The 115343-nt window shown below is 58.8% G+C and carries 95 protein-coding genes and 6 pseudogenes (2 of these 101 cut by a window edge); 41 read left to right on the forward strand and 60 right to left on the reverse strand.

Translation table 11 applies throughout. From position 1 onward, the window contains the following. Positions 1 to 470, forward strand: the 3' portion of a protein-coding gene (locus ACIONG_RS08415; protein WP_103306668.1) for a histidine phosphatase family protein. It extends 205 nt beyond the left edge of the window; 470 of the gene's 675 nt are visible here — the last part of the coding sequence; the start codon falls outside the window, past its left edge; it ends in the stop codon at positions 468 to 470. 132 nt (positions 471 to 602) lie between these two features. Here the strand turns inward: ACIONG_RS08415 and mnmH are convergent, their stop codons facing one another. The 6 genes from mnmH to ACIONG_RS08445 form a co-directional block, all read right to left on the reverse strand. Beyond that, complete coding sequence (gene mnmH / locus ACIONG_RS08420) at positions 603 to 1706, reverse strand: tRNA 2-selenouridine(34) synthase MnmH (RefSeq protein WP_401298147.1); 1104 nt, start codon at positions 1704 to 1706, stop codon at positions 603 to 605. Continuing rightward, on the reverse strand, positions 1706 to 2740 hold the full coding sequence (gene selD, locus ACIONG_RS08425; RefSeq protein ID WP_103306670.1) for a selenide, water dikinase SelD: 1035 nt from the start codon (positions 2738 to 2740) through the stop codon (positions 1706 to 1708). Before selD ends, mnmH begins: the two co-directional genes overlap by 1 nt. Before the next feature lie 219 nt (positions 2741 to 2959). Beyond that, on the reverse strand, positions 2960 to 4090 hold the full coding sequence (locus tag ACIONG_RS08430; RefSeq protein ID WP_401298150.1) for a hypothetical protein: 1131 nt from the start codon (positions 4088 to 4090) through the stop codon (positions 2960 to 2962). Further along, the gene (locus tag ACIONG_RS08435) at positions 4080 to 7670 is read right to left on the reverse strand and encodes a toxin VasX (RefSeq protein WP_401298152.1); all 3591 of its coding nucleotides are present in this window, start codon (positions 7668 to 7670) and stop codon (positions 4080 to 4082) included. Before ACIONG_RS08435 ends, ACIONG_RS08430 begins: the two co-directional genes overlap by 11 nt. Further along, the gene (locus tag ACIONG_RS08440; RefSeq protein WP_401298155.1) at positions 7667 to 8533 is read right to left on the reverse strand and encodes a DUF4123 domain-containing protein; all 867 of its coding nucleotides are present in this window, start codon (positions 8531 to 8533) and stop codon (positions 7667 to 7669) included. The genes ACIONG_RS08435 and ACIONG_RS08440 overlap by 4 nt, the downstream gene beginning before the upstream one ends. Then, complete coding sequence (locus ACIONG_RS08445; protein ID WP_401298159.1) at positions 8530 to 10533, reverse strand: type VI secretion system tip protein VgrG; 2004 nt, start codon at positions 10531 to 10533, stop codon at positions 8530 to 8532. Before ACIONG_RS08445 ends, ACIONG_RS08440 begins: the two co-directional genes overlap by 4 nt. 42 nt (positions 10534 to 10575) lie before the next feature. Between ACIONG_RS08445 and ACIONG_RS08450 the strand changes: the two genes are divergently transcribed. Next, positions 10576 to 10725, forward strand: coding sequence for a hypothetical protein (locus ACIONG_RS08450; protein ID WP_401298162.1), 150 nt, complete (start codon positions 10576 to 10578; stop codon positions 10723 to 10725). 18 nt (positions 10726 to 10743) lie between these two features. Here the strand turns inward: ACIONG_RS08450 and ACIONG_RS08455 are convergent, their stop codons facing one another. Continuing rightward, on the reverse strand, positions 10744 to 21267 hold the full coding sequence (locus ACIONG_RS08455) for an autotransporter-associated beta strand repeat-containing protein (RefSeq protein ID WP_401298165.1): 10524 nt from the start codon (positions 21265 to 21267) through the stop codon (positions 10744 to 10746). A 523-nt stretch (positions 21268 to 21790) separates the two neighbouring features. Between ACIONG_RS08455 and ACIONG_RS08460 the strand changes: the two genes are divergently transcribed. After that, the gene (locus ACIONG_RS08460; RefSeq protein WP_401298168.1) at positions 21791 to 22750 is read left to right on the forward strand and encodes a nucleoside-specific channel-forming protein Tsx; all 960 of its coding nucleotides are present in this window, start codon (positions 21791 to 21793) and stop codon (positions 22748 to 22750) included. 15 nt (positions 22751 to 22765) lie between these two features. Continuing rightward, a complete protein-coding gene (locus tag ACIONG_RS08465) occupies positions 22766 to 23788 on the forward strand; it encodes a purine-nucleoside phosphorylase (RefSeq protein WP_401298171.1) in 1023 nt (340 codons plus the stop codon). Positions 23789 to 23925: 137 nt separating this feature from the next. Here the strand turns inward: ACIONG_RS08465 and ACIONG_RS08470 are convergent, their stop codons facing one another. The 3 genes from ACIONG_RS08470 to ACIONG_RS08480 all read right to left on the reverse strand — a co-directional run bounded on the left by ACIONG_RS08470 (position 23926) and on the right by ACIONG_RS08480 (position 26093). After that, positions 23926 to 24882, reverse strand: coding sequence for a zinc-binding alcohol dehydrogenase family protein (locus ACIONG_RS08470; protein ID WP_401298174.1), 957 nt, complete (start codon positions 24880 to 24882; stop codon positions 23926 to 23928). Positions 24883 to 24913: 31 nt separating this feature from the next. Next, positions 24914 to 25087 carry a DUF1427 family protein gene (locus ACIONG_RS08475; protein WP_123513746.1) on the reverse strand — a complete coding sequence of 58 codons (174 nt, stop codon included), beginning with the start codon at positions 25085 to 25087 and terminating at the stop codon, positions 24914 to 24916. A gap of 232 nt (positions 25088 to 25319) precedes the next feature. Beyond that, on the reverse strand, positions 25320 to 26093 hold the full coding sequence (locus ACIONG_RS08480; protein ID WP_103307307.1) for a helix-turn-helix domain-containing protein: 774 nt from the start codon (positions 26091 to 26093) through the stop codon (positions 25320 to 25322). A 136-nt stretch (positions 26094 to 26229) separates the two neighbouring features. Here ACIONG_RS08480 and ACIONG_RS08485 point away from each other — a divergent pair, with 136 nt between their 5' ends. After that, entirely contained in the window at positions 26230 to 26457 is a 228-nt protein-coding gene (locus ACIONG_RS08485; protein WP_103307308.1) for a DUF6555 family protein, read from the forward strand. Between the two features lie 39 nt (positions 26458 to 26496). Then, entirely contained in the window at positions 26497 to 26769 is a 273-nt protein-coding gene (locus ACIONG_RS08490) for a hypothetical protein (protein WP_401298179.1), read from the forward strand. Between the two features lie 23 nt (positions 26770 to 26792). Here the strand turns inward: ACIONG_RS08490 and ACIONG_RS08495 are convergent, their stop codons facing one another. From ACIONG_RS08495 to ACIONG_RS08505, 3 genes are all read right to left on the reverse strand, one after another. Then, positions 26793 to 26960, reverse strand: a complete 168-nt coding sequence (locus tag ACIONG_RS08495) for a metallothionein (RefSeq protein ID WP_401298181.1) — start codon at positions 26958 to 26960, stop codon at positions 26793 to 26795. A 1054-nt stretch (positions 26961 to 28014) separates the two neighbouring features. Then, the gene (locus tag ACIONG_RS08500) at positions 28015 to 28470 is read right to left on the reverse strand and encodes a DMT family transporter (protein WP_401298183.1); all 456 of its coding nucleotides are present in this window, start codon (positions 28468 to 28470) and stop codon (positions 28015 to 28017) included. 3 nt (positions 28471 to 28473) lie between these two features. Then, positions 28474 to 28959: a DMT family transporter gene (locus tag ACIONG_RS08505; RefSeq protein WP_103307339.1), complete on the reverse strand. Its 486-nt coding sequence runs from the start codon at positions 28957 to 28959 to the stop codon at positions 28474 to 28476. Between the two features lie 113 nt (positions 28960 to 29072). On the opposite strand from ACIONG_RS08505, the gene ACIONG_RS08510 reads away from it, so the two are divergent. Next, a complete protein-coding gene (locus ACIONG_RS08510) occupies positions 29073 to 30008 on the forward strand; it encodes a LysR family transcriptional regulator (RefSeq protein ID WP_401298187.1) in 936 nt (311 codons plus the stop codon). Between the two features lie 61 nt (positions 30009 to 30069). On the opposite strand, the gene ACIONG_RS08515 is transcribed toward ACIONG_RS08510, so the two are convergent. From ACIONG_RS08515 to ACIONG_RS08525, 3 genes and pseudogenes are all read right to left on the reverse strand, one after another. After that, positions 30070 to 30891 carry a methyl-accepting chemotaxis protein gene (locus tag ACIONG_RS08515; protein ID WP_401298343.1) on the reverse strand — a complete coding sequence of 274 codons (822 nt, stop codon included), beginning with the start codon at positions 30889 to 30891 and terminating at the stop codon, positions 30070 to 30072. A 36-nt stretch (positions 30892 to 30927) separates the two neighbouring features. Next, positions 30928 to 31752, reverse strand: a pseudogene (locus tag ACIONG_RS08520) (cache domain-containing protein); the annotation flags it as partial. Between the two features lie 194 nt (positions 31753 to 31946). Then, a complete protein-coding gene (locus ACIONG_RS08525) occupies positions 31947 to 33266 on the reverse strand; it encodes a Na+/H+ antiporter family protein (RefSeq protein ID WP_212809688.1) in 1320 nt (439 codons plus the stop codon). Positions 33267 to 34020: 754 nt separating this feature from the next. On the opposite strand from ACIONG_RS08525, the pseudogene ACIONG_RS08530 reads away from it, so the two are divergent. Further along, positions 34021 to 34989, forward strand: a pseudogene (locus ACIONG_RS08530) (HAMP domain-containing protein); the annotation flags it as partial. 264 nt (positions 34990 to 35253) lie between these two features. Beyond that, positions 35254 to 35847, forward strand: a pseudogene (locus ACIONG_RS08535) (methyl-accepting chemotaxis protein); the annotation flags it as partial. A gap of 132 nt (positions 35848 to 35979) precedes the next feature. On the opposite strand, the gene ACIONG_RS08540 reads toward ACIONG_RS08535, so the two are convergent. From ACIONG_RS08540 to ACIONG_RS08555, 4 genes are read right to left on the reverse strand one after another with little or no spacing between them, the layout of a single operon-like run. Next, positions 35980 to 37293, reverse strand: a complete 1314-nt coding sequence (locus tag ACIONG_RS08540) for a sensor histidine kinase (RefSeq protein ID WP_401298190.1) — start codon at positions 37291 to 37293, stop codon at positions 35980 to 35982. Then, complete coding sequence (locus tag ACIONG_RS08545) at positions 37290 to 37958, reverse strand: response regulator transcription factor (protein ID WP_315449260.1); 669 nt, start codon at positions 37956 to 37958, stop codon at positions 37290 to 37292. Before ACIONG_RS08545 ends, ACIONG_RS08540 begins: the two co-directional genes overlap by 4 nt. Before the next feature lie 3 nt (positions 37959 to 37961). Further along, a complete protein-coding gene (locus ACIONG_RS08550; protein ID WP_103307332.1) occupies positions 37962 to 38273 on the reverse strand; it encodes a PepSY domain-containing protein in 312 nt (103 codons plus the stop codon). Further along, the gene (locus ACIONG_RS08555; protein WP_123529487.1) at positions 38273 to 38581 is read right to left on the reverse strand and encodes a PepSY domain-containing protein; all 309 of its coding nucleotides are present in this window, start codon (positions 38579 to 38581) and stop codon (positions 38273 to 38275) included. The genes ACIONG_RS08550 and ACIONG_RS08555 overlap by 1 nt, the downstream gene beginning before the upstream one ends. Before the next feature lie 248 nt (positions 38582 to 38829). Between ACIONG_RS08555 and ACIONG_RS08560 the strand changes: the two genes are divergently transcribed. The 5 genes from ACIONG_RS08560 (at position 38830) to codA (ending at position 44202) form a co-directional block, all read left to right on the forward strand. Continuing rightward, positions 38830 to 39909 carry a patatin-like phospholipase family protein gene (locus tag ACIONG_RS08560; RefSeq protein WP_103307330.1) on the forward strand — a complete coding sequence of 360 codons (1080 nt, stop codon included), beginning with the start codon at positions 38830 to 38832 and terminating at the stop codon, positions 39907 to 39909. An 85-nt stretch (positions 39910 to 39994) separates the two neighbouring features. Next, on the forward strand, positions 39995 to 40351 hold the full coding sequence (gene queD / locus ACIONG_RS08565) for a 6-carboxytetrahydropterin synthase QueD (RefSeq protein WP_003223505.1): 357 nt from the start codon (positions 39995 to 39997) through the stop codon (positions 40349 to 40351). Between the two features lie 198 nt (positions 40352 to 40549). After that, complete coding sequence (locus ACIONG_RS08570) at positions 40550 to 41362, forward strand: alpha/beta fold hydrolase (protein ID WP_401298195.1); 813 nt, start codon at positions 40550 to 40552, stop codon at positions 41360 to 41362. Positions 41363 to 41668: 306 nt separating this feature from the next. Further along, on the forward strand, positions 41669 to 42940 hold the full coding sequence (codB, locus tag ACIONG_RS08575; protein ID WP_103307327.1) for a cytosine permease: 1272 nt from the start codon (positions 41669 to 41671) through the stop codon (positions 42938 to 42940). Positions 42941 to 42954: 14 nt separating this feature from the next. Continuing rightward, a complete protein-coding gene (codA, locus tag ACIONG_RS08580; RefSeq protein ID WP_103307326.1) occupies positions 42955 to 44202 on the forward strand; it encodes a cytosine deaminase in 1248 nt (415 codons plus the stop codon). 128 nt (positions 44203 to 44330) lie between these two features. Here codA and ACIONG_RS08585 read toward each other — a convergent pair. Then, positions 44331 to 45312: pseudogene (locus ACIONG_RS08585) on the reverse strand (diaminopimelate epimerase). 242 nt (positions 45313 to 45554) lie between these two features. Here ACIONG_RS08585 and ACIONG_RS08590 point away from each other — a divergent pair. Continuing rightward, positions 45555 to 46706 carry an MFS transporter gene (locus ACIONG_RS08590; RefSeq protein ID WP_212809704.1) on the forward strand — a complete coding sequence of 384 codons (1152 nt, stop codon included), beginning with the start codon at positions 45555 to 45557 and terminating at the stop codon, positions 46704 to 46706. A 1043-nt stretch (positions 46707 to 47749) separates the two neighbouring features. Here the strand turns inward: ACIONG_RS08590 and ACIONG_RS08595 are convergent. The 6 genes from ACIONG_RS08595 to ACIONG_RS08620 all read right to left on the reverse strand — a co-directional run bounded on the left by ACIONG_RS08595 (position 47750) and on the right by ACIONG_RS08620 (position 59231). After that, positions 47750 to 50176, reverse strand: coding sequence for a TonB-dependent siderophore receptor (locus tag ACIONG_RS08595; protein ID WP_401298200.1), 2427 nt, complete (start codon positions 50174 to 50176; stop codon positions 47750 to 47752). A gap of 98 nt (positions 50177 to 50274) precedes the next feature. Next, positions 50275 to 51258 carry a FecR family protein gene (locus tag ACIONG_RS08600; RefSeq protein WP_401298203.1) on the reverse strand — a complete coding sequence of 328 codons (984 nt, stop codon included), beginning with the start codon at positions 51256 to 51258 and terminating at the stop codon, positions 50275 to 50277. Between the two features lie 40 nt (positions 51259 to 51298). Further along, entirely contained in the window at positions 51299 to 51790 is a 492-nt protein-coding gene (locus tag ACIONG_RS08605; protein WP_103306310.1) for a sigma-70 family RNA polymerase sigma factor, read from the reverse strand. A gap of 141 nt (positions 51791 to 51931) precedes the next feature. Continuing rightward, positions 51932 to 52717 (reverse strand): hypothetical protein, encoded by a 786-nt coding sequence (locus ACIONG_RS08610; RefSeq protein WP_401298207.1) that lies wholly within the window; start codon positions 52715 to 52717, stop codon positions 51932 to 51934. Between the two features lie 206 nt (positions 52718 to 52923). Further along, positions 52924 to 57390, reverse strand: coding sequence for a hemagglutinin repeat-containing protein (locus tag ACIONG_RS08615; protein WP_401298210.1), 4467 nt, complete (start codon positions 57388 to 57390; stop codon positions 52924 to 52926). Between the two features lie 113 nt (positions 57391 to 57503). Further along, positions 57504 to 59231 carry a ShlB/FhaC/HecB family hemolysin secretion/activation protein gene (locus ACIONG_RS08620; protein ID WP_401298212.1) on the reverse strand — a complete coding sequence of 576 codons (1728 nt, stop codon included), beginning with the start codon at positions 59229 to 59231 and terminating at the stop codon, positions 57504 to 57506. Between the two features lie 289 nt (positions 59232 to 59520). Between ACIONG_RS08620 and ACIONG_RS08625 the strand changes: the two genes are divergently transcribed. Together ACIONG_RS08625 and ACIONG_RS08630 are read left to right on the forward strand one after the other, a co-directional pair. Beyond that, positions 59521 to 60639, forward strand: a complete 1119-nt coding sequence (locus tag ACIONG_RS08625) for an HlyD family secretion protein (protein WP_401298215.1) — start codon at positions 59521 to 59523, stop codon at positions 60637 to 60639. Further along, a complete protein-coding gene (locus ACIONG_RS08630) occupies positions 60636 to 62228 on the forward strand; it encodes a DHA2 family efflux MFS transporter permease subunit (protein ID WP_401298217.1) in 1593 nt (530 codons plus the stop codon). Before ACIONG_RS08625 ends, ACIONG_RS08630 begins: the two co-directional genes overlap by 4 nt. Positions 62229 to 62298: 70 nt before the next feature. Here the strand turns inward: ACIONG_RS08630 and ACIONG_RS08635 are convergent, their stop codons facing one another. Further along, positions 62299 to 62739 (reverse strand): carboxymuconolactone decarboxylase family protein, encoded by a 441-nt coding sequence (locus ACIONG_RS08635; protein WP_401298220.1) that lies wholly within the window; start codon positions 62737 to 62739, stop codon positions 62299 to 62301. Between the two features lie 178 nt (positions 62740 to 62917). Here ACIONG_RS08635 and ACIONG_RS08640 point away from each other — a divergent pair, with 178 nt between their 5' ends. Next, entirely contained in the window at positions 62918 to 63208 is a 291-nt protein-coding gene (locus tag ACIONG_RS08640; protein ID WP_103306318.1) for a hypothetical protein, read from the forward strand. Between the two features lie 94 nt (positions 63209 to 63302). Here ACIONG_RS08640 and ACIONG_RS08645 read toward each other — a convergent pair whose 3' ends face one another. Then, complete coding sequence (locus ACIONG_RS08645; protein ID WP_401298223.1) at positions 63303 to 64871, reverse strand: diguanylate cyclase; 1569 nt, start codon at positions 64869 to 64871, stop codon at positions 63303 to 63305. Between the two features lie 218 nt (positions 64872 to 65089). On the opposite strand from ACIONG_RS08645, the gene ACIONG_RS08650 reads away from it, so the two are divergent. Further along, a complete protein-coding gene (locus tag ACIONG_RS08650) occupies positions 65090 to 65443 on the forward strand; it encodes a hypothetical protein (protein WP_401298226.1) in 354 nt (117 codons plus the stop codon). A gap of 96 nt (positions 65444 to 65539) precedes the next feature. Here the strand turns inward: ACIONG_RS08650 and ACIONG_RS08655 are convergent, their stop codons facing one another. Further along, positions 65540 to 66205 carry a ribonuclease T2 gene (locus ACIONG_RS08655; protein WP_103306320.1) on the reverse strand — a complete coding sequence of 222 codons (666 nt, stop codon included), beginning with the start codon at positions 66203 to 66205 and terminating at the stop codon, positions 65540 to 65542. Between the two features lie 165 nt (positions 66206 to 66370). Between ACIONG_RS08655 and ACIONG_RS08660 the strand changes: the two genes are divergently transcribed. Together ACIONG_RS08660 and ACIONG_RS08665 are read left to right on the forward strand one after the other, a co-directional pair. Further along, complete coding sequence (locus ACIONG_RS08660; protein ID WP_315448613.1) at positions 66371 to 66853, forward strand: hypothetical protein; 483 nt, start codon at positions 66371 to 66373, stop codon at positions 66851 to 66853. A gap of 75 nt (positions 66854 to 66928) precedes the next feature. Next, on the forward strand, positions 66929 to 67714 hold the full coding sequence (locus tag ACIONG_RS08665) for a transporter substrate-binding domain-containing protein (protein ID WP_103306322.1): 786 nt from the start codon (positions 66929 to 66931) through the stop codon (positions 67712 to 67714). Between the two features lie 205 nt (positions 67715 to 67919). Here ACIONG_RS08665 and ACIONG_RS08670 read toward each other — a convergent pair whose 3' ends face one another. Beyond that, the gene (locus ACIONG_RS08670; protein ID WP_401298230.1) at positions 67920 to 68135 is read right to left on the reverse strand and encodes a hypothetical protein; all 216 of its coding nucleotides are present in this window, start codon (positions 68133 to 68135) and stop codon (positions 67920 to 67922) included. Positions 68136 to 68271: 136 nt separating this feature from the next. On the opposite strand from ACIONG_RS08670, the gene pseH reads away from it, so the two are divergent. Further along, complete coding sequence (pseH, locus tag ACIONG_RS08675; RefSeq protein WP_103306324.1) at positions 68272 to 68823, forward strand: UDP-4-amino-4,6-dideoxy-N-acetyl-beta-L-altrosamine N-acetyltransferase; 552 nt, start codon at positions 68272 to 68274, stop codon at positions 68821 to 68823. A gap of 3 nt (positions 68824 to 68826) precedes the next feature. Next, the gene (locus ACIONG_RS08680; RefSeq protein WP_401298234.1) at positions 68827 to 69210 is read left to right on the forward strand and encodes a hypothetical protein; all 384 of its coding nucleotides are present in this window, start codon (positions 68827 to 68829) and stop codon (positions 69208 to 69210) included. 12 nt (positions 69211 to 69222) lie between these two features. Here the strand turns inward: ACIONG_RS08680 and ACIONG_RS08685 are convergent. The 4 genes and pseudogenes from ACIONG_RS08685 to ACIONG_RS08700 all read right to left on the reverse strand — a co-directional run. Then, positions 69223 to 69477 (reverse strand): annotated as a pseudogene (locus ACIONG_RS08685) (EAL domain-containing protein); the annotation flags it as partial. A gap of 103 nt (positions 69478 to 69580) precedes the next feature. Then, positions 69581 to 70453, reverse strand: coding sequence for a methyl-accepting chemotaxis protein (locus ACIONG_RS08690; protein ID WP_371919336.1), 873 nt, complete (start codon positions 70451 to 70453; stop codon positions 69581 to 69583). Further along, positions 70439 to 71608, reverse strand: a pseudogene (locus tag ACIONG_RS08695) (methyl-accepting chemotaxis protein); the annotation flags it as partial. The pseudogene ACIONG_RS08695 and the gene ACIONG_RS08690, both read right to left, overlap by 15 nt. Positions 71609 to 71926: 318 nt before the next feature. After that, entirely contained in the window at positions 71927 to 72427 is a 501-nt protein-coding gene (locus ACIONG_RS08700) for an Lrp/AsnC family transcriptional regulator (RefSeq protein ID WP_213026099.1), read from the reverse strand. Positions 72428 to 72546: 119 nt separating this feature from the next. On the opposite strand from ACIONG_RS08700, the gene ACIONG_RS08705 reads away from it, so the two are divergent. The 3 genes from ACIONG_RS08705 (at position 72547) to ACIONG_RS08715 (ending at position 76238) form a co-directional block, all read left to right on the forward strand. Beyond that, the gene (locus ACIONG_RS08705; RefSeq protein WP_315448602.1) at positions 72547 to 73581 is read left to right on the forward strand and encodes a histone deacetylase family protein; all 1035 of its coding nucleotides are present in this window, start codon (positions 72547 to 72549) and stop codon (positions 73579 to 73581) included. 50 nt (positions 73582 to 73631) lie between these two features. Continuing rightward, the gene (locus tag ACIONG_RS08710; protein WP_401298238.1) at positions 73632 to 74684 is read left to right on the forward strand and encodes an ornithine cyclodeaminase; all 1053 of its coding nucleotides are present in this window, start codon (positions 73632 to 73634) and stop codon (positions 74682 to 74684) included. 138 nt (positions 74685 to 74822) lie between these two features. Beyond that, positions 74823 to 76238 carry an amino acid permease gene (locus tag ACIONG_RS08715; RefSeq protein WP_401298240.1) on the forward strand — a complete coding sequence of 472 codons (1416 nt, stop codon included), beginning with the start codon at positions 74823 to 74825 and terminating at the stop codon, positions 76236 to 76238. A gap of 43 nt (positions 76239 to 76281) precedes the next feature. Here ACIONG_RS08715 and lepB read toward each other — a convergent pair whose 3' ends face one another. From lepB to ACIONG_RS08730, 3 genes are all read right to left on the reverse strand, one after another. After that, positions 76282 to 77079 (reverse strand): signal peptidase I, encoded by a 798-nt coding sequence (gene lepB / locus ACIONG_RS08720; RefSeq protein ID WP_401298242.1) that lies wholly within the window; start codon positions 77077 to 77079, stop codon positions 76282 to 76284. Positions 77080 to 77160: 81 nt separating this feature from the next. After that, positions 77161 to 77568, reverse strand: coding sequence for a hypothetical protein (locus ACIONG_RS08725; protein ID WP_401298245.1), 408 nt, complete (start codon positions 77566 to 77568; stop codon positions 77161 to 77163). Between the two features lie 147 nt (positions 77569 to 77715). Continuing rightward, entirely contained in the window at positions 77716 to 78078 is a 363-nt protein-coding gene (locus ACIONG_RS08730; RefSeq protein ID WP_401298248.1) for a DUF6124 family protein, read from the reverse strand. A 463-nt stretch (positions 78079 to 78541) separates the two neighbouring features. On the opposite strand from ACIONG_RS08730, the gene ACIONG_RS08735 reads away from it, so the two are divergent. The 4 genes from ACIONG_RS08735 (at position 78542) to ACIONG_RS08750 (ending at position 80931) form a co-directional block, all read left to right on the forward strand. After that, the gene (locus tag ACIONG_RS08735) at positions 78542 to 79087 is read left to right on the forward strand and encodes a PAAR domain-containing protein (RefSeq protein ID WP_401298251.1); all 546 of its coding nucleotides are present in this window, start codon (positions 78542 to 78544) and stop codon (positions 79085 to 79087) included. A gap of 10 nt (positions 79088 to 79097) precedes the next feature. Beyond that, on the forward strand, positions 79098 to 79880 hold the full coding sequence (locus ACIONG_RS08740; RefSeq protein ID WP_401298254.1) for a hypothetical protein: 783 nt from the start codon (positions 79098 to 79100) through the stop codon (positions 79878 to 79880). Beyond that, entirely contained in the window at positions 79865 to 80227 is a 363-nt protein-coding gene (locus tag ACIONG_RS08745) for a hypothetical protein (RefSeq protein WP_401298257.1), read from the forward strand. Before ACIONG_RS08740 ends, ACIONG_RS08745 begins: the two co-directional genes overlap by 16 nt. A gap of 68 nt (positions 80228 to 80295) precedes the next feature. Next, positions 80296 to 80931 carry a hypothetical protein gene (locus ACIONG_RS08750; protein ID WP_064120712.1) on the forward strand — a complete coding sequence of 212 codons (636 nt, stop codon included), beginning with the start codon at positions 80296 to 80298 and terminating at the stop codon, positions 80929 to 80931. Positions 80932 to 81345: 414 nt separating this feature from the next. Here ACIONG_RS08750 and ACIONG_RS08755 read toward each other — a convergent pair whose 3' ends face one another. The 4 genes from ACIONG_RS08755 to ACIONG_RS08770 form a co-directional block, all read right to left on the reverse strand. After that, positions 81346 to 82224: a DUF2971 domain-containing protein gene (locus tag ACIONG_RS08755; RefSeq protein WP_401298260.1), complete on the reverse strand. Its 879-nt coding sequence runs from the start codon at positions 82222 to 82224 to the stop codon at positions 81346 to 81348. 175 nt (positions 82225 to 82399) lie between these two features. After that, positions 82400 to 82714, reverse strand: a complete 315-nt coding sequence (locus ACIONG_RS08760) for a hypothetical protein (protein WP_064120714.1) — start codon at positions 82712 to 82714, stop codon at positions 82400 to 82402. 77 nt (positions 82715 to 82791) lie between these two features. Beyond that, positions 82792 to 83265, reverse strand: coding sequence for a hypothetical protein (locus ACIONG_RS08765; RefSeq protein WP_401298263.1), 474 nt, complete (start codon positions 83263 to 83265; stop codon positions 82792 to 82794). A 109-nt stretch (positions 83266 to 83374) separates the two neighbouring features. After that, positions 83375 to 83593 carry a hypothetical protein gene (locus ACIONG_RS08770; RefSeq protein WP_401298266.1) on the reverse strand — a complete coding sequence of 73 codons (219 nt, stop codon included), beginning with the start codon at positions 83591 to 83593 and terminating at the stop codon, positions 83375 to 83377. Positions 83594 to 83934: 341 nt separating this feature from the next. Between ACIONG_RS08770 and ACIONG_RS08775 the strand changes: the two genes are divergently transcribed. The 3 genes from ACIONG_RS08775 (at position 83935) to ACIONG_RS08785 (ending at position 86922) form a co-directional block, all read left to right on the forward strand. Then, on the forward strand, positions 83935 to 85317 hold the full coding sequence (locus tag ACIONG_RS08775) for a P-loop NTPase fold protein (RefSeq protein ID WP_401298269.1): 1383 nt from the start codon (positions 83935 to 83937) through the stop codon (positions 85315 to 85317). A gap of 162 nt (positions 85318 to 85479) precedes the next feature. Further along, on the forward strand, positions 85480 to 86466 hold the full coding sequence (dusA, locus tag ACIONG_RS08780; RefSeq protein WP_401298272.1) for a tRNA dihydrouridine(20/20a) synthase DusA: 987 nt from the start codon (positions 85480 to 85482) through the stop codon (positions 86464 to 86466). 273 nt (positions 86467 to 86739) lie between these two features. After that, on the forward strand, positions 86740 to 86922 hold the full coding sequence (locus tag ACIONG_RS08785; protein WP_401298275.1) for a DUF2388 domain-containing protein: 183 nt from the start codon (positions 86740 to 86742) through the stop codon (positions 86920 to 86922). Here the strand turns inward: ACIONG_RS08785 and ACIONG_RS08790 are convergent, their stop codons facing one another. Then, positions 86923 to 87756, reverse strand: coding sequence for an undecaprenyl-diphosphate phosphatase (locus ACIONG_RS08790; RefSeq protein WP_401298277.1), 834 nt, complete (start codon positions 87754 to 87756; stop codon positions 86923 to 86925). It lies immediately after the preceding gene. Between the two features lie 500 nt (positions 87757 to 88256). Between ACIONG_RS08790 and ACIONG_RS08795 the strand changes: the two genes are divergently transcribed. From ACIONG_RS08795 to ACIONG_RS08805, 3 genes are all read left to right on the forward strand, one after another. Next, positions 88257 to 88997: a winged helix-turn-helix domain-containing protein gene (locus ACIONG_RS08795; RefSeq protein ID WP_103305107.1), complete on the forward strand. Its 741-nt coding sequence runs from the start codon at positions 88257 to 88259 to the stop codon at positions 88995 to 88997. A gap of 271 nt (positions 88998 to 89268) precedes the next feature. Beyond that, positions 89269 to 89928 (forward strand): helix-turn-helix domain-containing protein, encoded by a 660-nt coding sequence (locus ACIONG_RS08800; protein ID WP_315448554.1) that lies wholly within the window; start codon positions 89269 to 89271, stop codon positions 89926 to 89928. Between the two features lie 391 nt (positions 89929 to 90319). Then, on the forward strand, positions 90320 to 91714 hold the full coding sequence (locus ACIONG_RS08805) for an undecaprenyl-phosphate glucose phosphotransferase (RefSeq protein WP_103305105.1): 1395 nt from the start codon (positions 90320 to 90322) through the stop codon (positions 91712 to 91714). An 866-nt stretch (positions 91715 to 92580) separates the two neighbouring features. Here ACIONG_RS08805 and ACIONG_RS08810 read toward each other — a convergent pair. From ACIONG_RS08810 to galE, 6 genes are all read right to left on the reverse strand, one after another. Beyond that, complete coding sequence (locus ACIONG_RS08810; RefSeq protein ID WP_401298282.1) at positions 92581 to 94659, reverse strand: YjbH domain-containing protein; 2079 nt, start codon at positions 94657 to 94659, stop codon at positions 92581 to 92583. After that, the gene (locus ACIONG_RS08815) at positions 94656 to 95417 is read right to left on the reverse strand and encodes a capsule biosynthesis GfcC family protein (protein ID WP_401298285.1); all 762 of its coding nucleotides are present in this window, start codon (positions 95415 to 95417) and stop codon (positions 94656 to 94658) included. Before ACIONG_RS08815 ends, ACIONG_RS08810 begins: the two co-directional genes overlap by 4 nt. Continuing rightward, positions 95414 to 96079: a YjbF family lipoprotein gene (locus tag ACIONG_RS08820; RefSeq protein ID WP_213026112.1), complete on the reverse strand. Its 666-nt coding sequence runs from the start codon at positions 96077 to 96079 to the stop codon at positions 95414 to 95416. Before ACIONG_RS08820 ends, ACIONG_RS08815 begins: the two co-directional genes overlap by 4 nt. 11 nt (positions 96080 to 96090) lie before the next feature. Then, the gene (locus ACIONG_RS08825) at positions 96091 to 97152 is read right to left on the reverse strand and encodes a polysaccharide biosynthesis/export family protein (RefSeq protein ID WP_249412061.1); all 1062 of its coding nucleotides are present in this window, start codon (positions 97150 to 97152) and stop codon (positions 96091 to 96093) included. A gap of 142 nt (positions 97153 to 97294) precedes the next feature. Beyond that, positions 97295 to 97531, reverse strand: coding sequence for a hypothetical protein (locus tag ACIONG_RS08830; protein ID WP_007910552.1), 237 nt, complete (start codon positions 97529 to 97531; stop codon positions 97295 to 97297). Between the two features lie 231 nt (positions 97532 to 97762). Next, positions 97763 to 98779 carry a UDP-glucose 4-epimerase GalE gene (gene galE, locus ACIONG_RS08835; RefSeq protein WP_103305100.1) on the reverse strand — a complete coding sequence of 339 codons (1017 nt, stop codon included), beginning with the start codon at positions 98777 to 98779 and terminating at the stop codon, positions 97763 to 97765. A gap of 390 nt (positions 98780 to 99169) precedes the next feature. On the opposite strand from galE, the gene galU reads away from it, so the two are divergent. Both galU and ACIONG_RS08845 read left to right on the forward strand, forming a co-directional pair. After that, on the forward strand, positions 99170 to 100003 hold the full coding sequence (gene galU, locus ACIONG_RS08840; RefSeq protein WP_007910549.1) for a UTP--glucose-1-phosphate uridylyltransferase GalU: 834 nt from the start codon (positions 99170 to 99172) through the stop codon (positions 100001 to 100003). Positions 100004 to 100032: 29 nt separating this feature from the next. Next, a complete protein-coding gene (locus ACIONG_RS08845) occupies positions 100033 to 100437 on the forward strand; it encodes a mannose-1-phosphate guanylyltransferase (protein WP_401298289.1) in 405 nt (134 codons plus the stop codon). Positions 100438 to 100557: 120 nt separating this feature from the next. Here the strand turns inward: ACIONG_RS08845 and ACIONG_RS08850 are convergent, their stop codons facing one another. The 8 genes from ACIONG_RS08850 to ACIONG_RS08885 form a co-directional block, all read right to left on the reverse strand. Then, positions 100558 to 101688, reverse strand: coding sequence for an SGNH/GDSL hydrolase family protein (locus tag ACIONG_RS08850; protein ID WP_401298292.1), 1131 nt, complete (start codon positions 101686 to 101688; stop codon positions 100558 to 100560). A 184-nt stretch (positions 101689 to 101872) separates the two neighbouring features. Continuing rightward, the gene (locus ACIONG_RS08855; protein WP_401298295.1) at positions 101873 to 102922 is read right to left on the reverse strand and encodes an acyltransferase family protein; all 1050 of its coding nucleotides are present in this window, start codon (positions 102920 to 102922) and stop codon (positions 101873 to 101875) included. 12 nt (positions 102923 to 102934) lie between these two features. Next, the gene (locus ACIONG_RS08860) at positions 102935 to 104038 is read right to left on the reverse strand and encodes a hypothetical protein (protein WP_401298298.1); all 1104 of its coding nucleotides are present in this window, start codon (positions 104036 to 104038) and stop codon (positions 102935 to 102937) included. Then, positions 104029 to 105261 carry a phosphoribosylaminoimidazole carboxylase gene (locus ACIONG_RS08865; RefSeq protein ID WP_401298301.1) on the reverse strand — a complete coding sequence of 411 codons (1233 nt, stop codon included), beginning with the start codon at positions 105259 to 105261 and terminating at the stop codon, positions 104029 to 104031. Before ACIONG_RS08865 ends, ACIONG_RS08860 begins: the two co-directional genes overlap by 10 nt. Next, positions 105258 to 106370, reverse strand: coding sequence for a polysaccharide pyruvyl transferase family protein (locus ACIONG_RS08870; RefSeq protein ID WP_213026118.1), 1113 nt, complete (start codon positions 106368 to 106370; stop codon positions 105258 to 105260). Before ACIONG_RS08870 ends, ACIONG_RS08865 begins: the two co-directional genes overlap by 4 nt. Positions 106371 to 106384: 14 nt before the next feature. Next, positions 106385 to 107467 carry a glycosyltransferase gene (locus ACIONG_RS08875; protein ID WP_401298305.1) on the reverse strand — a complete coding sequence of 361 codons (1083 nt, stop codon included), beginning with the start codon at positions 107465 to 107467 and terminating at the stop codon, positions 106385 to 106387. A gap of 38 nt (positions 107468 to 107505) precedes the next feature. Continuing rightward, complete coding sequence (locus ACIONG_RS08880) at positions 107506 to 109734, reverse strand: polysaccharide biosynthesis tyrosine autokinase (RefSeq protein WP_401298308.1); 2229 nt, start codon at positions 109732 to 109734, stop codon at positions 107506 to 107508. Positions 109735 to 109773: 39 nt separating this feature from the next. Further along, on the reverse strand, positions 109774 to 110214 hold the full coding sequence (locus ACIONG_RS08885) for a low molecular weight protein-tyrosine-phosphatase (RefSeq protein ID WP_401298310.1): 441 nt from the start codon (positions 110212 to 110214) through the stop codon (positions 109774 to 109776). 291 nt (positions 110215 to 110505) lie between these two features. On the opposite strand from ACIONG_RS08885, the gene ACIONG_RS08890 reads away from it, so the two are divergent. Together ACIONG_RS08890 and tal are read left to right on the forward strand one after the other, a co-directional pair. Continuing rightward, positions 110506 to 111459, forward strand: a complete 954-nt coding sequence (locus ACIONG_RS08890; RefSeq protein WP_401298313.1) for a glycosyl hydrolase family 5 — start codon at positions 110506 to 110508, stop codon at positions 111457 to 111459. 203 nt (positions 111460 to 111662) lie between these two features. After that, positions 111663 to 112589 carry a transaldolase gene (gene tal, locus ACIONG_RS08895; RefSeq protein WP_213026123.1) on the forward strand — a complete coding sequence of 309 codons (927 nt, stop codon included), beginning with the start codon at positions 111663 to 111665 and terminating at the stop codon, positions 112587 to 112589. A 211-nt stretch (positions 112590 to 112800) separates the two neighbouring features. Here tal and rssC read toward each other — a convergent pair whose 3' ends face one another. Further along, on the reverse strand, positions 112801 to 113283 hold the full coding sequence (gene rssC, locus ACIONG_RS08900; RefSeq protein WP_401298316.1) for an anti-sigma factor antagonist RssC: 483 nt from the start codon (positions 113281 to 113283) through the stop codon (positions 112801 to 112803). Beyond that, positions 113283 to 114464 (reverse strand): two-component system response regulator RssB, encoded by a 1182-nt coding sequence (gene rssB / locus ACIONG_RS08905; RefSeq protein WP_401298318.1) that lies wholly within the window; start codon positions 114462 to 114464, stop codon positions 113283 to 113285. The genes rssC and rssB overlap by 1 nt, the downstream gene beginning before the upstream one ends. A gap of 275 nt (positions 114465 to 114739) precedes the next feature. On the opposite strand from rssB, the gene ACIONG_RS08910 reads away from it, so the two are divergent. After that, positions 114740 to 115039, forward strand: coding sequence for a PilZ domain-containing protein (locus ACIONG_RS08910; protein WP_401298321.1), 300 nt, complete (start codon positions 114740 to 114742; stop codon positions 115037 to 115039). A gap of 54 nt (positions 115040 to 115093) precedes the next feature. Here ACIONG_RS08910 and ACIONG_RS08915 read toward each other — a convergent pair whose 3' ends face one another. Continuing rightward, positions 115094 to 115343, reverse strand: the 3' portion of a protein-coding gene (locus ACIONG_RS08915) for a VacJ family lipoprotein (RefSeq protein WP_103305087.1). The gene runs 440 nt beyond the window's last position; only the last 250 of its 690 coding nucleotides appear in the window; its start codon lies beyond the right edge, outside the window; the stop codon is at positions 115094 to 115096.

Raw genomic sequence — 115343 nt, forward strand, 5'->3', positions numbered from 1 at the left:
TGAACCGGGCCATCGACCTGTCGACGCTGCTGCCGGAAAAATTCGGCAAGGCCGATTATGTGTTCGCCGCCAACCCGACACGCAATGTCGAGGAAGGCGAGCTGGACAATTCCTACAGTTACATTCGCCCGCTGATGACCATCAGCCCGGCCGCAATCAAGCTCGGCCTGCCGGTGAACATCGAGTTCTCGGCCAACGACACCAGCGATCTGGCGCGCGAACTGCTTGAAGACAAGTACCACAACTCGACGATCTACACTGCCTGGTCTCACGGCTACCTGCCGGAACTGATCAACAAGGTTGCAGGTAACGCGGTCGGCAAGAAACAGAACATCACCGATGACTGGGCGGGCAACGACTTCGATTCGCTGTATGTGCTGACCCTGACGTGGCACAACGGCAAGGCCAGCCTGCAGAGCCACAGCTACAAGCAGGGGCTGGATAATGGCAAGGCGACCTGCCCGACCTGAGTTTTTTTCTGTCAGTCAGGGCCTCATCGCTGGCAAGCCAGTTCCCACAGCGTTTTGTGGTGACCGCCACTATGGGCATCACTCAAGACCTGTGGGAGCTGGCTTGCCAGCGAAGGGCCAGTCAATACGCCATCAACCCGGCTGACTCAGCCGCTCCCGCAGGTACTCAAGTACCGCCCCGCGCTCCCCCGCGAACTCGATCCGCCCACCCTTCTTCTCGCGTTGAAACGCATACATCGGGTCGTAATATTCGCGCAGCAAGCCTTCGATCCAGCCCCGGTGCAAATCCACAGCACCACTGCGGCCCTGCTCGGCCAGAGCGTCTTCCATCAGGATCAGCATCCGTCGATGGCGCTCGCCGCCGAGACGTTTCTGCACGTTGTTCAAACTGTCCAGCAAGCGCTCGGCAAACAGGGCAAAACCCTGCTCGCCATGCACCAGCGAAAACTCCGCAGACAGATCCACCACATAATCACGCAGGATCCGCTCGACACGATCGTCAAAGCGATCCTCCAGCCAGACCATCGGGTACTGCTGCATGCCCTGATACAGCGGCAACGGCAAGGCACAACTACCGACGACCCGGCTCTCGTCCTCCAGCACGAACTGCCCGATACCGGCATCGCGCTTCTTCAGAATGTCGATGGCCAGGCGGTTTTCAAAATCGATGTTCGACGGCTGCCCGGTGGCTCGTTTGCCGAAGCTTGAGCCGCGATGATTGGCGTGACCTTCCAGGTCCAGCCCGTTGCGCAATTGCACCAGCACTTCGGTCTTGCCCGTGCCGGTCATGCCGCCCAGCAAGACGAAATCGCACTGGGCGATGGCCTGCTCAAGCGTGCCGATCAGGAAGTTGCGCATCGCCTTGTAACCACCGCCGATGCGCGGGTAATCGATGCCCGCCTCGTCACGCAGCCACTGTTGAGTGATCTGCGAACGCAAGCCGCCACGAAAACAATAAATGAAGCCCTCGGGGTGAGCCCGGGCGAACTCGGCCCACGCCTGAATGCGCTCGGCCTTCACCGTGCCGGACACCAGTTGATGCCCCAGTTCGATGGCGGCGTGCTGCCCGTGCTGTTTGTAACAAGTGCCGATCCTCTGCCGCTCGCTGTCATTCATCAGCGGCAGATTGACCACGCCGGGGAACGCGCCTTTGTGAAACTCGACCGGCGCGCGGGCGTCCATCAGCGGTCGGTCGTTGAGGAAAATATCGCGGTAATCGGTGCAGTCGCGGAACATCAAATCACCTCGACTGCGTTCGTCTGTCGCTCGACCAGTTCACCGATTGGCGCAAGGTTCAGGCCCAGTTCTTCGGCCAGGGCAAGAAACTCGTCATTGCCTTCTGGGGTAACAGCAATGAGCAGACCGCCACTGGTTTGCGGGTCGCAGAGCACGCGTTTGTGCAGCTCTTGCACGCGACCGACCTTGGACGAATAACTGTCGAAATTGCGCAACGTACCGCCAGGCACACAGCCCTGATCGAGGTAGTACTCGACGCTGTCCAGACGCGGCACCCGGTCGTAAGCAATACGGGCAGTGAGTTTACTGCCGTCCGCCATTTCCACCAGGTGCCCGAGCAGGCCGAAACCGGTGACGTCGGTCATTGCAGTGACGCCGGCGAGTTTGCCGAAGCGACTGCCGGGTTTGTTCAGGGTGCACATCCAGTCGCGGGCGACGCCAACATCGCTGTGGCGCAATTTGCCCTTTTTCTCCGCCGTGGTGAGGATGCCGATGCCCAGCGGTTTGGTGAGGTACAACAGGCAACCAGCGGTCGCAGTGTCATTGCGTTTCATGTGGCGTTTTTCCACCAGACCGGTGACGGCGAGGCCGAAAATCGGTTCCGGCGCATCGATCGAGTGCCCGCCCGCCAACGGAATGCCCGCCGCATCACACACCGCGCGACCGCCACGAATCACTTCCCGCGCCACCTCCGGCGCCAGCACATTGACCGGCCAGCCGAGGATCGCAATCGCCATCAACGGGTCGCCGCCCATGGCGTAAATGTCGCTGATCGCGTTGGTCGCAGCGATGCGGCCGAAGTCGAACGGATCGTCGACGATCGGCATAAAGAAATCGGTGGTCGACACCACGCCACGCTCGGCATCGATCTCGTAGACCGCCGCGTCATCACGCGAGGCATTGCCGACCCACAGTTTCGGATCAAGATTCTGCGCCCCGCTACCGGCCAGAATCACCTCCAGCACCTGCGGGGAAATCTTGCAGCCGCAACCGGCACCGTGGCTGTATTGGGTCAGACGAATCGGCTCGCTCATGGGGGCAGTCTCAGGCTGGGGAATGGGGCGAATTCTAGCAGAGCGCAGGAAAGCTGATTTTTGCGCTGAATGCCAAGGCCCTTTCGCGAGCAAGCCCGCTCCCACTTTGGATCTCTGACGGCCGCAAATCTTGTAGCCACTGAAGATCCAGTGTGGGAGCGGGCTTGCTCGCGAAAGCAATCGACTGGCCGCCACATCGCTCACTGACCCGCATAGCCTTCATGCACGACGCTTGCCGGTTGATGATGTTTTTTGGACCTCGGCAAAAATCTCCGTGATGGGCCGGTGCGGTTGGCGTTTTTGCATTTGTCTTACCTGCTCACTCAGCCGCAGCAACTCCTCACTCGGCTTGGCCCATTGATCTTCCGGCAGCGGCTCCGACCATTCGCGCATGGATTCGGGCAACGTCTGCTTGCCAATCCTTTCGAGGCGCCGCACTTCCCATTCAACGAGGTGGTTGGGAATCGTCCACAGGGTCATGACGTGGTACAGGTACCAGAAAAACCCTGACAGCCGAGTGCGTGAACCGTCGCGGATCTGCTGGTGCATGCGTGCGCGGGCGTTGCGAAAGGTGTGCAGGCCCTCGTGGGGAGGGTCGTCGGGGCCTTGGAGGTCTTGTAGGTCCTGAATCGATTTGAGGTCGTTGATCTCGTACTCCATGTAGCCACGAATGGCTTCCCAATGGCTGATGGCGAGTGGCAGGCCGGCGCAGGGGAATTCGAGGCTGGTGAGGGTTTCGCCGTGGTAGAAACCGATGCCCATGCCGTATTGGCGGTGCATGCCATATTGGGTTGCGCCTTGGGCTTCGATGATCCAGGCGGAGAGGGATTCCCAAGGGACGAGAACGGGGTCGGTTTCGCCTTCGGGCATGAAGCAGACTTCGCGGCGTTGGCGGTTGAAACGGGTTGGGATGATTGAGGCGCGTTTTTTGTGGTTGTGATGCCAGACGGCTAAGCCAATAAGCAAGATTAAAGGGCCGGCAATCAACTCGTTCTCATAGCCCACTTCGAACATACCAATTACTGACTCGCGGATTGCTTCATGTCCGTAGCCAAAAATAATGCCCAAAAGACCAGTAAATAACGGGAATAAGACCGTGACAATGATAGCGCCTGTGAATGCCCCTCCTAGAATTAGTTGCCAGGAAAATACCTGTGGTGACCCGAGACCAAAGTCCATATACGCGTCATTTAACTTTCCAATGTGCGGCCCATGAGGTGGAATCGTCGTAGGAAGTGGCAACGGTGCGAGGTAGGTAATTTTTCCACCTGAAAATGGCTCGATATATCCTGCCTTCCTATGTTGCTCAATTTTCGAGGTAGCAATGGGCTTGCCGTGATCACTCAGCATGATCAGCCCACTCAAGATATTGGGTTTCTACTAGCAACATAGGAGGGTTTTCTTTGACAAACTTAGGAGCGACCACAGCAAAATGCCCCTCTGCCCGAGGATCCATATGAATTACTCGAGTTCGAGATGCCCATTCCCCTTTGCCATTCAGAGCTTGAACACAGACCGCCAGTTCTAACGTTTCCTTTGCAGGCGTGTATTCAGAGTGGGTCGCAACAGGGTATTGAAGACAAAACACCAATCCTTCTGGCGATGACCTCACGATACGCAAGCTGGTCAGTATCTCCTCGCTGATAACTTCCTTGCGTTCTCGCGGCGCACCTTGAGCATGCAACGGCATCAAAACTCTATGGGCGCCGATGCCCAATCGATGAGTTTGCTTACCGTTTAAAGGAAATAATAGATCGTCCAGCGTCAGCCTTGGCAGCACCAGATGGATATCGCTGGGTTTGGCTTTGAACAACAGGTTTTTCAGCCAGGAGTCGTGCGGGTTTGGGCCAAGTTGGACGTAAGGTGCATGGATCAGAAAAGCCAGATAACTCTGAAAGTCTTCCAGTGAATGATCGCCACGCATTTCCGCATCACGACTCCAAGGCGTGATTTTCAACCATTTGTCGTGGGCTGAGAGGTTGTAGCGATTGAACAGCCAAGTACCCACGAATTCCAGCACGGTGAACAAAGCGCCAGCCAAGTTGAAGCGGAAGAATATGGTGGACAGACGTGTACCAGCGGCGGCCCAGGCAGCTGTTCGTGCCGCGCTATTAGGTGCAGCCAATACCTTGAAAGAGGCGTAGACAGTATTACCTACTCCGTAAGCGTTAGTTGTCACCATTCCTCCCGCGCCCAAGGTCGCCAATGCGGCCATTCTCTGCTCAGACTGACTCCCGCTGCGGATCGCCTCTTGCCAGTTTCGACGTTGGTTTGCGAAGTTGGCAACAGACGCTCTGAAACCCAAGATATAAGTAAAGAAACCTAGCCCTACATGCAATTTCCCGATCTGAACTTGCACATGTTGCAACGTCTCAAGCTGCAGACTTGCCACAAGCGCTGTACTACGAGCCTTCATCGCCGTATCCGCAAGGCTTTGCGCTGCAGTGAAACCGGCCGCTCCCGTCACAGCCAAAGCAGCAAAAAAATCCGCCCGCTTCTTCTTGTCCCTGGTCTGCTTCATCAATTCCCGATAAACCCCCAACAAATTCACCACCTGCACCAAAACCACCACCAACCCCATCCCTTCCGTCTTCACCAGACTCCCCGCCGAAATCCCACCCACCCCCAGCCGAATATTCCCCAGCAAACTCCTTAACTCCCCCTGCTGCGCCGGCGGAAACACCACCGTCACCCCTGCCCGCGCAGGCGTGGCGCCGTACAAGCGGGCCGAGCGATCCGGCACTTCCTCAATCGGGCTCAGCGCCGCCGCCAGTCGCCCTTCAATCACCGTCAACTGCGCCCGCACGCGCAGGATCTCTTCCTGCAACTCCAGCGCTCTCGGCGTTTTGTGGCCTTGGCGGTTCTTGTTGTGGGTGATCTGGTTGCGTTCGCGGTTGAGGGTTTTCAGGTAGTCGCGTTCGCGCAGCAGTTCCTTGATTGCGGTTTGCAGGGCGGATTGTTCTGCGGGGCTGGCGACGGTGAAGGTCACGCCGCTGGTTTTGGCGGCATCGAAGAGGCGCAATTTCAGCCCATTGGGCAGGCGCTGGAACAGCTCATCGAGATCGGGGATTTTCTCGCCCGAGAGGTCGAAGCCTTCCAGCACGCGATTCAGTCCCAGGTTCAGTGCCGGGCTGTAGGTGTCCTGCACGGCGGCCGCGACCGTACGGGAGTGTTCGGGCATGTCGTCGAGGGCCGGCAGGTGCGGTTGCTCGATCTTTTTCAGTTTCGCCAGCCAATCCGGCAGGTTGTTGAACGTGGCCATGCCGGCGTTAAACAGGAACGCATATTGCCCGGCCTGCTCGGCTTGCAGACGCAGCGGCAAGGTGTAGAACAGCGTCCGGGTCAGTTCCGGGTGCTGTTCCAGATAACCGAGCATTTTTTCGCTCGCCGCGTCGCTGCGGCAGAGGTCCTTGAGGCAGGCGTATTCGGTGCTGAGGGCCTGGTGCAGTTGCGTCGCGTCTTGTGCGTCGTAGTACCACGCTGCGCGGTGGAAGCGGCCGTCGACCAGCAGTTGCGTGCGGTCGGCGGTGATGCGTTCGAGCAGGCGGTTCCAGCGGCCAAGGTCATCGCGCAGCAGATTCAGTCTGTCGTCCATCGCCGGTCGGTCGATCAGGTCGTTGACCCCGCGTTTGCCGCTGAGCACCGGACCGTCGAGCACATCGCGCATGCGCCGATCCTGATCCTTGCCCAGATCGACCAGCGCTGACAGGTGTCGCTCGACGAAATCTTTGGGGGCGACTGCCTCGAAATACTGTCGCGTGTAGTAGCGGCGATCCGCCTCGGCGGTGGCGCGACCATGGGCGGTGAAATCCGGCGCGACGCCGTCGAAACGGTTCAGGGCCAGTGACTGATCGAGGGCCTTTTCACGCAGTTGCTTCAGGTCCGGCGTCGCGTCTGTAGAGGTCGGCTCGACGCTGCCGCCCTTGTTCAAATAATCGAGCAACGCCTTGCGCGTGTTCTCACGATCCGGTTCCGGCAACTGCTCGATATCGGCAAACAGGGCTTTGGCCTGCGGTTGGTCACTGGCGTTGGCCAGACTGTCGAAATCTTTGTCGTTGAGCTGGCTGAGCGATTCGATGTAACTGGCCAGCAGATAATCACGCTCGTTGTTATCAGTGTTGCTCCACGCCTCGACCCAGCCGACCACGCGGTCCTGATACTCGGCCAGATCGCGCAGCACGCCCAGATCATCGTTGACCAGCAGAAACAGCGTGTCGTCCTGATACGGCCCCCGTACCCGACCGAGAAACTCGCCGATGTGGGCGGCACGAAAACGCTTCGGCTGCTCCCACAAATACGGTTCGCGTTCATGCTCGGGGGCATCGCTGACGTGCACGGTCGGCATCCGCGTCGCGCCCTCTTCAGCGACTGGTTCGGCGCCGTACACCACCTCTGCCAGCCACTGTTTAGTCTGATTGACAGTCAACAAGTGCTCGCCACCGACCAGACAATTCACCGGCCCCAAATCGACTGCCTGCATGAAATGCTCACGCTCCTCAGCGCTGTCCAGCACCTGAGAGCATTTACTGGCCGTCCACTGGACCTCGGCGAAGCTCACGTACAGCGTACTTTTGCGCGAAAAGATCAGCGCCGGGCGCTCTTCAATGGCACCGCGCTGATCCTCATTGACCGTTTTACCCTGATGCAACAGCGCCGTGACGATGCCGTCGACAATGCGATATTCGTACAAGTCGCCACTGAGGCCGTCGATGATGTACAGCCAGCCGTCGCGCAACCGGCGGATGCCCATCGGGCGTGCGCTCAGGGTGTAGGGCAAATTCAGCTCGGCGCCGGGATCGTGCTCTCTTTCCACCAGGCCGTAACTCAGCGGCAGCAGTTGCACGTGGGTTTGTCGTAGCGGGCACGCCGTGGGAGTAGCAATTGGGGCTTTTGAGGCCGCTGCGGCGTCAAGAATGGCGGGATGGGTCATTGGCATTCCTTCTGGCTGGCCCAGCGCTGCGCCAGATCAGCGGCCAACGCAACGCGCTCGCCCGGTGATTGCAGTGAGGGCGAATGCAGCAAGTGATGGATTTTTGGGTGTTGGTCGATATCGCTGCCGTCAAGCCACACCATCAGGTTGGCGTAGTTGAACAACTCGGATTGGCTACTCAGGCCAAGCGCGCGGGCTTGGCTATCAATCTGCTCAAGGGTTGGCCAGCGCTGACCCAGCGCTCCTTCGAGAGGACATCCGGGAAAGTGCTTCAACAGATGCGCATTGAGTTCCAGCAAGGCGCGACGCCGATCAACCCGGTCCAGCGCTGCGTCCAGTTCAGGGCTCAGGCAATAAGGAACGCCAAGCACCGGGCACTCCGCCCGTCGCGGTCGATGGCTGTGCCAGACCGCGTTGACGCAATCGGCAGTCACCACGCAACTCAAAGGCCCGAACAAACACTGATCGCCACTGGCAAACAGCGCATGAGCAACCGCCGCATCGGCCAGCCGCAGCATGGCCGACTGGCCGGCCGGCAACTCGACGCTGACCAGTTTGCGCAAGTGCTCGGCCACGCTGTGCGCAGGCGCCGCGCTGAACAACAACACGCCCCACTCCTCAGCCGCGTGTTGCAGATAGAACAGCGCCAGCGGATCGTCCGCCGGCTGGATTTCCACCAACAACGGCGAGATGTCGCGCAATGCAGAAAAGGACGTCTGGTCGAACAAGGCAAACGTATTGGCCGCCGGGCTGAGCTGCCTGACCCGCGCTGGCAAATCGCTGATCGTTGCGCCATCCAGCAACAGCAAGGCCCGTTGCTCGCTCCAAGGCAAATCATCGGGAAAAGAAGTCAGAACGCTCATGCTTGGGCCGCCTCGCAGACCAGGCACCGCGCGTCACGGTTGGCAGCCAACGCATGGCGTTGCTGAAGCGGATCAGACGCCACTTTCAACGACGGCAACGCTCCCGGCACCAACGGTTCTGCTGCCAGGCCAACCGCAGGCGCGCCACCCTGAACAATCGGCACGCTGCTGCAGATGCCCTCCGGCCCCAGCGTCAACCAGTGCCCGCCGGCCATGATCGTCACATGGGTGCCGCCATCGATAACCACTTGCTGACCGGCGCCGAGGTGGATTTGCTGGCCGGCGCTGAGTCGCTGACTGGCGACCCGGATGTGCCGGTCGCCTTGCACCCACAGGTGGTCGTCCTGCTTGAGTTCGGTCAGGCGATTGCCGTGGGTCAGATGATGCTCATCACTGCGCAGATCAAGACTGCAAAGACCGCCGACGACCATCGTGTGTTGGTGGTCGACCTGCACGCGTTGGTCATTGAGCACCAGTTGATTGAAGTCACGCTGGGCGCGAATGGCAATTTCTTCAGCGCCTTTTCTGTCCTCGATGCGCAACTCGTTATAGCCGCCACCGCCCGGACTGCTCTGGCTGCGAAAGATACTGCGCGTGTGTTCGGCCGGCAGGTCCAGTGGCACCGGCGTCGCCGCGTTGGGCAAGCAGCCGGCCACGAACGGTTTGTCCGGATCGCCCTCGGTAAACCCCACCAGCACTTCCATGCCGACGCGCGGAATCTGCACGCTGCCGTAACGGTCATGGGCCCAGCCCGTGGCCACGCGCAGCCAGCAACTGGATTGCTCGTTGAGCTGACCGTCGCGATCCCACAGCAGTTGTACTTTCACCCGGCCATAGGCGTCGCAGTAGATTTCCTCGCCGGGCGGCCCCGTCACCACGGCGTGCTGGTTGCCGGTCATGCGTATTTTTGGATGCTCCAGCGCGGGGCGAAAATTCACCTCCCAAGGCGTCGCGACGAAGTGATTGCGATAGCCCTGACTGAAACCATCGTCGGTAGCCGGGACGCTTGACGATTCCTCCAGCACTTGCGGTTGCAGGCCGATGTGCTCAACGCGGGTCAGCAGCCACAGGCCATTGCAGTCGGCGCGCGGGTGCTCGCTCATGTCGACGAAACTGCCACTGCGCATCAGGCTTTGGTCGCTGCGCCCATGGGCTTGACGATAATCGGCACGATGCCGCTCAAGGGCGCGCTGGCTCAAATGTCTACCGTGATCACGGTGGCTGAACTGTCCCGGAAAGCGGTAATCCTCAAGCGCTGGAAGCCGGTTTTCTTTGGCCTCGGCGTCGAGTTGCACCGTGGGTTTTTCAAAGTGATAGTCGCGGCGACTGACGTGGCTGGTGCGGGTTTCGAGACGAACTTTGAAGCGGTCGATCACCGCCGCTTCGGCGACCATGCCGCTGCCTTGTGCATAGGCTGTCGGCACGTCAGGTGTGGGGAAGACCGTCTGGTCGTCGCCAAACACCAACAGATGCCCATCGTTGCGGTGCTGGAAATGAAAGTGCAGGCCTTCTTCCTCGCACAAACGCTGGATGAAGTGCAGATCCGACTCGTCGAACTGCACGCAATACAGGCGCGGCGGGTACTCGGCACTGAGTTGAAAACGCCAGGCATCGGGCTGCATGCCGTGGTCACTCAACACGCTGGCGATGATTTGCGGCACGCTCTGGTGCTGAAAGATCCGTTGATTATGGCGATGCGCAAGGTAAGCCAGACAGGGCACCAGAACGATCTGATAGCGCGTCAGACGGGAAGCGGAATCACCTTGGGCGATTCGATAAATCTGCCCGTGAAGACCGGCGCCGTTCGCACAAAACGAGAGAAATGCCGGACGGTGCAACAAGGACTCGAGATCCAGGTCACGGCGTTCGCTGACCAGTTCAAGGTCGATCATGTAGGTTTGGTTGAGCGCCTCGGTAGCCCGGAATTCGGCTACCTGCAGATCGTGGGGAAAACCTTCGATATCGAGTCTGAAAACAACGGAGCGGCCGGCGGTAAGCATCCACATATCCCTGTGTCTGTTTAAGGCACAGGACTGTGAGGCGTGATGGCTAAATCGGTGAAGTCAGATGAATCGATGTTTGATGTAGGGCGTTTCCATTTGGGAAAAAGCGGACGGTTCCAAAACGAATTTCCTACAGAAGTTACTGAGACCTTTGCTCCGGCAAAAAAAACCGCCCTCGCGGGCGGCTAAAAGTGCTTCGACCCTAATTCAGAAGCCAAGGCTGAAGCTGATGGTCATCGCGTGATCATTGTTGTCGTTCGACAGTTGCCCCGAGTAGCCGACCCCGAGCTTGCCGGTCGGGCTGATCTGGAAGTCCACACCCGCTTCAACGATGGCGCTGTCCTTGGCAATCGGCACACCTTGAGTGCTGAACGAGGCGCCGCCGTCGATGAAGGTCAGGTCGGCGTCAGGCTTGGTGTCGCCGAACGCATGCCGCCAGCCCACAGCCGCGCGCGGGGTAAATTGCCCGCCGTTGCTCAGGGTGATGACTTTGCCGGCGCGCAGGCCGAGGGTCGAGAAGGTGATGTCCTGATCGGCATCCGCCTTCAGGCGCCCTACTCCGCCCTTTTCCTTGGCCTTGTCGGTGTCGTAGTTGACGTAGGCCAGACCGGCGAACGGCTCCAGAGCGATACCGGCGGCGTCAATGGTGTAACCGACTTCGCCGAACACCTGTGCGCTGCGTGCGTCGTAGTTGGCTTTCAAGCGATCGTTGTAAGTACCGACGCTGACGTCGCGTTTGGTCTCGATGTCGTGCCAGCTGTAAGCCGCGCCGAGGCGCACGGCCAGAGCATCGAACTGCGAGTTGAGGTACGCCGCCAGGTGGTAGCTTTCGACCGTGGCATCCGAGCGACGATCATGGGCATCCAGATCGCTGCGGGTGTAGCCGGCGGCCATGCCCACGCGCCATTGGTCATCGATCTGCTTGTCGGTGCCGAGCAGGAAGCCGCTGAGGTTGCGATCGAGTTTGGCGCTGTTGCTGTCGCCATCCGACTCGCCCCAGGCGCCGAGTGCGCGCGCCCAGCCGACCATTTCGCCGTGGCAACCGTTGCTGCTCAGTTGGTTGTCGCTTGGCGCCAAGGCACGGCGTGGATCATCCGGCGCGCTGCACGATGGCTGGCGCATGCGGTCGTTGACGGCCTCGCGCACGTAACGCGAATCTTCGAGAATCGCGCTGGCGGTGCTGGCGTGGATTTCGCCAGACAGGCTGTCGAAGGCACTGCGCGCACCGGCCACGCTGAGGTTGACGATCTGGTTCTGCAACGCCGTACCCGCTGCACCGTTACGCGACAGTGCCGAAGCGGTAGCGCTCTGGTTGCCGGTCGCGGCGACATCGGCGAACGAGTTGTCGTTGCGGCTGACGGCCAGGGTCACCGAATCGGCACCGTAAACCAGCGAGCTGTCGAGGAAGGCGTACTGCGGCAGATCGGCGCTGCTGAAGGTACCGGTGACACCGCCACCCGCCGTGATCAGCGAGTACACGGTATTGCCGGTGAACGGTGCCAGCGAATTGACCTGCAAACCGCCGCCTAGCGCTGCGGTACCGCCGACCGCCAACGGTGTCGCGGTTGGCGAACTGATGGTCAACGCCAGCACACCGTCGGCGGCATTGGTCAGGTTGCCGGCCACGCTCAGAGTGCCAGCCTCGGCCCCCGATACCACCACACCGTGGTTGACCAGCGAACCGACGCTGCCGTTACCGCTCAGACCGGCGCCGTTGGCCACGGTGACTTGCCCACCCAACGAAGCCCGCGCGGCGCGGCTGCCGACTTGCAGCACGCCTTGATCCACCGACACGGTGCCGCTGAATGGATTGTCACCGGTCAACAGCAATGTCCCGGCGCCACGTTTAAGCATTGCGCCCAGTCCACGCAGCGAACCGTTGAACTGGCCATTGGCGTTCTGCTGGAACACCAGCGAAGCGTTGTTGAGGATGTTGCCTTGCAGGCTGGTGGTGTTGCCGATCAGCGTACCGCCGCTGACCGTGGTGCCACCGCTGTAGGTGTTGGCGCCGCTCAGCACCAGGGTGCCGGCGTCGAGTTTTTCGATGCCGCCAGTCCCGACCAGTGGTGTGGAAATCTCCGCACTGGCCCCGGCGTTGACGCGCACCGGCGCAAGGCTGCCGTCAGAACCGTTGACCGGCGTCAGGGTGCCGCCCGCCCCTGGCACCAGGCTGTAGCCGCTGGTGAGGAATTGCAGGCCGGTGAAGTTCTGATTGCCCTGCACAGTCACCGTGCCGCTCTGCCCGCCAAATACGGCGAACTGACCGTTGGAGGCCAACGCTTGCGTGCCGCTCGGATCGGTCCAGTTGGTATTCGGCCCCCACACACCGCTACCACCATCGATGCTGCCATCAGGATTGGTGGTGCCGCCGTTCCAGAACTGCACCTCTCCCGGCGTGCCTTGCACCAGCAGATTGATCTGGTTGGCGATGGCGGTTTGCAGGGTCAGATTGGCCGTCGACACCGGCAGGCTGCCGTAAACCAGCCCGTTGTCGGTCAGGCTGCCGCCGTAGCTGAACAGTTGGTAGACCCCGGTGCCGAAACCGCCGGCGTTACTGATGTTCAGCGTGCCGTCGAGGGTCAGGTTGCCAGCGACGTTGACCACTGTGGTGGAGCTGGCCGCCGAGCCGAGACTGAAGTCAAGATTCGTGCCCGAGGACAACGCCAGCGAACCGACCGACAACGGCGTCGCCGTGCCGCCACCGAGCAAGGTCGCGCCGTCGGCCAGTTGCACCGCCCCGCCGAACTGACCGCCGCCACCGATTTTCGCACCGCTGGCGACATTGACGTTGGCGCTGTTGAGCACACCGTTGACGAGCAGATTGCCGGCCTGCACCGACGTGTTGCCAGTGAACGTATTGTTGCCGGTCAACAACAATTGACCGCTGCCGGTTTTGTTCAGCGTGCCGCTACCGGTGAGGTTGCCGGTGTAGCTGCCGTCAGCGTTCTGCTCGAAGGTCAGCGCCGCGTTGTTGACGATTGCGCCTTGCAGGCTGCTGGTGTCGCCGCGCGTGCTGCCGCCGTTCAGCGTGGTGCCACCGCTGTAGGTATTCGCGCCGCTGAGCACCAGATCACCCGTGCCGTTTTTCAGCAGACTGCCGCTGCCGGTAATCGCGCCGATCAGGGTGGTGTTCTGGTTACCGGCGAGCGTCAGTTGCGCGCCGAGGTTGATGGCGTTGGCCAGTTGCAGCGCCGAGGTACTGTCGAGGCTGCCGTTGCCCGTCACACTCAACGCACCGCTGCTCAGTGCGCTGTTATTGCCGAGGATCAGCGTGCCGCCCCCCAGTTGGGTGCCGCCGCTGTAGGTGTTGCTGCCGTTGAGGGTCAGGCTGGAAGCGCCGGTCTTGATCAGACTGCCGCTGCCGCTGACCACGCCGCCGAGGGTCAAGGCATTGGAGCCGGCAACGTTCAGGCCACCGTTGAGGACCACGTCGTTGCCGAGGCTGACGGCGGTGTTGCTGTCCAGCGCGGTGCCGTTGGCCGCCGTCAACACGCCAGTGCCGAGCGCCGCGTTGTTGCCGACCACAATCTTGCCGCCATTGAGCGCGGTGCCGCCGGTGTAACCGTTGGCGGCGTTGAGCACCAGCGTGCCGGTGTCGTATTTGCCGAGGGTGCCGGCGCCGTTGAGTGCCACACCGATGGTCGCCGTTGTGTTCGGATCGACGCGCACCGAGGCGTTACCCAGCGAACCGTTGACCAGATTCAGCGACCCCGCCGTGCCGTTTTGCAGGCTGTAGCCATCGGTGACGAACTGCATGCCGGTGATGGTTTGCGTGCCGTTGACCGTGACCGTGCCCGCCGTGCCCTGGAACACTGCGAAGTTGTTGGTCCAGGCCTGATTGGTGGTGCCGTTGACGTCGGTCCAGTTGGTGGTGCCGGTGCCCCAGATGCCACTGCCGCCGTCCACCGAACCGTTGGCGATCAGTTGATTGCCGTCCCAGAATTGCACGGTGACGCCCGGTGCGGTAACCAGCAGATTGATCTGGTTGGCCAGCGCGGTTTGCAGGGTCAGGTCGCCCGGGGTGACGCTGCCCGGTACCGTGCCGATCAGCATGCCGTTGTCGGTGAGGCCGCCGGTGTAGTTGATCAGGCGATACACGCCGCTGCCGAAACCGCCGATGTCGCTGACATTCAGCGTGCCGTCGAGGGTCAGGTTGCCGCCGACGTTGACCAGTGCGTTACCACCACCGGACACCGGAGTGCCGAGGCCGACATCGAAGTTGGAATTGCCGTTGAGCACCAGCGAATTCACCGACAAGGTGCTGCCAGTGAGCCCGGCCAGATGCCCGCCATCGGCCACGGTCACGGCTCCGGTCAGCGTGCCGCCGCCACCGAGGGTACCGCCGCTGTTGACCAGTACATTGCCGCTGGCCAGTGAACCGTTGACTTGCAAGGTGCCGGCGTTGACGTTGGTGTCGCCGGTCAAATCGCTGACGCCGCTCAGGGTCAGGGTGCCGCTGCCGAGTTTGGTCAGTCCGCCGTCACCGCTGAGGATGCCGGCGAAGGTGCTGCTGACGTTGTTGCCGCCCAGGCTCAGCGTATTGCCGGTGCCGACTAGCGCGGTGCCGTTGCCAGTGAGGCTGGCGAGGCTGCCGGAAGCACCGAGGTTGAGCGCCGTGCCGCCAGCGAGACTGACCGTGGCGTTGTTGCCCAGCGCCGTACCGTTGAGGGTGGTCAAGCTACCGGACAACACGTCGAAGGTGCCGCTGAAGGTGTTGTTGCCGCTCAACGTGAGGTCGGCCAGACCGTTTTTCGTCAACGTACCCGCCCCGGCGATCACGCCGCCAAGGGTCAGGTTGTTGTTACCGGCCAGGCTCAGATTCGCATTGACGTTAACGTTGTTGGCCAGCACCAGCGGTGCGGAGTTATCGAGAGTCGATGCACCCGCCACGGTCAGTGCGCCGGAACCCAGTGAAGTGCCAGTGCCGAGGGTCAACGTGCCGGCGTTCAGCGTGGTACCTCCGCTGAAGGTGTTGATGCCGTTGAGCGTCAGGTTCGACGCGCCGTTCTTGATCAGCCCACCCGCACCACTGACGACGCCGGCGAGGGTCAGGTTGTTGCTGCCGGTATTGCTCAGGTTGGCGTTGAGCAAGACGTTGTTGCCCAGGCTCAACGCACTGCTGCTGTCCAGCGCCGAAGCGCCGGCGACGGTGAGGTTGCCCAGGCCCAGCGCCGAGTTGCTGCCGGCGGTCAGGGTGCCGGCACTGAGGTTGGTGCCGCCGAGGAAGTTGTTGTTGCCGCTCAGGGTCAGATTGGCGGCACCGTTTTTAGTCAGGCTGCCGGCGCCGTTGATCGTGCCGGCAAGGGTCAGATCCGCCGTGCCGCCGATGCCGAGGTTGCCGGCCAGATTGACCGCGTTGTTTACCGAAACGGCGGTGGCGGCATCCAGCGTGGTGCCGCCCGCCGCGTTCAAGGTGCCCGAGCCGAGCGCCGAATTCGACGCCAGAATCAGTCCGCCCGCGTTCAGCGCGACTGGGCCGAGGAAGGCATTGTTGCCGCCGAGGGTCAGGTTCGCCGTGCCGGTTTTGATCAGACCACCGGTGCCGCCGATCGCGCCGTTGAGGGTCAGCGCATTGCTGCCGACCACGGTGAGGTTGCCGTTGAGTGTCGCCGCGTTGCCGAGGGTCACCGCCGTGTTGCTGTCCAGTTGCGTGCCGGCATTCGCCGTTAACGTTCCGGTGCCGAGTGCGGTGTTGCTGCCGACGATGATCTTGCCGCCGTCCAGTTGCGTGCCGCCGGTATAAGTGTTGGCACCACCGAGCACCAGCGTGCCGGCGTCGAGTTTATTAAGGATGCCGCTGCCATCGATATTGGCATTGATGGTCGCCGTCACGCCCGGATCGACGCGCAACGAAGTGGTGCCGCCGGTGCCGTTGACCGCTGTGAGTTGTCCCGCTGCACCGTTGACCACGTTGTAGCCGTCGGTGAGGAACTGCATGCCGGTGAAGGCTTGCGTGCCGTTAACCGTCACCGTACCGGCCGTACCCTGGAACACCGCGAAGTCGCCAGCCCATGGCTGATTGACCAGTCCGTTGGCGTCGGTCCAATTGGTGCCGACCGCGTTCCAGGTACCGCTGCCGCCATCGACAACACCGTTGGCAATCGTCTGACTGCCATCCCAGTAACGAATATTGGAGTTCGGCGCCGACACTTGAATGTTGATCTGATTGGCCACGCCCGTCTGCACAATCAAATCGCCGAGGCCGTAGCCGACCGGCACGCTGGCGACATCAAGACCCAGATTGGTCAGCGCACCGGTGTAGTTGAACAGGCGATACACGCCAACGCCGAAACCGCCGGCGTCGGTGACGTTGAGATTACCGTCGAGAGTAAGGTTGCCACCGACATTCATCAGCGACGCGGTCGAAGGGGTTCCCAGCGCCACATCGACGTTGCTGCCGGCCGCGAGGGTCAGCGCACCGGCGGACAGTTGGTTACCCGACGACAACGCCAGATGCCCACCGCTGTTGACGTTGATGGCACCAAGCGCCGAACCGGTACCGGTCAGGGTGCCGCCGGTATTGACGTTGACCTGCGCGCTCGCCAGCGAACCGCTGAGACTCACGGTGCCGCCGTTGATCGCGGTGTTGCCGGTGATGCCGTTGATCCCGGTGAGGTTCAGGGTGCCGGTGCCGACCTTGATCAGGCCACCGCTGCCACTGAGGCCGCCGTCGAACGTGCTGGTGACATTGCCGTTGCCGACGGTCAGCGTGTTGCTGCCGGTGAGCTGCACGTCGCCGCTGCCGGTCAGCGCGCCGAGGCTGGCGTCGCTGCCCAGATTCAGACCGGCGCCAGCGCTGATATTCACGCCTGAGGTGTTGCCCAGCGCATTGCTGTTCAACGTGGTGACGCTGCCGGAGACGATGTTCAGCGCGCCCGTGAACGTGTTGTTGCCGGCCAGGGTCAGGTCCGACAAGCCGTTTTTGGTCAGGTTGCCGGCGCCGTCGATGATGCCGTTGAGGCTCAGGTCGTTGTTGCCCGCGACGGTCAGACCGGCGTTCAACGTGATTGCATTGCCGATGCCGAAGGAAGCGCTGTTATCCAGGGTCGCCGCGCCGCCAACAATCAACGCGCCGCTGCCCAAACCGTTGGCATTGCCAAGGGTCAGGGTGCCGGCGTTCAGAGTCGTTCCGCCGCTGAAGGTGTTGTTGCCGTTGAGGGTCAGGTTGGCCGCGCCGTTTTTGATCAACTGGCCGGTGCCGCTGGTCACGCCGCCGAGGGTCAGGTTTTGCGTACCCCACACGGTCAACGCCGCATTGAGGGCGACCGCGTTGCTTAGCGAGACCAGCGGCGAATTGCTGTCCATCGTCGCCGCGCCCGCGACGGTCAGTGCGCCGGAGCCCAACGCCGAACTGTTGCCCACCGTCAGCGTGCCGGCGTTGAGGGTGGTGCCGCCGAGGAAGTTGTTCGCCGCGTTGAGAATCAGATTGGCCGTACCGTTTTTCACCAGACTGCCGGCGCCGCTGACCAGACCGGTCAAAGTCAGATCCGCCGTGCCACCGACATTCAAGGCACCGGCCAATGCCACCGCATTGTTCAGGCTGACGGCGGTGTTGGCGTCCAGCGTGGTGCCTGCCGCCGCGTTCAATGTGCCGGAGCCCAGCGCGGTGTTGCTGCCGACCGTAAGTTTGCCGGTGTTCAGCGCGGTGTTGCCGAAATAGGTGTTGGCGCCGTTAAGGGTCAGGTCGGCAGCGCCATTTTTGATCAGCCCACCGATACCGGCGACCACGCCGCCGAGGGTCAGCGCATTGCTGCCACCCAGCGTCAGGGTGCCGCCGAGGTTGACGTTGTTGGCCAGGGTTGCAGCGGTGAACGCATCGAGCGTGGTGCCGTTCGATGCGTTCACCGCGCCCGTGCCGAGCGCCGTGTTGGAGCCGACGATCAGCGATCCGGCGTTCAGCGCAGTGGTGCCGGTATAGGTGTTATTGCCATTGAGGGTCAGGCTTGAGGCGCCGGTCTTGATCAGGCCGTTAGCGCCGCTGATTACACCGCCGAGGGTCAGCGCGTTGGCGCCGCCGGCGGTGAGGTTAGCGTTGAGGGTGATCGCGTTGTTCAGCGTCAACGCCGAACTGCTGTTGAGGGTGCCCGCCCCGGCCACGGTCAGTGCGCCGGTGCCGAGTGCCGCGCCATTGCCGACGGTCAGGCTGCCTGCATTCAGCGTCGTGCCGCCGCTGTAAGTGTTAGAGCCGCTGAGGGTCAGGTTGGCCGCGCCGTTCTTGATCAATTGACTGGCGCCGCTGATCACGCCACCCAGCGTCAGGGCGTTGGCGCCGCCGATGCTCAAGGCGTTGTTGAGAATAACCGCGTTGTTCAGGGTCACGGACGCATTGCTGTCGAGGGTTGCCGCGCCACCCACGGTGATGTTCCCGCTGCCGAGCGCCGCATTCGCGCCTGCGGTGAGGGTGCCTGCGTTCAATGCAATGGCACCGAGGAACGTGTTGGTACCGTTGAGGATCAGGTTGGCTGCGCCGTTTTTGGTCAGCCCGCCGCTGCCGCTGATAACACCACCGAGGGTCAGGTTGGCGCTGCCGCCGACGTTCAAGTTGCCGCCGAGGGAAACCGCGTTGTTCAGCGCGACCGCGGTGCTGGCGTCGAGGGTGGTACCTGCCGCGGTAGTCAGTGCGCCGGTGCCCAGCGCGGTGTTGGAGCCGACAATCAGCGTGCCGGCATTCAGCGCAGTGCCGCCGGAGAACGTGTTGTTGCCGCTAAGGCTCAGGTTTGCGGTGCCATTTTTGATCAGGTTGCCAGCGCCACTGATGACGCCGCTCAGGCCCAGCGTCTGCGTACCGCCAATGGTCAGATCCGCCGCCAGCGCGACGGCGTTGGCCAACGTTACCGCCGTGGTCGCATCCAGCGTGGTGCCAGCCGCCGCGCTCAACGCGCCGGTACCAAGCGCGGTGTTACTGCCCAGGAACAGGCTGCCGGCATTAAGCACGGTGTTACCGGCGTTGGTGTTGTTGCCGGTCAGCGTCAGGCTGGCGCTGCCACTCTTGGTAATGCCGCCCGTGCCGGACAACACACCACCGAGTGTCAGGGCATTACTGCCGAGCACATTGAGGGCACCCGTCATGGCGATGTTGTTGGCCAGATTGACGTTGGCGGTGCTGTCGAGGCTGGTGCCGGCGGCGGTGGTCAGCGCACCGCTGCCCAGCGAGTTGTTATTGGTCACCAGCAGGCTGCCGGCGCTCAACGTGGTGGGGCCGGTGTAACCGGTGTTGGCACCGCTGAGGGTCAGGCTGCCGGTGCCGGTTTTGGTGAGACCACTGCTGCCACTGATCAAACCATCGAGGGTCAGTGCGCCGGTGCCGCTGGCCGTCAGTGTGCCTCCGAGGTTGATGGCATTGTTCAGGCTGATCGTGCCCGGTGCGCTAACGGTTGTCGCGCCGGTGACATTGAGGGTGCCGGCACTGAACGCCGAATTATTGCTCACCAGCACCGTACCGCCGCTGAGCGTGGTGTTGCCCAGATAAGTGTTGGCGGCGCTGAGGTTCAATTGCCCCGCTCCGACCTTGGTCAGGCCACCGCTGCCGGAAATCACACCGCTCAACGTGGTGGCGTTGGTGCCTTGTACCGTCACGCCGCCGGCACCGAGGGATATCAGGTTGCTGATGTTCAAACCGGCGTTGCTTGCCTGCAGAATCCCGCCATTGGAGGTGATCACACCGCTGCCGAAGGTGGCGTTGTTGTTGAACTGGGCGACACCGCCATTGAGCGTGGTCGCACCGCTGACCAACGGTCCCTGCAAGGTCCAGGTGCCGCTGTTGAGGGTCAGGTTGTTGAAGTTGACGTAGGTCGCGCTCGACGCCGTACCGACACCGGTAATACCGCCGCCGACGCCGGTCGTGTTTTGCAGGATCAGGCTGTTGGTACCGCCGCTGCCGCCATCGACGGTGCCGGTCGGAGCGAACGTCAGGTTGATACCGATCAAACCCCCGAGCCCCACCGAGACCTGAACACCATCGCCGACTTGCACGGAAGAGCCGGTCACGGCGGTGAAGGTGTTGGTGCTCGCCGCGCCCATCGACACGCCGCCGGTAATCGCACCGGCGTTGTAGAAGGTGTTGCCCGCCGCCGACGTCTCGAACGCGATCCGGCCGTTGATAATGCCGGTGTCGCTGTTGGTCATGTTGACCTGCGAGCCGCCGTAGACGCCCACCACCGGGGTATCGGCCAGAGTGATGCCACCGACCGAGAGCCCGGTCGAAGTGATGGTGCCGGCGTTGGTGATGCTGGTGGTGCCCGCCGCCGCGTTGTTTACTGCGATGCCCAGGCCACCGATGCTGGTCAGGTTGAGGCCGAGCAACATGCCGGTGCCGCGGATGATCCCGCTGGCGTTGTTGAGCACACTGACCGTACTGGTCGCACCGGTGCCGATGAAGGCACCGCCACTCAACACCGAGACCAGACCGAGCAGCGCCGGGTCGAGGGTGCCGGAGTTGTTCAGGCTGATATTCACCCCGGTCAGGTCCATGACATGGCCGCCGAGGGTCGCGTTCATCTGCGCGCCGCTGTTGACGTTGACCGTCAGGCCATTGGTGGCGCTGCTGAAGTTGTTGAGAAACAACGGCAGCGATGGCACGCCGGTACAGGTCACCGTCGAGCCGGCCGTGGAGCACGTGGCCAACGCAGGTGCGCTGACGCCGCCGAACAACAACCCGGCGACACTCAGATGCACAGCAAGGGAAAGAGGAGAAAAACGCGATACGAGGGCGACACCGAACCTTGCTTCCACGGGCTACTCCTTGTCGTGGCCAATTTCTTCCTTGAAAGCGTGCGAACCGCTGCTTATTCCACACGCGACTCAAGACTGCGACGGTCATCACAAAACCGTTGATTGGGGACAAAGCTAGTAGACGCCCAGCATTGGGGCACGGATTAAATGGTGTTAATACTTTAATACTAGGCCCGTCTGGAATAAGCGTTTCAGCCCGTACCGACGGGCCTGGCATGGCTTTTGTGGCGAGGGGATTTATCCCCGATGGACTGCGCAGCAGGCCCCGCTTTCAAGGGCCGCTACTCGCCCCATCGGGGATAAATCCCCTCGCCACAGGAGTCATACCCGCCGACATTTTTTGCGCTTTTGAAAAATGTGATCGTTCTGTCAGAAAAACCGTTGAAATCGACGAAATATCAGCGAATTGAAAACATTGGTACGGCTTGTGCAAACGTTTGCGAAGCGTCAATCCCGGCATTTTCCCGACAAACCCCTACAGGTCCGCAGAATTCGGGCCTCGATCCGCAAAAAAGGACTTTGAATGCGCCCCGCTTCCTCGCTTTGCGCCCCGTTAGCGCGCACGTTTGCTGTTTCCCTGCTACTGACCGGCGTTACCGGACTTCTCAGCCACAACGCCCTCGCCCAACCCGCATTGCCGGAAGAGTCCGCTCAAGGCGAAGCCCTCAGCCCTGAAGCCAGTCCACCGAAAAAAGGCGCGTACCTGTCGGACTGGTACAACCAGGACTTGATGCTGATCGGTAGCAAAGACATCAGCTTCGGCCCGCAGCCGGCCGACGATATCTACCTGGAATACGAGTACTTTGGCCGCAAGGGGCCGTTCGAACTGTACGGCTACATCGACGTGCCGAAGATCTTCAACATCGGCAACAGCCACGACAAAGGCGTGTGGGATCACGGCTCGCCGGTGTTCATGGAGCACGAGCCGCGCATTTCCATCGACTACCTCGCCGGCCGCAGCCTGGCTATCGGTCCGTTCAAGGAATGGTACGTCGCGTTCGACTGGATCTACGACCACGGCAGCCGCAAGGAGAACCGCGCCAACACCCTGTACAGCGGCTTCGGCACTGACATCGACACCCATTCGCGGGTCAACCTGTCGGCTAACCTGTACGGGCGCTACCAGTGGGAAAACTACGGCGCGAGCAATGAATATTCGTGGGACGGCTACCGTGCCCAGCTCAAATACATCGTGCCGATCGACAAATTCAGCAACGGCGCATCGCTGACCTACATCGGCTTCACCAACTTCGATTTCGGCTCCGACATCCACAAGGACAACCCGGCGCGCACCGCCAACGCGACGGTGGCGACCAACGTGTTGCTCTACTCGTTCACCCATTTGCGCTTCACCCTGGTCGGCCGTTATTTCCACAACGGCGGCAACTGGGAAGACGGCAGCGAACTGAACTTCGGCGACGGCAATTTCCGCGCGCGCTCGAATGGTTGGGGTTACTACGCGGGCGTCGGTTATCAGTTCTGAATCAAGGAGATTTTCATGCAAGCAATGATGCGTTTGACCCTGGCCGGTGCAGCCCTGCTCTCTTCTACCGCGTGGGCGGCCGAGGCACCGATCCAGCCGAAAGTCGTGCTGATCACCATGTTCGCCCCCGAGGCGCAAAACTGGATCGACCGCTTGGAGCTGAAGCAGGAAATCCGCGTACCGGGGCTGTCCGCCGAGTACCCGACCATCCGCTGCAACACCCGGCAGGTGTGCCTGTTGACCACCGGCATGGGCCAGACCAACGCTGCCGCCTCGACCCTGGCCCTGGCCCTGTCGCCGAAATTCGATCTGCGCAAAAGCTACTTCCTGATCGCGGGTATCGCCGGGATCAGCCCGAAGCACGGGACCATCGGCACCGCTGCGTGGGCGCATTATCTGGTGGAGTTCGGCACGCAATGGGAGCTGGATTCCCGTGACGCGCCGTCGAGTTGGCCGACCGGATACCTGGGCATCAACACCAAAGGCCCCAACGAAAAACCGCCGCTGGACTACAAGACCGAAGTCTTCGAACTCAACCCGAAACTGCAGGCCAAGGCCTTCGCTCTGAGCCATAAAGTTGAGCTGAGCGAGAGCAAGGAATCGGCGGCGTGGCGCCTGAAATACCCTTCAGCGCCAGCCAACCAGCCACCGGTGGTCACGCGCTGCGATACGCTGGCGGGCAACACCTGGTTCTCCGGCACACGCCTGAGCGAACGGGCCGAAGTCTGGACCCGACTGCTCACCGACAATAAGGGTGAATACTGCACGACCCAACAGGAAGACAACTCGACATACGAAGCGCTGTTACGCGCCAGTCGTGAGGGTCTGGTCGACGTGCAACGCCTCGCTGTGGTGCGCGCCGGTTCCGATTTCGACCGTCCTGAACCGGACGGCAGCGAAGTCGATAATTTGCTCAAGTACGCCGATCAGGGCGGTTTTGTGCCGGCGCTGGAAAACCTCTATCGCACGGGTAATCCGCTGGTGCAGGACATCCTGAAAAACTGGTCGGCGTGGGAAAACGGCGTTCCCGCCTCTTAAGAACAACGCGGATCCCTGTGGGAGCTGGCTTGCCAGCGATGGCGGTGGATCAGGCGCTGAGGAGGTTGCCTGAATTGACGCTATCGCTGGCAAGCCAGCTCCCACAGGTTGCGGGGTGTTGAGGAGATTAAGGTGTATCAGGGAATGAGGATGACTTTGTCGCCGCTGCCCTGATTCACATCGGCATAACGCTGCAGGCCCTCGGCCAACGGCGCCTCGACCAACCCTTGAGGCAACGGCAGCAGGCCTTCATCGAAGAATCGCCCGAACTGTTCCAGCATCACCGCACAGGCTTCGACGCCGTAGAGCAGCGAGTTGATCCCGACCACCGAACCGCCCTTGCGGTACAGCGCCAGTGCCGGCAACTGCACGTGGCCGTCCACCGGCGCAGCGATGATGGCGATGCGACCGAATGTGGCCAATGCCGCCACCGAGGCGGGCAGCCAGAAACCGGTAGTGTCGAAGATCACATCCGCACCGCCGCGATATACCGCGTTGACCTGCGCGCCGAGGTCTTCGGGTTTATCCAGTTGAATCGTCTGATAACCCTGCGCCTGCAAGTCTTTGACTTGCTCGGGCCGGCGCGCCGCTGCCAGCAACTGCGCGCCGCGCACTTTGGCCAGCGCCAAGGCTGCCGTGGCCACTGCACCGCCACCGATCACCAGCAAGCGGGTTTCAGCGGTTACCAGACTACGCTCCAGCGCGTCCCACGCCGTGGTGTACGGCACGCCGAGGCTGGCGGCCTGGGTGAAACTCAGGTGCGACGGTTTGTGGGCCACGCCGTTGGCCGGCAGTTTGACGAATTGCGCATGGGAGCCGTCGGCGAAAAAGCCCAATTCACGCCCGGTACCCCAGACTTCCTGGCCGATCAAGGCCTGCGGACCTTCGACCACGACACCGGCGAAATCGCGACCGGGAATCCGCGGCAACGTGGTGTAGGGGAAACGCCCGAGTACGTTTTTCACGTCGCTGGGGTTCAGGCCCGCAGCTTTGATCTGTACCAGCACCTCATCGACGCCCGGTACCGGCGTCGGCACCTCGACGTAGTGCAGGGAAGACAAGTCGCCGGTTTTATCGAATTGCAGTGCTTTCATGGACACATCCACCGAATGGGAAAGAGAAAACTCAGGACAGCCAGCCCGCGATCAGTTGACGGCCCATCGGCCACAACTGCTCACCGGCCAACATGCCGAGCAGACCGACCAGCGCGATCGCCGGAGGGGCTGGAGAACGGAAATCCAGCGCGCCGTAGAGCAGGCCGACGCCGAGGCCGATGGCCAGAGAAATCAGGTAGTTCATGGGAGAACTCCGCCGCGTGAAGGGAATGGGCAGAGTCTAGGGAAAGGCTGCAAAGGGTACCGGCCAAGGACTTCTGAATTTCGGCCAACCCTGCCGAAATCAGCGAAAAACCCTGTGAGAGCTGGCTTGCCAGCGATAGCGGTATGTCTGTCACGAAAATGCTGGATGTGCGGGCGCCATCGCTGGCAAGCCAGCTCCCACAGGTTCGGTGCAGGTTGAGGAAATAGCGTCGTTACACAGTGAATTGCGAGGGGGCCACGCCCAGCTCGCGGCGGAACATGTCGCTGAAACTGCTCGGCGAATAACCCAATTCACGGGCAATCACACTCACCGCCACGCCCTGGATCAGCTCCGCCACCGCCGTCGCCAGTTGCACCTGCCGCCGCCATTCGGCGAAGCCCATGCCGAGACTGTCCTTGAACAATCGCGCCAGCGTGCGCACGCTGGCGCCGGCGTTTTCCGCGTGCTGTTCGAAGGGAATTGCCAGCGACGGTGACGCGATCACCGCCTGACAAAGATTCATCAGGCGCCGATCGGAATCATCCGGCAACGGAATCTTCAACGGCGAACGCCTGGCGCGTTTCAACTCCAGCAACGCCAGCCCGACCAATGCCTCGTAATACGCCGGATCCCCACTGTCGCCCTGCTCCACCAACCCGACGATCAACTCGCGCAACAGCCCGCCGACCTCAATGACCTGCACCGTCTCATCCAGCGTCGCCGCCAGCGCCGGGCGCAGGTAGATATTGCGCATCTGCAGATCCGACACCACGCGAATCCCGTGCGGCACACCCGGCGGCAACCACACCGCCCGCTGCGGTGGCACCACCAATGCCTCGTGCGGCGTCTCGACCCACATCACTCCGCTCATCGCATACAACAACTGCCCCCAGACATGCTCATGCGGCTCGATAAACAGCCCACGCGGATAGGTTCGCGCCAGCGGTTGCATGGGCACATCGGTGTCACTCAGATCAGGGGGTGCGGCGAGGGCCATGGCGAGCATTCATTGGGGTTGGCGGAAGCGCCATGGTAACCAGTGCGCCATTTCGTCGCCAATGGCGAAAACCGTCGGACAATCCGAGTGAATTTTCCACGCGCGCTGCGATCCTTCTATTACCACAGGGAGGAATACGGGCTTTATGAACAACGCAAAACTTTTCGTCATTGAATACACCCTTCACGGCACGCCCAAATCGTTCATTATCCGCTCGGACAAAATGGACAACGCCGAGGCGTGGCACTGGGCGAGTTGCGACGCGGGCGTGGGTCGAATCCCGCGCTTTGGCCGCGAAAAAGTGCAGAAGACCAGCAAACCGATGGCGGAAAAATTCGGCGTCGAAAATGTTATCTGGCGACCCGCAAGCTAAGCTCTGCGTGGCCATCAGGATCATTCGGGGGAGTGCACAATGACCAGCATCAGCAGTCCGGCGCAACTTGAATATGGCCTGGACACGTTGTTTGGGCGCATCACCAAGAGCGTGGAGTGTCGGGTGGGTCTGGAGGCGGTCCAAGATGATCCTTATCGTTTCGCCCTGCGGGTGCCCGCACCGTTACCGGAAAACCTCGACCAGGCGAAAACCGTGGTGGTGTGGGTTGAAGGCAGGCGGCTGCAAGGCACTGTGCGGCATGCCGAGCGGCTGGATGATGAGAGTCTGAAACTGGAAGTGGAGCCTGATTAGGCTCCACTTTTTTTTGCATGCCGTTATTTGGGATGCGCGCAATGGCAGCCTTTGCTTGAGCACTCTTCACCGCTCTTGTGGTGATGGGCGCAGGCTTCGCAGCAGTAGTGCTTGCCGTGCACGGCGTAGGAATGGTCGCCTTCCTTGATTGTGCATTTGCATCCTTTACAGTCGCATTTTCTATCGGGCATGGGACAGACTCCTTGGGTGGTGGTTGTCTGGGGCTTGAAGGGCAAGCCGTAGGAACCAGTGTAGGAGTTGCCGAAGGGTGCGATCTTTTGATTTTGTTGTTTGGGATTTTGGGATCTTGGGGTTGGGGGGTTTTGGGGTTGGGGGCATATCCGTTGCTGCGGTGATGGCGGCTTAGGGTTCCGCCCTTACGGCGGGTCACTTTTGGCAAACGCCCCAAAAGTAACCAAAAGGGCTGCTCCCGGACGTACGGCACTTCGCCTAGGCTCAGTGTTCCCTCGCTACGGTGTCCATCCGGGGGCATCGCCTCCGGTTTGCTTCGCTGCACCTCCTCTCGATGTGTTTGGCTTCGCCAAACGGCGCTGCGCGCCTACCCCGGATGAACACCTCCGCTCGGCCTGCCGATGGGCCTGAAGATCAAGAGCAGGATCAAAAGCCAAAGCCAAAGCCAAAGCAGATCAAAAAATTGCAGCCTTCGGCAGTGCCTACAAGGCGTGAGTACAACCGCCAGAGCTTGGTCGACTGTCAGGTCGCCATCGCTGGCAAGCCAGCTCCCACAAGGGTGGAGTACAACCGGCAGAAACAGGTCGACTGTCAGGCCGTCATCGCGAGCAGGCTCACTCCTACAATTGGATCGTATGCAGTCTGCCAGAGACTGGTCGGCTGTCAGGCCGCCATCGCTCCCACAAAAAAAACAAGTACCCCCCCCCGCACGCGGCGAATGCCGCCCCACTCAACACAATGAGCGTTAGCTCGAGTACCGCTCTTGATCTAGAAGGCCCGTCGGAAGGCTGAGCGGAGGGATTGATCCGGGGTGGGAGCGCAGCGACCGTTTGGCGCAGCCAAACACATCGAGAGGAGGTGCAGCGCAGCAAACCGGAGGCGATGCCCCCCGGATCAATCCCGCAGCGAAGGAACCCGAGCCACAGCGAGGGCCGTACGTCAGGGTAAAGCCTTTTTGGTTACTTTTTCGGCGTCTGGAAAAAGTGACCCGCCGTAAGGGCGGAACCCTAAGCCGCCATAACCGCAGCAACGGATATGCCCCCAAAACCCAAATCACTCAGCAGCACGCGAACTACTGCGATACATAAAAACCAAAGCCAACCCCAAACACCCCATTGCCAAAACCCGACTAGAGGAAAGCTCAATCGCCGGATTCCCCAACCAACCAAAATTATCAATCAACATCCCCATCCCCAACTGCCCGACAATTACCGCCACCGTCGCCACAGCCGTCCCCACCACAGGCACCGCCCCCACCATCACCATCATGTACACCACCCCAAATAACGCCCCAGTCAGCTGCCACTTCGGCACATCCAACAAACTCACCGCATGCGCCGGCTCAAAAAACAAAATCAACAACCCGGTGATCACCGCCCCCACGACAAACGTCAACAAACTACTGCGCAACACCCCAACGCTCTCACCCAACCGCCCATTGATCGCCGCCTGCACACTCAACACCGCGCCAGCCAACACCACCACCGCCAACAAAATAACCAGACTCATCACTCACCCCCGCGCAATCAAAACAAGTGCCGCCACAATCAACGCCAACGCCAGCCACCGCTCAGCGTTGACCTTCTTGCGCGTCGCCCCGAACCAGCCGAAATGGTCAATCAACACACTCTTGCCAACCTGCCCGGAAAGAATCGCGATCATCGTCATCGCAATGCCGATATGCGGCGTCGCCAACGTCAGCACCACCACATACATCGGCCCGAGAAACCCACCGATCAACTGCCAACGCGGCAGATCAGTCAGTGCCGGGCCTTTTTGCGGGCCAGCGAACAACAACAGCAAAAACAGAATCGCCGAACCGACCCCAAAGATGCTCAAGGTCGCCCACAGATGCCCGACCTGCACACCCAACGGCCCGAGCAACCCCGCCTCAACCGACAAGCCCATGCCCGCCAGAATCACCAGCGGCAGCAACAACAGGCGCAATCCCGATTTCGAAACCGGTGCGCTGACACTCACCTCATCCAACGTCTGCATAAACAACATTCCACTCAAGTAAACGATGGCGCGGATTATCGACTGGCGCAGCTGTGCGATAAATGGGAGCATCCGGACAACACTTTTGCGCAACCCGCACAGCAGGATGGTTAATGCACGGGCTCAACGAACTCGGATTCAAGGCACTCAGGCTGTTTGTCGCGGTGCTCGACCACGGCAGTTTTTCCGAAGTCGCCCGCCGCGAAGGTGTCGCGCCCTCTTCGATTTCCCGGCAGATCCAGTTGATGGAGCAGGCGCTGAACCAGCAATTGCTCTACCGCCACACCCGCGCCGTGACGCCCACCGAAGCCGGGCGCATGCTCGGTCACCATGCGCGGCTGGTGCTGGTGCAATTGGAGGAAGCCGAACAGGCGTTGCAGGAACAGCAAAGTGAACCCACGGGTCTCGTACGCATCAACGCACCGGTGGTGTTCGGTCAACGGCATCTGACGCCATGGCTGGGCAAGCTGTGCGCTCGTTATCCGAAGCTGCAACTGGATATTCAGCAGACCGACCATTACGTCGATCCGCTACAGGAAGGCGCGGATCTGCTGTTTCGCATCGGCCCGTTGCACGATTCGAGCATGCAGGCGCGGATCCTGGCGCCGCACCGCTTTCAGGTCGCGGCAAGCCCGGCGTACCTGAAACGTTACGGCACGCCGCAACACCCCGCAGAGCTGGCGCAGCACCAATGCCTGGCCTACAAAGGCGCGACCGGCCAGCAGCGCTGGTTTTTCCGTCGGGGTCAGGAAGACTGGACGCCGTATTCGGTGCGAGGCCCGATCACCGGCAACCACGCCGACACCCTCACCCAAGCCGCCGAGCAAGGCCTGGGGCTGGTGATGTTTCCGTCGTGGCTGATTGGTGAGGCGGTGCGCGAAGGCACGCTGGTGCCGGTGCTGGGGGACTATCAGGTATCGAACAGTCTGGAGCCACAGCAAATTGCGGTGTTGTGGCCGGGGAGCCGGCGGTTGTCGGTGAAGGTAAGGACGGTGATTGATTTCTTTATCGAATGCTTTGGCGAAGTGCCCTATTGGGACAGACCGTAATGGATCGAGCGCAACAATCACCGCAGCTCCCACAGGGGTTTTGTGAAGGCGACAAATCGCGTCAGATCCGGAACTGCCCCACCAGTTTGCCAAGTCGTTGCCCCAGCTCCGCCAGGCTACGCGACGTCTGCGCGCCCTGTTGCGTCTCATCCGCCACGCTGTCCACCGCCACCGCAATCTGATGCACGCTGCGATTGATCTCTTCGGCCACCGCCGTCTGCTCTTCCGCCGCGCTGGCAATCTGCGCGTTCATCGAGTTGATCGTCGCAATCAATTCCGCCATCGCATCCAGCGACGCCCCTGCCTGATTGGCCTGCGCCGACGTCCCGTCACCCGCCTCACTGGACCGACGCATCGCCTCGACCGCCGACTGCGTGCCCGCCTGCAAGCGATCGATCATCCCCTGAATTTCCTGAGTGCTGATCTGCGTACGACTGGCCAGCGCCCGCACCTCATCGGCCACCACCGCAAACCCGCGCCCGGCTTCACCGGCCCGTGCCGCTTCGATCGCCGCGTTCAGTGCCAGCAGATTGGTCTGCTCGGCAATCGAACGAATCACCCCGAGCACGCCGACAATCGAGCTGACGTCCTGCTGCAAACTGTCCAGCGACACACCGCTGCTGCGGATGTCATCGACCAGCGCATGAATCTGTTTGATGCTGCCGGCCACCACACGTTTCGCGCTCTGGCCTTCCTCATCGGTCTGCTGGGCAGCGACGGCGGCGTTCTGTGCGCTCTTGGCGACTTCCTGGGCGGCGGCGGACATTTCGTTGATCGCCGTGGCCACCTGATCGGTCTCGTGGCGTTGACGCTCCATGGCCTGATCCGAACGCTGGGCCTGATCCGACACCTGCGTCACCAATCCGGTCAGTTGCGTGGTCATCTCGGTGATCTGCCGCACCAGACCGTGAATCTTGTCGACGAAACGGTTGAACGAGCCGGCCAGTTCGCCGAGTTCGTCCTGGCTGGTGATGTTCAGACGCCGGGTCAGATCGCCCTCGCCTGCCGCGATGTCGTCGAGGTTGGCTTTCATCAGAGTCAGTGGACGCAGGATAGTATTGGCCAGCAACATGCCCGCCGCTGCAATCACCAACAGCACCACCACGGCCACACCGACGATGCTCAGCACCACGCCTTGCATGCGTTCCTGTACCTGCGCTTCCACCAGCGCGACTTGCGCTTCGATGCCGTCGAGATTCACCGACGTACCGACAGCCATGTCCCACTTCGCCAGGTATTCGGTGTAACCGAGTTTCGGCACCAGCACCTGCGCGTTGCCCGGCAACGGCGAGCTGTATTGCAGATAGTGAGTGCCGTCCTTGGCCACGCTGACCAGACCGCGATTGACGTAGACGCCGTTCGGGTCGCGGTTGTCCTTGAAGCTTTTGCCCACGCCTTCAGGATCATTGGCCTTGAACAGGCGCACGGTCTCGGAGTCGTAGCCGAAGAAGTAGCCGTCCTTGCCATAACGAATGCCCGAGAGCAGCTTGATCGCTTGCGCACGCGCCTCGGCGTCACCGGGGGCGGCGGCATCGTAAAGTGGTTTGATCGTGGTCATGGCCACGGCGACGTAACTTTGCAGAGTGGCTTTGGCGTCGCCGAGCAGGCGGTCGCGGGTCTGTTCGACCTCTTTGTGCGCCTGTTCCTGGAGGATGAACAGCGTGGTCAGGCTGATGACCAGCGCGAAGAGCAATACCGGGAGGACGGCAAGGGACAGGACTTTGGCCTTGAGACTCAAGCGCATTTCGGGGGCTCACTCTTTTGGTTTTATTGGCGTGGTTAAAGGCTTTAACGGCACACCAAAGCAAAAGTTGAGTCGAGCGGGCACCTCATGACCCTGTGGGAGCGGGCTTGCCCGCGATGGCGGTGTGTCAGACACATGGATATTGCCTGTTCCGACGCTATCGCTGGCAAGCCAGCTCCCACAGGTTGCGGTGTTTAGAGGACCATCGCGGCCACCCAGCCGAATGCCAGCAGCGGCAGGTTGTAGTGCAGGAAGGTCGGCACCACGGTGTCCCAGATGTGGTGATGCTGGCCGTCAACGTTCAAACCGGAGGTCGGGCCCAGGGTAGAATCCGAGGCCGGCGAACCAGTGTCGCCCAACGCCCCGGCAGTGCCGACGATGCACACGATGGCCATCGGGCTGAAACCCAGTTGCACGCACAGCGGCACAAAAATCGCCGCCAGAATCGGCACCGTGGAAAACGACGAGCCGATGCCGATGGTCACCATCAACCCCACCAGCAACATCAACAGTGCACCGATCGCCTGGCTGTGATCGATCCACGCCGCCGCGCTTTCGACCAGCGAACGCACTTCACCGGTCGCCTTGAGCACTTCGGCGAAACCCGAGGCGGAGATCATGATGAAGCCGATCATCGCCATCATTTTCATGCCTTCGGTGAACAGGTCATCCGTCTCGCGCCATTTGACGATGCCCGACGCCGAGAAAATCAGGAAACCGGCCAGCGCACCGATAATCATCGAGTCCAGCAGCAACTGAATAATGAACGCCGCCGCGATAGCCAGACCGGCAATGCCGATGGTGCGCGGGTTGTAGGCCACGCTGACTTGCTCGACCTGCTCGATCTTCTCCAGGTCGTAAACGCGCTTTTTGCGATAGCTGAAGAACACCGCCATCAACAGGCCGAAGACCATGCCCAGCGCAGGAATCGCCATGGCGTGCATGACGTTGATCTGACTGATGTCGACGCCAGCCTTGCTGACGTTGGCCAGCAAAATCTGGTTGAGGAAGATATTGCCGAAGCCGACCGGGAACACCATGTACGGCGTGATCAGGCCAAAGGTCATGACACAGGCAATCAAGCGACGGTCCAGTTGCAGCTTGGTCAGCACATAGAGAAGCGGCGGCACCAGCAGCGGAATGAACGCAATGTGGATCGGCAGGATGTTCTGCGAGGCAATCGCCACCACCCACAACAGACCGATCAGCAGCCATTTGACGCTGCCGCCACCGGTGCTGTGCTGACGATCGACCATCGCCAGGGCCTTGTCGGCCAGCGCGTGGGCCAAACCCGACTTGGCAATCGCCACGGCGAAAGCGCCGAGCAACGCGTAGGACAACGCCACCGTCGCGCCGCCGCCCAGGCCGCTGTTGAACGCCTTGAGCGTGGCGTCGATGCCCAGGCCACCGGTCAGGCCGCCGACCAATGCACCGACGATCAAGGCGATCACCACGTGCACGCGGGACAGGCTGAGGATCAGCATGACGCCGACCGCAGCAATCACTGCATTCATTTCACTACCTCAAAAACACTGCGGTGGAAAAATCACCGCCAGACAGGATGAGTCCGCCAACGGTTCACCGGCGGATTTGCAAAGAGGGTCTTATTAGAAGGGCGCGCACTGTGCCGCAGAGTGGCGGCGGTGTCAAAACAACTGCCCATTATCCAGGGCCAGGCACAATCTTTGTGGTGAGGGGATTTATCCCCGATGGGTGGCGAAGCCGCCCCCCTGCATTCTTACAGACACACCGCATTGGCGAGTTTTGCGACTGCTGCGCAGCCGGTCGGGGATAAATCCCCTCACCACAGGTTTTGTGTTTACCACAAACAGGGTTTCCAGCCTGCGCATGCGGCAATTCGCCATATTGTGTTTCAAAGATAAAGAAAGCCGAAACACGGCCGTTACAGTGCAAAGTCTCAGATATTTATCGAATAAGGACGTCTCCATGTCGCTCAGACAACTTTCCATCCAATGGAAAATCACCCTGCTCGCCGGGCTTTGCCTGGCCGGTATCGTGACCCTGTTGGTGGGTCTTTCGCTGTACCGCATGGAGCACAGCTCCGAGCTGGTGAAGGCCTCCAGCATGGAGATGCTCACCGAATCGGCGCAGGCGCGCATCGAATCCCAGGGCGAAGTGCAAGCCGCCGGCATTCGTCAGCAGTTCATGGACGCCTACCAGTACGGTCACGGTTTCTCGCGTCAGGTGCTGTTCCTGCGGGAACAGGCCGAGAAACGCTTCCTCGACGCCTTCGACCTGCGCGAAGACATGACCCGTCAGGTCAAGTCCGCGCTGCAAGCCAACCCCGACCTGCTCGGCCTGTCGCTGGTGTTCGAAGCCAACGCACTGGACGGCAAGGACGAACTGTTCGCCGGGCAAGCGGAACTGGGCAGCAACGACAAGGGCCGTTTCGCCCTGTACTGGTCGCAACCGACGCCCGGCAAAATCACCTCGATGGCCCTGCCGGAAAGCGACATGGCTGACACCAGCACCGGCCCCAGCGGTCAGGCGGCCAACGCCTGGTTCACCTGCCCGCGCACCACGCTCAAACCGTGCGTAATCGAACCGTACTTCTACGTGATCGACGGCCAGAACGTGCTGATGACCAGCATCGTCTTCCCGCTGATGGTCAACGGCAAAGTGATTGCCTCGCTGTCGGTCGACATCAACCTCAACAGCCTGCAATCGATCAGCCAGAACGCGAGCAAAAAGCTCTACGACGGCCAGACCGCCGTGAGCATCATCAGCCCGGTCGGCCTGCTCGCCGGCTACAGCCCGGACGCGAGCAAACTGAGCAAGCGTCTGGACACCGTCGACACCACCAGCGGCGCCGAACTGCTGCGTCAACTGACCTCCAGCACCAGCGTTTCCAGCCTGCACAGCAACGGCCAGTTGAAAGTGCTGTCGCCGTTCCAGCCGATTCCCGGCGGTCCGTCGTGGGCGGTGTTGCTGGATGTGCCGGAAAAAGTCCTGGTGGCACGCGCCGAAGCGCTCAAGCAGCAACTGGACGCGAGCAACAACTCGGGCACCCTGATCGAGTTGAGCCTCGGTGTGCTGGCTGCGCTTATCGGTCTGTTGCTGGTGTGGCTGATGGCGCGCAGCGTGACCAGACCGATCCTCGGCGTGGCCAACATGCTCGAAGACATCGCCAGCGGCGAAGGAGATCTGACCCGACGTCTGGCCTACGACAAGAAGGATGAGCTCGGGCAACTGGCCGGCTGGTTCAACAAGTTCCTCGACAAGTTGCAGCCGATCATCGCTGAGGTGAAACGCTCGGTGCAGGACGCGCGCAACACGGCCGATCAGTCCTCGGCCATCGCCACCCAGACCAGCGCCGGCATGGAACAGCAATACCGCCAGGTCGACCAAGTCGCTACTGCCTCCCACGAGATGAGCGCCACCGCGCAGGACGTCGCCCGCAGCGCCGCCCAGGCTGCCGAAGCGGCCAAGGATGCCGACCGCGCCACCCGTCAGGGTCTGACCGTGATCGACCGCACCACCGCCAGCATCGACACCCTCGCCGCTGACATGAGCGCGGCGATGATCCAGGTCGAAGGCCTGGCCGCCAACAGCGAGAAGATCGGCGCCGTGCTGGAAACCATCCGCGCCATCGCCGAGCAGACCAACCTGCTGGCGCTCAATGCCGCGATTGAAGCGGCACGTGCCGGTGAAGCCGGACGCGGGTTTGCTGTGGTTGCCGACGAAGTGCGTAACCTCGCCCGCCGCACGCAAGAGTCGGTGGAAGAAACCCGTCAGGTGATCGAGCAACTGCAAAACGGCACGCAGGATGTGGTCGGTTCGATGGGCAACAGCCATCGTCAGGCGCAGGGCAGCGTCGAACAGGTCGGCCAAGCGGTCACTGCACTGCGCCAGATCGGTGATGCGGTGACGGTGATCAGCGACATGAACCTGCAGATCGCCAGTGCGGCCGAGGAACAGAGCGCGGTGGCTGAGGAGATCAATAACAACGTGGCGACGATCCGTGATGTGACGGAGTCGTTGTCCGGGCAGGCGAATGAATCGGCGCGGGTGAGTCAGTCGCTTAATAGCCTGGCAAATCAGCAGCAGAGTCTGATGGATCAGTTTCGGGTCTGACGGCCCATTGCAAAACCCAATGTGGGAGCGAGCCTGCTCGCGAAAGCGGTGTGTCAGTAAACGATGATGTGTCTGACCCGCCGCATTCGCGAGCAGGCTCGCTCCCACAAGGGATTGGTGGTGTTTGGGTGATCAGCGTTTGGGCAACTCGATCACCACCTTCAACCCGCCCCACTCACTCTCGCCCAGCACCAGCAACCCGCCCCACGTGTCGACAATGTCGCGCACAATGCCCAATCCCAGGCCATGCCCATGGGTCTGCTCATCCAGCCGCGTCCCGCGACTGAACACCTGAGCGCGCTGATCCGCGGGAATTCCCGGCCCGTCATCTTCCACGCTCAGGGCATAACCGTCCGTACGCTCAATCACACTCAAGCGCACCTCGGCATCTGCCCATTTGCAGGCGTTGTCCAGCAGGTTGCCCAAAAGCTCCAGCAAATCCTCACGATCCCATGGCAACTGCAGACCTGTCGGCGCGACGTAACTCAGCGCCAGGTGTTCGCCATGGATCATGTTCAGCGTCGCCAGCAATCCCGGCAGTTCTGCATCGCAGTCAAACAAAGCGCCGGGCAGCGCATCACCGGACAGTCGCGCACGGTTCAGTTCGCGATTGAGCCGTTGCTGCACTTGCTCCAGTTGTTCTTTGAGGATCTTGCGCAGCTCGGGATGGCCTTCGAGTTTTTCGCTCGACGCCAGACTCAGCAACACCGCCAACGGCGTTTTCAACGCGTGCCCCAAATTGCCCAGCGCATTGCGCGAACGCTTGAGGCTGTCTTCAGTGTGTGCGAGCAGATGGTTGATCTGCGCCACCAGCGGCTCCAGCTCCACCGGCACTTGATCATCCAGTTGCGAACGCTGGCCCTGCTGCAATTGCACAATCTGCTCGCGGGCCTTTTCCAGCGGTTTCAACGCGCGGCGCACGGTCAGCCGTTGCAAAAACAGAATCAGCAGCAATCCGGCCAGACCGAGACCGAGGCCGAGCTGGCGCATACGCTGGAAACTCTCGCGCACCGGGGTGTAATCCTGCGCAACGCTGATCGAAATTGACTGGCCCAAGCGTCGATAATCCGAACGCAGCACCAGCAACTGCTGACCGTCCGGGCCCAATTGCAGATTGCTGTGCAGGCCGGGCGTTTCCAGCAATGGCAGATCCTGATCCCACAACGAACGCGAACGCCAGTGGCTTTCAGCAAAATCTATACGGAAGTAATGCCCGGAAAACGGCCGCTGATAGGCCGGCGACAGGTGTCGCTCATCCAGTTGCAAACCCTGCGGACCGCGCACCAGTGCCACCAGCAGGCTTTCGCTGTCGTTGCGCAAGCCGGCTTCGAGATAGCGCTGCAACCCCACTTCGAACAACCACAGGCTGGTTTGCGCCAGCACCACGCCGACGACCACCATCACGCTGATCAACCCCAGGCTCAAACGGCGCTGGATTGACCTCACGAAGCTTGCCCGCCGAACAGGTAACCCTGGCCGCGACGGGTTTCGATCACGCTTTTTCCGAGCTTGCGGCGCAGGTGGTTGACGTGGACTTCGAGGACGTTGGAGTCACGTTCGGTCTCGCCGTCGTAGAGGTGTTCGGCGAGGTGGCTTTTGGAGAGGATCTGCTCCGGATGGAGCATGAAATAACGCAACAGACGGAATTCGGCGGCGGTCAGTTGAATGTCGGCACCGTTGCGGGTCACGCACTGACGGCCCTCGTCCAGATGCAAGCCGGCAGCCTTGAGCGTCGGTTGATTGGCCTGGCCCTTGGAGCGGCGCAGCAGCGACTGAACCCGCAAGTGCAGTTCTTCGGGGTGGAACGGTTTGGTCAGGTAATCATCGGCGCCGGCCTTCAAACCTTCGATGCGCTCGGCCCAGGAATCGCGTGCGGTGAGGATCAGCACCGGAATCGCCAGACCGCCCGCACGCCACTGCGCCAGCACCTCAAGCCCCGGCACGCCGGGCAGGCCGAGGTCGAGGATGATCAGGTCATAGGGCTCGCTGCTGCCCTGATACACCGCATCACGACCGTCGGCCAGCCAATCCACCGCGTAGCCTTGGCGTTGCAGGCCGGCGATCAATTCGTCAGCCAGCGGCACGTGGTCTTCCACCAGAAGCAAGCGCATCGATCAATCTTCCTTGTCTTTTACGAGTTCACCGGTATCGGCCTTAAGGTGCAGCTCACGGGCGACACCTTCGACGGTCAGCAACTCGACTTCATAAATGTAGACGTCGTGTTTTTCTTCCAGCTCGACTTCCAGCAGTTTTGCACCCGGATAGCGATCCATGGCCTGCTGCAGCACTTGCTCCAGCGGCAAAATCACTCCGCGCTCACGCAGCTTCAGGGCTTCGTCCTGATCGAGATCGCGGGCCATCGCCGCCGAGCAAAAAATCACGAACGCCAACGCAGTAGAGCTGGTGGCGCGAACATTAACCTTCATTACGTATCCTGATGATCCTTGAGAACCTGCCCGCTGACCGCGTCTAATTCCAGATCCCACTCCAGCCCCTGCGGATCACGCATTTCGACCTGGTAGATGTACTTGCCGTACTCCTCTTCCAGCTCGGTTTCGGTAATCGTCGAACCCGGGTGTCTGGCCAGTGCCGTGGCATTGAGCTTCTCGAAGGAGACGATAGTACCAGCGTCGCGCAGACGCAGGGCTTCATCCGGCCCCAGATCGCGTGCATGGGCGAGGCTGGCGGTCAGGCCGATGATCGAGGCGAGGGACAGGGCAGTCAGGGTTTTCATGGTGTCTCCGTAATTTTTATGTGTTGCGTACGGTGGGCACCTTAACGGGATGAACTTAACTGAAACTGAATGGCCATCATTGCTCTGCCTCAACACATATGCCCTCTGTAGGAGCGAGCCTGCTCGCGATGGCGGTGTATCAGACGCATCATTGCTCAATGACACACCGCTATCGCGAGCAGGCTCACTCCTACAAGGTTTTGCAACATGTGCTTATAATTGTTCGCTTGCTAACGATCGAGACCGGTATGACCGCCATCCACATCAAGTTCCCTGCCCTCACCCTCAAGGCCGGCCCGCGGGCCATGGCGCGGATTCGTGCCCAAGGCCTCAACGCTGCCGATGTCGGCACCTTGCCCGGCGCGGCCGGTGGGCCGAAGGCGTTGGGGATTCAGGGGCTGGATCTGGCACTGTTCGGTGAATGGCTGCCGAGCGCGCCGCGCGAGCGTTCGCTGATCGGTGCGTCGGTCGGTTCCTGGCGCTTCGCCAGCGCCTGCCTGCCGGACGCCGCCGAAGGCATCCGTCGTCTCGGGCACTTGTATGCCGAGCAGAACTTCAACAAAGGCGTGACCATGGCCGAGATCAGCCAGAGCTCGCAGCGCATGCTCAATGACCTGCTCGATGGCCGCGACGCGAGCATCCTGAGCAACGCCGATTACCGGTTGAACATCATGGTGGTCAAAAGCCAGGGCCGCCTCGCTGACGATCATCGCGGTCGCCTCGGGCTGGCGCTGGGATCGGTGATCGCCGACAACTTGCGGGGCCGCGCGCGGCTGTCGCGGCACTTCGAACGGCTGATCATCCACGATCCGCGCCTGGCGCCGCCGGTGCATGCGTTGAACGACTTCCCGTCGCGCTTCGTTGCCCTGAATGCCGGCAATCTGCGTCAGGCGCTGTTGGCCTCGGGCTCGATTCCGATGGTCATGGAAGGCGTGCGCGACCTGCCCGGCGCCGGGGTCGGAACGTTCCGCGATGGCGGTCTGCTCGACTATCACCTCGACCTGCCCTACAGCGGCGACGGCATCGTGCTCTATCCGCATTTCACCGACCGGGTGATTCCGGGCTGGTTCGACAAGACCCTGCCGTGGCGCCGCGCCTCGACCGAGCGCTTGCAGGATGTGCTGCTGCTCGCGCCGTCGAAGGAATATCTGGCGCGCCTGCCCTACGGCAAACTGCCCGACCGTAACGACTTCAAGCGTTTCATGGGCGATGCGCCGAGCCGACAGAAATACTGGCACGCGGCGATGGACGAGAGCCGCCGACTGGGCGATGAGTTTTTGGAACTGGCTGCCAACGGTCGCCTCGCCGAGCGCTTGCTGACCCTTTAGTCAGTGTTTTGCGCAGAGCTCTGGTAAACTCGCCGCCTGCCCGAATCGCTGCGGCGAACGCCATCTGAACAGAGCCGAAATCACTGTGGAAATCTTCAAAGAGTTTACTTTCGAATCCGCCCACCGCCTGCCGCACGTCCCGGACGGCCACAAGTGCGGGCGTTTGCACGGTCACTCGTTCAAAGTGGCGATTCACCTGAGCGGCGACCTCGATCCGCACACCGGCTGGATCCGTGACTTCTCCGAGATCAAGGCGATTTTCAAGCCGCTGTACGAGCGTCTGGATCACAACTACCTGAACGACATTCCCGGCCTGGAAAACCCGACCAGCGAAGTGCTGGCCAAATTCATCTGGAATGAAATGAAGCCGCTGTTGCCAGAACTGAGCGCAATCCGCATTCACGAGACTTGCACCAGCGGTTGCATCTATCGCGGCGAATAACGCAACGCTAATACCCATTGTAGGAGTGAGCCTGCTCGCGATAGCGGATTGACATTCAACATGGATGTCGGCTGATACACCGCTATCGCGAGCAGGCTCACTCCTACAAGGGATTGGTGTTTTGCCAGAGAACAGCCTTCACGGCTGTTTTTTTATGCCTATGCTTTTTGGCTCTCCACCCGCCAAGAGGACAGGCCCATGACGGACTGGCTGCTGGATCAGGTCTTTACCTTCAACGGGCGACAAGTACGCCATGCCGTGCGCGGCGACGGTCCACCGCTGGTATTTGTGCATGGCACGCCGTTTTCGTCGTATGTGTGGCACCGGATCGCCCCGCACTTTATCGCCACACATCGAGTGCATTATTTTGATCTGCTCGGCTACGGGCGTTCTGAACAACCGGACGCCGACGTGTCCCTCGGCGTGCAGAACGAGCTGTTGGCGCAGTTGCTCGATCATTGGAATATCCAGAACCCCGATGTCGTCGCCCATGATTTTGGTGGTGCCACGGCCCTGCGCACGCACCTGCTCAACGGCAAGGATTACCGCAGCCTGACGCTGATCGATCCGGTGGCGCTGACACCCTGGGGCTCACCGTTCGTGCAGCATGTGCGCCAGCATGAAGCGGCGTTCAGTGGATTGCCCGACTACATCCAGCGCGCCATCGTACCGACCTACATTCGCGGGGCGATTCATCGCGATATTCCCGATGAGGAAATGGCGCCCTACATGCAGCCGTGGCTTGGCGATCCGGGGCAAGCGGCGTTCTATCGGCAGATTGCGCAGATGGACGAGCGTTACACCCGTGAGGCCGAAACCCTGTACCCGAGCATCCGATGCCCGGTGCAAATTCTCTGGGGTGAAGACGATCAGTGGATTCCCATCGAACGGGGTCGTGCCTTGCATCAGATGATCCCCGGATCACAGTTCCACCCCATCGCCAACGCCGGGCACCTCGTCCAGGAAGACGCCCCCGAAGCCATCGTCGCCGCCCTGCTGCGCTTTCTCTGACAGCTCCCAAACGCCCCTGACACCGATCGTTCCCACGCTCTGCGTGGGAATGCCTCAACGGACGCTCCGCGTTCGGCTTTGGAGTGGGACGCGGAGCGTCCCGGGCTGCATTCCCACGCGGAGCGTGGGAACGATCAATCAAAAGATCGCAGCCTTTGGCAGCTCCTGCATGGGGCTTCTGTGTGTTCAAGTGCACCGCTTTCGGGCCGAATATCGCTGTCTCGTCTATACATACCCGCAACTCCCGGTTTGGCACGACCACTGCAACCTCCCCCGCGTCTTCCCTCTCCCGCAAAGGACCGCCCCATGACGCAGAACGATCCCGGCAACGATTACCCCCTCAGCGAAGTCCCGATGCACGCGCGAAAAGGCCTGGCCTCCACCGCCATGGTGTTACTGGGATTCACATTTTTCACCGCGACCATGTTTGCCGGCGGCAAGCTCGGCGTGGCCTTCAGTTTCGGCGAGATGATGGCGGTGATCATCGTCGGCAATCTGCTGCTAGGTTTGTACGCGGCAGGTTTGGGTTACATCGCTTTCAAAAGCGGCCTCAACTCGGTGCTGATGGGGCGTTTCTGCTTCGGTGAGGTCGGCAGCAAGCTCAGTGACCTGATCCTCGGCTTCACCCAGATCGGCTGGTACGCCTGGGGCACCGCGACGGCAGCGGTCGTGCTCGGCAAATATTTTGATCTGGATGAAGGCACCGTGCTCGGCCTGATGGTGCTCTTTGGCCTGGTGTTCTGCGCCACGGCGTACGTCGGTTATCGCGGTTTGGAGATTCTGTCGTATATCGCGGTACCAGCGATGATGTTGCTGCTGATGCTGTCGATGTGGGTGGCGACGGTGAAGGTCGGTGGCTTCGAAGGTTTGCTCAGCGTCGTGCCGAGCGGTTCGCTGGACTGGTCGACCGCGATCACCCTGGTGTTCGGCACCTTTGTCAGCGGAGCCACGCAAGCGACCAATTGGACGCGTTTCTCGCGCTCGGCGCGGGTGGCGGTGCTGGCCAGCCTGATCGGTTTTTTCATCGGCAACGGTCTGATGGTACTGATCGGCGCGTACGGCGCCATCGTCTATCAGCAGCCGGATGTGGTTGAAGTGTTGCTGCTGCAAGGTTTCGCCATGGCCGCGATGGCAATGTTGTTGCTGAACATCTGGAGCACTCAGGACAACACCATCTACAACTTCGCCGTCGCTGGCTGCAACCTGCTGCGCACCGGCCGACGTAAAACCGTGACCCTCGCCGGCGCAGTGATCGGCACCCTGCTCGCGCTGTTGGGCATGTACGACATGCTGGTGCCGTATCTGATTTTGCTTGGTACGGTGATTCCACCGATTGGCGGGGTGATCATGGCCGACTTTTTCTATCGCTGGCGCGGCCACTATCCGCGCCTGGCCGACGCACGGCTGCCGGCGTTCAACTGGCCGGGACTCGGGGCTTACGGGGTCGGCACGGTTGCCGCGTTCAGTTCGCCGTGGGTCGCGCCGCTGGTAGGCATTGCCGCTGCCGCGCTAACGTATGTCATCGTCACCGGCCTGCTCGGCGCCCGCCGCGCCAGCGCGCCACTACAAGACCTATAAGAAGGATTCGCCTGATGCACATCATCAACGCCCGACTGCGCAACCAGGACGGTTTGCACGAATTGCACCTTGAAGACGGGCTGATCCGCAGCATCGCCCGCCAGACCGAGGCCCCTACCCTGGGCCCAGACGACCTCGACGCCGGCGGCAACCTGGTAGTGCCGCCCTTCGTCGAACCGCACATCCACCTCGACGCCACCCTCACCGCCGGCGAGCCGCGCTGGAATATGAGCGGCACGCTGTTCGAAGGCATCGAGTGCTGGGGCGAGCGCAAGGTCACCATCACCGAAGAAGACACCAAGACCCGCGCCAAGAAAACCATTCAGACCCTGGCCGCCCACGGTATCCAGCATGTGCGCACGCATGTCGATGTCACCGACCCGCAACTCACCGCACTCAAAGCCATGCTCGAAGTGCGCGAGGAGAGCCGTCACCTGATCGACCTGCAAATCGTCGCGTTCCCGCAGGAAGGCATCGAGTCGTTCCGCAACGGCCGTGAGCTGATGGAAGAAGCGATCCGCATGGGCGCCGACGTGGTTGGCGGGATCCCGCATTTCGAATACACCCGTGATCAAGGCGTCAGCTCGGTGAAGTTCCTGATGGACCTGGCCGAACGCACCGGTTGCCTGGTCGATGTGCATTGCGACGAAACCGATGATCCGCATTCACGCTTTCTCGAAGTGCTCGCCGAAGAAGCGCGCAGCCGTGACATGGGCGCCCTCGTCACCGCCAGCCACACCACGGCGATGGGCTCTTACGACAACGCCTACTGCGCAAAACTGTTCCGTCTTCTCGGCCATTCCGGGATCAGTTTTGTGTCCTGCCCGACCGAGAGCATTCACCTGCAAGGACGCTTCGACAACTTCCCGAAACGCCGTGGCGTGACCCGCGTCAACGAGCTGCTCGAAGCCGGGATGAACGTGTGTTTCGGCCAGGATTCCATCGTCGATCCGTGGTACCCGCTGGGCAACGGCAACATCCTGCGCGTGCTCGAAGCCGGGCTGCACATCTGCCACATGCTCGGCTACCGCAACCTGCAAAGTGCGCTGGATCTGGTGACCGACAACAGCGCCAAAGCCATGCACCTGGGCGAGCGTTACGGGCTGGAACAAGGCCGCCCGGCGAACCTGCTGATTCTGTCGGCGGACAGCGATTACGAGGTGATCCGCAGCCAGGGCCTGCCGCTGTATTCGATTCGTGGTGGTGAGGTGTTGATGAAACGGCAGATGCCGGTGGTGGAGTTCAGTACCAATCTGAGCTGAAAATGTTGTCGGGGCTTACGGCCTTATCGCCGGCAAGCCAGCTCCCACAATGATTTGTGATGGACAGGAAGCCCATGTTCAATACAAACCCTGTGGGAGCTGGCTTGCCAGCGATGGCGGCCTGGAGTTCAGCTCATCAACTGAGCCGTACCGAATAATCTGACTCGCACTAATTCCCCCTGCTCTTCCTCAAGCAAAATCGGCGCAGTGCCACCTGGCATTACAACCTGCACCTCTCCTGCATCGACCCAACCGACCCGCCACGCGGCCGAGGCCACTGCGCTGGCGCTGGTGCCGGAGGACGCCGTCGGACCTTCGCCGCGCTCAAACACGCGCGCGACGATCCGTTGCTTTGATTCGCGCACGGCCCATTGCAGATTGATGCCCGCCGGGCAGGGTTGTCCGGCGCCGGTCGGCATGGCGTAGGCGATTCGGGTCAGGTCTTCGTTCAGTGGTGATTCACGCATTCTCTCGTTAGTGGGCAACGCGGTCTTGTCGCCGAGCAGTGTCACGCAATGCGGATTGCCGATGCGTACGAACTGGCTGTGGGTCCATGCGGGATCGAGTTGCGCCAAGGGTTGCACATGACTCACCTCCCGACCGTTTAAGTCGACGCTTTCGACGTTCTGCGCGCCCACGCAAAACGGCCCGAAACTGGGCTGACCGAGATCCAGCCAAAAACCTTTTACCCCTTCTACCTCGGCAGGTTTCACCGAGGTCTCCACCGGTTGACCCTTGTCATGATGCACGCGCAACAGCGAGTCCTCCTCCGGCAGTAAGCCTTGCTCGGTCAGCGCCTGAGAAAAAATCGTAAGGCCGTTGCCACTGCGCTCGGCAAGCGTGCCGTCGGTGTTGACGATCAACACATCAAAGGGCGGCGAGGTCTGGAAAGGGCCGATCAGCAGGCCGTCACTGCGGTGGGATTTGCTGTTCGCGGGCCGCTGGCCTTCGGGCCAGTCACAGCAGAGTTTGATTGCAGCCCTGCTCCACGACTGACGCGACGCTGCGCAAGCAGTGGCACTCGAGGCCAGATCGATACCTGCCCCGCGCAGCGCTTCGGGCGAAAACCACGCCATAGATATTGCCCCGTGCATCGTAGAACTGCGTCATGAACCGGCTCTCGTTTTCGAATATCCAAAGGCGCCACTGTAAAACGCAATCCGTTGTGGGAGCGAGCCTGCTCGCGAAAGCGCGGGGTCAGGCAACATTTTTTCTGACTGAAATACCGCATTCGCGAGCAGGCTCGCTCCCACAGGTTAGGATGTCGACTGCACAGCCCCGAGACCTGCGATCGAACCTCGACGCACAATCACTGTCCTTCGGGGACGCGATGTTTTTTGCCAAGGATTGATATGACCAGCCTCACCTCCCAAGACACCTTCGTCCCCGGACGCCTGCAACAGATGTCTACGCGCATCGCCTTCTTCATCGCCGGACTCGGCATTGCCGCGTGGGCGCCACTGGTGCCGTACGCCAAGGCCCGGGCCGGGCTCGATGAGGGCACGTTGGGTCTGTTGCTTTTGTGTCTGGGGGTCGGTTCGATTCTGGCGATGCCCATGGCGGGGATTCTTGCGACACGGTTCGGCTGTCGTCGGGTCGCCACCGGTGGCACCTTGCTGATCTGCGCGGCGTTGCCATTGCTGGCGACGGTGTCGTCGATCCCGGCGCTGATCGCCACGCTGTTCATGTTCGGCGCCGGGCTCGGCACGGTGGATTCGACGGTGAACCTGCAAGCGGTGATCGTCGAGCGCGCCAGCGGCAAGAACATGATGTCGGGCTTTCACGGCTTGTTCAGTCTGGGTGGGATTGTCGGCGCGGCGGGCGTGAGTGCCCTGCTCGGCCTCGGCCTGTCACCGCTGGGTGCGATGCTGGTGGTGGTGGCCGTGCTGATTGCCGCGTTGTTCAAATGCGTGCCGCACATGTTGCCCTACGGCAGTGAAAGCTCGGGCCCGGCGTTCGCGGTGCCTCACGGCATCGTGCTGTTTATCGGTGGGATGTGCTTCATCGTGTTCCTCACCGAAGGCGCGGCGCTGGACTGGAGTGCGGTGTTTCTGGCGCAGGAACGTGGGATCGACACGGCGTATGCGGGGTTGGGTTACGCGGCATTTGCCCTGACCATGACGGCTGGGCGCTTGATGGGTGACCGGATTGTGCGGATTGTCGGTGCGACGCGGATCATTTTGTTTGGCGGTCTGTTGGCCGCGGCCGGGCTGTTTCTGGCGACGTTCGCGCCGAGCTGGGAAGCCGCGCTGGTCGGTTATGCGCTGGTCGGTGCGGGATGCTCGAATATCGTGCCGGTGCTGTATACGGCAGTGGGCAAGCAGACGGTGATGCCGGAGAGTATTGCGGTGCCGGCGATTACGACGTTGGGTTATGCGGGGATTCTGGCGGGGCCGGCGGTGATTGGGTTTGTTGCGCATGCGAGCAGTTTGAGTTTTGCTTTCGGGCTGATGGCGGTGTTGCTGGTGGCGGTGGCTATTGGTGGGAAGGTGTTGAGGGTCTGAATCGTTGGGTGGGTTGGGGTTTGGGGTTTGGGGTTGTGAGCATATCCGGTGCTGCGGGTGTTGCTGATTAGGGTTCCGCCCTTACGGCGGGTCACTTTTGGCAAACGCCCCAAAAGTAACCAAAAGGGCTGCTCCCTGACGTACGGCACTTCGCCTAGGCTCAGTGTTCCCTCGCTACGGTGTCCATCCGGGGGCATCGCCTCCGGTTTGCTGCGCTGCACCTCCTCTCGATGTGTTTGGCTTCGCCAAACGGCGCTGCGCGCCGACCCCGGATGAACACCTCCGCTCGGCCTGCCGATGGGCCTGAGGATCAAGATCAAGAGCCAGATCAAAGGCCAGATCAAGAGCCCCTCACCCTAGCCCTCTCCCGGACGGAGAGGGGACTGACCGAGGTGTTTGGGAGAGCTACGCCGACTTGAAATACCGAGTCGAACTCAGATTCTGAAAGATTCACAAATCGGCTCCCTCTCCTTAGGGAGAGGGCTGGGGTGAGGGGCAAACCCACCACAAAACCCAAGCCGACCGCACGCTTCTCACCACTCAACATAATGAACGCTAGCTCAAGTACCGCTTTTGACCTTCACCACTCAACACAATAAGCGCTAGCTCAAGTACCGCCCTTGATCTTCACCAGCCATCACAATGAGCGTTAGCTCAAGTACCGCTCTTGATCTTCACCAATCAACACAATGAGCGTTAGCTCAAGTACCGCTCTTGATCTCCACCACTCAACACAATGAGCGTTAGCTCGAGTACCGCTCTTGATCTTCAGCGCCCGTCGGAAGGCTGAGCGGAGGGATTGATCCGGGGTGGGAGCGCAGCGACCGCTTGGCGAAGCCAAGCACATCGAGAGGAGGTGCAGCGAAGCAAACCGGAGGCGATGACCCCCGGATCGATCCCGCAGCGAAGGAACCCGAGCCACAGCGAGGGCCGTACGTCAGGGTAAAGCCTTTTTGGTTACTTTTTCGGCGTCTGGAAAAAGTGACCCGCCGTAAGGGCGGAACCCTAAGCCGCCCCAAAAAAAACAACGGATATGCCCCCAATCAAAACCCAACACTAGCCTGAACAAAGAACGTCCGAGGCGCCCCCACATACATCCCCGAATTGTTATCGCTCGAACGCGTAAAGTACTGCTTATCAAAAACGTTCTTCACCCCCGCCCCCAACTTCAAGTTAGAAACCTGAGGCCCAAAGTCATACCCCCCGCGCACGTTCCAGGTCACATACCCCGGAATATCGCCGTACTGCCCATCCGCCGTGCCGTCAGTGATGTAATTGCCGTTAAAGCTGCCATCAGCATTCACCCCGGTACCCGGCGAACGCTGTTTCGACTGGGCAAACCCATCAATGTTGTAAGTCCAGCGATTCACGTCATACCGCAAACCAACCGTCGCCACCTGACGCGAATAAAACGGCAGATCACGCCCCTTGAACCCCGGAATCTCGCCTTCATACGTCGCGCGGGTGTAAGTAAAACCGGCATTCGCAGTCAAGCCATCCAGACGCGGATCCAGCGCCGCCATATCGTAATGCACCGACGCCTCAATCCCCTGGTGCTTGGTCGCACCCAGATTGGTCCAACCCACATCGTTGCTGATGTATTGCAGTTCGTCATCGAAGTCGATGTAGAACAGCGTCACTTCCCCGCCCCACACGTCATCGTTGTAGCGCGTACCGATCTCGTAAGTCTTGGCCTTTTCCGGCTCAAGACCGTTGGCCGTCTGGTCGCCCGAGCCACCCTGCCCCAGCTGGAAATACTGCAGGCTGCCAAACGACGTTTCGTAGTTGGCGAACAGCTTCCACGCATCCGACAGGTGATACATCACGCTCAGCGCCGGCAGCGGTTCGTTGCTTTCGATGCTGCGGTTTTTCTCCTGAACCGGTTTACCCGCCGTATCGAGCACGGCGCGATCGTGCCAGTCAGTGCTGATGTGTTCAAAGCGAATACCCGGCGTGATCGTCCAGTTGCCGACGTCGATCTTGTTGTCGATGTAGACCGAGTTGGCTTCGGTGCCGCCCGTGCGGTCCTGGAACACATGGCCATCGGACGTTGGTGTGAGCACCGGCTGATTGTTGACCAGCGCCACACGGCTCGACTGCTCGTGCATCGCCTCTTTCAGATAGCGATAACCGACGCTGACTTCCTGCGTGGTCGGGCCGACATCAAAGACACGCGATACGCGCGGCTCGATACCCAGCGTGTAGTACGAACGCGGGTACGAGCTGAGGGTTTTCTGGTCGCGGGCGGCGATGGTGCTGCCACGGAAACTGTCGGTGTAGTAGGTGAGGATTTCTGCCTGGGTGCGTTCGTCGATCTGGCGGATCCACTTGAACGACACGTCTTTGCGCCGCCCCGTGAATTGGTCGTAGTCACGCACCGAGTCGTACGGTTTGTCGTCGTACTGCTTTTGCGTGAGACCGCCGGGCATGTCGGCGCTGGCGTCGTAGTAATGGAAATTGAGGCTGAAATCGTCCTGATCGGTCGGAGCCCAATGGGTCTTGAGCAGCACGTCGTCGATGTCGTTACCGTTATTGCGCTCGCGATAACCGTTGCCGTTGACGCCCGAGTACAGCAACGCCACGCCCATGCCGTTATCGGCAGTGCCGCCGAGGAATGCGGTGTCGATGTGCTTCCAGCCGCCGTACTGAGTGGTTTCCAGCGTGGTGCCGATTTCACCGGTGGTTTTTTCCGGAATGGCCCGAGTGACGAAGTTGATCACGCCGCCGACGTTTTGCGGCCCGTAACGCACGGACCCGGCGCCGCGGACGACGTCGATGCTGTCGAGGTTGCCGGAGGAAATCGGCGCCATCGACAGTTGTGGTTGACCGTATGGGGCAAACGCCGCCGGCACGCCGTCGATCAGCACAGTCGAGCGTGGCGACAGCCGCGAAGTCAGGCCGCGCACACCGACGTTGAGGGAGATGTCGCTGCCACCGGTGCCGTTGGAGTCCTGCACCTGCACGCCCGGCACACGCTTGAGCACGTCACTGACGTTCATCGCGCCCTGCTCGACCATCGCTTCGCGGCGGATCACCGTGCGTGCGCCAGGGTGGTTCTGCACCACGGCGGCGTTGGCGTCGCCCAGCCAGTCGCCGACCACTTTGATGTCGGTCACGCCCAGTTCCAGCGGGCCATTGCTGGCAGCGGAAGTCGACGCGGGCGACAGGGTCACCGACCCTTCGTTGATCTGATAATCCAGACCGCTGCCTTGCAGCAATTGGCGCAGCGCCTGTTCCGGAGAGATGTCGCCATCCACCGCTGGGGCTTGTTTACCGGCGACCAGATCGGGACTGAAAAACACTTGCAGCGAAGTCTGCTGACCCAGTTCGCTCAGGGCCTGGCCCAGTGGCTGGGCGCGGATATGAATGGCGTCGGCAGCGTATGCCAGAGGCATGGCAGCGTTGACCGCCAGCGCGAGGGCCAGCGGCAACCAAGGGGATTTCTTGTTGTTGGCAGTGGTGGTTTTCACGTCGAACGTAGTCCTGTGGATCGCAAGAGTGTGCGGCTGTTAATGCAAACCAGTTGCAGTTGAACAGGAAGACGATGAACTCGAAAAAAACCTGAATTTTATTTTGAAATTATTTCCTGACTGCCATCGGCGAGGGTGCGAACGGCCACCGGCAGGATGCTCGGCAACGCCTTGAGCAAGGCGTCGGTGTTGTCGGATTTGAACACGCTGGTCAGGCGCAGATTGGCCACGGTCGGGTTGGCGACGGTCAATGGTTTTTCGCGATAACGCGACACTTCGGCGGCGACTTCGCTGAGGCTGGCGTTGGTGAACACCAGTTTGCCGCCGCGCCACGCCGTCAGTTCGGCCGGATTGACCGCATAGGCTGCCGCGACTTTGCCCTGCGCATCGACATAGCTGCCAAGGCCCGCAGTCAGGCTGATGAACTCATTGTCCGGCGTATGACGCCCCTGCACCTTGACCGTGCCCTGCTCCACCGCGACCCGGGTTTGCGTGACATCGCGGCGCACATCGAAGCGCGTGCCGGTGACCGTGACCTTGCCGCTGCCGGCCTCGACCACGAAGGGCCGGGCGCTGTCGTGCTGGACGCTGAACATCGCCTCGCCTTCAGTCAGCTCGATCAGCCGGCGATCCTTCTCAAAGCGCACCTGCAAGCGGCTGCGACTGTTCAGATCGATCACCGAGCCATCCGGCAGCGCCACATGCTTGCGCTCACCCAGCGCCGTGGCGAATTCGGCGCTGTAGCCGCCCGGATGATTCAAACCGCTGAACAGCCCGAGCCCAAGCGCCACCGCCAGCACACTGGCCGCCACTGCGTAGCGCAGCAGCGGACGCCGTTCGCGACGGCTCGGTGGCGTATCGATAAGAGCTTTGAGCCGTGGCGCCGGCAGCAGATCCGCCGCTGACCACAAACCTTGCAACAACTGAAATTCGGCACGGTGCTGCGGATGTTCATTCAGCCAGGCATCGAAGCGCAGCTGCTCGTCGGCACTGACAGCCGACTCCTGCAAACGCACAAACCAGCGAGCCGCATCATCGCGCACCGTTGTTTGCCCGCACGCGCAATCACGAGTATCCATCATGGAATGTCCTGTTTGGCTGGGGATGAAAAAGCACGGCCGCTCATGACTGCAACCCGTCGAGGCGATCACGCAGATGCCGCAGGGTGCGGATCATATACTTTTCGACCATGTTCTTGGACAGCCCCAGGCGTTCGGCGATTTCTGCCTGGGTCAGGCCTTCGATCTTCTGCCAGACGAAAATCTTCCGGCAATTGACCGGCAGCTCGGCGAGCGCCCGTTCGATGGAGTCGGCCAGCTGGATCGCATGCATGTAATGCTCCGGGTCGCCGGACGACGACTCACCATGATCGATTGCCTCCGACTCCATGGCACTGCGTCGATCCTCGCGCCGATAGCCATCGACCGCGATATTGCGTGCGGTCTGATGCAAATACGCCCGGGGCTGCTGCACCGCCGTCGAATCGGACTCAAGCACCCGCACAAAGGTGTCGTGCGCCAGATCCTCGGCCTGCGAGCGATTGCGCAGGCGGCGAGTCCAGGTGCCGATCAACTCTTCGTAATGCTCGAAAAAGCCGGGTCTGCGGGGACGCATGGGGGTATGGGCGGCGTGCTGAGGAAAGGGTGTGAATAGTAATGCTTCCTATTAAGCCCGGCAATTTATTCCGCGCCACCGACGAACTTGTCTTTTCTACGCTAACAGCCACCAGCATGTGCAATAACGAGGCGGCGTGGATTACATGCGCACCAGATTGACGGCACCACCGAGCTCAAGCACCAACTCCTTGAACAAAAACACTGAATAACCGATCAGTAACCCCAAGACCGCCAAAGTACCTTTCGCCTCGACAGGAATGAGCTTCAGCTCGGGATGAAACAGCGACGCGCCGAAGACGATCAGGCAAATGCCAGCCGCGCAGACAGCGACCATCATCAGGATGAAGTAAATCCAGAACGCTACCGGAGTGAGCCGCGAACGCAACGCAAACCAGCTACCGTCGGCTTTGACTAATGCCATCCCTCTGATAAAACGATCCATGGCCAGACCCGGATTGCTTTTTTTATAATTCAACACGTTACGGATCTGTTGGGAATCAGCATTGACCGGCCCCCAGGCGTCCTGGAACGCGATTTGCAGATCGACGTCGTTGATGTTTTTGAAGGTAGTGCGCAGCGTCTGCTGCTGTTGAACCCGCCCCCTGGCTTTGGCAATTCTCAGTCGATTGGCCTTGGTTGAATGAGGCTGGCTCCACTCAAAAATCGTCATTGCGACCCCCAATGCAATGAAAACAGTGCCGAGCATTTTCGAGGGGCCGAAATCGTCCTGTACCACAGGCGCGGCTGCATGCCCGATCAAGGCCAGAATGCCCTGGAAAGCCATCGCCATCAGATCAAGTATTCCTGGAACCCAGAAAACGACCCCGATCGTAATGAAGTTCCTGCTGGGCTTTCCGATGTACCAAACAAGAAATTGTTTGACGAGCGGCAATACATCCCCCTTCCAGTCAATCCCAGAACTCATTATTGACTATCTCCCTGAACGTTTAATGTGAGGTGCTTCCCTATAGCGTGCCAGACGATAGTTTCTTGAGCCGACAAACACAAAAACAAAACTAGAACCCAGAACAAACGAGCTTGCTCGAGAATACGGTATGCCAATCATTCATTGAATGACTGAACGAACGCCTTCGCGAGCAAGCTCGCTCCCACCCTCTTACGGGTGTTGGATCAGCCTTTCTCGTCGATCCCGGCTTGCAGAGGCTGGCCATTCAGATGGCCGCTCAGGGTGACCGGGCCGACTTTCAGGTTGCCGTCTTCAAAGGAAACCTTGGGTGCGTTTTCCTCCTTCTTCTGCGGCAGATCAAGCCCGGCTTTTACACCGTAATCGAGGTTGCTCAGATCAGTGCTGCCGACCTTCGAACCACCGAGATCAACCTTGCCTTCGGACGAGGAAATCCGCGCGCCGGTCAGTTGCGTGGCGCCGCCGACGTTGAGGTTCACGCCCTGGCTGGCACTGATGCCGGAGGCTTGCTTGACGCTGTCCTTGTGCGCGTATTCGCCCTGCGCTTTCAGGGTCGGCTTGTAGTCGGTGCCGGCGAGTTTTTCCTTGTCGCTCGGTGGATTTTTCTTCGCAGTCAGGCCCAGATCGACATCGACCTTGGCATGGGTCTGCGAGTCCTGACGGCTTTCGACAGTCATGTCACCGGCAACCTTGCCGCCGACATTCTGCGCCTCGATCCGCGCACCCGACAGCTGTGCATCACCCGCGCTGTTCAGCACCACCGTGTCAGCCTTGATCTGGCTGTTCTGCTGTGTGGTGCCCTGCAGGTAATCCACCCCCACCTTGGCTCCGGCATTGAAACCGTGGTCGCTGCTTGCCTTCTCATCGGCCGCGGTTGGGGTTTTGCTGCTCAGGTTGCCACCGGCATTCAGTGCCACATTCCAGTTGTTGCGGTTGTCGGTGGATTGCGCCGACTCCTGCACGTAACCGCCCTTCTGCGCATCAACGCTTACGTTTGGCGCTGCGACTTGAGTGCCTTGCAGATGAACCGCATCACCACTCAGGGCGATACCGTTCTGGCTGCTGAGTTGGCCACCGGTGAGGGTTTGCGCGTGCTCGTTGACCCGACCGATGTTGAAGTTGCCACTCAGATTGCCGCCCTGATCTCGGCTCTTCTCGCTGCTGGTTTTGCTGCCACCACCCTTCAAGCCACCGCCGAGATTGCTGCCGGTGGCGTCGTGAGTATTGGTGGCTGCTTGCAGATCGAGTTTGCCGTCGGCGTGCAAATCGATGGCGCCAGCGCTGTCGATCTTCGTGCCTTGTTGAACCTGATTGCCGCCGCTGCTCAGTTGCACGCCGTTACCGCTGATGCTCGCGACGTGCGCCTGAGTGTCAGTGGTTTGCTTGCCGGTGTGATCGAGCTGGAAGCCAGCGCCGAGGTCGACGTTGGTGCCGTCGGTGCCCGGCAAGGTGCCGACTGTGAGCGAGGCATTGCCGCGCAGACTGGACTCGTTGCTGTGCTGGCGGTCGGTAGCCTGATTCAGCGCCAGATCGCCGCCGGTCTTGATGTTGACACCGCCCTGCCCGCCGTCGAATCGACTGCCCTCAAACTGCGCGTCACCGGCGGTTTTAATGTTCACGCCCTGGCTGCCGGCATACCCGCCGACCACTGCACTGGAACTGTCCTTGGCGGACTGGCTACTGCCACCCGCGCCGCTGCCGGCGACGTTCACGTCTTCACCGGTTTTGGTGTAGACGCGCACATCGACCTTGGCATCGACTGCATTGTCGCTGCTGCTGTGGGTGTTGCTCGCCGCATCGGCGACCAGTTTGTCGGCGCTGATGTTCACTTTGCCGGCGCTGGCGTTGTACTGGGTGCCTTGGTCGCGCAAGGTGCCGGTGACGTTGACATCGACGCTGCCGCCGTCGAAACGGCTGACCACCGCGTTGCTGCTTTGCTCGGTTTTATCAGCGCTGCCATGGCCGATCGCAACGTCAATACCGACGTTCGGTTGACCCAGATTGCTCAGCGCATCCTTGTCCGGCACCTTGCCGTTCAACACCTCTTTGACGACACCGGCAATCGGTCGGGCGATGTCTTTGTACTCGACGTTGGCGCCGATGTCCGCCGACCAGTTGCTCTCGGTGTGAGTGCTGCTTTCAGTGTTGCTCGCCGCGCGGTTGTCGACTTCGTTGGCCGCGATGTTCAGACCGGTGCCAGCCTTGACCTGCGCGCCTTCGGTGGCAAGTTTGTCAGCATTGATGGTCAGGCCACCGGCACTCTGCACGCTGCTGGTTTGCGCAGTGGTTTTGCTCGTGGTGTCCTGCGAAGTGCCGTGGGCGAAATCGACGCCACTGCCGGCGCGGTCGAGGCCGCCGGTGTAGTAGAAACCGCCGCCGGTGCTGGTCTTGTCGGTGGAGGATTTGTGGCTGTCTTCTTCCGCCAGCAACGAGACATTCTTGCCACTCAGGCTGGTATCGCCAGCGGTGGATTTCACCTCGCCGCCCTTGATGGTCAGATCGCCGCCGGCCTTCACCTGTACAGTGCCGCCGCTGAGGCTTGAGCCCTGCTGAGTGACATCGTTTTTAGTGACGGTTTGCTGCTTGTCTTCGTAATGAATCCCCGCGCGATATTGCTCCGGCGTTTGCTCTTTGGCGTAAGCATCGAAGCCGCGTGTCTGCGTGTTGTCAGTACTGTCGTGGCTGTTCTGCGCCGAATGCACGTTGACATCCCCCGCCGCGTCCGCCGTCAGCGCGCCGCCCGCCTTGACCGTCGAGCCGGCCACTTCGATGTCCTTGGCGCTCTTGAGCTTGAGGTTGCTGTCGGACACCAGTTCGCTGCGCACCGTGGTGCTGTCCTTGGCGTTCTGGCGTGACTCGTCCTTGGTGATGCCGAAGAACTTGCTGTCCTTGTCATGGTTGTTGCTGTGCGAGGTGTCCTGCACGCCGTCGATGACCAGCGAACCCTTGTCACTGATGACACTCGCTTCGGTGTCGCCCCGGACCTGGCTGCCACTGATGCGCACATCGTCAGCCTTGACGATCAATTTGCCGGCGGCGTTGATCTTGCTGCCCTGATGCTGGGTCTGGCCCTTGTCGGCATCGCCGGTCTTGCCGAAGAAACCACCGCCGACCAGATCACCGGAATAGCGGTTGTCGCTGCTGCGATTGGTGCGCGTGGCGGTGGTGATTTCCACCTGTTTGCCGGCCAGTTGCAGGTCGCCCGAGCTGTTCAGCTCGGCGCCTTCGGAGCGCAACAAAGCGGCGGTTTGCAGGGCGATGTTGCCGGCCTTCAACTGGCTGCTGATGCTGCGCTGCTCTTCGCTGCTGGTGTTCCAGTCGGCTTTCCACAGGTGCTTGCGGTGATTGCCCTGATCAGTCTGGGTGTGGCTTTCGGTGGCGGCAGTCAGGCGCAGATCGCCGCCGCTTTTCACCTCAAGATTCTTCGCTGCCTCAACCTTGGCGGCCTTGAGTTCGGCATCCTTGCCGGCGGACAGTGTCGCGTCGCGGCTGGCAACGATCTGGCTGCCGTGCTGACGCGATTCGCTGTCGGTCTGGGTGCGGTCATAGGTTTCCCAAGTGATGCCGATGGTGCTGTTGTTCCAGTTCTCGCGCTTTTCCTGGAGCTTGCGGCTCTCGACCGTGCTCAGGGTCAGGTTGCGTTTGGCAACGACGGAGACGTCGCGGCCACTGACATCGGTGGCCGCCAGGGTCAGGTCCTTGCCGCTGTGCAAACCGACATCGCCCTGGCTGCTGCGGATGCCTGCACGGGTTACGTCGAGGCTGTTGGCCACGGCCTCACCACTGACATTGAGGTCACCGGCGGAACGAATCTGCACGCCATCACGACCGGCCACTTGCACTGCGCCAACGCGCACGCCTGCCCCTTCAGCGGTGCTGACGATGTTGATGCGTCCGGCCTGCATCGCGCCGAACAGGCTGGCGTCGATGCGCTGATCGCCAGTGTTGCCCGCCGGGTCCACGATTTTCACTTGGCCGCTGGCGTAATCAACCTGATTGCGACCGACCGTGATGTTCAGTTGATCGCGGGCAGTAAGCGCGCCCTGGCTGTCGATACGCGGGGCGATCAGGTTGATCGAGCCCTCGGCGTTACGCAGGCCGCCGCTCTGGATCTGCAACTGACCACTGGCGTCACGGGTGTTCAAACCTTGCAGTTTGCCGTCGTTCAATTCCGGGCGCCCGACCACCAGATTGGCGTTCGGCGTGTTGATGAAACTGCCGCCATTGACCGAAATGCCGTTAGGGTTGGCCAGCACGTAATCGGCAGGACGACCAAAGATTTCCTGTGCGCCGTTGATTGCCGACGGGTTGCGGCTGATCACTTCGTTGAGGATCACGCTTGCGGCTTGCCCTTGCAGTTGCGGGTTGGCCGCCAGTTGCCCGGCAAGTTGCGATTGCCCGGCCTGCAAGGCGTTGTTCAGCACCAGCCCCTGACGGTCGACGTTGTAGTCGAGGAACTGGTTATGCGACAGGCCCGAGCCGTTGGGCGCGACGATGTTGACGATGGGCACACCGCCCTGGGTCTGCAATTGCGCGGTGCCACCGGGGCCCGGCGCGACCACGACACCGCCGGCCATCGCGTTCGGCAGGTGCACGGCGAAGAACAGGCTGGCAATTGCCCAGCGCAATTTGCCCCGAGGCGAAAGATGAAATGCAAAGGTGTGTGCTGGCATAAAAACGTCTCCATGTGAGTACGGCATCACGTCGCGCGATTTAGTCTTGGCCGTGGCTGTCACGCTCAGATCCAACGGCTGTTTGTTCACTGCATTCTTGGTTTATGTAGCGCTCATATTTGCAAACCGACGCGCATCAGCCAGGTTTCAGGCTCATGTTGCAGACCGTTCGGCGTGTTGAGTGCGCGCTGGTAATCGACATCGACACTGAAGTTTTTCCAGCCCAGATTCAGCCCGACACTGGCACTGCTCAGGCGTTGGCCCTGAGCGCCGTGATCGGCCTTGATATAGCCGTGGTCGAGGCCGATACGCGGCGTCATCTGCACAGGCCATTCGCTGCGCAACGGCAGCCGCAATGTGTTGCGCCAGATCGCGCCGCTGGCCCCGGACGCACTGCTGACGCGATAGCCGCGTACTGCCGAATCGTCGGTGCCGAGCAGTTGTTCGATGGCCGGCAACGGGTCCGGGCTGTACTGCAAATTCAGTTGGCTCTGCCACTGCCAGGTCTGCGCGCCGAACTGACCATTGCGCCACTGACTGAGGCTGGCGCGGTACTTGTGGAACTGCGCCTTGGGCAGGTTGTTGATCTGCTGCCGCGAGTCGTCATCGGCACCGAACCAGCGCAGGCCCTGGGCGTAATTGACGTCGAGGTTCCACACCGCACGGTCGAGCCAGAACAGATTGAGCCCGGCTTCGGCCACGGTCAGGGTCGGGCTCTGAATGCCCAGCCGCACGTTTTCCAGATAGCTGTCGACGTCCTTGTGCGCCAATTGCAGGTTGGCACTGAGCTGCCGGCTCTGGTCGCGCCACAACACACGGTCGGCGCGCAGGCTGACCTGGTCGGTGATGCCGGTGCTGTGAAAAGTCGTGCTTGGCAGTTTGAACGGCGCGCGGTATTCGGCGTGGCTGGCGAACACGCTGTAGGTCCAGTAGCCGTAGGGAATCGCGTAATACAGGCTGGCGTTGCGACTGTAACGATCACCCTGATTCAAGGTGTCACTGGCGCTGAGGCTCAACAGGTCGTTGAGTTCCAGCGGGCTGTCGAGGCTCAGGCTGAGCGTATCGCGGTCGCGCCCGGTGCTGGCGCTGCCGAGGTTGTCGAACCCCGCATTCAAGGCCCAGCGCGACTGCCCGGAGGTGCGTGAACGCAGAATGATCCGCGAGGCGCCGGGCTGACTGCCGGGGGCGATGTCGGCGGTCAGATCGACAGAACGCAGGCGGTTCAACTGGTCGAGGCCTTGCTCCAGATCACGCAGGTTCAGCGGCCCGCCAAGCATCCCCGGAAACGCACCGCCCAGCGACACCGGCAGACTCTGATCGGCCAGTTCGATGGACTCGATGTAGCCCTCGTCGACCATGATGTCGAGCGACTGCCCTGCCGCCGGAGCGCTTGCCAGATACGGGCGGCTGGCGATGTAGCCCTTCTCCACGTAGATCGCGGTGATGGTGGCGAGCAGATGATTGATCTGGCCGACGCCCATGCACGGTGCCAGCAGCGGTTTGATGCGTGCGTTGAGTTTGTCGCTGTCGATCAGCGTCACGCCGCCGATACGCGTGCCGCTCAACGGCCAGCAGCGTTCATCGGGGGTGAGGGTTTGCGGCATCGTCGGCGTGGCGGGTGCCGGACCGAACGAGCCGCGTTCCAGTTGGCGCTTTCTTTGTTCCAGTTGCAGTTGTTGCAGATCGCGCTGTTGCTGTTGCTGCTGGCGCAACACTTCCTGGCCCGGCGCGACAGGTTCGGCAGCTTCAAGCGAGGAGGCACACACACTCAACACAAAGGCCGACAACAGCGGGCAACGCGTGGAACGACGACGAGAAGCAGCGCAAAGCGAATACGGCACGCAATATCCTTGCGATCATCAAATGGCGTAATGCCACCCTATCAATGATCGTGATAGTCGGAGCCCTTATTCACAAATGCAAGACGCTTCCTACCGTGCTTACACTTCTTAAACAATTGATTAAACAGGGGCTAGGCGCGTCTCAGGGTTTCCCCTATGAATTGAATTTGCGCTAGGTAAAAGGCGCAGCGAGCCATCTGACGATCGGTGCCAAAAATAAATTGCCACCAAATATTACCTACGTCATATTACAGCCGTAATAACGACCCGTTTCCGCAGGTATTACGCCATGACCAACATGCCCACCCTCGAACCTGACCTCGCTGTCCCGGTCAAGACTAAACTGCCGCTGCTTAAACGCTTGTTGATTCCCGGCATCGGTTTGATCGCGCTGGTGTTTGCCACGGTGTATGCCGTGCACTGGTGGGGCGCCGGGCGTTTTCTCGAGGAAACCGACGATGCTTACATCGGTGGCGACGTCACAGTGATCGGGCCGAAAGTCGCCGGTTACATCGAAGAGGTGCTGGTCAGCGACAACCAACACGTCAAGGCTGGCGATGTTTTGATCCGCCTCGACGCCCGCGACTATCGCGCCAACCTCGCCAAAGCCGAGGGCGCGGTGGCTGCCGAAGAGGCGCTGCTGGCCAACCTCGACGCCACCGAGCAACTTCAGCAAGCGGTGATCGGTCAGGCCCGCGCCGGCATCGATGCGGCAGGTGCCGAAACCGCTCGCTCGCGGGACGACAACGCTCGCTACAAACGTCTGGTGACCACCAATGCCGTCTCGGTAGAAAGCGCCCAGCGCGCCGACGCCACCTTCAAAACCGCCCAAGCCTTGAGCGCCCGCGCCCAGGCTGAATTGCTCGCCGCACAACGCCAACTCGCAGTGATCGATACGCAAAAACAACAGGCCCGCGCCGCCCTCCAGCAAGCGCGCGCCGAACGCGATCTGGCGCAGCTGAACCTCGGCTACACCGAACTGCGCGCGCCGGTTGACGGCGTGATCGGCAACCGCCGCGCACGGGTCGGCGCCTACGCGCAGGCCGGCTCGCAACAACTGTCGGTGGTGCCGGCCAGCGGTTTGTGGGTCGATGCCAACTTCAAGGAAGACCAATTGGCGCGGATGAAACCCGGCCAGCGCGTGAGCATCCGCGCCGACGTACTGGCCGGCCAGGAATTCCATGGCCGCCTCGACAGCCTCGCCCCGGCCACCGGCTCGCAGTTCAGCGTACTGCCGCCAGAAAACGCCACCGGCAACTTCACCAAAATCGTCCAGCGCGTACCCGTGCGCATCCTCCTCGACCCGGCCGATGGCGTGCTCGGCCACTTGCGTCCGGGCCTGTCGGTGACCGCCGAAGTCGACACCCGCGCCCAGCCTGAAACCAGCGCCGTGGCCGTCGCACCATGAGCGCTACCCTCGCCGCTCCCGCGCAGCCGTTCAACGCGGCGGACATGACCACCGCGACCAAGGTGTTCGCCTTCGCCACGATGTGCATCGGCATGTTCATTGCGCTGCTGGATATCCAGATTGTCTCGGCGTCGTTGCGTGATATCGGCGGCGGCCTCTCCGCCGGCACCGACGAAACCGCGTGGGTGCAGACCAGTTACCTGATCGCCGAAATCATCGTGATTCCGCTGTCGGGCTGGTTGTCGCGAGTGTTCTCCACGCGCTGGCTGTTCTGCGCCTCAGCGGTGGGTTTCACCCTCGCCAGCCTGCTCTGCGGCGTGGCCTGGAACATCCAGAGCATGATCGCCTTCCGCGCACTGCAAGGTTTTCTCGGCGGTTCGATGATTCCGCTGGTGTTCACCACGGCATTCTTTTTCTTCACCGGCAAACAACGGGTGATTGCTGCGGCGACCATCGGCGCGGTGGCGTCGTTGGCACCGACACTGGGCCCGGTGATCGGCGGCTGGATCACCGATATTTCCTCGTGGCACTGGCTGTTCTACATCAACCTGGTGCCAGGGATTTTCGTCGCCGTGGCGGTGCCGATGCTGGTGAAAATCGATCAGCCGGAACTGTCGCTGCTCAAGGGTGCGGATTACCTGAGCATGGTGTTTCTCGCACTGTTTCTCGGCTGCCTGGAATACACCCTCGAAGAAGGCCCGCGCTGGAACTGGTTCAGTGACCAGACCATCCTGACCACGGCGTGGATCAGCGGCCTGGCGGGATTGGCTTTTATCGGCCGCACCTTGCACGTGGCCAATCCGATCGTCGATCTGCGCGCATTGAAGGACCGCAATTTCGCCCTCGGCTGCTTCTTTTCGTTCGTCACCGGGATTGGCCTGTTCGCGACGATTTATCTGACGCCGCTGTTTCTCGGGCGGGTGCGCGGCTACAGCGCGCTGGACATTGGTCTCGCGGTTTTCTCCACCGGGGTGTTCCAGATCATGGCGATTCCGCTGTATGCCTTTCTGGCCAATCGCATGGATTTGCGCTGGATCATGATGATCGGCCTGGGTCTGTTCGCGGTGTCGATGTGGGAGTTCAGCCCGATCACCCACGACTGGGGCGCGGGGCAATTGATGCTGCCGCAAGCCTTGCGCGGGATTGCCCAGCAATTGGCGGTGCCGCCGGCCGTGACGTTGACGTTGGGTGGGTTGGCGCCAGCCCGTCTGAAGCATGCGTCGGGCTTGTTCAACCTGATGCGCAACCTCGGTGGTGCGATCGGGATTGCGGCGTGCGCAACCATTCTCAATGATCGCACCAACCTGCATTTCACCCGGTTGGCCGAACATCTGAACAGCAGCAATGAGGCGATGAATCAGTGGCTGACGCAGGTCGGCGGTAACCTCGCGACGCTGGGCCAGAGTGGTGATATTGGCGTCACCGCCAGCCTGCGCCAGTTATGGCTGCTGACCTATCGCGAGGCGCAAACGCAAACCTACGGCGACACCTTTCTGATGATTATGGTGTGCTTCGTCATCGCCACGGCGATGGTGCCCTTGATGCGCAAGGTACAACCACCGGCCGCGCCGAGTGCCGACGCACATTAATTTGAATCGCGAAGCTGCTTGACCCTGTGGGAGCGGGCTTGCTCCCACAGTTTTGTTTTGCGGTTTGGCGTCAGATCTGTGGGGTTTTGCGGAAGCCTACCGCCAGCCGGTTCCAGCTGTTGATGGTGCTGATCGCGACGGTCAGGTCGACCATTTCTTTCGGCGTGAACTGCGCGGCGACGACGTCGTAGTCTTCATCCGGGGCGTGGGTCAGGCTCAGTTGGGTCAGCGATTCGGTCCAGAGCAGCGCGGCGCGTTCACGATCGCTGAAGAACGGCGCTTCACGCCAGGCAGTCACCGCGAACAGACGACGTGGGGTTTCACCGCCCTTGATCGCGTCGGCCGTGTGCATGTCGATGCAGAAGGCGCAGCCATTGATTTGCGAGGCACGCAGTTTGACCAGTTCGATCAGAGTCTTTTCCAGCGGCAGCTTGGAGACGGCGGTTTCCAGGGCAATCATCGCTTTCATGGCGTCCGGGGAAGCGGTGTAGAAATCGGTGCGAGCTTTCATGGCGGGTTTCCGGGGCAAGTGAATGTGTGACTACGTTAGTCCCGGCGAGTGGTTCGGCAAATAGCCAATATTCCAGAAGATCAGGAGGCCACTCGATTGACCGCTCGTCACCCTGTCGGCACCAAGTCCTCGGCGCGTCAGACCAATATCAGGTAAATCCCCTTTTTGGAGACGCACCATGATCACGCGCAAACTTACTTCGTTATTGCTCGCCGGCCTGCTGGCCACGGCCTCCGCCGCTACCTTCGCGGCCAACGACGGCGCTGATGCCACCGGCACCAAATCCGGCGCCACCAGCGGCTCGACAATGCCACCGGACAACACCCCGGGCGCGCCTTCTGGCGGTAACAGTGGAAGCGGCGGCACCGGCACCAATGGCGGCGCCAGCGGTTCGGGCTCGGGTGCCGGTGGTGGCACCGGTTCGGCGGGTGGCGGCACGGGCGGCGCAGGCGGTGGCACGGGCGGCTGAACGAACAAGAGCCATCCGTGGTGAAAATCTCCCACAGGTTTCTGAGTTACCAATCCGGACTCAATGAAAACCCCTGTGGGAGCTGGTTTGTCATTCAGCGGTCAGAGCGCATCAATTCCCCGATGCCGCCATCCAGCGACAGCACCGCAGCCCGATTGCGCCCGGCATTTTTCGCCTGATACAACGCCGCATCCGCCCGCTGGATAAACACTTCCGGGTTGTCATTGCCATTGGGGATAAACGCATAGCAGCCCAGGCTTACGGTGAGATAACCGGTGGGTGAACCACTGTGGGTGATGCGCTTGTCGATCACACTGCGGCGAATCTGCCCGGCAATCGCCAGCGCGCCGTTGATGTCGGTATCGGGCAACAACACCGCAAACTCCTCGCCGCCATAGCGCACCGCGAGATCCGACTTGCGTTGACAGCAATTCCTCAGCACTTGCGCAACCTGGGTCAGGCACTGATCGCCGGCCACATGCCCATAGGCGTCGTTGTAACGCTTGAAAAAATCGATATCGAGCATGATCAGGCTGACCGGGCTGACCTGCCGTGCGCCCCGGGCAAACTCGATCTCCAGCGAGCGTTCGAACAGGCGCCGATTGGCCAGCCCGGTGAGGCTGTCGTGGGTCGCGATCTGTTCCAGCGCCCGTTGTGCCTTGCGCAGGTTCTTCTCGATCCGTTCGCCATCGCGCACCTGATGGATGAACACCCAGCCGAACAGCCCGACGCCAAGAATCACCAGCGCCACCAGCACGCATGACTGGAACGCACGCTCGTACCAACCCTTGAGAATCGTGTCCCGCGAAGTCGCGGCAGACACCACCAGCGGGTACGACGCCAGTTGCCGATAGCCATACAAACGAGTGATGCCATCGACCACCGAATTGATCATCGCCGTACCGGCCGCGGCGTTGGGCAACAGCTTTTTATAGATCTCGCCCTGGGTCAGTGACGTGCCAATCAATGACTCATCAAACGGCCGCCGCGCGAGCAATGTACCGTCAGTCAAACCAAGGAACATGATGCCGTTGTCGTCAAGGCTGAAGCTTTCGAAGAACTGGTCGAAGTACGCCATCTTGATCCCGGCCATCAGCACGCCCTGAAAATTGCCGGCGCGGTCATTGACGCGTTTGGAGATCGGGATGATCCACTCACCGTTCTCGCGGCTGCGAATCGCCGGGCCGATGTGCGCCACTGTCGAGGCATTCTGCTGATGAAACTTGAAGTACTCGCGATCAGCCACGCCATTGCCACGGGGCAGATCGGCAAATGAGGTAATCACCCACTGACCCTGACGGTCGAACAGAAACATGCCGTGCAACTGATTCAATTGCTGCACGCGACGGGCAAGGGTCTTCTGCAGACGCGGCCGCTGCGCCGCGCCGTAACCGTCGTCCTGAATCCAGTCGACCAGGCTGGTCATCACCAGATCCGCCGCCAGGAACGTGTCCTCGGCCTGCTGCGCCATCGCCCGGGTCAGGTTGCTCGAAGCCATTTGCGCCACCGCCAGATCCTGGCGCCGCGACTGCTCCAGTTGCAGATACAGCAAACCGAACAGGCACAGACACACCGCAACGATAAACAGCGCCGCCGCTTTGCGTAGCGGCAGACGTTTAAGCGTGCCGGGAGCCTGATGTGGATCGTGAATGGGGATAGGCAAAACCGTGTCCTGGGCAGGTACGACAAGGGCGCAAGCCCGAAACCCTTATATTTTGTGAGCGTAGTTCACGCGGATGTACACGGCAAACAAGTGGCATCGGCACACGCCCAATTCCATACCTATCGGCGCGGTGAGCATTTGGATGATTGTTTTGAACAACTTTTTTTGAACGTATGCCGTCAGGCTCGCGAAAACCCGGAGCAAACACTGATAGAGTTTTGCCTTATTGCCGCGATAACCACTTCAAGGCGCCCCTTGTTCAGCACATTACGGCCGCCCTGCTTATGAGGTCTCTGATATTTTTTGCAGCGCTCGCACTGGCTGCGGCACTGTTCGTAGGTTATTACGAAAAGATGGAAGATGCCGATCCCGAAAAGGTCTTCTTTCTCAAGAAACACCCGACACTGAAAATGCACTTTGTGAACATTTTTGCGTATGAAAGGGACGACAAGCACTTGTCCGAACTTGACGACGAAGAGAAGCGCCAGGTTATTGATTACTGCAAATATCGGTTAGGCATTGCCACTGACCTGAAAGATCAGCAAGCGCTGGACGCCTGTAAACAGCGTTAAGACCGGCAAAATACTCCGGTATACCAAAACCCTGTGGCGAGGGAGCTTGCCCCCTCGCAACAAGTTTAGTGTTTGTCTTCTCGACTTTGAGTCAAATCAACGCGACGGCGGCACTCGAATATCCCCCGCCCGGCACTGAGTCTTCACACCCTTGCCACACGCGCCAAACTGCAAATCCTTGCCCATGCACACCCGCACTTCCGACAACTCTGGACCACTGCAAATGACTGCGATGCCATCCGCCGGTATCCCCGGGTTGGCTTTGCGGAACAGATCGGAAATTTCCTGCGCCTCGAAGTAATACGAAGTACTGAACGGTTGCAGCTCTTGAGGAATTTTCACCGCGCCCACGGCTTTATCCGCCGCATCCAGATAACCCATCGCACCGAGGCCGCTGCAGGTGCCGTGCTTCGACCATTCGTGATCGAGCAGCTTCTTGGTCGGGAACAGCGTCAGGCCTTTGCTGCTTTCTGCCGCCGACAGCGTGGTCAGCGGCGGGCAGGATTCCGGCCAGCCACCCTTGGCGTATTGCGGCCACAAACCGTGCAGGACAAAGCCGTAACCCTTGCCGGAACATTGCACATCGTCCTTGTGGGTGAGGCAAAAGGTCGGCGACCAGGACAACGTCAGCAGGTAGTAATCGAACACCCCCGCCACCGATTCCGCCTGCGCTTTGCTCGACTGCGATTGCCGCGCCGAACTCAGGCCGATACTACCGGCCGTCAGCGCAATCACCGCCAAAATTGTAAACAGCTTTTTCATGTACCCGCTCCTTGGGACGCCTGCGTCCGTGGTTTTCGTTGCTGACCAGACGTGGTCAGCGGTGATTTGGACACGCTTGTGTTGCAGGCGCATGACGCAAGGCAACGCCCTACCCCGTTGAAACGTCTACGATTAACAGGCAGACATCAAACACAGGGATCTGAAATGAGTAAAGCAGACGAACTCGCCGCGAAGCTCAAGCAAACCCGGCACACCCACGCGGACGACATCACCTGCGCGGAACTGGAGATCGATTGCTGGCCGGCGCAGGTCTACGACCTGTACCACCGCATCGAAGCATGGCTGCAACCGGTGACCGAAGTCGGCCTGAAGATTCGACGCAATCCTACGCACATATGCGAAACCTCCCCGGATGGCGAATCTCACGATTACGCCATCGACCAACTGGTCATAGATGCGAACAACCAAAGCCTGACATTTGATCCCATCGCCCGCTTTACCGAAGATGGCGCCGGACGCGTGCAAATCACCCTGCCAGACAGAAACACTTACCTGCTGCGCACCGTCGATGAACACGGCGAAAGCCATTGGTGGCTGCAGACCGTTGAAACCGGGCAGGAACTGGATGCGATTGCTCTGACGGAAAACAATTTGCTGCAGGTGGTGCAGGAGGGGTTGGGCCTGTAAGCGCCTTCCGCGATAGGGATCAGTGCCGAGAACGTGGTTAACTTCTCGCTCCGATCCCTTTGAAGCCCGACGGACATGACAAAAACCACACTCTTGCTCGGTACTCTGCTGGCCCTGCCCCTGACCTTCAGCGTTCAGGCAGCAGAACAGACCTCACACCTCGACAGCATCCAGCAACAAGGCCAATTGCGCGTCTGCACCACTGGCGACTACAAGCCCTACACCTTCAAGCGCGACGACGGTGATTTCGAAGGTATCGACATCGCCATGGCCCGTTCGCTGGCCGACAGCCTCGGCGTCAAAGTCGAATGGGTGCAGACCACCTGGAAAACCCTGATGCCGGACATGCAGGCCGGCAAGTGCGACATCGGCATGGGCGGGATTTCGGTGACGCTGGAGCGGCAGAAAAAGGCCTACTTCAGCAACACCCTCGACACCGACGGCAAAATCCCGCTGGTGCGCTGCGCCGATCAGTCCAGGTACCAGACGATTGAACAAATCAACCAGCCCAACGTGCGCCTGGTCGAACCGGCCGGCGGCACCAACGAAGCCTTCGTCCACGCCTTCCTGCCCAAAGCGCAACTGGCCCTGCACGACAACGTGACGATCTTCCAGCAACTGCTCGACAACAAGGCTGACGTGATGATCACCGACGCCTCGGAAGCGCTGTATCAGCAGAAGCTCAAACCCGGTTTGTGCGCGGTCAATCCGCACCAATACATGCAGTACGGCGAAAAGGCTTATCTGCTGCCACGCGATGACATCAGCTGGAAACTCTACGTCGATCAGTGGCTGCACCTGAGCAAGGTCACCGGGAAATATCAGAAAACCCTGAGCGAATGGATTGCGCTGCCTCAGTGAGCTTTTTCAGCGATTCACTGGCCTCGCTGCCCGGCGATAGAGAAAATGGCAGGTTTCTCCAAGCACTATCTGTAAGAACACTGAACCTGTGGCGAGGGGATTTATCCCCGATGGGTCGCGAAGCGCCCCCCCCCTTTTTTTTCAGTGAAGCCACCGAAACTGTGGCGAGGGAGCTTGCTCCCTCGCCACAATTCATCCGTCTACTTCAATCGTCATGCAGCATCCCGGAGCTGTACTGATTGAGACTGCTGCCAATACTGTTCCCGCCGAACTTCAGCGTCGTCGCATTACTACGCCCGTCCAGCGACTGACAATCCGCCGAAAAACAACTGGTCGTCGTCAACCCGCCTGCCCCCGAACAAGCACTCAACACCGACATCGCAGCAGCAATCAACAGCACTTTGACGATATTCAGGCGCATGGCACGATTCCCCTCGGGATAAAAAGCGACGATCTTGTGCCAACATCCTAGGCCTGCCCCACACACCGCAACATGAAACTTTCCTGATCGACAGCGCCGGTTCAGAATCGCCAGACCGCCAGACAAGGACATCCCCATGCAATTCCTCCCCCTCACCGACGCCAGCCCTGCCATCCAGGCCCATGTGCGCACACTTCGCAATCAGGAAGACGTGCGCAAGTTCATGTACACCTCCCATGAAATCACCGAACAGGAACATGCGAACTGGCTGACTTCTTTACAGGGCAATCCACGGCAACAAGTGTTTGTGGTGATCAAGGATGAACAAGCAGTTGGGGTTGTTTCGTTGAATGCGATCAACGAACTGCATAAAACGGCGGACTGGGCGTTTTATCTGGACGTTGGGTTGCAGGGTAAGGGGCTGGGCAGTTTGGTCGAGTTCTGGATGCTCGATTACGCGTTTGATGTGGCGGGGTTGGAGAAGCTGAATTGCGAAGTATTGGCGGTGAATTCGGCGGTGGTGAAGATGCATCAGAAGTTCGGGTTTGAAGTGGAAGGTGTTCGGCGGCAGAACGTGGTCAAGGAAGGCGTTCGGATTGACGTGGTTTTGTTGGGGATTACCAAAGCTGAATGGCAGAACAAGCGCCCGGCACTGGCCCCTGTTATCGAACGTCTTAATAACGTTTAGCGCATGGAGCGCCCGAATCTGAGACGTGAACTGAGCCCTGCCGAGCTCTACAAAATCCGCGACGCCCTGTCGTGGATCTTTGTCGACACCGCCGTGGATTACCCCTACATCGCCAGACAAGTCGAAGGCTACGACCCGGAACAGATCAAAGACATCCTCTATTCAGAAGTCGCCGTCGTCTGCGCTTGGAACCTCGCCGGCCCACTGCCGCCGATCTGGACAGGATTCAAAGCCGACGAGTTGAATCAGGACATCGAGGACATGCTGCTGGCGAAGAAAAACAGCTGGATGCGACGGCAGCTTCATCGACTGCACACCGCTTGGTTGCGGTTTAACTATGGGGACGCGTGGAAAGAGCTTTCGGCGCACCTCAAACAATTGAGCTGAGCCCCCCTAACTCGCAGCCGATGAAATAGCCCGCACACGACACAGTTGATCGAATCGATAACAGTTTTGATCGTCGATCCGCTCGAAAACAGACATTGCGCCTTCGCCATTCACGCCGCGAATCAGCGCTTCATGGGCAAAGGTCGTTTGATCGCGCAAGTCCACAATAGGCTGAAAGGCGAAGGCGAAATCCATATCCGGCACGCCTTTGTTTTTACAGCCCTGACACGCCTCGGGAGCGGAGAATGATTTTGCAAAATAGGTCATGACAACCCCGGTAACGGGATAGCAACCTTCCTTGGTTATCGATAAAGAAACTGCTGTTCCGGCTAAAGCCCAACGGCGCGGGCGCCGCGGGCTCATCCGCTAATCAGGTGCGGAAATGCGCGGTCATGCGTTGCAAGTCCTGCCCCAGCGACGCCAACTCAATCGTCGCTGCCGCACTTTCTTCGCTGGCGACAGCCGACTGGTCGGCCACATCACGCACACTGACGATGCTGCGATTGATTTCGTCGGCCACGGCGCTTTGCTGCTCGGCTGCGGCAGAGATCTGCAGGCTCATTTCCTGGATCGTACCGATGGACTGGTTGATCTCGGTAATTGCCAATTCGGCTTTCTGCGCCAACACCACCGTATCGAGGGTGCGCTCGCGGCTGGAGGTCATCAGCGTAGAGGCTGCTTGCGTGCGTTGTTGCAGGGTGACGATCAGCGCTTCGATTTCCTTGGTCGAGTCTTGCGTGCGCTGAGCCAGTGAACGCACTTCGTCTGCCACCACGGCAAAACCACGCCCCTGCTCGCCCGCCCGCGCTGCTTCGATAGCGGCGTTCAACGCGAGCAAATTGGTCTGCTCCGCGACGGCTTTGATCACATCGATCACTTTGCCGATCTGCTCACTGTCCTGAGACAGCACATTCATCGCGCCGCCTAACTCTTCAATGGCCACAGCGAGCTCACTGATCTGCACCGTCGCCTGTTTCACCACCGTACTGCCGTGGCGCGCCTGTTGATCAGCCAAGGTCGCGGCAGCGGACGCGTCAGTCGTGTTACGCGCAACTTCCTGCACGGTCGAAGCCATTTCATGCATCGCCGTGGCAACTTGATCCACTTCGCTTTTTTGCTGACGCACACCCGCGCTGGTCTGTTCGCTCATGGCCGAGAGCTTTTCCGCAGAGGTGGAAATATGCGTGACGCCATGGCCGATACCCTGCACCAGCGTATTGAGGTTCTGCGCCATGTCCTGCATCGCATTTTGCAGATCGCCCAACTCATCCTTGCGCGCAGACTTGGCCTGTACCGTCAGGTCGCCTTTGGCAATACGTCGAGCCAGTTCAACCGTCAGCGCCAGCGGCGCAGTGATCTGCCGCGAAATGACCACCGAAGCAATCAGCCCGATCACCAGCGCCAACACGGTCAATACGGCGATCTGAACAAAGGCTGAGTGCTGATCTTCAAGCGCCAGGCGCTGCTGAGTGTCCATCAGGCCATTCATGATTTTGTCCATGGCCTTGCTTTCCTGGTCGACCTGCTCGCGCATGTTCTGCTTCTGCTCAAACAGCCCGGCCACTTGCACCAATACTTCGCGATAACGCCGCATGCCGGCGTACGCTTCTTCCAGTTGGCTCGACAGGGCCGTCGGCAGGCTGGTACGCGCCTTGGTGATATCACTCAAGAAGGTATCGATGGTCTCCATCAGCAGGTTTTTGTTCACGTCGTTGGGCACCGCAATGTAACGACGCAGCATCAGGCGAAACAGGGTCATGCCATTGCGCAAGTCGGCCACCGTGCGCAGCTCCCGAACGCGCTCGCCATCGGCAGACGCCAGCGCACTGGTCGTGGCGCCTTCAAGCATGCCGGCAAAAGTTTGCGCGTACTTGTCCGACAGTGCAGTCAGCGGTTTCAGGGCATCCGTGGTCGACTGATCGGCAGCAATCAGCCGCTTGACCTTCTGATCGTAGGCAACAATCGTGGTTTGCAAAGCCTTCAAGGCTTGCTGGTTCTCAGCGCGGGTCAAGGTGTCCAGCGCCTTACTCACAAGGCCCAGCAAGACATTCAACTGAGCGTTATAAGATTCAGCGAATGCGGCGTCAGCGGCGGCTTCGTACTGTTTCTCGGACAAACGCATATCTTGCGTAGCGTCATTCAACTTGCCGATAAGGCGCGTCGTACTCAAGCGATCAACCAGCACGCTGTTGCTGTTATAGCCAATAAAGGCAACCGCCAAAACCGCCAGCAAAAGAATGCCGAAACCGGTTCCCAGCTTGCGGGAAACTTTGATGTCACCCAGGAAATTCGATGCTACTGCCATATTCAGCCTCAAACGCCCTGACGTGTAACGCCAGGCACAAAAAATTGATCTCCGGTAACCACAGTCACCGTCCAGACATTCGGGGGTCGTCATCCAAGGCGTAATACGGGACTCTCCAGCTGTCCCGGAAATGCAAAAAGCGATGCTGTTGATGCGTCGAAGAAAAATCCGACGCGAGCATCGGCAGACAAATCCATCACGTCGCAAACGGCGTCTGCACGCGGGATTTATCGATTCAGCAAAGGTGTCTGGAGGGATGCTATAAATTTTACGAAAACTTGTACAACTTTATATTTTTGTATAACCGTTGAACTTTTTGAGCAGCGTGATGACGCATTGCCATCACGATTTATGGCACATCGCTACTGGCGCAAAACGCAGCTGAAAATGCGGATTCAAAAGCCTGGCGACTCAATCCTTTGCCGGCTTGGGAATCGCGATACGACTACCGGTCTTGACCTCGCGCAATGCCAGGCTGGACTGAATGGAAGCAATCCCCACCTGACGCCGGAGCACCTGCTCGATAAAGTCGCTGTAGCTATCAAGATCCTCCGCCAATACCTGCAACACATAATCGGCATCGCCAGTGATCTTGTGACAGGCCACCACCTCCGGCAATTGCGCAATCACCGCCTCGAAGGCGTCAGGCGCGTGATCGGCGTGGGTGGAAAAACGAATGTGCACGAACGCCATGATATCCAGCCCGAGCATTCGCCGATCCAGATTGGCCTGATAGCCCTTGATGACCCCGGCCTCCTCCATGCGCTTGCGCCGCCGCCAGCACGGCGTAAGGCTCAGCGAAAGCCGTTCACTGAGTTCAGCGTTGGAAATACTGGCGTCCTCCTGCAATAACTCAAGAATCGCCAGGTCGGTCTCGTCGAGGCTAATGCGTTTGGATATTTTTTTCTGCATGACACCATTCCTGAGTAAAAACGCCCGAATAATCGACTGAATCACGAACACAAAGCAAAGAAAGCGCAGCCAAGCCGGAACAGAATATTTGCACTGGCTCACATTAACGGATGCGCAGAATGTTTACAGTTTTCAGTGATTCCCACCGGTTGCACCACGGCACCGAATTGAAAGACGGCGTGCTCAAGCCCTCGTTCGAACAACCGAGTCGCGCCGACACCGTGCACAATCGCGTGAAACAGGTCGGCCTTGGCCAGATCGTCGAACCGCGCGCGTTTGATCGCTCGTGCTACGTCAACGCGCACAGCGAGCGCTACGTCAGTTTTCTGGAAACTGCCTGGAGCGAATGGTGCGCAACCGGTCGCACTCACGACGCCTTGCCACTGGTCTGGCCGGTGCGCGATCTGGCCGGCGAAGAGGTGCCAACGTTCATCGACGGCAAGCTCGGTTTCTATGCCATGGACGCCGGTTCGCCGATCACCGCGACGACCTGGCAAGCGGTGAAAACCAGCGCCGACATCGCCCTCACTGGCCTGGCCCTGCTTGATGAAGGCCACGACAGCGCCTTCGCCCTGTGCCGCCCGCCCGGTCATCACGCCGCGCGCGAATACATGGGCGGTTATTGCTACCTCAACAACGCCGCCATTGCCGCGCAACAAGCCATCACCCAAGGCGCCAAACGTGTCGCGGTGCTGGACGTCGACTTCCATCACGGCAACGGCACGCAAAACATCTTTTACCAGCGCAGCGACGTCATGTTCGTGTCGCTGCACGGCGAACCGGCGGTGTCCTACCCGTATTTCTCCGGGTACAGCCACGAAGTCGGCGCGGGTGTCGGCGAGGGTTACAACCTCAACTATCCCCTGCCGAAAAACACCACTTGGGAGAGTTACCGCAACGCCTTGCTCCACGCCTGCAAAAAACTCCAGCAGTTCGCGCCTGAGGTGCTGGTGATTTCCCTCGGTGTCGACACGTTCAAGGACGATCCCATCAGCCACTTCCTGCTGGAAAGCGAGGATTTCATCGGCATCGGTGAACTGATCGCCAGCGTCGGCTGCCCGACCCTGTTCGTCATGGAGGGCGGCTACATGGTTGATGAAATCGGCATCAATGCGGTCAACGTGCTGCACGGTTTCGAGAGCAAACGCAGCTGAGCCACCCCGCGCTCTACAGCCTTTCAATGTCTGGATCGGAGAACAAATACATGACGCTTTTTATTGATGTCGATGATGCTGCACGCCTGTTCACCCAAGTCGGTATCCGCCGCGCCCTCCGCGAAATGGCCGGCTACATCGAAGCGGACTACGCACGCTGGGCGCAGTTTGATAAATCGCCGCGCACGGCCAATCACTCGGCAGACGGCGTGATCGAATTGATGCCCACCGACGACGGCCAGCAGTACTCGTTCAAATACGTCAATGGCCACCCGAACAACGGCCAGCAGAATTTGCTCACGGTCATGGCCTTCGGGCTTCTGGCGGATGTGCAGAGCGGCTACCCCACCCTGCTCAGCGAACTGACCCTGACCACCGCCGTGCGCACCGCCGCAACCTCCGCGCTAGTCGCGAAATCGCTGGCTCGCCCCGGTGCGACCTCGATGGCCCTCATCGGCAATGGAGCGCAAAGTGAATTCCAGGCACTGGCCTTTCATGAAATGTTGGGCATCAGCGAAATCCGCATCTTCGATATTGATCGCGATGCGTCACTCAAGTTGAAGCACAACCTCGCGGCGTTCCCGGACATCGAGGTCATTCTGGCCAGCTCGGTGAAGGACGCGGTCAAGGGTGCGGACATCGTCACCACGGTCACCGCCGACAAAGCCTACGCAACCATTCTGACGCCCGAAATGATCGAGCCCGGCATGCACATCAACGCGGTCGGCGGTGACTGTCCGGGCAAAACCGAACTGCACGCCGACATCCTGCGCAACGCCCGGGTCATCATCGAGTTCGAGCCGCAAACCCGCATTGAAGGCGACATTCAGCAACTGGAAGCCGATTCCCCGGTGATCGAATTCTTCCGGATTGTGCAGGGCGAAGTGGCCGGACGCGAAAACGATACGCAGGTGACGGTGTTCGATTCGGTGGGTTTTGCCCTGGAAGACTTTTCGTCACTGCGCTACTTGAAAGATCTGGCTCAGGCGCAACAAATCGGCCAGCGCATCCACCTGGTGCCGACGCCGGCCAACATCAAAAACCTTTTCCAACTGCTCGATCCGCAACCGGCCAAAGCCTCGCGTCTGCGTACCGTCGGTTGATTGGTAATCGCCGCCTCATTTACGAGGCGGCCATTCACCCTCCAGGCACAGCTGTGATTAGCCGCTGCCTCTCTAACAAGAACGCTCGCCACCTACTTTCTGCCAAAACTCAAAAACATAAAATCAAGAGGTTTTGCAATGAAATCGAACCCTTCCGGGCTGCTTGAACAGCCCGCGCTGCAGCGCACGCTGAGCAATCGTCACATCCAGTTAATGGCCATGGGCGGCGCCATCGGGACCGGCCTGTTCATGGGCTCCGGAAAGATCATCGCCCTCTCCGGGACGTCGATCATCTTCATCTACATGATCATCGGACTGTTCGTGTTTTTCGTCATGCGCGCCATGGGCGAAATGCTCCTGTCCAACCTCAACTTCAAAACCTTTGCCGACTTCGCCGGTGCCTACCTCGGCCCGCGCGCGGCATTCTTTCTCGGCTGGTCGTATTGGCTGAGCTGGAGCGTGGCGGTGATCGGCGATGCCGTCGTGGTCGGCGGATTCTTCCAGTACTGGTTCCCCGACGTACCGGCGTGGATACCCGCCGTCGGCATGCTGGCAACCCTGTTCGCGCTAAACGTGCTGACGGTCAGACTGTTCGGTGAAGTGGAATTCTGGTTCGCGATCATCAAGATCATTGCCGTTGTAACCCTGATCGGCGTCAGTACCGTGCTGATCGCCAGCTCCTTCGTCTCGCCAAGTGGCGTCACCGCGTCCCTGAGTCACCTGGTGGACAAACAGGCTGCGTTCCCTAACGGCTTGTTCGGTTTCTTCGCCGGATTTCAAATGGCGATTTTCTCCTTCGCCGGCACCGAGCTGATCGGCACCGCCGCCGCTGAAACCCGATCGCCGGAGAAAACCCTGCCCAAAGCAATCAACTCCATTCCGCTGCGGATCATCCTGTTCTACGTGCTGGCGCTGACCTGCATTATTGCCGTGACCTCGTGGCAACAGGTCTCCCCCGTCAAGAGCCCCTTCGTCGAACTGTTCCTCGTCGCCGGGTTTCCCGCAGCGGCCGGCATCGTCAACTTCGTGGTCCTGACGTCAGCGGCATCATCGGCCAACAGCGGCGTGTTCTCATCGAGCCGCATGCTGTTCGGGCTGGCCAATCAGGACAACGCTCCGGGTATATTCCGCCGACTGTCGAGCAACAGCGTGCCGCTGCTGAGCCTGGCATTCACCACGCTGTTGATGCTGGTGGGTGTATTGGTGCTGTTTATCGTGCCGGAAGTCATGACCGCCTTCACCATCGTCTCCACCGTGTCGGCGATTCTGGTGATTTTCACTTGGTCGACCATTCTTGCGTCGTACATCGCCTACCGGAAAAAACGTCCGGACCTGCATGCGAAGTCGACTTACAAGATGCCCGGAGGTGTACCGATGGCTTGGTTCTCGTTGGCGTTTCTGGGGTTCGTGCTGGGATTGCTGGCGTTGCGGCCTGACACGCGGATTGCGCTGATGGTCATGCCGGGGTGGTTTGTCTGGTTGGCGATTGCTTACCAGTTGACGCGGTTGAGGAAGCCGAAATCTGCGGTTGAGTCGGCTAGTCAGTTTGGCTAGATCTGCAAGCGAAAGCCGTCACCTGGAGTGACGGCTTTTGTTCTCAGTGAAAGACTGTGCCAATCCTCGATCGATCGGATGAAAACCAGATTCCGGTGACTTTGCCAGTAATGTCTTCGACTGCGACCTGGCCCATGAAGCGGCTGTCGTTACTGACATCGCGGTTATCACCGAGCAGATAAACATGGTCTTTCTCGACCACCGTCTGCGGCGTTTGCAGATAACGAGGATCCTTCACGCGCTCTGGCGGCGCAAAGAACAGCCCCATGTTTTCGCCGTTGCGAATGACCTTACCGTCAACAATCGACAAGGTATCGCCACCCACAGCCGCCACACGTTTGACCGCCTCCGAGCCGTTGTAGCGATAAGTCACAATGTCGCCCACCTGCGGCGCGTCGATGCGCATTTTGGTGACGATATAGTCACCGATCGAAAGGGTCGGAACCATCGAGCCGGAAGGGATCAAGTAAGTTTTGAACCCCAGTGTCGGGCCTCGCAATGGTCCGAAAAGCACCAGCGTGAGGATGACCAGCGCCACCACGTAAAGCACATGGAAACGGGTGCTGGGACTCGCCGCCGAACGGTCGCTTCTGCGTACCGATATTGCTGCTGCCGCGGCCGAGCCGAGTTTCACCACGACAATAAACGTAGCGAAGACATACAGGCCGAATGGCGTGGCAGGCACCCCGCAGACACCGAGTAGAATCACCCCCAGATAAAGCAAAGCGGCAACACGCACCGCCCACTTCACCTGACCGGCATACACCAGACCCCAGCCGGCCACCAGGCACGACATCACAAATGCTTGTAGCGGCAGCTTCGGCTTATCAGGAGCAGACATAAATTCTCTTCACGTAAATAGCTGACACTCAAGCGCCCGGCCTATTCAGCCACTAGGGCACTACGGGCAATACGGATGGCCTCATCGAGCGGAAAAATAACCCGTCGTACGCAATTGCAGGCTGTACACCCAGATACCAAACACCAGTGCATATTCTTTGAACATTGGCAGGGTAAGCAAATGCACAACCGAACCGCTGTTCATTTGCGACAGAGAGAAGGCAATCCCCAGAATCAACGCGAGAATAAAGCACAGAGAACTGATCTTCTTTCTCGCCAACAGCAATAAGCCGCCGACAAACATCAACAACGCCACTACACAAATATTCAGCAACATCAGCAACGAAATATCCCCTTCCCGCGCTTGCTGAAACCCGTCATGAGCCACCCACAGGCCGGCCTGAATCAATACGACAAAGCAATAAAAAACGGCCATGAAGACAACGGCGGGACGCGTGTTGTACCAAGCTTGCGACAATGTAGCTTCCATGATGCGGCGACTCCTGAGTAAAGGCGCGGCATGCTACTAAATAGCCATCACCCTGTCCATTTGCCCGCCCTCCTCCCGGCGGCTTTACTCAGCGCCAACAGCCCCTCCGTGGCAACGGCTGAGCCGTTCGCCACAAAGGAAGCTGATTTACGCCTTCACCTCAACGTTATCCAACGCCTGATTCACCGCCAACTCACCCAGCATCACCACCTGCGCAATGCCCAGCGCGGTTTTGCGATGCGCGGGCTCCAGCGTCGCAGCGAAATTGTTGAGCATTTCGGAGGCGGAACTCAGCGTTTCACTGGCGTTGGCCAGCAGGGATTCCGAGTCGTACTTCGGGTTGGCGAGGTACATGCGCTCAGGCTCGTTGACGCTGGACATGATGTGGCTGGCGGGCAGCAGATAATGATCAAGCGCGCGCTCGGCGGCTTCGTGGAGTTTTTTGGAATTGGGGGATTGGTACGGGGATGCCGGATCGGTTTCTGGCGGGTTGGGCGTGACCTTGAACATAGATGGAACCTCTAGCGCGATTACTAAAAGGAGCCACCACCCTCGCTACCAAACGAATGGGTGGCGGCCATACGCGGGTTGGTAGACCGGTCGCACTAGAACCCGGCGCCCACGAATGGGCCCCACGCATGACCACCATGAAATCCGAGTCCTGGGGAAGCGACTGAAATTGGTGATGCAATGCATCTAGACACGAAGCGGGCTACCAAACCCGATCACTGGGTTTCAGTGATGTGGGGACGATAGAACCTACGTGCTAGACGCACAAGCCGGCGGATTCTGTCTTACGTGTAGGGGGTGGCGCAAGGTGTTGTAGGTCTTGGACGTCACCGCCTCAACTTACTTAAACAAGCGCAGCCTTTGCTGTTTAAATTCACGAAAATCCGAGCGCCTCGCCGTCAGACATCGAGCAAAGTAAGTCTGATACAGTCGCAACGGTTAATTCGATGACAGGAAGTCAAACATGGCAAAGCCAGCCGCACGCATTACCGATCCCACCAGTTGCCCCATGCCCGGGCACGGCGCGAAAGCCATCGCCTCCGGGTCCCCCGACGTATTTTTTGATGGGCTGGCAGCTGCTCGAAAGGACGACACTTGCACCTGTGGCAGTGCACTATCCTCAGCTGTGTCTGGCACGGTATTTATCAATGGCAAGAATGCTGCGCTTGTTGGCACTACCGGAAGTCATGGCGACGTTGTCATTGGCGGCTCAGGTACAGTGATCATTGGTAACTCGCATACACCTGCGTCCTTTATCCCGCCTATCCCGATGATCGTTCATGGAAACTGGATTGGTTTCAAGATCTCGGCTGCCGAAAGTTACGAAGGACTTTCTTGCGTAGCTCATTTTGAAGATGGGTCGAAGATGCAAGGCGTGTTCGACGCTAAAAACACCGTGAAATTTTCCAACCCAACGGGTAAAGCCTGTACCGCGATCGATTACGGAACTGATGAGCTCCAAAACGGCCCGTCCCTTCTAGAAACTATTCTCGGCAAAATTCAGAGATAAGGAACATCTCATGACAGAACCCATGCTCATCACGGGCAGTTACGTCTTGAAAAGAGAGCACGACCTACATAGCTCGCCTCTAGAAATGGCGATTGCTGGGATGGAAGGTGCAGCAGCACGCTTTGCCACTGACGCTATCAAGGACGCCGACACTCGATTGAAATATCAGAGCAAGATCAAGGAAATGTCTCGACTTGTTGAGAGCGAAGTCTTGGCAGGAAATGTTTCCGCAAAGGATGGCGTCGCATATTGCCAAGAAATGCGTAACAACATCATGAGCGAACATCGAAAATTCACTTCCGCTCAAGGCGTTGCTGTTGCTGAATACATCAAGCTCAACGGCCCAACATTGCAAACCACTCTAGATAAGTACGCCCACTCATTATTCAAGAAAAAATTTGACCTTTTGACCGATTTAGAAAAATCTAAAGTCCATTATCTGATCCTGAAAAAATCGGGGGTAGACAACGCAAAAGTGACTCGTGGCACAAAGATGATGAAGGTTACGGGAAAAGTCGCCTGGATCATCACCGCTGCCTTCGCAGCCTCAGAAATCTACAAAGCTGACAACAAAACTAAAGAAGCGGGTCGCCAAGGGATTATTCTAGGTGGCGGTGCCGCCGGTGGCGCGTTGGCTGGACTGAGTATCTCAATGCTGTGCGTTCCCGCCGCCCCAGTTTGCGCAATCGCTGTTGTGATTGCGGGAAGCGTAGCAGGAGGCATCCTCGGCGACTATGTGGCAGATAGTTTTGATGAGGAACTGGAGGAGTTTTTGACATGGGACGTTCAATGACGGATGAGGAACTCGCTTACGTTTATTGGGCGCTATCCGACGCTTTTGTTGATACAGAGGTTGATTACGAAGCGATTGCACGTCAGACCGAAGACTACGACCCAGAAGAAATAAAACGAATTCTTTATCATGAGGTTGCGCCAGTCTGTCATACCAATCTTGAAACTGTCATTCCAATAATATGGTCTGCCTTCAATTTAGAAAACCTCAAATCCGATATAGAAAAAACATTAAAAGCTCGAGAAAGCAGCTATTTTCGACGACAAAGAGACAAACTACTAATTCGCTGGCTGGAATTTAGATACGGCTACATCTGGAAGGAAATCAGCAAACAATATCAAAAGTAAATTGCCTCGCACAAAGCGCAAAATCCAGATATTTCAGACTCACCTACAACAAGCGAAAGGATCAATAAATGACTCATCTGACAGACAACTGCACAGGCGACGCAAAAAAGAACAAAATCTGCAGCACATACACTATAAATGTCATCTCGAGAATTGCGTTAATGCCTGGCAAAACAATTCAAGGGTGCTGCAGGGAGCTTGAGGGCGAGCACACTATTTTTCACTACCAGAGCAAAACAGTCGCAAAAGACGAAGGATTTTTTTCAGTAGGAAAAAGCTGCGCACAAAGCTTTCTAAAAATAATAAAACAAGAGCTTCCTGCGCTCATCGACCCGATTCAACACCTCTCAATACCCACAACCAGAACAATTTCCAGCAATACCACTACATCCACCTCATGCCAGACAAGCACTCCGACACCCGCGATAAACCAAGAGCTTTACACCGCCATTAACTTATTTGCCATTTTACAAAACACAATTCCGAAATACGCTCTGCAGCGAATATTACTAACCATACATAACACACCACATCAAGCTGTCGACGAAAAAGTCGTATGGGACTTCATCAAAGTACTCTCATCCTTTAAGAAACCACTTAACGAACTTATTACAGATGCAAAACAGAAATACCCCAACATGAAAACCTACAGCTTTCCAATAATCAACTCCATTGCCAGTAAAAACTGGATTAACCTCCCTTAACTACACAGTTATAAAAAAATGGGGCAGACCACCATACTCAGACATTCAGTGTCAGCCCCATCAGCGAATGTAACTACACAATTGCAACACTTGAGATTTTGCCCAACCCCATTTCTGATAAACTCCCTCGCCTTCGCCCCTCTGATCCAGATTCCCCCAATGCCTCTACAACTCGCCCCACTCTCCCGCCGCTTCTCCGTCGCACCGATGATGGATTGGGCGTAGCCATCCACCAAGGTGCCAATCTGCTTGGCTATCCCGCTGTAACCTCTTCGCTTTGTAGCAATTTCTAAGCAAGCTGCAATCACTGCCTGACGCGGGCACTGCCGGTACTATGGCTTGTACTTTTTCTCGATAGGAGCCGACGCCATGCGTGGTGATTAATTGCGCAATTTTCACCCTATTTTGAAGAGATCAGTACTCGGTTTTTTTAAGTTCAAGCTGATATTTATGATTCATGGTGGCTGCCTGTAAAATTTCGGCATGAGGATACGAGCGTTTTACTAAACCAGCTAAATCGACACGATCAGCCTCTGGCATTCGGCAACCAAGTATAACGGCAGTCAACTCCTTACTCCCAAACTTAACATCTTCGTGCGGCGCCAATTTATCACGCCCATCGCCCGAATAAATACGCCATTCCCTTTCATGAGCCCAAGCATCAGACTTAGTATAAATCAGGTCATCGACTCTTCTTTGCTGGTCGAATCTTATCAACCCAGCTAAAAAGTCTGAGAGTTCATCTTCACTGAACAGACTCGGAATTTCCTCTCGATATTTTACAGGCTTCGCTGTGGAGTACGGACTATCGGCGCCATGTTCTTGCTCGAACTTGAGTACAGCGCCTTTGTTACTGTCTGCGTAGTAGGCCCACATAAGTTGATTTTTCGGCGAATCAGTCAAGCATAATATTTTAGAAGTAGAGAGACAGCGTCGGGCAAAGTTATTTACTTCAGTGATCCCCTCATCCAAAACTTTAAAGGATTCAGCGATACCTTCGGCCAACCCCTTAATAAAAAAATTTTTCGTCATGCTTGGGCAGACTTCGCGAAACGCTTGAATTACGGCGTTCATGCCGTTGCCCTCCGCACCTACATACTCTCCCGTATAAACCTTCCAAGTTTTTTCTAGCGCGTCCTGCATCACCTTATTTCTATTGAAACCCACCCTTAAATCAAATTGGATATCATAAGGATCATTTAGAGTCGCGGGGGTCGTCCAGCGAAGAGTTTGATTCTCGAGAACTATTTTTGCCGTACTTAAACTCATATATTTATAGAAAGCGTCAGGCACAGTCGATTCTCCTGAAATCACACACACAAAAACAGCTCACCACTATCAAGTCGTTTAGCGCTTACTGACATCCATGCAGTTCTAACTTTCGGTCACACCTGTTAATCCAAGGCATGGGCAGGGCTAGTGCAACATAGGGAAAAACTTCAAGGCGCTATGTTAGCGTATCGGACGCCTATGCCGGTGCCACGCTGGACGGACCGCCCAATTTGGCCGCCGTGTTAACGAAGGCTGCCACCTCGCGGGGCTCCAGGGCCTGTAACTTGGCGTCGGCCAGGATGTTGAGCCATACGGCTAGACGGGTGGCACAGGAAGGGATTTTCTGCGCTACGGCATTCGCATGCTCGAACAGCACACGTTCCAGATCCTCCGGGGGTAGCGGTTGCTGTTCCGGGCGCAAGGCGGCGGCGATATCGGAGGTAAGCACAGCCACGTCGAGGGGCAGTTCGGCGAGGCGCTGCTGGTAGGTCGGGGTTTGCGGCAGGGACATATAGGCACTTCCTAGGGTTGAGGCCGAATAGCGTAGATCAGGACAGACAACAGTGGATACTTTCTATTCTCCCACTGCTAGGGCCAGGAAGAAGGATAGGGATTCGAACCCCTGCCTACGTCCGCACAGACCGCTTCAGGCCAGTAAATCAGGAGTGATACCCATTGATTGATGGCATAGCGCGGCCTATTCCGGCCCACAATTTGCCCTTGCCCTAAATTTGCCCTAAAACAATCCGCCTCTACAGATAATCGACCATAACGCGCAGCTCGATCAGAGTTAGCAACACTGCCTCGTGAATGCCTTCGCCGATCAAAGTTCGTGCTCCTGACGCCGCGCCGTGGCGGCTGCTTCGAAAGTCTATACAAGCCTTCGATACTGGCCGCGTTGAGCACCTTGACCGCCTCCAGACCCAGCACAAAACCTTCGGCACGATCACTGGCGCGAAACAGATCGTCCGCCGTGTGCGCCAAGGCAATTTGGTTTAGCAGTTTCAGGGTCTGCACCTCCACCGCGTTCGGCAGGTTCAGAGCCGCCAACGTATCGGCCATGCTTACTCCCATTTCCAACCGTTGGTGTTCGCCGACGGCTCTGGCGTCAGCTCGAATTGCCCGACATTGACCAGCAGCCAGCCGCCGCCCGGTTCATTGCAGCCGTCGATCATTGGCCCCTGCACCAGGTGCCGTCAGGTAGGACCATCCGAAGCAGGTTGGCCGCCTTGGATCCTTGTAGATACTGCTGCAGTTCAATACGTACGCGCCCAGCGCCGGCATCGCTCAAACGCACAGGACATTCGAGCGTCGTCAGCTCAATCGGTGCCAGCCCTTGGTAGTGGGCGATCACGGCGACTGTAGTTAAGCCCTCATAGACGTACGACATGAACGTTGTTCCCTGTTCGAAGAAGTGGCCTGAATGCATCGACCAGACAGTGAGGGAATGGTAGACCAGCACAGTAGGGAGTGGGTTCCACGCTGCCAGAAAAAGGCCCCCACACCGGGCCAGGTGTGGGGGCCGATTGAACATAGGCTGGAATTCAATGTACTGGTCTTCAAAAATCGCGATCGGTTAAAAGCGACCCAACCACTGTCTTTGATCCCGTATTGGCATTGAGTCTGTTTTCCTAATTTTTTCCCCAAGAAGGGTAAGGGTCTCCTATAGTGTTTGTACTGGAAATACGTATGGGCTCGTGAAGAGCATTTCATCTACATATAAGGGCATTTATGAGCGAGATGGCTTGGAGCGACGACCTGTTAGATCGTAAAGTGCGTGCAGACTTTCTATCCAACTATCTGGATGAAAATATCTGTCGCGTACTGAATCTTGACTCTCCTTGGGGAGCCGGTAAAACTTATTTTCTAAAAAACTGGAAATTACAGCTCTTACAGGAAAACCAGCGACCTGTTGTTTATTTCAATGCTTGGGAAAATGATTTCTTGGGCGACCCTCTCCTGTCACTCGTATCCGTAATTCGCGATCAAATTTCCACCCAGGGTGGAACGCCTGCCTCAGTAAAGAAAAAAGTGAAGGAATTCACGAAAAGAGCGGGAGAATTAGCTATCGCCATTGCTCCGTCGATTATCAAGGCCGCAGCTAAGAAGCATCTCGGCGAAGACTTTCTAGATGTTTTAGACGGAGAAGCTAGTGCTGAGGCAGCGGAAAAATTCGTAGAGAAGATCTTAAACAAAAATCACGAAGCACTAAACGCAGTTGAGCACTTTCGTGAATCACTTACAGAACTATTCAAATCGGTGAGCAGTAAGAGCAATGGAAGGCCAGTTTTTATTTTTATCGATGAGCTGGACCGTTGTCGTCCTACATATGCAATAGAACTGCTCGAGCGGGTCAAACATTTTTTTGCGATCGAAGGATGCAGATTCGTAATAGCGACCGACACCGACCAGTTGGCGCATTCGATTTGTGCTGTCTACGGTACTGGATTCGCTTCTAAGCGGTATCTTAAAAGATTTTTTGACTCGACTTTCAAACTGGATAACACCCAGCTTGACAACTGGCTCGCTACGCATATCAGAAGTGAGATCTGCCCCCCATTTAACAATTACAGGATTTTTGTAAAAAATCTTGATACGTCTTCATATGGAATGAGAGACTTCGTTGAGACAATCTCAACAACGATGCTTAGCGAAAAACTAAATCCGCACCAGATTATATTCAAAGCGCTGACAACTGCCTTCAACTATCAGATACGAGACTTAGAAGCCATTCTTAAAAGAATCCACAGCTTTAATGGCTATTTTAATGAAGGCGGCTGGGACTTTTTCTTTTGTGCATACTTGTTATTTCTGGTTCACTCAGACATTGGAGTTGTGCAGCCATACGACTCATACCACACAGACTCAGAGTTCTGGAAGGAAATAAACACTAAATACCCAGCAAGTAAGACTTTATATACTGGCGTATCTAATGTATCGGTTCACGACTTAGCTAGAGCTTATTTTAGAGCGTTGAGTTTAACCGGCCGGACGTTAATGGATTTAGCAAACGGTGGAGGTCTACCGGGTTTGGTTGCACTCGATGTAATGCAGAACCCCATTCTTTACACTAGGTACTTTGATGTCGCCAAGCTTTCAGCTCAACTAACTTAGATAGATAGCCTCAGATTGCAAAAAGGGCCAGACCACAATATTCAGTCGATTCGTCTCGCCTCATCCGCAAGCCAGAGCACGCAGTAACGACGCATAAACCTCCGTCCTATCCCAATCCTGATAAACTGCCCAACCTTCGCCCCTCTGATTCAGATCCCCCAAATGCCTCTACAACCCGCCCCACTCTCCCGCCGCTTCTCCGTCGCCCCGATGATGGATTGGACTGACCGCCATTGCCGTTTCTTCCTACGCCTCCTGTCGAAGAACGCCCTGCTCTACACCGAAATGGTCACCACCGGCGCTCTCCTCAACGGCGATCACGAACGTTTCCTCCGTCACAACGAAGCCGAGCACCCTCTCGCGCTGCAGTTAGGCGGTAGCGTTCCGTTGGATCTGGCCGCCTGCGCGCGCATGGCCCAGGAACACGGTTACGACGAGGTAAACCTCAACGTCGGCTGCCCAAGCGATCGGGTGCAAAACAACATGATCGGCGCCTGCCTGATGGGTCACCCGCAACTGGTGGCGGATTGTGTGAAGGCGATGCGCGATGCGGTGTCGATTCCGGTAACAGTGAAGCACCGCATCGGCATCAACGGTCGGGACAGTTACGAGGAGTTGTGTGATTTCGTCGGCACAGTGCGCGATGCCGGGTGTACGAGTTTCACCGTGCATGCGCGAATTGCGATTCTGGAGGGGTTGTCGCCGAAGGAGAATCGCGACATTCCGCCATTGCGTTATGACGTGGCGGCGCAGCTGAAGGCGGATTTTCCGGAGTTGGAGATTGTGCTCAATGGCGGGATCAAGACGATGGAGGCTTGCCATGAGCATTTGCAGACGTTCGACGGTGTGATGTTGGGGCGTGAGGCTTATCACAATCCGTATTTGCTGGCGGAGGTGGATCAGCAGTTGTTTGGCAGTTCGGCGCCGGTGATCAGCCGGGCTGAGGCGTTGGCGCAGTTGCGGCCTTACATTGCCGAGCATTTGCTGGCCGGTGGGTCGATGCATCACATCACGCGGCATGTGCTAGGCCTAGGCACCGGGTTTCCGGGGGCGCGCAAGTTTCGGCAATTGTTGTCGGTGGATATTCACAAGGCAAAGGATCCGTTGGCGTTGCTGGATCAGGCGGCGGAGTTGTTGGCGGGTCGTTGATCGACGCGTTGAATGTGCGGGCAACGAATGAGCGTTGCTCGCGGTTTTGTTGTACCGACAGGATGTCTTTTGTTTATGCCCGCGTTTAGCTGTGTTTTATTCAAGCGATTCACCCTCCTCGCTTTACTCCTTACCGTCCCTGCCACCGCCTGCGCCAGTTGCGATTTTTTGAAAGGGTGCGGTGATGGGGAAGATGGCCCTTTTGAATCAACCCAGATGTCCGGCTTTCTGGTTTTCACGACGACCATGATCACGGTCGATGGGATGTCGGACATGTCCGGACTGAAAAAACGTGTGTATTCGGTAGAGGAAATCGAAGCGGCGCGGTATTTCCTCGCCAGCGACGGCATGCTGCAGGCCGCGTATTTCACCTCGGCCTTGCAGCATTTTCGTCAGGATTTGCCCAACTCGGAATTGAATGACCTCGCCGTCGCGGCACTGATCAGCACTCAGTGATCAGCTTGCCGCTGCGGCGCTCCAGTTCACCCAGCCGAAAGCCCACGTCGCCAGTATCAGCAAGCCAAACGCGATCCGGTACCAGGCGAACGCGGCGTAGCTGTGGTTGGCGATGAACTTGAGCAAACCGCGCACGGCGATCATCGCGAAGATGAATGCGGTGACGAAGCCCAGAGCGAAGACCGGCAGATCGCTTTGCTGGAACAGGTCTCGGTACTTGTAGCCGGAGTAGACCGCCGCACCAACCATCGTCGGCATGGCCAGGAAGAACGAGAACTCGGTGGCGGCTTTGCGCGAGAGGCCGAACAGCAGGCCGCCGATGATGGTCGAGCCGGAGCGCGAGGTGCCGGGAATCATCGCCAGGCATTGTACGAAACCGACCTTCAACGCGTCAGACCAGCGCATGTCGTCGACATGCTCGACGCTGATCACATGGTTACGCTGTTCGGCCCACAACATGATGATGCCGCCGACGACGAGTGCGACGGCTACGGTGATCGGGTTGAACAGGTAGTGATGAATCGCGTCAGCGAATAACACGCCCAATACCACTGCTGGGAGAAAAGCGATCAACAAGTTGAGGGTGAAACGCTGAGCATTGCGCTGAGTCGGCAGGCCTTTGACGATTTCGCAGATCTTTGGCCGGAACTCCCAGACGACGGCAAGAATGGCACCCAGTTGAATAATGATGTTGAACGCCATGGCGCGTTCGCCGCCGAACTCCAGGAGGTCGGCGACGATGATCTGGTGACCGGTACTGGAGATCGGCAAGAATTCGGTGAGGCCTTCAACCGCGCCTAAAATCAACACTTGGAAAAGGGTCCAGAAATCCATTAATCCTCCGTCAGAGCGCTCTTGGCGGGCGACTGGTTTATAACACTCAGGGATTGAGTATCTGAAAAAATACAAAGGCGGCGAGCTTTTGTTCTTATTGGCCAAGGAGATTACGTCTTATCAAAAGACACACTCAAGCCATGTTAATAAACGTCCGCCTACGAACTAATGTGAAAAAATTTAGGCACTTAGTAGTAAAAAGTTCATCTAGACAATAAAGTGTGATCTGGCTCACACTATGCGGGATGGCCAGACAGTGGCCAATGGACACAAATAAAGCTGTCGCATTGAGTTCAAAATAGTGGCACAATTTCATATTGCCACCATCTAACGACTAGTTCACACTCCCGAAAAAATCAACTAAAAGCTTGAATTGCTTAATTATTGTTAGAAAACTCGGGAGCCACGTCTAAAATCCGCTTAAATGTTACCAATTGTCAGTCACAGATGAGAACCGGTGCTTTAACATCCAGATGTCAGCACCTAATTCGAGTCAATGCATGATGCTCTCAGGGAACTTGGCGACTAGTAGTCCGCGCCCGACAAACGACGAACCAGGTGTTCTCACTCTGGGCCGTACCCGTGGCGTGGCTGAACACTTCAGGTCGCTACTCGCCAAGCACGTGCGAACCGATATGGCACTTGAAGTCGATTCGTTCACTAGTTCATATAAGCAGAATGAACGCTCTGGTTCGTATCGTGCCATCTTCATTGTCATCGACAGCCCACAGGCCCTCGAAGATAATCTCGCGCTGGTGGAGAACCTGCGCACCGACAACTTGAAACCGATTATCTGCACGGTCATTACTGGCCGGGGCGCCTTCAACAAGATCAAATACTATCTTGCCGGGGCGGACTTCTGTATCAAGTTCAATACCTTATCCGACGACAGTGCCGAGTTGCTGGGCGAGTTCTTCAGCAGTGAAGAATGGCAGCGCGATATCAGTCTGACGCTTGATCCCACACGCATTTGCCTGTTGGGCACCAGCCAGAAACTCGACATCTCGTTTGCCGAAATGAAGATTCTCGAAGCGTTTGCGCAAACCAGTAATCACATTCTCAGCCATGATGAAATCGCCACCATCATGGGGCTCAATACCAATTTCTACGACCCGAGGGCGCTGGAGAAATCGATCAGCCGCTTGCGTGGAAAAATCAAGGACATGTATGGTACAAACGCGATTCAGAGTATCCGCGGCTATGGCTATCGCCTGATGCGGGGCCTGATATCGACTGCCTGATCAAGGGCAGCCACCCTTTTGCATACGAACGAAGGATCGTCTGATGCAACCATATAGCTCTCGTTGTACTTCATATCTACCTATAACAAAGCACTTGAATGAGCGCGACACCATAACAATAAACTCAACAACATAGCAGCAGATCGAGTGGAACTTATCGAGGGCCATTTTCGGGCCCAGACCCTGCCTGTCGATTACTTCCAAGGAAGTCATTGCTCGCCTGCCGAATGACCTTTTAGCCAATTTTTGGTACGCAGTTAAGGAGAGAGACATGGAAACTAGTACAACCCTCCCCAGAAAATATTTTGTCGTCGTGACTCACAGTACAACGTCGCAGCGTGAACTTGAGAGCATTCTGTCCAGCGAGCGTTTCAATTCGTTTGGCACATCTCAGGCGCAAATGTTTATTGAAGGTGCTACTTCACCCTCTTCCGCTCCGATGCTGATGGAGTTCACTTACCCAAGCGGCACCCGCAAGAACGTCGCCCGCACCATTGAACACGACACCCAGCGAATACTGGCCACGCTCGAGTCTGAATGGCGCGCCGCACAATCGACGAATCCATTTCAAAGCGTTCCGGCAATGACTGGGGAAACCAGCAACTTGCCTCAAGCTATAACAGGCGATACACCTGGCACCGAAACCTGGCACCTGGACAATGATCAAGGCGCACTGGTCAAGGAAGATGTGCAGATCAGTCTTACCGGACTGGAAACCGCATTGGTCAGGAAAATGCTCCATCATGAAGAGCGCGTTGTCAGTCGAGATGACTTGATCCTCAGCATTGGCCGAGAGCCCGAACAGTATCGCGGTCTGGAAATGTGCCTGAGTCGCCTGCAAGACAAATTCAAAAGCGCCAGTAATGGTGAGCGGCTATTTCGTGCCGTAAGAAACCGCGGTTATTGCCTCATTCAGGACATCGTCGCGTAAACACTGCGACCACCGCGAACAAAACAAACAGATAACAGTGCGATTACAAAAACAACAAGAGCACTCTGTTTGAACTCACCTCCCTTGATAGATTGAAACTCCCTGCCTCCACCCTTTCAACAGTAACAAATACAACATCACTTATTCACCTCCTTCTCTACGACCTTTTCTAACAAGCCAGTATTTAATTATTAAAAAGTTGGCAATGTGCCATCTTGTTAGAACTCGTCAGACACCATTCTCCGACAATAACTTAGTCTATTGACTGACGACAGTTCGGCATATCGACGTTGTTACCTCAGAACACTCGTTAAAACAAAAACAATAAATCTGACTAACAACTCGGCTTTCAACTGTTGAAACCTGAATGGACGTCTTTTGGGGATATCGTATGGATCTTTCTCTCAGTATCAATCGAAGCACGGGCCTCAAGGGACTGACCTTTTGGGGCCAATGGGCGCTGGCGCAGGGATTTATTGTTGCTCTGCTGTTTGTACTGGCCGAACAGCACACCGGAACCGTCGCGTTCTATTACCGAATGTGCGCAACGCTAGCGGTACTGGCCTCAGTACCGGCCTATACGTTCAGTGGCGTTTATCGCAAACGCGACAACTACCTGACCGGACTGGGTCGGCTGTTCATGGGTTGGTCGATGACCATGGCGGCGCTGGCGTTCATCGCATTTGTCTGCAAGGCCGATGAGCTGTTTTCCCGGCAGGTGATCTTGAGCTGGGCGGTTTATGGCTTCCTTGGTCAGGCGTTGCTGTACGCGCCGCTGCATGCGTTCTCGAAGTTCTATCAGCGTTCGCGCAAAAGCGAGCACAAGACCCTGATTGTGGGGACAGGTGAACTGGCATTGGGCCTGGCGAAAAAACTCAGCCAGATCGAAAACCTGCCGCTGGTGGGATTGGTCAGCAACGGTAGCCTGCCCACCCTGGATTCCGATGCTCCACGCGTTGTCGGCGCTCAGGAACAGTTGCTGGAGCTGATCAAGGCCCACGACATCCGCCGCTTGTACATCACCCTGCCGCTGTCGGAAGCGGCGAAAATCGAAGCCATGTATGTCGACTTGCTGGGTGCCAACGTGGATGTTGTCTGGGTGCCGGACCTGAACAGTCTGACCCTGCTCAATCACTCGGTGAAAGTCGTGGACGGTCTGCCGGCGATCTACTTGAACGAGAGCCCGCTGACCAGCCGACCGACCGCAGCACTAAGCAAAAGCCTGGCGGAAAAAAGCGTGGCGCTGCTGGCCATCCTTCTGCTGAGCCCGGTGCTGCTGATCATTGCTCTGGCGGTAAAACTGAACTCGCCTGGCCCGGTGTTCTTCAAGCAGGATCGCCATGGCTGGAACGGCAAGGTGATCAAGGTCTGGAAGTTCCGCTCGATGCGTGTTCACGATGACCGCGATGTCAAACAGGCCAGCCGCAACGACTCGCGCATCACCGCCGTCGGACGCTTTATCCGCCGCACATCGCTGGACGAGTTGCCGCAACTGTTCAACGTGCTGCAGGGGCATATGGCACTGGTTGGCCCGCGTCCACACGCCGTCGCGCACAACCATTTCTACTCGGGGAAAATCCTCGCCTACATGGCGCGTCACCGGATTAAACCGGGCATTACCGGACTGGCGCAAATCAGCGGCTGCCGGGGTGAGACCGACACCCTCGACAAGATGCAAAAGCGTGTCGAGATCGACCTGCAGTACATCAACAACTGGTCGTTGTGGCTCGACCTGAAGATCCTGGTGAAGACACCGTTTACGCTGTTGTCGAAGGATATCTACTGAGATTCAGCGCTGCGCAAGGCAAGACCGCAAGGGGACGAAAGTCCCCTTTTTTGTGCCCCGGATTTGGGGTTCGCCATGTAGGAGTGAGCCTGCTCGCGATGGCGGTGTGTCAGGCATGCAGATGGCGACTGGTCGGGCGCTATCGCGAGCAGGCTCACTCCTACAGGGGATCGTGTGTTGGCCAGGATTTTGGATTCGACACAACACCACTGTGGGAGCGTGGCTTGCCCGCGATGGCGTCAGGTCAGTCAACATTGATGCCGAATGGACCGCCGTCATCGCTGGCAAGCCAGCTCCCACAAGGGATTGATGGTGGCCCGGGATTTGGCGACAGCACAGCTCACAAAAGGAGCTGCAGATAAGCCGGGATTTCGGACTCCACACAACACCACTGTGGGAGCGGGCTTGCCCGCGATTGCGTCCGCCCAGTCAACATTGATGCCGAATGGACCGCCGTCATCGCTGGCAAGCCAGCTCCCACAGGGGATTGATGGTGGCCCAGGATTTGGCGAAAGCACAGCTCACAAAAGGAGCTGCAGATAAGCCGGAATTTTGGACCAGTCACAAACCCCCTGTGGGGGCCGACTTGCCCGCGATTGCGTCCGCCCAGTCAACATTGATGCCGAATGGACCGTCGTCATCGCTGGCAAGCCAGCTCCCACAAGGGATTGATGGTGGCCCAGGATTTGGCGACAGCACAGCTCACAAAAGGAGCTGCAGATAAGCCGGGATTTCGGACTCCACACAAACCCCCTGTGGGAGCGGGCTTGCCCGCGATGGCGTCCGCCCAGTCAACATTGATGCTGAATGTGCCGCCGTCATCGCTGGCAAGCCAGCTCCCACAGGGATTGGATTTGGTACTGGGATTACTCGGTGATCTTCTCGAAGTTGCGATAGAACATGTCGTCATCCCGGCTATCGGTCATCGAATGCAGTTGATAACCCCGATTAAGCCTTGCGCCACCGTCACGGGTCAGCGGTGCCCACACGAGGTTGGCGCGGCGCATGGTCGACATGCTCATCATTTCGTCGAACGGGATGGACAGGTAGATGCCCTTGTCGAAGCTACCCTCCCCGTACTCGGCACTGCCGGCCGTGGTGATGGTCGCCCAGGCACCGAAGCGCACGCCGTTGGAGAACTCGCGGGAGATGTCCAGCGTACCGCCCCAGTCACCGGCCAGATACCTGCCGACACTGACAGCGGCGAGTGTGTCATACGGCAAATCGGTGTAACCGGTGATATGCCCGGTCACCACCGAGTAATCGCGCAAACCAAACCCCTGATCGAATTCCCGCTGACGCACGTAGTTCAGATCCGCACCCACCGACCAGCGCTCGCCCGTCGGGCGGAACAGCACCTCGCCCCCGACCCCGGCAAACATCGATTCCAGATAACCGCCATAAACCATGCCATACAGATCTTTATCCAACTGCTCGGTGTGGCTGAGCTGGAACATCGGCATGGTCACTTCGGATTCGGTCAGGTACTGACGCAAATCCGTACGCACACGCGGCAAACCGCTGGGTGCGTCATAGGTGAATTTGTCGAAGTTGTTGATCAGGTTGGCGCTGAGCAAACCACTCCACCAGGTGCTGCGATTGAAACGGTATTCGGCATCCGCATCGGCACTGAATTGATAGAGCAAACCATCCGGGCCGCCGACGTTCTGCTTGAAGCCCAGACCGACGGCATAACTGAAATGTTGCGGCGCTTCGGTGTAGAGGGTTTTCTCGTTGTGCGGCATCGCCGGATTGACTTCGGTAGTGCGGTGCAGCGATTGCAGCGGCTCCTCGTTGTTGATCACTTCGCGGAAGGTCTGGCGCGGCACGCTGGTTTCTTCCAGCGGCAAGTCGTAGCGCTTGTTGACCACGGTGAACCAGTTGATGTCGTCGTTGACACTGTTGTCGAGAATCCGGCTCGCCCGCCCCACTGCTTTGGACGAATGAAAATAACGCTGTTGCTCGCCATACACGATCAACTCGGAATCGCGCTGGCTGATGCGCTCGACCTTGTAGCCGGCATTCTGCTGCAAACGCTGCGAGACGTTGGCCCAGTCAACCTGCTCCATCGCGGTGGTTGGCATCTTCGCCGGCAAAGGCTCGGGCATTGGATCGTAAGTCTTCGCCGGCGCCTTGCGACTGACGAAGTTGGTGTGGAAGGTGATGCCGAACATCGCCGTATTGCCACGCTCCCACGCCGCGCTGACGTCGACCGAATCCGCCACTTTGAACACCGCGCCGAAGTTGATCGGCGAGTCCTGCTTGATGATGTTGTCCTTCGGCTCGTGCTTGTAATCGTTGCCTTCGTATTCGAGTTTCAGGCTCAGGCGATCCCAAGGCGTCTGATAACTCATGCCACCAAACAACGAAGGCCTGCCGCGAAAGTACGAACCTGAGTTGACGTCACCGGTGCCTTCGAGCGCGGGCCGGGTATCGAAGCGATCACTGACATAGCCCAGCGGGTTATCCATGTCGCCTCGGTTGCCCAGATAACCCCAGGCAATGCCGGCGCTGAAATCGAAATTGTCGTAGCGTTTGTTGGCGACAAAAAACTCACTGGAGAACAAACCCGTACCACCGACGTCTCGGAAACCCAGTGCGACATCGGGCAACCAATGGCTCTCCTGCCACAGCCGGACTTTGACGTCGACCGCCTTGTCCTTATAGCTTTGGCTGCCGCTGAGGGCCTCCGAGCCGTACGGCCGGTTGGTGATCGCGGTGTAACGAAAGGAACCTTCGAGCCAGTCCAATGGCTGCAACGAAACGCTGTAGCGACTGTAGGGCTCGGTGCGGTTGGCGTTGACGCTCAACTCGCCGGCCGGGGCCATGCGTGCCGTCGGCGTCTGCAACAGACCGCTGCCACCAAAGTCATTTTGAGTAATGCGCGGCTCGGCATGCGCCAGACCACAGGGCAATAACAACACGGCTGCAAAACGTAACTTCAACGAACCACCTCGGCCAGCTGCGTGGCAATCAATTCGGCCAACTGCTGATTCAACTCAGGGACAGGCGGATCCAGATCATCATTTTTCACCGGCACCAGAATCTTGCTGCCGGCCACCGGAAACTGCCCGCTCTCGCGATTCCAGTGGGCAATGCCGACGCGCCGCGAGACGCCGTTGGGCTGGATCAGCCACAGGTAATCGGCCTCGGCATCGTCCAGCGGCGGGCAGCTTTCCAGATATTCACGGGCTTCCAGCAAGGGCTGATAAGGCAAATGGCAGGTTTCGGCGACAGCGCCGAGCACCTCAACTTCGTCGACGCGTTTCGGGTAGATCAGGCGATCGCCATCGTCCAGCCGAATGTTGCGGGCGAAGCCGACTTCAATCGCCACCGGGTCGAGATCGGCGATCTGCCGTCCGGTGACCGGCATTTCCCGCACTTGCTCAATCAACCGTTGCGCCAGCACCACCCGACTCGGTCTATCGAAGAGCGCCGCCATGCGTTGCAACACGTCCAGATCGAACAGCACGCCAGCCTTGAGCCGCGTCTGCTCTTCCAGCAATGACTGACGCAACAAGACACCCGCCAGCCAATAACCTTCGGCATTCGGGACAGCTTCGTTGATCACATCGAGCAGGCGCCCACCCGCCGGCAGCTTGACCGGCCCGGGGTTGGCGACATCACCGCTGACGGTGACGGCGGCCTGGCTGATGCCGCTGATCAACAACAGGCACGCCGACAGCATCCTGAACCGCTTCACGGCAGGTGCCTGCGATCAGGGGTCAGTTGCACAATCTTCACGCGCAATTGCGCGGTCAGTTGCTGCTCACTCTTGACGATGAATCCGTCACGCGGATCGACCCAATAACGATTGGTCGCACTCAGACCGATGGCCGGGGCGTCAATCTGCTCATCGACACGCAGCACGGTGTATTCCTTGTCGAGAATGTCCAGGGTTTCCGTGGCGCGACGGATGAAGCGACTGTTGACGATCACCCCGACTTCCTGGCCCTTGTAGAGATCGATCCATCGGCGGCTGGTGAAGCCATCGGCAACTTGATGCAAACCCGATTTGAACGGCGAGTCATCCGCCAGTCGCGTGCCGTCGAGATCGCCCTCAAGGCCCAGACCAATGCTGCGCACGGCGAGACCATTGCGCAGGAGCAAAACCTGTTTGCCGGAGGCGACCCAGAACTGCAGGTCCTCACGCTCGCGCACCAGCGCCAGCACCCCGGAGCCGGACGGCGTGGTCAGTTTGAGCTGCGGATAATTGACCTCGGCCACCTGGGCCGGCGTCACGTCCACTTCATCCGGGCCGATCACCGCCGATTTGAGGTTGTTCAGCGACGCGCTCATCAGCGGGTTACAACCACACAACAACAGGGCCGCCATCAGGCAGACGCCAACTTTCAACGTGTTCACAGTCGGCGACCTTATTTGCTGTTGTTACTGAATTCGCTCCAGTTCTTCGCTGCGGAAGCCCCGGTTCCGACAATCGATGCCGACGGCACCAATTGGCTGATGAAGCGGTTCCAGCGCGTCACGTTGGCAGGCCCGACATACACGACGTCCTGTGGGCGTACTTCAAAGTGCGTGGCGAGTGCCATGGCGGTCGGCGATTCGGCATTCAACTGGTAGATCTTCGCCGGTTCGACATCAAGGTTTTCCACACCACGAATGACGTACACCGCGTTGCCGTTGGAGGTGGTCTGGCTCAAGCCGCCGACCGAACCGAGCACATCGGAAAGGTTCATGGTCGCGGTCTTGAAACTCAATGCGCGCGGCTGATTGACCTCGCCCATCACATAGATGCGCTTGTTGTCGTTGTACGGCAGATACAACTGGTCGCCACCCTTGAGGTAGACGCCCTGCAACTCAGAATCCTGCTGGTTGAGCGAGTCGAGATTGAGCGGATAGACCCGCCCGTTGCGCGTCAGTGTCAGGCCCGACAAGTCGGCATTGTTGGTGTCGATGCCAGCCGTGCCGAGGGCCTCGACCACGCTCAGCGGATTGGTCGAAATCGCTTGCGGGCCGGCCTTGCCAACCGCGCCGGTGACCACGACTTTCTGACTGGCGAAACGCAGCACGGCGACGTCTACCTGCGGCTCGGCGATAAACGCCGACAGGCGCTGTTCGATGTCCGCGCGCAGTTGCTGGATAGTCCGGCCGGCGGCCTGGACTTCCTTGATGAACGGGTAATACAGCGTGCCATCGGAACGCACCAGACGGCCGTTGGCATCGATCTGTTGTTGCGCGCCGGACGGGGCCGTCAGTTCGGGGTGATCCCAGACCGTGATGTACAACACATCGTTATTGCCGATGCGATATTCGGCCGGGGTCGCCAACAGCTCCTTCGGCACCGACGTGCGCTTTTGCGTGGCGCGAGTGGTGGAAATCAGCTTGGGGGTGATCGGGATCAGCTCGACCCGGCTGCTTTCACTGGCCCCTTGGCGGGTGATGTCACTGGTGCTCAGGTATTGGCCCGGGGAAAACATGCAACCTTGTAAAGCGAGACTTGCCAACATTAAAAGAGAAAAACTACGAGTCATAATGGCACTACGCTATTCAAGGGCGAATCTAAAAAGAAGTCACCCGACTTGCGTCGGGCGACCCTTACTGCACTAACAAAAACGTCTGTTAGTTATGCGTGCCGGTTGTACCGGTGGTACCCGTCGTACCGGTGGTACCGCCGTTGGCACTGCCACCGCTGTTGGACGCCGCTACAGCACTGGCAACCATTGCAGTACTGGCTGCAGGCGCTTGAGAAGCCGCTACATTGCCACCTACATTGGTTACCGCTGTCAGCGGCGCTTCAGCTGCGGCAGCCCAGTTGCTCAACATCGTCAACAGGGCAACTGCCATCACTTTTTTCATATCAACTCCTTTCTAACATTCATCCTGTTAAAAACCGGCGTGTGTTAGAGGTGGTAGAGTTCAAGTCCGCGAAAAATGCGAACAAGATCCGTTGTTCTTTCACAGTCTTACCCAACTGATAAAAGTCGAACGGCAGGTTTATATCTACGGACTTGCAAAAGGCATTTCCAGCGTATTTTCCAGACGATATCTAACACCTGACCGAAACTAACATTCGGTATCAAAACGACATTATCCGAGATAGCCGTTTGGATGACTCGATTGCCAGCGCCAAGTGTCGGTGACCATGTCCTGCAAGTTACGCGTGGCTTTCCAGCCCAACTCTTTCGCAGCTTTGGAAGCGTCGGCCCAACTCTCGGCGATATCCCCCGAACGACGTGGCATCACCCGATAAGGCACCGGTTGTCCGCTGGCCTGTTCGAAAGCGCGCAGCACTTGCAACACGCTGTAGCCATCGCCGGTGCCAAGGTTCCAGGTATGAATGCCGCTGCGCCCGCTGATCGACTGCAAGGCCTTCAAGTGCCCGTCCGCCAGGTCGACGACGTGGATGTAGTCGCGCACACCGGTGCCATCGACTGTCGGGTAATCGTCGCCGAAGATCGACAGCTCCGGCAGGCTACCGACCGCGACCTGACTGATGTAAGGCAGCAGGTTGTTGGGGATGCCGTTGGGATCCTCGCCCATCTGCCCGCTGTGATGCGCGCCGATCGGGTTGAAGTAACGCAGCAAAGCGATGCTCCAGCGCGGTTCGGACTGACACAGATCGCGCAGCACGTTCTCGACGATCAGCTTGGATTGACCGTAGGGGTTGGTCGGGTTGCCGGTCGGGAAGTCTTCACGGATCGGCATCTGCTCAGGCTCACCGTAAACGGTGGCCGATGAGCTGAACACCAGCCGGAACACCCCCGCCGCTGCCATCGCCTGACACAGCGTGATGCTGCCGCTGACATTGGTTTCGTAATACGCCAAAGGCTGGCGCACGCTCTCGCCGACGGCCTTGAGCCCGGCAAAGTGCAGCACGGCTTCGATGGCGTGCTCCTGGAAAATCCGATCCAGCAGCGCGCGGTCGCAGACGTCACCGCGAATCATCAACGCGCTCTTGCCGCAGATGGCTTCTACCGCATGCAGTGCCGCGTCGCTGCTGTTGCAGAGATTATCCAGCACGACAACTTCATAACCCGCTTCAAGCAAAGCAAGTGTGGTGTGCGAGCCGATATAGCCGGCGCCACCGGTTACCAGAATCTTCATAGCGCGGTCCGTTAGTGGATAAGTAGCCGGTAGGTTGTCAAGCCTGTTGTTGTGCAGATGTGTCGCAATCCACATAAATAAGGCGACAACAACAAAAAACAAATTCAGTTCAATGACTGGCAATAAATATTTTTGCAAGTCACACTGTATCGCCCGCTACTTATTAGCACTGCAAGTGCAAACACCACTATCAACAGATACCGACTAAAAATAACTAATAACGCTCTAACCGACATCTAATAACATTGTCGTGTTTTACCGTCAGCGCCAATTGCCATTAATAACCTGACTCAGGTATTAAAGTAAGCCTTCAATACTCATTGAAACTTGCAGCCATTCGTTATGGCCCGCAACCGTTGCCTGTGTTCCATGACTGTCCAGGATACTTTTATGATTCGTAAATGTTTGTTCCCCGCTGCCGGCTATGGCACGCGTTTCTTGCCGGCCACCAAAGCCATGCCGAAAGAGATGCTGCCGATCGTCAACAAGCCGTTGATCGAATACGCCGTTGAAGAAGCACGGGACGCTGGCCTGCAACACATGGCCATCGTCACCGGTCGCGGCAAGCGTGCGCTGGAAGACCATTTCGACATCAGCTATGAACTGGAACACCAGATTCGCGGCACCGAGAAAGAGAAGTTCCTCGCCGGCACCCGCGAGCTGATCGATACCTGCACCTTCTCCTACACCCGTCAGGTGGAAATGAAAGGCCTTGGCCACGCGATTCTCAGCGGTCGCCCCTTGATCGGCGACGAACCCTTCGCCGTGGTGCTGGCCGATGACCTGTGCCTGAACCTGGAAGGTGACGGCGTGCTCACGCAGATGATCGAGCTCTACAAGAAATTCCGCTGCTCGATCGTCGCCATCCAGGAAGTCCCGGCTGACCAGACGCACAAGTACGGCGTGATCGCCGGCGAACTGATGTCCGACGGCATCTACCGCGTCAACAACATGGTGGAAAAACCCGCCCCGCAGGATGCGCCGTCGAACCTGGCGATCATCGGTCGCTACATCTTGACCCCGGACATTTTCGACCTGATCGCCGACACCCAACCGGGCAAGGGCGGTGAAATCCAGATCACCGACGCGCTGATGAAACAGGCGCAGAACGGTTGCGTGCTGGCCTACAAGTTCAAGGGCCTGCGCTTCGACTGCGGCGACGCCGAGGGCTACTTGCAAGCAACCAATTTCTGCTACGAAAACGTTTACCTCAAGGGCCGCTGAGACGGCGCCCTTCTCCCAACGAGGCCACCATGAACATTGCACAACATTCCGTAGAGATTGAACGCGAGGTGGATAACCTCGGGGTGATGAGTTGGTTGTCCCGCCATCAGCCGTTGCCCAGCGCCAACGAGTCCTGGCTGGGCACGATTTTGCTGGTGGAGCGGATTGGCATGTTTCCTTCGTCTGGCGACATTCGCCGGACGATGGCCGATCCCTATCCCCTGCTCGCCCATCTGAAAAAACTGTATGGCGAGCAGGCGCTGGAAATGGATGACAGTGATGGGCTGAAGGTGATTTTCGGTGACTGGCGCTTTCGCGTGCGCATCTGCTGCAACGAACCGGCGATCATCATCAACGTCGAAACCCGTTGTGATACGCGATTGATGCCGCAGAAGGTTACGGAATTGCTCGATCAAATCGACGCCTTCGAATAATGCCCCTCACCTGATCGTTCCCACGCTCTGCGTGGGAATGCATCCAGTGACGCTCTGCGTCACGCAGCGAAGGGACGCGGAGCGTCCCGGGCGGCATTCCCATGCGGAGCGTGGGAACGATCACTGCCGGGATGCGGAGCAGTTATCGTCCGCGCCCACTATCCAGCGGTAAAAATAATCAGCAATTACCTTTCCCCCCGTAGCCGGGAGCGGATGGATCTTGTCCGGGCCGATCATCGCGCCAGCATAGCGTTTGACGTCGGAACCAAAGGCGCATTGCAGATTGGCGTAACCCAGATGCTGCTCGTGGGCCCACGGCTGCAATACCTGCGCATACGCCGACATCGGGTAGGCGCTGGAGCGCGTGGTGTCCTGCCGCATGACCAGGTTGATGCTCGCGGCTGGCTGGATCTCGCGGATCATTCCCACCAGACCCTGGACGTTGTGCAGATATGCTTCGGGTTTCACCCCAAAACCCTGATCGTTGCCACCGAGCATGATCAGGTAAACGTCGGCGGGGATCTTCGACACGGCGGCTTTCCACTGCACCTGCCATTGCGGATCCTTGTGATAGAAATCGGCAGAGGCCGCACCAGAGGCGGCCAGTTTCGAGACCCGTATGCCGTTCTGATCGTTACTCATCCACAGCCCGAACAACGTCGGCGCACCCTTCACCACTTCCAGTTTGAATGACCAGTCTTTCGCTGCCGATAGCCCCGTCAGCGGCACCTCCTGAACGCCCGCGCCCGCTAGTTTCAAGGGTTGCCAGTCCTGCGTGGGCGCCCAGCGGTAGCGGATCTCGCTGGATTCGCCGTTGCCCAGATAAAGCAGTTTCGCCTGAGTGACCGCCGTGTCGATGCGCGGCGTAGGATTGGCATCCACTTGCAACCATGCGCCGGGCCGGCCTGTTACGGTGCGACTGTCCGGACTCGCCTGCCCCAGGTCTGAAACCTTCCAGCCCCCGCCAAAGTATTTGTCACTGCTGCGGGTGTATTTGAAATGCGTCCCGCCCAGCGCCGCACCGTGGTTGAAACCGACATAACCCGGTCCGGCAAATCCAACCTCCCCGGCCACGCGCTGCACCAGTTTGTTCAGATAGAAATCCTGCCCGGCGCTGTAACTGTCGCCGATTACCGAGACCGACAGAACCTTGCCGGCCTGGCCTTCACGCCATTGCGCAAACCGCTCACGCGCATCGCCCACCTCAACCACCGACGCTGCGACGGGTTGCGCGTCATCTACTGCCAACATGCAAAATTTCCTTAAATCCGTAGTGGAGGCTCGCTCCCACAGGGTTTGCGGTCATCCATTAAATCTGTGCATACCAATAAACCTGTGGGAGCTGGCTTGCCAGCGATGGCGGTGGATCAGGTAATGATCTGTACCTGACTCGACCCCATCGCTGGCAAGCCAGCTCCCACAGGGATCGTGTGACTTACAGGGATGATTGGGTTGTCACCACAGGAGTGATGGGCGCCAACGGTTTCTTCTTCGCCGCGCGCTCACCGAGGAACAACACAGAGGTGAAATTGAACCGACTGAAAATCATCGACAACACCACCGGCCCGAGCAAGCCGCACGCCACGCCACCGAATACCAGCAGGCTTTCATCCTTCACACCCAACCGCCCCAGCACAAACCGCGACGTGGCCGCGAACAACACATGGAACAGGAAAATCGCGTAGGAGTAACCACCCAGCCAGGTCAGCCACTTCGAGCGCATATCACTCGACAGCAACGCGATGCAGGACACGCAACCGACGGTCAGACCGATCAGACTACGGCGATCAACAATCAACTCACGATCAATCGCCGCCACGTACAACAGCGTCAGCGAAATCCCCACGAACACCAATGGGCCGATCACCTTGAACGCCTGCTTCAACCGGTCGACGTTCTCCTGCCCGATCATCCCCGCGACAAAAAACGGCAGCAGATAAATCGCGCCATTGATGCCAAACGCATCGAGCTTGAACGGTGGCAGCAGAAACAACACCGCCGCAAACGCGAACAGACCGAACAACCGCGCCGGAGAACGCAGCAAGCCCCGCCACTCCAGCAAGCCGACGAACATGAAAATGATGAACACCGCCTGCAAGAACCAGAAGTGATTGATCGGCACCCAGAACGACAGCAACGCGTCGATCACACCGACATCCTTGTTCACCCCCGGCCCCACCGCTTGCAGCACCGAGAACGGCACGCCGACGCAAAACAGCGGCACGATCAACCGCCGCACCTTGCCGCTGAAGAATGCCGAAAAGTCATTGCCGCGAATTTTGTAGATCGAATAGATGTAGCCGGAAATAAAGGTGAACAGCGGCATGCGCACGTACACCATGGAGTCGGCGATCACCCGGAACGGCGAGCCGATATCGATCTTCAGACCACCGCCCAGCGGCCCGATGACGTGATAGAGCACCAGCAACAGGCACGCCAGGCCGCGCAGGGTTTCGATCTCCAGGGACTTTTTCTTGCTCGACATAAAGCACCTGCCTCAATTCAGAATTCTTGATTCAACCTGCACCGGTTTGTTCGCCCGCAGCATCAAACCCAAACCGACAAACAGCACCGGCACGACCATGGAAAAGTGTCGGGCGAAGGAGCCGAAGTCCGGCTCGAACAAACCTTGCACCAGCAAAAACGCCAGCGGAATCGCGATCAGTTCCTTGGGTTTGGTCTGGATCGGCGCGCCCTTGTAGTCGGTCGAGGTGATGACTTTGAACAGCAGCAACGCGGTCATGATCATCAACGCGACGAAGATCACCTGACCCGGCCCGGAGAGCAGAATCAGTTCCACGGGGAACGACAGCCGAAAGAAGATGATCATCGAGTCCAGCGCCTGCGAGACGAAGTCACTGCCGCTGAGCCACGACACGATCAGCGATTTGGAACCCTCCTCGCCCGCCGTGCGCAACTCGTTGTTGCTGGCGCGAATCGACGACACCGGAAAACCCAGCGCCACCTGGATTGACATGGCCACCGCCAGGTAGAACAGGAACAGCATCAAAAAGAACGTCGTGCGCGACACGTACTTCTTCATCACGCAGACGCCAACCCACGACAGCGAAAACAGAATCCAGTAGGGCCGGATCAGCACGCCGTAAATCACCGCCGAGAGGAAGAAGCCGCCGCGATATTTGCGCGTCAACGAGCTGAGCAAAATGCTCAACACCGCCACCGACACAATGATTTCCTTGGTCAGGTTTTCCAGGAAGAACGAGCGCACGATGCCCCACAGACACAAGGTGCCGAAGATCGTCAGCGGCATACGCCGAAAGACCACCACCGGAATCGCCGTGAGGAAAAAGTTGCAGAACATCCCGTAGGCCCAGGCGTTGGTCAGGTTGATCCCGGTGGGTCGCAGCAGGAACGCCGAACACTCGTAAGAAGAACGATCCGGCGAGAACGGGTTCCAGAAATTGCAGTTGTCGGCACGCGCATAGGACGACCACAACGTCATCGCATCCGGGCCCGGATCGCGGGGGATCAGCAGCGGCATCGCCACCGACAGAAACAGCCCGGTGAAGAGGATCAGGAACGAGACGTACGAATCGAGTTTCTTTCCGCGAAACTCGATGCACGGCAGCTTCAGGCCCATGACACAGCAGCCTTTTTCGCGCCGGTCACACGGGTCAACAGGGCAATCACGCCGAGCTGCACGATGATCGCGAAGACGTTGCCCCAAGCCGCGCCATAGATCGAATAGTGCTTGATCAGTACGTAGCTGACCGGCACTGAAACCAGCAGGCAGATCGCCGCGCTGGCGAGTGACACCCGGCTGTTTTTCGAGGCGATCAAACCACCCCAGACGATGTCGCCAATCGCGCGCAGGGCGAAGGAGAAAATCAGCACGCCGAGGATCGCGTTGTCCGGGCGCGGCACGCTGGTGGCGACGTAATCGAGCACCACGTTGAAGAACAGATAAATCGCCACCGCCACCGCAGCCGAGACCACCAGCGAGCGCATGACCCATTTGTTCACGAACAGTTGCCTGACCGTGAACGCCTGTTGATCAGCCTGGAAACGCTTGGCGAGTACTGGAATGCCCACCACCGCCACCACCGCGTACGACAGCGCCTGCAACGTGTTGGCCGCCGACCACGCGTACACGTATTGACCGAGCCTGGCGTAGGGTTCGAGGTCGGCGATCAGAAAGCGTTCGGCGTACTGACTCAGCGCGATCAGCCCGGTGCCGAAGTAGAACGGCAGCCCGGCCTTCCACACGGTGGCCGTGGCCAGTGACCCTGCTTCCCGGCCGTGATGAACGTTCACCACGATCCAGTAACCGGCGATGATCACCAGCACGTTGGCGACCACCCACAACCACAACACACTGGCGATTCCCGACACCCAGCCGAGCATCATCCCGCCGACGGCCAACAACGCCCACAGGCCGGTCTTGATGAAGAACAACAGCGCGCCCGCCGTGGCTTTCTGCGCGGAAAACACGAACGAGTTGATCTCGAACGACAGGTGTTCGGTGAGCAGAACCAGCGTCACGCAGAGGATCAGCGCGGTTGTCGCATCGACCTGCTGGAACAGCGAATAAATCAGCACCGTCGCCACCGACAACAGCAATCCGACAGCGAGGTACAACAGCAACACCTTGTCGACCACCCGGCGCGAACTGCCACCGACGCTGATCAGCCGATTGATCTCCGAACTGAAACCGACACTGTAAAACTTCGAGGCGATCAACGACGCCGCGACCACCACGCCATAGAAACCCAAGGCCTCATAACCGAGGTAATGAGTGATCGCCAACACCAGCAAAAACTTCGCGCCCAAGGCTCCGCCGCGAAGCAATAGCCGAAATATCATCGAACGATCCCTTTGATGATCTCGTCCATGGCCACGGTTTTCGCCTCGATCTCGCGGCAGGTGTCGGTCAGGCGTTTGCCGAAGTTCGACAGTGCATTCGGCGCGTAGACCGTGTCGATGATGGTGTCGACATTGATGTCGCCGCCATTGATCACCCAGTCCTCGACACCCATGTCCTGATAGGCGCCAAAACCTTTGCGCTCGTAGCTGATGTGATACGCCGGCACGCCGGAGAGCAGCGACTCGATGGCGCCGTGCAGACGCACGGAAATCACCAGGTCCGGTTGGTATTTGGCGATGGTCGCCTTCAACGACAGCAAGTCTTCAGTAATGCCCAGTTCGCGATAGAACGCGCCGTCATCGTTACCGCGCACCGCGCTTTGCACCGCGCAGACCACTTTGCTTTTGTTCTTCAAACGCTGCAGCAGCAACTTCAGGTTGGCGACGTAGGCGAGTTTCTTTTCCTTGCTCCACTCCGGCGGCTTGCGCAGCACCACGCAGACCGTGGCCGGCGACGCTGCGCAACGGGTGAACTTGGGCTGCTGAAGAATTTTGCCGGCCAGCGACTGCACTGCGAGATCCGGCGCACGATAGACATTTTCGCAAGCATCAAAAATTGCCGAGGAGCGGTTGTCGCGCACGAACACCGCGTCGGCGCTGGCGTAGTGCTCGACGATCTTGCTGCTCTCGCCGTGGAACGGGCCGATGCTTTGCGGCAGGTACACCGACGGCACTTTGCTGAGGATCGCGGTTTCCAGTTGCTTGGCGTGGCCCAGCTTGAGTTTGATGTGTTCGAAGGCACTCTTCGAACGCATGTAGCCGCCGCCGACGCCGACGATCAAGTCGGTTTTCTTCAACAGATCGGCGAGCCCGGCGTAGGACTGATTGAGAAACACCGCTTGCTTGACCCGGCCCAAACCCTTGGCGGCCATCACCGGCGCGTCAAAACGCGGGTGCGGCAGATAGTTGAAGGACTCGGGATCGGAAGCCACGACGCTGATCGACGTGTCTTCACCAAAGTTGCGCTGCACCAGCGCAATTGCCAGATCGACCAGCAGACCGTCACCGGAGTTGGACGCACTGTAGCCATGCAAAATCGTTACGTTCATAAGCTGAGTTCTACTTAATAAGTGGGAGCGCAATACAAGTCGTAGGTCTGGCGGATCATCAAGGCAGCGCTGAAGCGCTCGCGGACGATGCTGCGACCTTCGTTGCCAAGGTCGAGCAAACGCGGCTTCTGGATGTTCGTCAGCACATCGGCCAGGGCCTGATGATCGCCGGAGGGGAAGACGTAGCCGGACACTTCATGGGTGACCAGTTCCGGCAGCGAAGTGCAGTTACTGGCGATCACCGGCAAGCCCATCGCCATGCCTTCCAGCGGCACCATCGCAAAGCCTTCCCAGCGACTCGGCACAATCAGCGCATCGGCTTTTTGATACAGCGCGTGCACTTCGGTCGGCGTCACCCATGGCAAATATTCGACACCAGCCATTGGCGGGCACTCGACCGCATCCTCGTTGACCGCACTGCCGACCACCGTCAGCTTGAGGTCGTTGCGCTGCACTTTGGCGTAGGCCTTGAGCAGCACATCGAAGCCTTTCTGGTAGTCGAGACGGCCGACAAACAGCAGATGAATCGGCTCGGGGGTGTTGGTTTTCGGCGCGTCTTCCTTGCGATGAATGCCGTTGTAGATCAGCTTCATGCGCTTGCGCTCGATGCCAAACTTCGCGGCTTTGTCGAGCTCGTACTGGCTGACGCAAATGATCACGTCGGTGACTTTCTGCAGCACCCGCTCGATCCACGCATAAGCTTTCTGCTTGGTCGGCGAGCTTTCCATCAGGAACGAAAAGGCATGCGGGCAGTAGACGATTTTCGGCTTGCGCCACGGTCGCAACAGCACGCACACGCAACGGCCGATCACCCCGGAAAAGGTGCTGTGCAAATGCACCACATCAGGCTTTTCCTTGAGCATCACCTGGGTCAGGCGCCAGGCGAAACGCAGCAGCGACGGCACATTGCGCCCGGTTCGAGGGAAGGTGCGGATCTGCTGCGCCGGGATGCCGTGCAGCTCTTTTTCCTGATCCTGCGGGACCAGATAGACCAGCTCATAGCTGGCAGCGTCGTCTTCGGGTGACGTCGAAATCGTGCGGATCACCGTCGCGACGCCACCTTTGATCGTTTCAGCCACGTGCAGTATTTTTTTCACAACTCACCCACTTCAAACATGTAAGAACGATCGCTGACTCAGGACTTGTCGGAGGCGTATTCGTAGTTGTAATAGCCGTAGCCGCCATTGCCGTAATAACTGGCTGCGCGCTTCTCGACGCCGTTGAACACCGCGCCTTTCAACTCGATGCCGTTCTGCGCGAAGCGGCGAATGGTCAGTTCGATCTCTTTGGCCGGGTTCACCCCGAAGCGCGTGACGATCAGGCTGATGCCGGCTTCACGGCCGACAATCGCTGCATCGGTCACTGCCAGCAGAGGCGGCGTATCGATGATCACCACGTCGTAAAGCTCGCTGAGTTCTGCCAGCAGCTCGCGGAAGTTGGCATGCATCAGCAGCTCGGAAGGATTGGGCGGCACCTGACCACGACTGATGAAGTGCAGGTCGGCGCCTTCGACTTTATTGATCGCCTGCTCAATCGTGCAGCGCTTGACCAACAGGTCTGACAGACCATTGGCGATCGGTACATTCAAAGTTTTGTGCAAATGCCCTTTGCGCATGTCGGCATCGATCAGCACCACACGTTGACCACTTTGCGCCATGACCGCAGCCAGGTTGGAAGACACAAACGTCTTGCCGACCTGCGGGCTCGGCCCGGAAATCATGATGCGGTTGTTGGTCGAGTCCAGGGCGGCGAAGTGCAGGCAAGTGCGCAGGCTGCGGATCGATTCGATGGACAGATCCGTCGGGTTGCGCAATGCCAACAGGTACGCCGGTTTGTCGACGCCATCACGGGCGCGACCTTTTTTGCCGTCCTCTTCCTGTTGCAATGCGCTGTAAGGAATCGAGGCGTACACCGGCAAACCGAGCTGCTCGATGGCTTCTGGTCCTTCCAGACCGCGACTCAGGGATTTACGCAACAACACCAGAGCCACACCGAGGAACCCGCCGAGAAAGGTCGCAATCAGCACAATCAGGGCTTTTTTCGGTTTGACCGGGCTGGTCAGGTCGACATCCGCCGTGTCGACCAGGCGCACGTTGCCGACGGCACCGGCGCGGATGATGTCCAGCTCCTGGGATTTGTTCAGCAGTTGTGTGTAGATCTGCGAGGCGACTTCGACGTCGCGGGTCAGGTTGAGCAGCTCTTGCTGCGTGGCCGGCAGGTCCTGGACTTTGCCTTCCAGCGACTTCTGTTGCTGGGTCAATTCGCCGATCTGGCTCATCAATGCGCGATAGGCCGGATGTTGTCGGGTGAATTTGCGGTCCATCTCCGCTTGCTGCATTTTCAGTTCGGAAATCCGCGTTTCGAGCGCTACGGACTGACCGAGCACCGACTGGGTTTCCAGGGAGATGTTCACGGTCCTGCCGTGAGTCTGGTAGGCATTGAGCGCATCGCTGGCCTTGGCCAGATCACGTTTGACCTGCGGTAACTGGCTTTGCAGGAAGGCCAGACTCTGCGCGGCTTCCGCCGAGGTGCGGCGCACGTTTTGTTCCACGTACAGCGCAGCAATCTTGTTGAGAATCTTCACCGCCTCGGCAGCGTCGGAACTGGCCAGTGCCAGGCGAATAATCCCCGACTCCTTGCCTTGCTCGGAAATATCCAGCGCATCCTGGTAGCCCTGGATGGTCACGATCCGTGGATTGCGCACCACTTCAAAGCGAGTGCCCGGGTTGGCCGACAGCTGTGTGATCAGCCCTTCTACGCCGTCTTGCGCGAAGGCTTCACCGGTGACGCCGTCAACCAGCACGTCGTCGTTTTCATCGAACAACTGGAAGTGATGCTGCTCGCCAGCGATCAGCGAGAGTTTCTTGCCGAGCAGTTCTTTCGGCAGGTCGAGCCGGGTGATCTCCACCCTCTCGCCGCCCCACGCGTAGCTGTTCAGGCCGAAACGTGGCGGCGCCACGCTGAACTCGGTTTCGCCACGATAACGACGGGCGAGAAAACCGCCGATCAGCGGGAAGGTGTTTGGGGTGACGTCGATGTCCAGACGCAAGTCATCGACGGTTTTGCCGATCACTGCGCGGGACTTGATGATGCCGATTTCGGTCACGGACGGCGATTGCCCACCGAGCATGCTGTTGAGATCGGAAAAACCGAGCATGTCGTTCTTTTTCGGTTCGACCTGAACCAGCGCGTTTGCCAGGTACACCGGCGTGGCCAAAACGGCATAGGCAACGCCGGCAGCCATGAAGGCACCGGTAAACGCACCGATCAACCATTTCTGGTCGATCAAACTGCCGAATATGCCGAGCAGATCAATACTGTCTTGATCGTTATCACGGTTGGCGATTACTGACGGTAACTGCATAAGTCTGTTCTTACCATTCACTGATCTGAAGAATATTCATCAACGTGCGAGACGTTGTGCCCATGAGCTGACAGCATCTTCAATCAATGCATGGGCATGAATAAAAGCGGCCTTGCCTTGACGATAGGGATCTTGTATTTCTCGCTCGCTCTGCCATTTGCCGAGCAAAAACACTTTGCCCCGCGCGTGAGAGGCAATCTTCAATACTTGATTAACGTGCTGTTTTTCCATGACCAGAATCAGATCTGATTCATTGACGATATCCGGCGTCAGTTGCCGCGCCTTGAAGCCTTCGGGGTTATGCCCGTGGTCTTGCAGAACCTGCCGGGCCGATGCCTCCACGCCTTCACCGACACGCGCCGAGAGGCCTGCGGAGGTCACCGAGATGTCTGCCGGGGCCAGCGCGTTGCGCAACAGAAGTTCTGCTGTCGGACTTCGGCATATATTGCCAACGCAGACGACAAGGATGTTTTTGAACAAGGTTTTCTTTCCTGTGTAATATCAAACTGCCAACATCCAGAGCGGTTTTTTAATGAACCCGCAAGATCTTCCTGCACTCGGAAATAGATTGACCCTGTTAGTAGCAGCGTATTAAGTACCACACCCCCAAAAGCACCCCAATCGGAATTAACGGACTAAAAATAACTGTGATTTTCAGCCAATCACTTCCTGACAAAAAATAACATTCATGCACTTAGTGCCATTGTTAGTTTCGTAATTCATGTAACGAGATAACTATTCGCCGTTGTCATTCCCATCGGGAGAACAGACATGAAACCAGCCCATCTCAAACGGCTCGCCCCTGCGTTGCTGGCACTCAGTGCCCTCACTCAAGTTCACGCCAGTGAGCTCTTCCCCAACCTCCCCGCCAAGACCATCGGTGTCCAGGTGAAGATCCAGAACTTCTCCGCTGAGGACGCCGCGCACATAAAAGACGCCGGATTCAGTTTTGTGCGCTTCGGCGTGTGGAGCGACAGCCTGACTGCCAAGGCTTATCAAAAACAGGTCAGCGATGCCTTCGCCGCGGCTAAATCTGCGGGCCTGCCGGTGTTGCTGACCGTGCGTGCCATCAAGCCTTTGCCCGCCACCTCAGCCACCGATCTGGCAACCGCCGGCGAATCGTTTGCCAATGCGCTGTCGGGCTTGGAAAACTCCTACAGCACACAACTGGTGGCGATTGAGATCTGGAATGAGCCAGATCTTGAGACCTATTGGCCGACGCGTCATTTCGACACGACGTTCGTGCCGTTCATGAGCGCTGTGTGCAAGTCGCTACAGGGCTCAGCGCAATCGACGCCGCTGGTCGGCTACGGTTTCGCCCGGCCACCGACTGCCGGCTCTGCTTCAACCGTGGCGCTCAACCGCATCGTCAGCGAATACCCCAAATGCCTGAGCGCGATTTCCTACCACCCTTACGGCATGACAGCCACGCAGATCAGCACCGCGCAGGCGTTTATTCAGCAAAACTTCCATCTGCCGGGGGTCATCAGTGAATGGGGCATATCGGCGCTCAGCTCCAATGGTGGCAACGACGGCCAGGCCAGCAAAGTCGGCGCCTTCATCGCCGATGTGAAAAAGCTCGGTATCCCGCTGACATCCCTCTATGAATGGCGAAACAGCGACTCGGGGAGTAACGAGCGCGAAAAGAACTTCGGCCTGCTGACCTCTGACGGCCAACCGAAGCCCGCGAAAATAGCCGCCGCAACTCAATTGAATGCCCAGTAGTCCGCGTGCGACTGACCTGTACGCAGGTCAGTTGCTTTGAACCTGTGAGCCGTTTTGGCATCGTATTCATCGATACCGCGCCCCCACCATTCAAACAATCGTTTTCAGGTTGTTGCCGCGAGGGCTATCGATACACGTACGCGCCCTTGAGTGGCTGTCAGCGCTCGGGTAATGTCGTCAAACCCACAGGACAGAGCACACACATGACTTCCAAGCTGGAACAACTCAAACAAATGACCACCGTGGTTGCCGACACTGGCGACTTCGAAGCGATCGCCCGGGTGAAACCGGTCGACGCCACCACCAACCCTTCCCTCCTACTTAAAGCCGCGGCCATTTCTGGTTACGCCGAGCTGCTGAACGCCTGCGTCAGCGACTGCAAGGGCGACGTCGGCCTGGCCAGCGACCGTTTCGGCGTCGCCGTGGGTCAGGAAATTCTCAAAGTGATCCCGGGCCGCATCTCCACCGAAGTGGATGCGCGCCTGTCGTTCGACAAAGACGCCGTGCTCAAGCGTGCGCATCGCCTGATCGAACTGTATGACAAGGCCGGCATTGGCCGCGACCGCGTACTGATCAAGATCGCTTCGACATGGGAAGGCATTCGCGCTGCCGAAGTGCTGGAGAAGGAAGGCATCCAGACCAACCTGACCCTGCTGTTCTCCTTCGCGCAAGCGGCAGCCTGCGCCGATGCCGGCGTATTCCTGATCTCGCCGTTCGTGGGCCGTATCTACGACTGGTACAAGAAGGCCAACGGCAACGACTACACCGGCGCCGATGATCCGGGCGTGCAGTCGGTAACGCGCATCTACAACTACTACAAGGCCAATGACTACAAGACCGTGGTCATGGGCGCGAGCTTCCGCAACCTGAACCAGATCGAGCAACTGGCCGGCTGCGATCGCCTGACCATCAGCCCGGACCTGATCGACAAGCTGGCAGCGGACACTGGCAAGCTGGAGCGCAAACTGGCCCCGGGTCATGCCGGTGAAGCGCGCCTGAGTTTGAACGAAGCGCAGTTCCGCTGGTTGTCCAACGAAGACGCGATGGCCACCGAGAAACTGGCCGAAGGCATTCGTCAGTTTGCCCGTGACCAGGAGAAGCTTGAGGCGCTGTTGCAGGCCAAGCTGTGATCTGAGTCGCAGGAATGCAAAAAGGGCGAACCCGGTTGGGTTCGCCCTTTTTTATGCAGTGCCGGAAGATGCATTGTCTGAACTGACGCCTTCGCGGGCAAGCCCGCTCCCACAGGGTCATGTGTGGAACAGAGACTCCGGGGGCACTCAATCACTGTGGGAGCTGGCTGCCAGCGATGAGGCCGGCTCAAACACCTTCTCTCTTAACAGATCAGTGTCTTTCGAGGGCATTCACCAGATCATGGAAGGCTTCACGGTTGGAATCATTCAGCCCCATGAGGATCTTGTGCGCTTCCAGCACCTTGATCCGCACCACTTCTTCCGACTGATCCTGATCAGGCAGATCGTCCAGGCATTCCGGGCACGGCACGGGATGGTTGACGATGTTGAACACCTGCTCGAAGCCCATCGATTGCAGGAGACGGGTGATGTCATCGTGGGTGGTAACGACGGTCGGCAGCAGGCCGACCTTCTGCCGCGACAGGATCGACAGCTTGGCCAACAGGCCCAGCGTGGTGCTGTCGATGCTGCGGGTTTCGGTCAAATCGATCACGATCGCGTTGAAATTCAGCGCGGTGAAGATTTTCTCAATAGTCGCATCCAACGCCGAACACATGGTCAGGCGAACTTCACCGACGAACTTCAGGACGAAGGTGCCATCCTGCTCGGCGAACTGGATTCTACCGGTACTCATTAAAGATTCCTGCTCAACACCAACAGGGCGATATCATCCGGCATCTCCCCTAGCGTGGCCAATCCAAACACTTGCCGCAGACCATCCAGGCTGCCGCCCGCTGACTTCACCCGCTGGGGCAAAGCCGCTTCTTTTTCTTTGAGCGTAGGTTCTGGCAATAGATCCAGAATGCCATCAGACATCAGCGTCAGGCTGAACGTCGGCGGCAGCTCAAGCACGTGATCTTCGTAAGTGGCTTCATTGAAAAGCCCCACCGGCAGACCACGTCCTTCCAGATAACGAACACTGTCAGGTGTGTACAACAGGGGCAAAGGCAGATGGCCGCCGATGCTATAGGTCAACAAACCGGTCTCCTCGTCGATGACTCCACCGACCATTGTGACGTGTTTGCCCAGCTTACAACTGATCAGCCCCCGGTTGATATGACCAAGCACTTCCGAAGGCTTGAATTCCGGCAAGGTGCCGTTGCGCTTGGACTCGAACAGCAAGCGCGTGGTCATGAACTTCAGCAGCACGGTGACAAAGGCTGATGAGGCACCATGACCGGATACATCCGCCAGGTAGAACGCAACCCGGCGCTCGTCGACACGGAAATAGTCGACAAAATCACCCGACAGGTACAACGACGGGATGATCTGGTGGGCAAACTTGAACTCGTCGATGCTCCACGGGCTTTCCGGCAGCATGTTCATCTGCACCTGGCGACCGGCGTTCTGGTCTTCCTGGAGCAGGTTCAGGCTGGCTTCGAGCTCGCGGTTGGCCTTTTCCAGCTTCTCGCGATAGCGCTGGTTTTCCAGCACCACGCGCGCACCAACCAGGGCCCGGCGCACGGAGTGCTCGAGCACAGCCAGATCTTCGAGAGGCTTGATCAGGTAATCCGCCGCGCCCAGGCGCAGGGCCTCGACCGCGTCGTTCATCACGCCGGCACCCGAAACCACAATCACCGGAGTTTGCGGCGACAGCTCGGTGACCTGACGGATGAGTTCGAGACCGCCCATCTGCGGCATGCGCAGATCGCAGATGACCAAGTCGGGCTTGTCTTGCTCGAATACCTGAAGACCCTGTTGGCCGTTGCTGGCCTGCAGGACGCTGAAACCACTGTCTTCCAAATAGGCCGCGAGGCTCGCGCGCACTACTTCGTCATCATCGATTATCAGCAGCGTGGCACTGGTTTTTGGCATGTGGGCAAACGGCGCCAGAATTAGGTTGGCGTAGTTGGCGGGGCGACTGGCCCTGCACTGACTACTGGATTCGCTTTCTAGCCTCTCTGCTGCACCGCTTTCGAGCGTTAGCTCCGTACACGGTTGCACCAGAGGTGCCCTTCTAAGGCGCAGACGGTACTCCCATCCGCGGGGCGTTTCAAGCATGCGCCGATGGTCGCTTGACGACTTTACTTGTCAAATCACCGAGAGTTATAAGAACAGCTCAAACCGTAACCCAATGGAAGGACGAAACCATGAGTCAAACCGGTCGGGACTACAGCGAAAAGCGCGATTTCATCCGCATGCGGGTCGATGCCGATGTCGTGTTGATTCATGCAGGTGATGAGGTTTCAGCGGTGTGCATCGACCTCTCGAGCAGTGGCATGCAGGTCGAGGCGCCGCGTCAGTTCGCGGTTGGCGACCGCTTGAGCGTATGCATCGACTCCGAGCATGCGGCACTCAGCGGCCTTGAGGCCGAGACCGAAGTCGTCTGGGTCAAGGCGCAGGATGACAAGACTCAGCGCCTCGGCCTGACCATTCTGCAGATGACATAAGCACACACAAAAAAGGCGACCTGGAGGTCGCCTTCTTCATTCTATCGGTCGAAATCAAAAATCGTCTTCGACCTGACCATCCTTCACCTTGAACTCACGGTTCTGCAAGTAGGCGTTGCGGATGAAGGTGTATTTGTCGCCGCTGATCAACTTCTCGCTCGACAGCAGGCTGGCGCGGGTGTCGACGATGTTCAGGCCGAACACCGAGTTACGCACCGGCACGTCGTTGATGTAGCGGTAAGGACCGGTGTAGCTGTCGACGTATTTCGACGGCGCATCACGCAGGGTGCTTGGGCCCATCAGC

The sequence above is a fragment of the Pseudomonas sp. NPDC087817 genome (assembly GCF_044742875.1).
In the GTDB taxonomy this organism is placed as follows: Bacteria; Pseudomonadota; Gammaproteobacteria; order Pseudomonadales; family Pseudomonadaceae; genus Aquipseudomonas.

Coding starts and splice junctions, on each gene's coding strand:
- ACIONG_RS08790 (WP_401298277.1), bottom strand. CDS start 87,756: ATGGATTTCTGGACCCTTTTCCAAGTGTTGATTTTAGGCGCGGTTGAA.
- ACIONG_RS08730 (WP_401298248.1), bottom strand. CDS start 78,078: ATGTTCAAGGTCACGCCCAACCCGCCAGAAACCGATCCGGCATCCCCG.
- ACIONG_RS08480 (WP_103307307.1), bottom strand. CDS start 26,093: ATGCTCGCCATGGCCCTCGCCGCACCCCCTGATCTGAGTGACACCGAT.
- ACIONG_RS08845 (WP_401298289.1), top strand. CDS start 100,033: ATGAACATTGCACAACATTCCGTAGAGATTGAACGCGAGGTGGATAAC.
- ACIONG_RS08630 (WP_401298217.1), top strand. CDS start 60,636: ATGAGCGCTACCCTCGCCGCTCCCGCGCAGCCGTTCAACGCGGCGGAC.
- ACIONG_RS08475 (WP_123513746.1), bottom strand. CDS start 25,087: ATGAACTACCTGATTTCTCTGGCCATCGGCCTCGGCGTCGGCCTGCTC.
- ACIONG_RS08570 (WP_401298195.1), top strand. CDS start 40,550: ATGACGGACTGGCTGCTGGATCAGGTCTTTACCTTCAACGGGCGACAA.
- rssB (WP_401298318.1), bottom strand. CDS start 114,464: ATGCCAAAAACCAGTGCCACGCTGCTGATAATCGATGATGACGAAGTA.
- ACIONG_RS08560 (WP_103307330.1), top strand. CDS start 38,830: ATGACCGCCATCCACATCAAGTTCCCTGCCCTCACCCTCAAGGCCGGC.
- ACIONG_RS08800 (WP_315448554.1), top strand. CDS start 89,269: ATGGAAACTAGTACAACCCTCCCCAGAAAATATTTTGTCGTCGTGACT.
- ACIONG_RS08550 (WP_103307332.1), bottom strand. CDS start 38,273: ATGAAGGTTAATGTTCGCGCCACCAGCTCTACTGCGTTGGCGTTCGTG.
- ACIONG_RS08870 (WP_213026118.1), bottom strand. CDS start 106,370: ATGAACGTAACGATTTTGCATGGCTACAGTGCGTCCAACTCCGGTGAC.
- ACIONG_RS08590 (WP_212809704.1), top strand. CDS start 45,555: ATGACCAGCCTCACCTCCCAAGACACCTTCGTCCCCGGACGCCTGCAA.
- ACIONG_RS08805 (WP_103305105.1), top strand. CDS start 90,320: ATGGATCTTTCTCTCAGTATCAATCGAAGCACGGGCCTCAAGGGACTG.
- ACIONG_RS08880 (WP_401298308.1), bottom strand. CDS start 109,734: ATGCAGTTACCGTCAGTAATCGCCAACCGTGATAACGATCAAGACAGT.
- ACIONG_RS08680 (WP_401298234.1), top strand. CDS start 68,827: ATGGAGCGCCCGAATCTGAGACGTGAACTGAGCCCTGCCGAGCTCTAC.
- codA (WP_103307326.1), top strand. CDS start 42,955: ATGCACATCATCAACGCCCGACTGCGCAACCAGGACGGTTTGCACGAA.
- ACIONG_RS08430 (WP_401298150.1), bottom strand. CDS start 4,090: ATGCTGAGTGATCACGGCAAGCCCATTGCTACCTCGAAAATTGAGCAA.
- ACIONG_RS08435 (WP_401298152.1), bottom strand. CDS start 7,670: ATGACCCATCCCGCCATTCTTGACGCCGCAGCGGCCTCAAAAGCCCCA.
- ACIONG_RS08640 (WP_103306318.1), top strand. CDS start 62,918: ATGATCACGCGCAAACTTACTTCGTTATTGCTCGCCGGCCTGCTGGCC.
- selD (WP_103306670.1), bottom strand. CDS start 2,740: ATGAGCGAGCCGATTCGTCTGACCCAATACAGCCACGGTGCCGGTTGC.
- ACIONG_RS08545 (WP_315449260.1), bottom strand. CDS start 37,958: ATGCGCTTGCTTCTGGTGGAAGACCACGTGCCGCTGGCTGACGAATTG.
- ACIONG_RS08610 (WP_401298207.1), bottom strand. CDS start 52,717: ATGAGTTCTGGGATTGACTGGAAGGGGGATGTATTGCCGCTCGTCAAA.
- ACIONG_RS08465 (WP_401298171.1), top strand. CDS start 22,766: ATGCAAGCAATGATGCGTTTGACCCTGGCCGGTGCAGCCCTGCTCTCT.
- ACIONG_RS08485 (WP_103307308.1), top strand. CDS start 26,230: ATGAACAACGCAAAACTTTTCGTCATTGAATACACCCTTCACGGCACG.
- ACIONG_RS08770 (WP_401298266.1), bottom strand. CDS start 83,593: ATGTCGTACGTCTATGAGGGCTTAACTACAGTCGCCGTGATCGCCCAC.
- ACIONG_RS08470 (WP_401298174.1), bottom strand. CDS start 24,882: ATGAAAGCACTGCAATTCGATAAAACCGGCGACTTGTCTTCCCTGCAC.
- ACIONG_RS08460 (WP_401298168.1), top strand. CDS start 21,791: ATGCGCCCCGCTTCCTCGCTTTGCGCCCCGTTAGCGCGCACGTTTGCT.
- tal (WP_213026123.1), top strand. CDS start 111,663: ATGACTTCCAAGCTGGAACAACTCAAACAAATGACCACCGTGGTTGCC.
- ACIONG_RS08710 (WP_401298238.1), top strand. CDS start 73,632: ATGACGCTTTTTATTGATGTCGATGATGCTGCACGCCTGTTCACCCAA.
- ACIONG_RS08445 (WP_401298159.1), bottom strand. CDS start 10,533: ATGCTTACCGCCGGCCGCTCCGTTGTTTTCAGACTCGATATCGAAGGT.
- ACIONG_RS08525 (WP_212809688.1), bottom strand. CDS start 33,266: ATGAATGCAGTGATTGCTGCGGTCGGCGTCATGCTGATCCTCAGCCTG.
- ACIONG_RS08740 (WP_401298254.1), top strand. CDS start 79,098: ATGACAGAACCCATGCTCATCACGGGCAGTTACGTCTTGAAAAGAGAG.
- ACIONG_RS08850 (WP_401298292.1), bottom strand. CDS start 101,688: ATGTTGGCAGTAGATGACGCGCAACCCGTCGCAGCGTCGGTGGTTGAG.
- ACIONG_RS08825 (WP_249412061.1), bottom strand. CDS start 97,152: ATGTTTTCCCCGGGCCAATACCTGAGCACCAGTGACATCACCCGCCAA.
- dusA (WP_401298272.1), top strand. CDS start 85,480: ATGCCTCTACAACCCGCCCCACTCTCCCGCCGCTTCTCCGTCGCCCCG.
- codB (WP_103307327.1), top strand. CDS start 41,669: ATGACGCAGAACGATCCCGGCAACGATTACCCCCTCAGCGAAGTCCCG.
- galE (WP_103305100.1), bottom strand. CDS start 98,779: ATGAAGATTCTGGTAACCGGTGGCGCCGGCTATATCGGCTCGCACACC.
- ACIONG_RS08655 (WP_103306320.1), bottom strand. CDS start 66,205: ATGAAAAAGCTGTTTACAATTTTGGCGGTGATTGCGCTGACGGCCGGT.
- ACIONG_RS08495 (WP_401298181.1), bottom strand. CDS start 26,960: ATGCCCGATAGAAAATGCGACTGTAAAGGATGCAAATGCACAATCAAG.
- ACIONG_RS08760 (WP_064120714.1), bottom strand. CDS start 82,714: ATGTCCCTGCCGCAAACCCCGACCTACCAGCAGCGCCTCGCCGAACTG.
- ACIONG_RS08795 (WP_103305107.1), top strand. CDS start 88,257: ATGATGCTCTCAGGGAACTTGGCGACTAGTAGTCCGCGCCCGACAAAC.
- ACIONG_RS08855 (WP_401298295.1), bottom strand. CDS start 102,922: ATGTCGAGCAAGAAAAAGTCCCTGGAGATCGAAACCCTGCGCGGCCTG.
- ACIONG_RS08910 (WP_401298321.1), top strand. CDS start 114,740: ATGAGTCAAACCGGTCGGGACTACAGCGAAAAGCGCGATTTCATCCGC.
- ACIONG_RS08890 (WP_401298313.1), top strand. CDS start 110,506: ATGAAACCAGCCCATCTCAAACGGCTCGCCCCTGCGTTGCTGGCACTC.
- ACIONG_RS08660 (WP_315448613.1), top strand. CDS start 66,371: ATGAGTAAAGCAGACGAACTCGCCGCGAAGCTCAAGCAAACCCGGCAC.
- ACIONG_RS08615 (WP_401298210.1), bottom strand. CDS start 57,390: ATGCCAGCACACACCTTTGCATTTCATCTTTCGCCTCGGGGCAAATTG.
- ACIONG_RS08670 (WP_401298230.1), bottom strand. CDS start 68,135: ATGCGCCTGAATATCGTCAAAGTGCTGTTGATTGCTGCTGCGATGTCG.
- ACIONG_RS08860 (WP_401298298.1), bottom strand. CDS start 104,038: ATGGGCCTGAAGCTGCCGTGCATCGAGTTTCGCGGAAAGAAACTCGAT.
- rssC (WP_401298316.1), bottom strand. CDS start 113,283: ATGAGTACCGGTAGAATCCAGTTCGCCGAGCAGGATGGCACCTTCGTC.
- ACIONG_RS08865 (WP_401298301.1), bottom strand. CDS start 105,261: ATGATATTTCGGCTATTGCTTCGCGGCGGAGCCTTGGGCGCGAAGTTT.
- ACIONG_RS08635 (WP_401298220.1), bottom strand. CDS start 62,739: ATGAAAGCTCGCACCGATTTCTACACCGCTTCCCCGGACGCCATGAAA.
- ACIONG_RS08490 (WP_401298179.1), top strand. CDS start 26,497: ATGACCAGCATCAGCAGTCCGGCGCAACTTGAATATGGCCTGGACACG.
- ACIONG_RS08600 (WP_401298203.1), bottom strand. CDS start 51,258: ATGATGGATACTCGTGATTGCGCGTGCGGGCAAACAACGGTGCGCGAT.
- ACIONG_RS08775 (WP_401298269.1), top strand. CDS start 83,935: ATGAGCGAGATGGCTTGGAGCGACGACCTGTTAGATCGTAAAGTGCGT.
- ACIONG_RS08785 (WP_401298275.1), top strand. CDS start 86,740: ATGTCCGGACTGAAAAAACGTGTGTATTCGGTAGAGGAAATCGAAGCG.
- ACIONG_RS08735 (WP_401298251.1), top strand. CDS start 78,542: ATGGCAAAGCCAGCCGCACGCATTACCGATCCCACCAGTTGCCCCATG.
- ACIONG_RS08765 (WP_401298263.1), bottom strand. CDS start 83,265: ATGGCCGATACGTTGGCGGCTCTGAACCTGCCGAACGCGGTGGAGGTG.
- ACIONG_RS08555 (WP_123529487.1), bottom strand. CDS start 38,581: ATGAAAACCCTGACTGCCCTGTCCCTCGCCTCGATCATCGGCCTGACC.
- ACIONG_RS08830 (WP_007910552.1), bottom strand. CDS start 97,531: ATGAAAAAAGTGATGGCAGTTGCCCTGTTGACGATGTTGAGCAACTGG.
- ACIONG_RS08605 (WP_103306310.1), bottom strand. CDS start 51,790: ATGCGTCCCCGCAGACCCGGCTTTTTCGAGCATTACGAAGAGTTGATC.
- ACIONG_RS08515 (WP_401298343.1), bottom strand. CDS start 30,891: ATGACCACGCAACTGACCGGATTGGTGACGCAGGTGTCGGATCAGGCC.
- ACIONG_RS08700 (WP_213026099.1), bottom strand. CDS start 72,427: ATGCAGAAAAAAATATCCAAACGCATTAGCCTCGACGAGACCGACCTG.
- ACIONG_RS08705 (WP_315448602.1), top strand. CDS start 72,547: ATGTTTACAGTTTTCAGTGATTCCCACCGGTTGCACCACGGCACCGAA.
- galU (WP_007910549.1), top strand. CDS start 99,170: ATGATTCGTAAATGTTTGTTCCCCGCTGCCGGCTATGGCACGCGTTTC.
- ACIONG_RS08690 (WP_371919336.1), bottom strand. CDS start 70,453: ATGCAGGACATGGCGCAGAACCTCAATACGCTGGTGCAGGGTATCGGC.
- ACIONG_RS08625 (WP_401298215.1), top strand. CDS start 59,521: ATGACCAACATGCCCACCCTCGAACCTGACCTCGCTGTCCCGGTCAAG.
- mnmH (WP_401298147.1), bottom strand. CDS start 1,706: ATGTTCCGCGACTGCACCGATTACCGCGATATTTTCCTCAACGACCGA.
- ACIONG_RS08750 (WP_064120712.1), top strand. CDS start 80,296: ATGACTCATCTGACAGACAACTGCACAGGCGACGCAAAAAAGAACAAA.
- ACIONG_RS08500 (WP_401298183.1), bottom strand. CDS start 28,470: ATGAGTCTGGTTATTTTGTTGGCGGTGGTGGTGTTGGCTGGCGCGGTG.
- ACIONG_RS08510 (WP_401298187.1), top strand. CDS start 29,073: ATGCACGGGCTCAACGAACTCGGATTCAAGGCACTCAGGCTGTTTGTC.
- ACIONG_RS08725 (WP_401298245.1), bottom strand. CDS start 77,568: ATGGAAGCTACATTGTCGCAAGCTTGGTACAACACGCGTCCCGCCGTT.
- ACIONG_RS08665 (WP_103306322.1), top strand. CDS start 66,929: ATGACAAAAACCACACTCTTGCTCGGTACTCTGCTGGCCCTGCCCCTG.
- ACIONG_RS08745 (WP_401298257.1), top strand. CDS start 79,865: ATGGGACGTTCAATGACGGATGAGGAACTCGCTTACGTTTATTGGGCG.
- pseH (WP_103306324.1), top strand. CDS start 68,272: ATGCAATTCCTCCCCCTCACCGACGCCAGCCCTGCCATCCAGGCCCAT.
- ACIONG_RS08715 (WP_401298240.1), top strand. CDS start 74,823: ATGAAATCGAACCCTTCCGGGCTGCTTGAACAGCCCGCGCTGCAGCGC.
- lepB (WP_401298242.1), bottom strand. CDS start 77,079: ATGTCTGCTCCTGATAAGCCGAAGCTGCCGCTACAAGCATTTGTGATG.
- ACIONG_RS08440 (WP_401298155.1), bottom strand. CDS start 8,533: ATGAGCGTTCTGACTTCTTTTCCCGATGATTTGCCTTGGAGCGAGCAA.
- ACIONG_RS08505 (WP_103307339.1), bottom strand. CDS start 28,959: ATGCAGACGTTGGATGAGGTGAGTGTCAGCGCACCGGTTTCGAAATCG.